This is a genomic window from Streptomyces sp. NPDC101237 (assembly GCF_044767465.1).
GTDB lineage: Bacteria > Actinomycetota > Actinomycetes > Streptomycetales > Streptomycetaceae > Streptomyces > Streptomyces gramineus.
The window spans coordinates 168829-279855 of record NZ_JBIWNY010000001.1; the positions used below are offsets into that span (position 1 = coordinate 168829).

The 111027-nt window shown below is 72.1% G+C and carries 102 protein-coding genes, 5 tRNA genes, 1 pseudogene and 1 riboswitch (2 of these 109 cut by a window edge); of the genes and pseudogenes, 57 read left to right on the forward strand and 51 right to left on the reverse strand.

Annotated elements, in window-relative coordinates:
* Positions 1 to 1321, forward strand: the 3' portion of a protein-coding gene (locus tag ACIRQ9_RS00795) for a helicase-associated domain-containing protein (protein WP_404165713.1). Its footprint begins 1115 nt before the window's first position; only the last 1321 of its 2436 coding nucleotides appear in the window; the start codon falls outside the window, past its left edge; the stop codon is at positions 1319 to 1321.
* A gap of 1336 nt (positions 1322 to 2657) precedes the next feature.
* Here the strand turns inward: ACIRQ9_RS00795 and ACIRQ9_RS00800 are convergent.
* Positions 2658 to 5630 carry an FG-GAP repeat domain-containing protein gene (locus ACIRQ9_RS00800; RefSeq protein ID WP_404165714.1) on the reverse strand — a complete coding sequence of 991 codons (2973 nt, stop codon included), beginning with the start codon at positions 5628 to 5630 and terminating at the stop codon, positions 2658 to 2660.
* Positions 5631 to 6108: 478 nt separating this feature from the next.
* Here ACIRQ9_RS00800 and ACIRQ9_RS00805 point away from each other — a divergent pair, with 478 nt between their 5' ends.
* Positions 6109 to 6357, forward strand: a complete 249-nt coding sequence (locus ACIRQ9_RS00805; RefSeq protein WP_404165716.1) for a hypothetical protein — start codon at positions 6109 to 6111, stop codon at positions 6355 to 6357.
* 72 nt (positions 6358 to 6429) lie between these two features.
* Here the strand turns inward: ACIRQ9_RS00805 and ACIRQ9_RS00810 are convergent, their stop codons facing one another.
* The 6 genes from ACIRQ9_RS00810 to ACIRQ9_RS00835 form a co-directional block, all read right to left on the reverse strand.
* A complete protein-coding gene (locus ACIRQ9_RS00810; RefSeq protein WP_404165718.1) occupies positions 6430 to 6573 on the reverse strand; it encodes a hypothetical protein in 144 nt (47 codons plus the stop codon).
* An 83-nt stretch (positions 6574 to 6656) separates the two neighbouring features.
* Positions 6657 to 8561, reverse strand: a complete 1905-nt coding sequence (locus tag ACIRQ9_RS00815) for a copper resistance protein CopC (protein ID WP_404165720.1) — start codon at positions 8559 to 8561, stop codon at positions 6657 to 6659.
* 31 nt (positions 8562 to 8592) lie between these two features.
* On the reverse strand, positions 8593 to 9351 hold the full coding sequence (locus ACIRQ9_RS00820; protein ID WP_404165722.1) for an SDR family NAD(P)-dependent oxidoreductase: 759 nt from the start codon (positions 9349 to 9351) through the stop codon (positions 8593 to 8595).
* Entirely contained in the window at positions 9348 to 9821 is a 474-nt protein-coding gene (locus tag ACIRQ9_RS00825) for a cupin domain-containing protein (protein WP_404166381.1), read from the reverse strand. Before ACIRQ9_RS00825 ends, ACIRQ9_RS00820 begins: the two co-directional genes overlap by 4 nt.
* The gene (locus ACIRQ9_RS00830; RefSeq protein ID WP_404165724.1) at positions 9808 to 10398 is read right to left on the reverse strand and encodes a GNAT family N-acetyltransferase; all 591 of its coding nucleotides are present in this window, start codon (positions 10396 to 10398) and stop codon (positions 9808 to 9810) included. The genes ACIRQ9_RS00825 and ACIRQ9_RS00830 overlap by 14 nt, the downstream gene beginning before the upstream one ends.
* Positions 10391 to 12499: a penicillin acylase family protein gene (locus ACIRQ9_RS00835; RefSeq protein ID WP_404165726.1), complete on the reverse strand. Its 2109-nt coding sequence runs from the start codon at positions 12497 to 12499 to the stop codon at positions 10391 to 10393. Before ACIRQ9_RS00835 ends, ACIRQ9_RS00830 begins: the two co-directional genes overlap by 8 nt.
* 136 nt (positions 12500 to 12635) lie before the next feature.
* On the opposite strand from ACIRQ9_RS00835, the gene ACIRQ9_RS00840 reads away from it, so the two are divergent.
* The 4 genes from ACIRQ9_RS00840 (at position 12636) to ACIRQ9_RS00855 (ending at position 14682) form a co-directional block, all read left to right on the forward strand.
* Complete coding sequence (locus tag ACIRQ9_RS00840; protein ID WP_404165728.1) at positions 12636 to 13277, forward strand: HhH-GPD-type base excision DNA repair protein; 642 nt, start codon at positions 12636 to 12638, stop codon at positions 13275 to 13277.
* Positions 13278 to 13343: 66 nt separating this feature from the next.
* A complete protein-coding gene (locus ACIRQ9_RS00845) occupies positions 13344 to 14054 on the forward strand; it encodes an HdeD family acid-resistance protein (protein WP_404165730.1) in 711 nt (236 codons plus the stop codon).
* An 85-nt stretch (positions 14055 to 14139) separates the two neighbouring features.
* Positions 14140 to 14496: a hypothetical protein gene (locus tag ACIRQ9_RS00850; protein WP_404165731.1), complete on the forward strand. Its 357-nt coding sequence runs from the start codon at positions 14140 to 14142 to the stop codon at positions 14494 to 14496.
* A 57-nt stretch (positions 14497 to 14553) separates the two neighbouring features.
* On the forward strand, positions 14554 to 14682 hold the full coding sequence (locus ACIRQ9_RS00855; RefSeq protein WP_404165733.1) for a hypothetical protein: 129 nt from the start codon (positions 14554 to 14556) through the stop codon (positions 14680 to 14682).
* 71 nt (positions 14683 to 14753) lie between these two features.
* On the opposite strand, the gene ACIRQ9_RS00860 is transcribed toward ACIRQ9_RS00855, so the two are convergent.
* Entirely contained in the window at positions 14754 to 16271 is a 1518-nt protein-coding gene (locus tag ACIRQ9_RS00860) for a helicase HerA-like domain-containing protein (RefSeq protein ID WP_404165735.1), read from the reverse strand.
* A gap of 114 nt (positions 16272 to 16385) precedes the next feature.
* On the opposite strand from ACIRQ9_RS00860, the gene ACIRQ9_RS00865 reads away from it, so the two are divergent.
* Together ACIRQ9_RS00865 and ACIRQ9_RS00870 are read left to right on the forward strand one after the other, a co-directional pair.
* Positions 16386 to 16682: a type II toxin-antitoxin system VapB family antitoxin gene (locus ACIRQ9_RS00865; protein WP_003955420.1), complete on the forward strand. Its 297-nt coding sequence runs from the start codon at positions 16386 to 16388 to the stop codon at positions 16680 to 16682.
* A gap of 138 nt (positions 16683 to 16820) precedes the next feature.
* Positions 16821 to 17474: a LytR C-terminal domain-containing protein gene (locus ACIRQ9_RS00870; RefSeq protein ID WP_404165736.1), complete on the forward strand. Its 654-nt coding sequence runs from the start codon at positions 16821 to 16823 to the stop codon at positions 17472 to 17474.
* Between the two features lie 624 nt (positions 17475 to 18098).
* Here the strand turns inward: ACIRQ9_RS00870 and upp are convergent.
* Entirely contained in the window at positions 18099 to 18734 is a 636-nt protein-coding gene (upp, locus tag ACIRQ9_RS00875) for a uracil phosphoribosyltransferase (protein WP_404165738.1), read from the reverse strand.
* Between the two features lie 134 nt (positions 18735 to 18868).
* Between upp and ACIRQ9_RS00880 the strand changes: the two genes are divergently transcribed.
* The 8 genes from ACIRQ9_RS00880 to ACIRQ9_RS00915 all read left to right on the forward strand — a co-directional run bounded on the left by ACIRQ9_RS00880 (position 18869) and on the right by ACIRQ9_RS00915 (position 24057).
* Positions 18869 to 19057: a hypothetical protein gene (locus ACIRQ9_RS00880; RefSeq protein ID WP_351316209.1), complete on the forward strand. Its 189-nt coding sequence runs from the start codon at positions 18869 to 18871 to the stop codon at positions 19055 to 19057.
* Positions 19058 to 19418: 361 nt separating this feature from the next.
* Entirely contained in the window at positions 19419 to 19952 is a 534-nt protein-coding gene (locus ACIRQ9_RS00885; RefSeq protein ID WP_404165740.1) for a hypothetical protein, read from the forward strand.
* Positions 19953 to 20008: 56 nt separating this feature from the next.
* Positions 20009 to 20440: a tRNA adenosine(34) deaminase TadA gene (tadA, locus tag ACIRQ9_RS00890; RefSeq protein ID WP_404165742.1), complete on the forward strand. Its 432-nt coding sequence runs from the start codon at positions 20009 to 20011 to the stop codon at positions 20438 to 20440.
* Positions 20441 to 20573: 133 nt separating this feature from the next.
* Positions 20574 to 20658, forward strand: a tRNA-Ser gene (locus ACIRQ9_RS00895).
* 218 nt (positions 20659 to 20876) lie between these two features.
* Positions 20877 to 21053 carry a hypothetical protein gene (locus ACIRQ9_RS00900; protein ID WP_351316217.1) on the forward strand — a complete coding sequence of 59 codons (177 nt, stop codon included), beginning with the start codon at positions 20877 to 20879 and terminating at the stop codon, positions 21051 to 21053.
* 23 nt (positions 21054 to 21076) lie between these two features.
* Entirely contained in the window at positions 21077 to 21370 is a 294-nt protein-coding gene (locus ACIRQ9_RS00905; RefSeq protein WP_404165744.1) for a Dabb family protein, read from the forward strand.
* Positions 21371 to 21575: 205 nt separating this feature from the next.
* Positions 21576 to 22445 carry an RNA polymerase sigma factor SigF gene (locus ACIRQ9_RS00910; protein WP_351317819.1) on the forward strand — a complete coding sequence of 290 codons (870 nt, stop codon included), beginning with the start codon at positions 21576 to 21578 and terminating at the stop codon, positions 22443 to 22445.
* Between the two features lie 697 nt (positions 22446 to 23142).
* Positions 23143 to 24057, forward strand: coding sequence for an RNA polymerase sigma factor SigF (locus ACIRQ9_RS00915; RefSeq protein WP_404165746.1), 915 nt, complete (start codon positions 23143 to 23145; stop codon positions 24055 to 24057).
* Positions 24058 to 24216: 159 nt separating this feature from the next.
* On the opposite strand, the gene ACIRQ9_RS00920 is transcribed toward ACIRQ9_RS00915, so the two are convergent.
* Positions 24217 to 24402 (reverse strand): hypothetical protein, encoded by a 186-nt coding sequence (locus ACIRQ9_RS00920; RefSeq protein ID WP_404165748.1) that lies wholly within the window; start codon positions 24400 to 24402, stop codon positions 24217 to 24219.
* A 196-nt stretch (positions 24403 to 24598) separates the two neighbouring features.
* On the opposite strand from ACIRQ9_RS00920, the gene ACIRQ9_RS00925 reads away from it, so the two are divergent.
* The gene (locus ACIRQ9_RS00925; RefSeq protein WP_404165750.1) at positions 24599 to 24841 is read left to right on the forward strand and encodes a hypothetical protein; all 243 of its coding nucleotides are present in this window, start codon (positions 24599 to 24601) and stop codon (positions 24839 to 24841) included.
* Positions 24842 to 24958: 117 nt separating this feature from the next.
* Here ACIRQ9_RS00925 and ACIRQ9_RS00930 read toward each other — a convergent pair whose 3' ends face one another.
* Positions 24959 to 25162 (reverse strand): hypothetical protein, encoded by a 204-nt coding sequence (locus ACIRQ9_RS00930; protein ID WP_404165751.1) that lies wholly within the window; start codon positions 25160 to 25162, stop codon positions 24959 to 24961.
* A gap of 194 nt (positions 25163 to 25356) precedes the next feature.
* Here ACIRQ9_RS00930 and ACIRQ9_RS00935 point away from each other — a divergent pair, with 194 nt between their 5' ends.
* The 4 genes from ACIRQ9_RS00935 to ACIRQ9_RS00950 all read left to right on the forward strand — a co-directional run bounded on the left by ACIRQ9_RS00935 (position 25357) and on the right by ACIRQ9_RS00950 (position 29959).
* Positions 25357 to 25923: a MarR family winged helix-turn-helix transcriptional regulator gene (locus ACIRQ9_RS00935; protein WP_404165753.1), complete on the forward strand. Its 567-nt coding sequence runs from the start codon at positions 25357 to 25359 to the stop codon at positions 25921 to 25923.
* Between the two features lie 20 nt (positions 25924 to 25943).
* Complete coding sequence (locus tag ACIRQ9_RS00940; RefSeq protein WP_404165755.1) at positions 25944 to 28493, forward strand: MFS transporter; 2550 nt, start codon at positions 25944 to 25946, stop codon at positions 28491 to 28493.
* A 111-nt stretch (positions 28494 to 28604) separates the two neighbouring features.
* Positions 28605 to 29426 carry a YceI family protein gene (locus ACIRQ9_RS00945; protein ID WP_404165757.1) on the forward strand — a complete coding sequence of 274 codons (822 nt, stop codon included), beginning with the start codon at positions 28605 to 28607 and terminating at the stop codon, positions 29424 to 29426.
* Between the two features lie 59 nt (positions 29427 to 29485).
* Positions 29486 to 29959, forward strand: a complete 474-nt coding sequence (locus tag ACIRQ9_RS00950; RefSeq protein WP_404165759.1) for a PPOX class F420-dependent oxidoreductase — start codon at positions 29486 to 29488, stop codon at positions 29957 to 29959.
* Positions 29960 to 29981: 22 nt separating this feature from the next.
* On the opposite strand, the gene ACIRQ9_RS00955 is transcribed toward ACIRQ9_RS00950, so the two are convergent.
* The 6 genes from ACIRQ9_RS00955 to ACIRQ9_RS00980 form a co-directional block, all read right to left on the reverse strand.
* Positions 29982 to 30716 (reverse strand): TetR/AcrR family transcriptional regulator, encoded by a 735-nt coding sequence (locus ACIRQ9_RS00955; protein ID WP_404166383.1) that lies wholly within the window; start codon positions 30714 to 30716, stop codon positions 29982 to 29984.
* 334 nt (positions 30717 to 31050) lie between these two features.
* Positions 31051 to 33279: a glycosyltransferase family 39 protein gene (locus tag ACIRQ9_RS00960; protein ID WP_404165761.1), complete on the reverse strand. Its 2229-nt coding sequence runs from the start codon at positions 33277 to 33279 to the stop codon at positions 31051 to 31053.
* A complete protein-coding gene (locus ACIRQ9_RS00965) occupies positions 33276 to 34766 on the reverse strand; it encodes a glycosyltransferase (protein WP_404165763.1) in 1491 nt (496 codons plus the stop codon). The genes ACIRQ9_RS00960 and ACIRQ9_RS00965 overlap by 4 nt, the downstream gene beginning before the upstream one ends.
* Before the next feature lie 13 nt (positions 34767 to 34779).
* Positions 34780 to 36411 carry an ATP-binding protein gene (locus tag ACIRQ9_RS00970; RefSeq protein ID WP_404165765.1) on the reverse strand — a complete coding sequence of 544 codons (1632 nt, stop codon included), beginning with the start codon at positions 36409 to 36411 and terminating at the stop codon, positions 34780 to 34782.
* Positions 36408 to 37148, reverse strand: coding sequence for a response regulator transcription factor (locus ACIRQ9_RS00975; protein ID WP_404165767.1), 741 nt, complete (start codon positions 37146 to 37148; stop codon positions 36408 to 36410). Before ACIRQ9_RS00975 ends, ACIRQ9_RS00970 begins: the two co-directional genes overlap by 4 nt.
* A gap of 316 nt (positions 37149 to 37464) precedes the next feature.
* A complete protein-coding gene (locus tag ACIRQ9_RS00980; protein WP_404165769.1) occupies positions 37465 to 38337 on the reverse strand; it encodes a DUF2797 domain-containing protein in 873 nt (290 codons plus the stop codon).
* Between the two features lie 134 nt (positions 38338 to 38471).
* Here ACIRQ9_RS00980 and ACIRQ9_RS00985 point away from each other — a divergent pair.
* From ACIRQ9_RS00985 to ACIRQ9_RS00995, 3 genes and pseudogenes are all read left to right on the forward strand, one after another.
* Positions 38472 to 38901, forward strand: a pseudogene (locus tag ACIRQ9_RS00985) (MarR family transcriptional regulator).
* An 83-nt stretch (positions 38902 to 38984) separates the two neighbouring features.
* Positions 38985 to 39506 (forward strand): hypothetical protein, encoded by a 522-nt coding sequence (locus ACIRQ9_RS00990; protein WP_404165771.1) that lies wholly within the window; start codon positions 38985 to 38987, stop codon positions 39504 to 39506.
* A gap of 104 nt (positions 39507 to 39610) precedes the next feature.
* Positions 39611 to 41914, forward strand: coding sequence for a hypothetical protein (locus tag ACIRQ9_RS00995; RefSeq protein WP_404165773.1), 2304 nt, complete (start codon positions 39611 to 39613; stop codon positions 41912 to 41914).
* A 318-nt stretch (positions 41915 to 42232) separates the two neighbouring features.
* On the opposite strand, the gene ACIRQ9_RS01000 is transcribed toward ACIRQ9_RS00995, so the two are convergent.
* Together ACIRQ9_RS01000 and ACIRQ9_RS01005 are read right to left on the reverse strand one after the other, a co-directional pair.
* Positions 42233 to 42454: a hypothetical protein gene (locus tag ACIRQ9_RS01000; protein ID WP_351316272.1), complete on the reverse strand. Its 222-nt coding sequence runs from the start codon at positions 42452 to 42454 to the stop codon at positions 42233 to 42235.
* Between the two features lie 131 nt (positions 42455 to 42585).
* Complete coding sequence (locus tag ACIRQ9_RS01005) at positions 42586 to 43476, reverse strand: GNAT family N-acetyltransferase (protein ID WP_404165775.1); 891 nt, start codon at positions 43474 to 43476, stop codon at positions 42586 to 42588.
* A 101-nt stretch (positions 43477 to 43577) separates the two neighbouring features.
* On the opposite strand from ACIRQ9_RS01005, the gene ACIRQ9_RS01010 reads away from it, so the two are divergent.
* Positions 43578 to 43652 (forward strand): 50S ribosomal protein bL37, encoded by a 75-nt coding sequence (locus tag ACIRQ9_RS01010; RefSeq protein ID WP_404166385.1) that lies wholly within the window; start codon positions 43578 to 43580, stop codon positions 43650 to 43652.
* A gap of 98 nt (positions 43653 to 43750) precedes the next feature.
* Here the strand turns inward: ACIRQ9_RS01010 and ACIRQ9_RS01015 are convergent.
* Positions 43751 to 43823 (reverse strand) — tRNA-Arg (locus ACIRQ9_RS01015).
* Between the two features lie 195 nt (positions 43824 to 44018).
* Positions 44019 to 44109, reverse strand: a tRNA-Ser gene (locus tag ACIRQ9_RS01020).
* 166 nt (positions 44110 to 44275) lie between these two features.
* On the opposite strand from ACIRQ9_RS01020, the gene ACIRQ9_RS01025 reads away from it, so the two are divergent.
* The gene (locus tag ACIRQ9_RS01025) at positions 44276 to 44692 is read left to right on the forward strand and encodes an SSI family serine proteinase inhibitor (RefSeq protein ID WP_404165777.1); all 417 of its coding nucleotides are present in this window, start codon (positions 44276 to 44278) and stop codon (positions 44690 to 44692) included.
* Between the two features lie 253 nt (positions 44693 to 44945).
* A complete protein-coding gene (locus tag ACIRQ9_RS01030) occupies positions 44946 to 48902 on the forward strand; it encodes a PAS domain-containing protein (protein WP_404165779.1) in 3957 nt (1318 codons plus the stop codon).
* A 51-nt stretch (positions 48903 to 48953) separates the two neighbouring features.
* Here ACIRQ9_RS01030 and ACIRQ9_RS01035 read toward each other — a convergent pair whose 3' ends face one another.
* The 8 genes from ACIRQ9_RS01035 to ACIRQ9_RS01070 form a co-directional block, all read right to left on the reverse strand.
* Entirely contained in the window at positions 48954 to 50630 is a 1677-nt protein-coding gene (locus ACIRQ9_RS01035) for a long-chain fatty acid--CoA ligase (RefSeq protein ID WP_404165781.1), read from the reverse strand.
* A 102-nt stretch (positions 50631 to 50732) separates the two neighbouring features.
* Positions 50733 to 51290, reverse strand: a complete 558-nt coding sequence (locus ACIRQ9_RS01040; protein ID WP_404165783.1) for a SigE family RNA polymerase sigma factor — start codon at positions 51288 to 51290, stop codon at positions 50733 to 50735.
* 192 nt (positions 51291 to 51482) lie between these two features.
* Entirely contained in the window at positions 51483 to 52649 is a 1167-nt protein-coding gene (locus tag ACIRQ9_RS01045) for a lipid-transfer protein (protein WP_404165785.1), read from the reverse strand.
* The gene (locus ACIRQ9_RS01050) at positions 52646 to 53095 is read right to left on the reverse strand and encodes a MaoC family dehydratase (protein ID WP_404165786.1); all 450 of its coding nucleotides are present in this window, start codon (positions 53093 to 53095) and stop codon (positions 52646 to 52648) included. Before ACIRQ9_RS01050 ends, ACIRQ9_RS01045 begins: the two co-directional genes overlap by 4 nt.
* Positions 53085 to 54134: an acyl-CoA dehydrogenase family protein gene (locus ACIRQ9_RS01055; protein ID WP_404165788.1), complete on the reverse strand. Its 1050-nt coding sequence runs from the start codon at positions 54132 to 54134 to the stop codon at positions 53085 to 53087. The genes ACIRQ9_RS01050 and ACIRQ9_RS01055 overlap by 11 nt, the downstream gene beginning before the upstream one ends.
* A gap of 1 nt (position 54135) precedes the next feature.
* Complete coding sequence (locus ACIRQ9_RS01060; RefSeq protein WP_404165789.1) at positions 54136 to 55080, reverse strand: bifunctional MaoC family dehydratase N-terminal/OB-fold nucleic acid binding domain-containing protein; 945 nt, start codon at positions 55078 to 55080, stop codon at positions 54136 to 54138.
* Positions 55064 to 56233 carry an acyl-CoA dehydrogenase family protein gene (locus ACIRQ9_RS01065; RefSeq protein ID WP_404165791.1) on the reverse strand — a complete coding sequence of 390 codons (1170 nt, stop codon included), beginning with the start codon at positions 56231 to 56233 and terminating at the stop codon, positions 55064 to 55066. Before ACIRQ9_RS01065 ends, ACIRQ9_RS01060 begins: the two co-directional genes overlap by 17 nt.
* A 175-nt stretch (positions 56234 to 56408) precedes the next feature.
* Positions 56409 to 56726, reverse strand: coding sequence for a hypothetical protein (locus ACIRQ9_RS01070; protein ID WP_404165793.1), 318 nt, complete (start codon positions 56724 to 56726; stop codon positions 56409 to 56411).
* Positions 56727 to 57084: 358 nt separating this feature from the next.
* On the opposite strand from ACIRQ9_RS01070, the gene ACIRQ9_RS01075 reads away from it, so the two are divergent.
* A complete protein-coding gene (locus tag ACIRQ9_RS01075; RefSeq protein ID WP_404165795.1) occupies positions 57085 to 57972 on the forward strand; it encodes a bifunctional DNA primase/polymerase in 888 nt (295 codons plus the stop codon).
* A gap of 46 nt (positions 57973 to 58018) precedes the next feature.
* Here ACIRQ9_RS01075 and ACIRQ9_RS01080 read toward each other — a convergent pair whose 3' ends face one another.
* Positions 58019 to 58909, reverse strand: a complete 891-nt coding sequence (locus ACIRQ9_RS01080; RefSeq protein WP_404165797.1) for a GNAT family N-acetyltransferase — start codon at positions 58907 to 58909, stop codon at positions 58019 to 58021.
* 157 nt (positions 58910 to 59066) lie between these two features.
* Between ACIRQ9_RS01080 and ACIRQ9_RS01085 the strand changes: the two genes are divergently transcribed.
* Together ACIRQ9_RS01085 and ACIRQ9_RS01090 are read left to right on the forward strand one after the other, a co-directional pair.
* A complete protein-coding gene (locus ACIRQ9_RS01085) occupies positions 59067 to 59300 on the forward strand; it encodes an LAETG motif-containing sortase-dependent surface protein (protein WP_404165799.1) in 234 nt (77 codons plus the stop codon).
* A 275-nt stretch (positions 59301 to 59575) separates the two neighbouring features.
* Positions 59576 to 59980 (forward strand): hypothetical protein, encoded by a 405-nt coding sequence (locus ACIRQ9_RS01090; protein WP_404165801.1) that lies wholly within the window; start codon positions 59576 to 59578, stop codon positions 59978 to 59980.
* 120 nt (positions 59981 to 60100) lie between these two features.
* Here the strand turns inward: ACIRQ9_RS01090 and ACIRQ9_RS01095 are convergent.
* Positions 60101 to 60190, reverse strand: a tRNA-Ser gene (locus ACIRQ9_RS01095).
* A 60-nt stretch (positions 60191 to 60250) separates the two neighbouring features.
* A complete protein-coding gene (locus ACIRQ9_RS01100; protein WP_404165803.1) occupies positions 60251 to 61723 on the reverse strand; it encodes a S1C family serine protease in 1473 nt (490 codons plus the stop codon).
* A 257-nt stretch (positions 61724 to 61980) separates the two neighbouring features.
* Here ACIRQ9_RS01100 and ACIRQ9_RS01105 point away from each other — a divergent pair, with 257 nt between their 5' ends.
* The 3 genes from ACIRQ9_RS01105 to ACIRQ9_RS01115 all read left to right on the forward strand — a co-directional run bounded on the left by ACIRQ9_RS01105 (position 61981) and on the right by ACIRQ9_RS01115 (position 64980).
* On the forward strand, positions 61981 to 62808 hold the full coding sequence (locus ACIRQ9_RS01105) for a glycerophosphodiester phosphodiesterase (protein ID WP_404165805.1): 828 nt from the start codon (positions 61981 to 61983) through the stop codon (positions 62806 to 62808).
* A gap of 267 nt (positions 62809 to 63075) precedes the next feature.
* Positions 63076 to 63714, forward strand: a complete 639-nt coding sequence (locus ACIRQ9_RS01110) for an ATP-binding protein (RefSeq protein WP_404165807.1) — start codon at positions 63076 to 63078, stop codon at positions 63712 to 63714.
* A gap of 279 nt (positions 63715 to 63993) precedes the next feature.
* Positions 63994 to 64980, forward strand: coding sequence for a DUF5926 family protein (locus ACIRQ9_RS01115; RefSeq protein ID WP_404165809.1), 987 nt, complete (start codon positions 63994 to 63996; stop codon positions 64978 to 64980).
* Between the two features lie 244 nt (positions 64981 to 65224).
* Here ACIRQ9_RS01115 and ACIRQ9_RS01120 read toward each other — a convergent pair whose 3' ends face one another.
* Together ACIRQ9_RS01120 and ACIRQ9_RS01125 are read right to left on the reverse strand one after the other, a co-directional pair.
* Positions 65225 to 65797: a hypothetical protein gene (locus ACIRQ9_RS01120; RefSeq protein WP_404165811.1), complete on the reverse strand. Its 573-nt coding sequence runs from the start codon at positions 65795 to 65797 to the stop codon at positions 65225 to 65227.
* Positions 65798 to 65851: 54 nt separating this feature from the next.
* A complete protein-coding gene (locus ACIRQ9_RS01125) occupies positions 65852 to 66523 on the reverse strand; it encodes a bifunctional DNA primase/polymerase (protein ID WP_404165812.1) in 672 nt (223 codons plus the stop codon).
* A 614-nt stretch (positions 66524 to 67137) separates the two neighbouring features.
* Between ACIRQ9_RS01125 and ACIRQ9_RS01130 the strand changes: the two genes are divergently transcribed.
* Complete coding sequence (locus tag ACIRQ9_RS01130) at positions 67138 to 68523, forward strand: PP2C family protein-serine/threonine phosphatase (protein WP_404165814.1); 1386 nt, start codon at positions 67138 to 67140, stop codon at positions 68521 to 68523.
* Between the two features lie 105 nt (positions 68524 to 68628).
* Positions 68629 to 70095, forward strand: coding sequence for an aminopeptidase P family protein (locus tag ACIRQ9_RS01135; RefSeq protein WP_404165816.1), 1467 nt, complete (start codon positions 68629 to 68631; stop codon positions 70093 to 70095).
* 95 nt (positions 70096 to 70190) lie between these two features.
* Here the strand turns inward: ACIRQ9_RS01135 and ACIRQ9_RS01140 are convergent, their stop codons facing one another.
* Together ACIRQ9_RS01140 and ACIRQ9_RS01145 are read right to left on the reverse strand one after the other, a co-directional pair.
* Complete coding sequence (locus ACIRQ9_RS01140; protein WP_404165818.1) at positions 70191 to 70766, reverse strand: GNAT family N-acetyltransferase; 576 nt, start codon at positions 70764 to 70766, stop codon at positions 70191 to 70193.
* A 38-nt stretch (positions 70767 to 70804) separates the two neighbouring features.
* Entirely contained in the window at positions 70805 to 71254 is a 450-nt protein-coding gene (locus ACIRQ9_RS01145) for an ATP-binding protein (RefSeq protein WP_404165820.1), read from the reverse strand.
* A gap of 240 nt (positions 71255 to 71494) precedes the next feature.
* Here ACIRQ9_RS01145 and ACIRQ9_RS01150 point away from each other — a divergent pair, with 240 nt between their 5' ends.
* The 9 genes from ACIRQ9_RS01150 to ACIRQ9_RS01190 all read left to right on the forward strand — a co-directional run bounded on the left by ACIRQ9_RS01150 (position 71495) and on the right by ACIRQ9_RS01190 (position 81556).
* A complete protein-coding gene (locus ACIRQ9_RS01150; RefSeq protein ID WP_404165822.1) occupies positions 71495 to 72361 on the forward strand; it encodes a hypothetical protein in 867 nt (288 codons plus the stop codon).
* 162 nt (positions 72362 to 72523) lie between these two features.
* Positions 72524 to 73261, forward strand: coding sequence for a YcnI family protein (locus ACIRQ9_RS01155; protein ID WP_404165824.1), 738 nt, complete (start codon positions 72524 to 72526; stop codon positions 73259 to 73261).
* A 127-nt stretch (positions 73262 to 73388) separates the two neighbouring features.
* Positions 73389 to 74042, forward strand: a complete 654-nt coding sequence (locus tag ACIRQ9_RS01160) for an SCO family protein (protein ID WP_404165825.1) — start codon at positions 73389 to 73391, stop codon at positions 74040 to 74042.
* Positions 74039 to 74551 carry a copper chaperone PCu(A)C gene (locus tag ACIRQ9_RS01165; RefSeq protein ID WP_404165827.1) on the forward strand — a complete coding sequence of 171 codons (513 nt, stop codon included), beginning with the start codon at positions 74039 to 74041 and terminating at the stop codon, positions 74549 to 74551. The genes ACIRQ9_RS01160 and ACIRQ9_RS01165 overlap by 4 nt, the downstream gene beginning before the upstream one ends.
* Before the next feature lie 14 nt (positions 74552 to 74565).
* Positions 74566 to 76626: a copper resistance CopC/CopD family protein gene (locus tag ACIRQ9_RS01170; RefSeq protein ID WP_404165829.1), complete on the forward strand. Its 2061-nt coding sequence runs from the start codon at positions 74566 to 74568 to the stop codon at positions 76624 to 76626.
* Between the two features lie 8 nt (positions 76627 to 76634).
* Positions 76635 to 77918, forward strand: a complete 1284-nt coding sequence (efeB, locus tag ACIRQ9_RS01175) for an iron uptake transporter deferrochelatase/peroxidase subunit (protein WP_404165831.1) — start codon at positions 76635 to 76637, stop codon at positions 77916 to 77918.
* A 101-nt stretch (positions 77919 to 78019) separates the two neighbouring features.
* Positions 78020 to 78955, forward strand: coding sequence for a prephenate dehydratase (pheA, locus tag ACIRQ9_RS01180; RefSeq protein ID WP_404165833.1), 936 nt, complete (start codon positions 78020 to 78022; stop codon positions 78953 to 78955).
* A 529-nt stretch (positions 78956 to 79484) separates the two neighbouring features.
* On the forward strand, positions 79485 to 80762 hold the full coding sequence (gene serS, locus ACIRQ9_RS01185) for a serine--tRNA ligase (protein ID WP_404165835.1): 1278 nt from the start codon (positions 79485 to 79487) through the stop codon (positions 80760 to 80762).
* Positions 80759 to 81556, forward strand: a complete 798-nt coding sequence (locus tag ACIRQ9_RS01190; RefSeq protein WP_404165837.1) for an HAD family hydrolase — start codon at positions 80759 to 80761, stop codon at positions 81554 to 81556. Before serS ends, ACIRQ9_RS01190 begins: the two co-directional genes overlap by 4 nt.
* Positions 81557 to 81581: 25 nt before the next feature.
* Here ACIRQ9_RS01190 and ACIRQ9_RS01195 read toward each other — a convergent pair.
* The 6 genes from ACIRQ9_RS01195 to ACIRQ9_RS01220 form a co-directional block, all read right to left on the reverse strand.
* Positions 81582 to 81688: transfer RNA gene (locus ACIRQ9_RS01195), tRNA-Arg, on the reverse strand.
* A 224-nt stretch (positions 81689 to 81912) separates the two neighbouring features.
* Positions 81913 to 82110: a hypothetical protein gene (locus tag ACIRQ9_RS01200; protein ID WP_404165839.1), complete on the reverse strand. Its 198-nt coding sequence runs from the start codon at positions 82108 to 82110 to the stop codon at positions 81913 to 81915.
* Positions 82111 to 82190: 80 nt separating this feature from the next.
* Entirely contained in the window at positions 82191 to 82910 is a 720-nt protein-coding gene (locus tag ACIRQ9_RS01205) for an ABC transporter permease subunit (RefSeq protein WP_404165841.1), read from the reverse strand.
* Positions 82911 to 82919: 9 nt separating this feature from the next.
* On the reverse strand, positions 82920 to 83831 hold the full coding sequence (locus tag ACIRQ9_RS01210; RefSeq protein ID WP_351316368.1) for an ABC transporter ATP-binding protein: 912 nt from the start codon (positions 83829 to 83831) through the stop codon (positions 82920 to 82922).
* On the reverse strand, positions 83828 to 84736 hold the full coding sequence (locus ACIRQ9_RS01215; RefSeq protein WP_404165843.1) for an ABC transporter permease: 909 nt from the start codon (positions 84734 to 84736) through the stop codon (positions 83828 to 83830). Before ACIRQ9_RS01215 ends, ACIRQ9_RS01210 begins: the two co-directional genes overlap by 4 nt.
* Positions 84726 to 85691: an ABC transporter ATP-binding protein gene (locus tag ACIRQ9_RS01220; RefSeq protein ID WP_404166387.1), complete on the reverse strand. Its 966-nt coding sequence runs from the start codon at positions 85689 to 85691 to the stop codon at positions 84726 to 84728. Before ACIRQ9_RS01220 ends, ACIRQ9_RS01215 begins: the two co-directional genes overlap by 11 nt.
* Positions 85692 to 85917: 226 nt before the next feature.
* Here ACIRQ9_RS01220 and ACIRQ9_RS01225 point away from each other — a divergent pair, with 226 nt between their 5' ends.
* The 7 genes from ACIRQ9_RS01225 (at position 85918) to ACIRQ9_RS01255 (ending at position 92628) form a co-directional block, all read left to right on the forward strand.
* Complete coding sequence (locus ACIRQ9_RS01225) at positions 85918 to 86769, forward strand: M24 family metallopeptidase (protein ID WP_404165845.1); 852 nt, start codon at positions 85918 to 85920, stop codon at positions 86767 to 86769.
* Positions 86766 to 88526 carry an SDR family oxidoreductase gene (locus ACIRQ9_RS01230; protein WP_404165847.1) on the forward strand — a complete coding sequence of 587 codons (1761 nt, stop codon included), beginning with the start codon at positions 86766 to 86768 and terminating at the stop codon, positions 88524 to 88526. Before ACIRQ9_RS01225 ends, ACIRQ9_RS01230 begins: the two co-directional genes overlap by 4 nt.
* Entirely contained in the window at positions 88523 to 89476 is a 954-nt protein-coding gene (locus ACIRQ9_RS01235) for a MerR family transcriptional regulator (protein ID WP_404165849.1), read from the forward strand. Before ACIRQ9_RS01230 ends, ACIRQ9_RS01235 begins: the two co-directional genes overlap by 4 nt.
* A gap of 194 nt (positions 89477 to 89670) precedes the next feature.
* Positions 89671 to 90222 carry an RNA 2'-phosphotransferase gene (locus ACIRQ9_RS01240; protein WP_404166389.1) on the forward strand — a complete coding sequence of 184 codons (552 nt, stop codon included), beginning with the start codon at positions 89671 to 89673 and terminating at the stop codon, positions 90220 to 90222.
* An 18-nt stretch (positions 90223 to 90240) separates the two neighbouring features.
* The gene (locus ACIRQ9_RS01245) at positions 90241 to 90705 is read left to right on the forward strand and encodes a hypothetical protein (protein WP_404165851.1); all 465 of its coding nucleotides are present in this window, start codon (positions 90241 to 90243) and stop codon (positions 90703 to 90705) included.
* Positions 90706 to 90747: 42 nt separating this feature from the next.
* Positions 90748 to 91650 carry an LLM class flavin-dependent oxidoreductase gene (locus ACIRQ9_RS01250; protein ID WP_404165853.1) on the forward strand — a complete coding sequence of 301 codons (903 nt, stop codon included), beginning with the start codon at positions 90748 to 90750 and terminating at the stop codon, positions 91648 to 91650.
* A 90-nt stretch (positions 91651 to 91740) separates the two neighbouring features.
* Positions 91741 to 92628, forward strand: a complete 888-nt coding sequence (locus ACIRQ9_RS01255) for an HAD family hydrolase (protein WP_404165855.1) — start codon at positions 91741 to 91743, stop codon at positions 92626 to 92628.
* Between the two features lie 22 nt (positions 92629 to 92650).
* Here ACIRQ9_RS01255 and cydD read toward each other — a convergent pair whose 3' ends face one another.
* The 4 genes from cydD to hisC form a co-directional block, all read right to left on the reverse strand.
* Positions 92651 to 96202 (reverse strand): thiol reductant ABC exporter subunit CydD, encoded by a 3552-nt coding sequence (cydD, locus tag ACIRQ9_RS01260; RefSeq protein ID WP_404165857.1) that lies wholly within the window; start codon positions 96200 to 96202, stop codon positions 92651 to 92653.
* Positions 96203 to 96271: 69 nt separating this feature from the next.
* Complete coding sequence (gene cydB, locus ACIRQ9_RS01265; RefSeq protein WP_404165859.1) at positions 96272 to 97279, reverse strand: cytochrome d ubiquinol oxidase subunit II; 1008 nt, start codon at positions 97277 to 97279, stop codon at positions 96272 to 96274.
* An 18-nt stretch (positions 97280 to 97297) separates the two neighbouring features.
* Entirely contained in the window at positions 97298 to 98806 is a 1509-nt protein-coding gene (locus ACIRQ9_RS01270; RefSeq protein WP_404165860.1) for a cytochrome ubiquinol oxidase subunit I, read from the reverse strand.
* Positions 98807 to 99077: 271 nt separating this feature from the next.
* Positions 99078 to 100157 (reverse strand): histidinol-phosphate transaminase, encoded by a 1080-nt coding sequence (gene hisC, locus ACIRQ9_RS01275; RefSeq protein ID WP_404165861.1) that lies wholly within the window; start codon positions 100155 to 100157, stop codon positions 99078 to 99080.
* 437 nt (positions 100158 to 100594) lie between these two features.
* On the opposite strand from hisC, the gene ACIRQ9_RS01280 reads away from it, so the two are divergent.
* The 5 genes from ACIRQ9_RS01280 (at position 100595) to ACIRQ9_RS01300 (ending at position 104909) form a co-directional block, all read left to right on the forward strand.
* The gene (locus tag ACIRQ9_RS01280; RefSeq protein WP_133927988.1) at positions 100595 to 101707 is read left to right on the forward strand and encodes a LacI family DNA-binding transcriptional regulator; all 1113 of its coding nucleotides are present in this window, start codon (positions 100595 to 100597) and stop codon (positions 101705 to 101707) included.
* A gap of 306 nt (positions 101708 to 102013) precedes the next feature.
* Positions 102014 to 103102, forward strand: coding sequence for a metallophosphoesterase (locus ACIRQ9_RS01285; protein ID WP_404165863.1), 1089 nt, complete (start codon positions 102014 to 102016; stop codon positions 103100 to 103102).
* 180 nt (positions 103103 to 103282) lie between these two features.
* Complete coding sequence (locus ACIRQ9_RS01290) at positions 103283 to 104152, forward strand: hypothetical protein (protein WP_404165865.1); 870 nt, start codon at positions 103283 to 103285, stop codon at positions 104150 to 104152.
* 197 nt (positions 104153 to 104349) lie between these two features.
* The gene (locus ACIRQ9_RS01295; protein WP_404165867.1) at positions 104350 to 104496 is read left to right on the forward strand and encodes a hypothetical protein; all 147 of its coding nucleotides are present in this window, start codon (positions 104350 to 104352) and stop codon (positions 104494 to 104496) included.
* Positions 104493 to 104909, forward strand: a complete 417-nt coding sequence (locus ACIRQ9_RS01300) for a serine hydrolase (RefSeq protein WP_404165869.1) — start codon at positions 104493 to 104495, stop codon at positions 104907 to 104909. The genes ACIRQ9_RS01295 and ACIRQ9_RS01300 overlap by 4 nt, the downstream gene beginning before the upstream one ends.
* 151 nt (positions 104910 to 105060) lie before the next feature.
* Here ACIRQ9_RS01300 and thiC read toward each other — a convergent pair whose 3' ends face one another.
* Entirely contained in the window at positions 105061 to 106863 is a 1803-nt protein-coding gene (thiC, locus tag ACIRQ9_RS01305) for a phosphomethylpyrimidine synthase ThiC (RefSeq protein ID WP_404165871.1), read from the reverse strand.
* A riboswitch (TPP riboswitch) is annotated at positions 106856 to 107033 on the reverse strand. It overlaps the preceding gene by 8 nt.
* 71 nt (positions 107034 to 107104) lie before the next feature.
* On the opposite strand from thiC, the gene ACIRQ9_RS01310 reads away from it, so the two are divergent.
* Positions 107105 to 108655, forward strand: coding sequence for a YibE/F family protein (locus tag ACIRQ9_RS01310; RefSeq protein ID WP_404165873.1), 1551 nt, complete (start codon positions 107105 to 107107; stop codon positions 108653 to 108655).
* 197 nt (positions 108656 to 108852) lie between these two features.
* On the opposite strand, the gene ACIRQ9_RS01315 is transcribed toward ACIRQ9_RS01310, so the two are convergent.
* From ACIRQ9_RS01315 to ACIRQ9_RS01330, 4 genes are all read right to left on the reverse strand, one after another.
* Positions 108853 to 109290, reverse strand: coding sequence for an SsgA family sporulation/cell division regulator (locus tag ACIRQ9_RS01315; protein ID WP_351316428.1), 438 nt, complete (start codon positions 109288 to 109290; stop codon positions 108853 to 108855).
* A 97-nt stretch (positions 109291 to 109387) separates the two neighbouring features.
* Positions 109388 to 110176, reverse strand: coding sequence for an IclR family transcriptional regulator (locus tag ACIRQ9_RS01320; RefSeq protein ID WP_404165874.1), 789 nt, complete (start codon positions 110174 to 110176; stop codon positions 109388 to 109390).
* A gap of 211 nt (positions 110177 to 110387) precedes the next feature.
* Positions 110388 to 110600: a DUF5326 family protein gene (locus tag ACIRQ9_RS01325; protein WP_351695787.1), complete on the reverse strand. Its 213-nt coding sequence runs from the start codon at positions 110598 to 110600 to the stop codon at positions 110388 to 110390.
* A gap of 168 nt (positions 110601 to 110768) precedes the next feature.
* A protein-coding gene (locus ACIRQ9_RS01330) for a cupin domain-containing protein (RefSeq protein ID WP_404165876.1) crosses the window boundary here: on the reverse strand, positions 110769 to 111027 show its 3' portion. Its footprint extends 59 nt past the window's final position; 259 of the gene's 318 nt are visible here — the last part of the coding sequence; its start codon lies off the right edge, out of view — the gene reads right to left on this strand; the stop codon is at positions 110769 to 110771.

A 111027-nucleotide genomic window follows, 5' to 3' on the forward strand; every position in this document is an offset into this window, starting at 1 on the left:
ACTGCTCCAGGCATGGCGGAACCTGCCGCTCACCCCGACCGTGTCGCGCGATGAGGACAACAAGGCGCTTCCCGCTCTCGCGGGAGCACCACCCTGCAACGGCTGCGTGCAGGCTCGCCACGGGCTGTTGGCCGCAGCCGGACAGCTTCCGGCAGGACAGGGCACAACGGTCACCTCGGATCTGGGGTCTCTGATCACCTGGCACCGCCCGCTCACCCACTCATCGCCCTCGGATGGAACACCGTTCGCCACCGTGATCCGTGAGGCCGAAATTCTCGGCGTACTCGCTCGCGGCGCTCTGTCCGCCTTCGGTATCCATCTGCGGACCGGCGACACGGAGGCGCTGGGCATGGAGTGCCGACGACTGCTGCCCTCGGCCACCGCGACGGCACGGATCGGCGCCGATCTCACCGCCGTCGTCACCGGCACACCGTCCGCGCGACTGGCCTCGCTCCTGAACGCCGTCGCCGACCGTGAGACCAGCGGCACGGCATCGGTGTGGCGGTTCAGCGCGGGCAGCATCCGCCGGGCACTGGACGCCGGCCGTGTCGGCGACGACATCACGGCCGCCCTGGCCTCAGTCGCCACCGGGCCCCTGCCGCAGCCGCTGTCCTACCTGATCGCTGACACCGCACGCGGCCACGGCCGCGTGCGCGTCACCCCCGCCGCCTGCGTCATCCACGGCGACGAACCCGCCCTCCTGGCCGAACTCGCCGCCCACCGCAAGCTCGCCAAGCTTGGGCTCCGGCAGTTGGCGCCTACGGTGCTGATCAGCCGCAGCCCGCTCGACACGGCCCTCGCCACGCTCCGGGCCGAGGGATACGCCCCCGTCGCCGAGACGGCCGAGGGCACGGTACGGGTCGAGAGGACCCGGCCTCAGCGGGCCGCCGCGCCGGTGCCGGCTCCGCGCGGCACCGGCGGGAGGGAGAGCGGTCGGATCGCTGCCACAGGCACGGCGAAGAAACCCGCCCCAGTCGACCCGAACACCTTGGCGGCCCGGTTGCTGGCCGCCCCACCGACGACTCCGGAACCCGCACCGTTCGATGGAGGACCGCCCTTCGCCACGGACACCGAGGAGATCGTCGCGGGGTGGGCGAAGCACCTGCCGTACAGCGACGTCCGCCAGCTCGCCCACGCCATCGACGCCGACGCACCCATCACCGTCGACTACGTCGCCACCTCGGGGAACCGGACGGTACGCACCCTCAGCCGCCTCGAACTCGACCCGCCCTACCTCGAAGCCTGGTGCCACCTGCGAGAGGACAAGCGCGTTTTCACCCTCTCCCGCATCCACGGCGTCATGAGCCCTGTGCCCGAATGAAGGGTTCCTCCGGCGTACCGGGACGCCGTACCTCTTCTTCACCGCCGCGGGCGGCCCGGCGGAGGACGAACTGACGGAGCTGCTCGACGCCGCCCCTGAACCCCGCCGACATCGGCGAGATGCTCGGGCTGTCTCCGGCGGCCGGGTTCGACTGTTCGCAGTGGGGCCCTTCGTCGTTGTCCGGTCGGCGAGGCGAAGACGTATCCCTTGCCCGCCCAGTCCGCGCCGGCCGCGATCCGCTCCCGGGAGCGGAAGGAAGCGTCGGACTTCGGTTCGCCGAAAGGTCAGGAACTAGCGACCTGCCTGCGTCGTTGCAGGATCCACCGGTGTACGGGCGGCGTAATGCCGGCACCCACGATGAATCCGACCGTGACGCTCTGGCTCGCGTACGCGACTACTCCGATGACTGCGCACAGAACCACGCCGATCACCACAAGGCCCACGACCTTGGTGCGTGACGCCAGCTGGTTCAGCCACCTCACAGCCGAGAAAGTCGTGAGATACACGATGGAGCCGAAAGCGGCCGACGCCAGAACGGTTAGAGCATCCATTCCGCAACCTTTCAAAATCGAAGCCGAGATGCGCCTATCCGGCCATCACGGTCAGCCGTGCTCCCTTTTGGTCTGGACGAGGGTGTTGCCGTCAAGGCTGTAGCTCGGTGGAGCGAGATGAACAATATCGATCTTGACGGAATGATCAACATATTTGAGCAACATCAGAGGGTTTCTTGCTTAAACCACCCAATGAGCATGTAAAGCCCCGCCGCGCCACGACGAGAGGACGGTTTCACGCCACGTGACTTGAACTCGTCTCATGAAGAGCTGTGCCTCTACATGGATCTGCGGATCAGATGCTGAGCCTCCGTAGCAGGCATCATGAGCCCGCGGGGATAAACGTGGAGCCGCACTCAGCACGGCCAACCCGGAACTGGCGCAAGTCCCGCGCGACCCTGCTGCAGAGTTCGTACGGGCAGGGGGACGCGTTGGCCGGTGCAATCGGCTCACTCCGGTTGCTCGGAGTGACTGGGCGGCTGACCGCCGTGGATCCGTACGGGGATGCTCTGATGAATGAGCAGGAGGCTGCCGTTGCTCTCCGTGAGATCCGCGATCTGGTTCCAGGGCGACTGAAGCGTGCCCCGTCCGGGCCCGACGGACCGGGACCTCACGGGGATCCACGGTCACCAGCAGGCACCGTGCATGGGGAAGGCCCCCGACCGATGTTCCTGGTCAGGGGCCGTTCTCGCAGCTTAACAAGCGGAGGCGGTGGGAGCAGTCGCTCTCGTCAGGCCTGCGGCTCCCGGTGGAGGTGCAGGTCTGGAGGTCGCGGTTCCGGACCGTCAGTACAGCGCCTTGTAGACGCCCCAGCCGCTGCCGATCTTCACGCGTGCGCCGAAGCCGCCCTTGCCGTTGCCCGCCCAGCGGTACAGGTTGCCCGCGGCATCGCGGGTGACGAGGTCGTCGCGCCCGTCCTGAGTCAGATCGCCGACACCGACCAGGGCGTTGTAGGCGTTGAAGCCCGAGGCGATCTTCACGCGCCCCCCGATGCCGCCCTTTCCGTTGCCGTACCAGCGATAGAGGTTCCCGGCCCTGTCCCGGCCGAGAAGGTCTCCGGCTCCATCGCCATTGAGGTCGCCCACGCCCACCAGCGCCGTATAACCGGACAGCCCGGTGCCGACGCGCACCCGGGACTTGAACGTGCCCTTGCCGGTGCCGGCGTAGAACCACAGGACTCCGGACCGGTCACGGGCCAGCAGGTCGGACCGGCCGTCACGGTTGAGGTCCCCGGACGACGTCAGCACGTTGTACGTGTTCCAGCCCTTGCCGATGACAGTGGACTTGTTGGTTCCCCGGGCGAAGTACACCTGCCCGAAGCCCCAGTACGCGCGCAGTTCGCCGGTGGAGTTGCGGACCAGCATGTCCGCGAACCCGTCGCCGTTGAGGTCGCCGGCCGGCACCAGGGTGGAGGAGGTGGGCCAGTCCGCGGTGTAGCTGCGGTTGTAGAAGTGCCCCTTGGGATGCCCCTCCCATGAGTCGGTCCGGCCGTCCTTCCGGACCGCCACCATGTCCGGAAACCCGTCACAGTCGTAGACATGGGTCGGCAAGGCGCCGCACATCACGTCCAGGCCGCCGCTGCCCACCCGCACCGGCGCGGTTCCACCGTCGAACCTCGCGGTCAGCTGCCAGGTGTAGAGACCGCTCGGGGCGGGGGCACCGTTCGGCTCCCGGCCCTTCCACGAGGCCGAGATGCCGTTGACACCGCGTGCGGCCCCACCGCTCACCACAGCCACCCGGCGCCCGGTCGTCTTCTGGACGATGTCCAGTTCCCAGGAGTCCACGGGGCGGCTCAGCAGCAACGACGCCGTCCAGGTCGAGTAGTACGACGAAGTGGTCCTCGGCGCGACGCTCCCGGAGGTGTACGCCTCCCCGATCACCGGAGCGGAGTCCGGTACCCCGTCCGCGCTCACGTGCACGCGGCGATCGGCGTCCACGTAGGCGATGTGGCCGCTGTACTTGTCCACGGTCCACGTGATCCTGCGGTCGTCCGCGAGCGTTCCGGCCGGGAGGGCGGCTATGGAGCGCTCCGCGAGCGGGCTGCCGGTGTGGAAGTCCGTCAGCTTGAGCTCGCCCGCGTCCCGGTCGTGCCGGACCACGTAGCCGTCACCGAGCATGGCGGGGCCCGACGGCACGGCGAAGCCGCGGTTGTTCGTCAGGTCGTACACCCCGGCCTGCTTGTCGGCACCGCAGGACCAGTAGAGCCAACGCGCTGTCGCCTGCAGTTCGGTGGGCACGCAGGCGGCACCGGTCCGCACGGTGCGGACGGGTTTGCCGGGAGTGGCCGCGTCCCCGGTCAGCCGCTCCGCCGTCAGCGTGCCGGGGCTGCCGGGGGTCGCGCTCCACAGGGTGGAGTACCAGAGCGCCGCGGCCTGCACCGGGCGGCTGCGTACGACCTTCTCGTCGCCCACGTCGACCAGATACTGGGTTCTCGGGGACCCGCCGTCCACCACCACGTACCCGTACGACGCGTCCCGGACCTCGCCGCCACTGCCGGGCAACGGCACCTGCATGTGCGACGTGTAGGCGTCCACGCGGGTCTCCAGGTAGGTCCGCCCTGCCGTCTCGGACAGGAAGGACAGGCCGTACCAGTTGCCCTCGACGGTCCGCACGCAGTCCTCACCCGTCGCACAGCGCACGGCGGAAGAGGACATGCCCGCCGGCAGGGGCTTGGCCGCTCCCGCGACCGGGATCGGCCCGGTACCGACGTCCTGCTGGTAGAGGGAGAGCCTGCCGTCCACGCTGTCCACCCGGTTGAGGGTGCCCTGGAACAGGTTCAGTCCCAGAACCTTGGCGATCACCGGGGGCAGCGGCTGGACCACCTCGTGCGCCGGCGGCCCGTCGGGGCCGGCGGTGAAGCGGTGCACCGCCCAGTCGCCGGTGCCGGAGCCGCCGACGAACAGGGCGCTCCCGTCCGCCGTCTGCGGTGGGTAGTCCGACACGAGCGCGATGTGGTCGAGTGCGGTGGTCGGCTCCCCGCCGTCGAGCGGCCTGGACGTCAGCCGCCGGCCGAGCGTGGTGCCCGAGGTGGTGTCCGGGCCCGAAGTCAGGAGGGTGCCGCCGAGGAGGGCCACGGGGGCCGCGTCGGCGGGCAGCGGGAACTCCTGCGTCTCCGAGGACACGTCACCGCGGGGCAGCCAGCGCAGCCCGGTGAAGCCGTGCGCCCACCAGGCGATGCGGTCGGCGCTCAGCAGGATGCGCAGGCCCTGGCCGCTCATCGCCTCCGGGAGCGGGGTGATCACGGCGGTCGCGGGGTCCAGCAGGCCGTAACGGTACGCGCCGTCCTGCCGGAAGGAGATCACCGCGCCGCGGTCGTCCGTGGCGCCCTCCTGCAGGGAGAGGCTGCTCAGCTGGGCACCCGCGGGCAGGCCGGTGATCTGCAGCGGTTGCGCGGGATCGGTGCCGGTGTCGAGGAGCACACCGGCGGAGCTGGTGGTGCTGGTCGCGGACTCCAGCGCCAGCACCTTGCCCGCGACGGTCCCCCGGAACGTGTAGCCGGCCGGAAGCTGCGTCTCCCGACGTTCGCCGGTGTGCGGATCGAGCAGGGTGTACCAGGCGGCGCCCCGGGCCGGGCTCGGTGAGATGGCGAGCAGGTCTCCGCCGGCACCGACGGGTCGTACGACCGCGTTGGCCGGCAGGGTCTGCAGGCCGGCCACCTGCGTCGAGGTGCCGCTCGCGAAGTCGGTCCAGGTGTAGCCGTCCCGGCCCTCCTGCTGGTGCAGGAAACCGGTGCTGCCCGCCGCCAGCGGGGTGTCCACACGGGGTGTGGCCCGACCGGCGGGCGGGATCACGACCTCCTGGGACGAGTCCGCCGCGGTCGCCGCCTGAGCCGCCCACGCGGGCGACGCGTCCACGGCGAGCGGGAGGGCCGTTCCCGCGACGGCCAGAATCGTGGCGGCCGCACCGACCCTGAGGCCCGCGCCACCTCCTCGGCGGCGACCTCCGTGCAGCGGTTCAGTCGACGTCCGGGTCAATGCCCCCACGTCTCCCCCTCATTGATGTGATGATCTGCCGCCGCGCGGCGCTCCGCCCTGGCCGGACGCGCTGCCGCGTCCCCCCTGGTGACCGCGGTGGATCCTGCCGGCCGCTCGTGCGGTAGACGCTAGTCGATCAACGAAGTCCCCGTCCGCCCTGCCGGGATTACGATCAGACAACCCGACGACGCCCCGGCGGGGCGGCCAAGCGCGACCATGCGAAGGCGCGGCCTCATCGGAGGCGGACACCGGGCACGGTGTCGTGTCAGACGCTGCCCTGCGCGAGATCTTTCCCACCGCCCCCGAGGACGGCCTGGACGAGGGGGCACGCCACCTCGCCCGCTGGGGAGTCGAAGGTCACGGCACTGGGCTCGACGACTCGACCGCCGCACTCATGTACATCGATCTGGCTCGGGCGTCCCAGGAGGACGAGCTGCCGGACGCCGTCCGTATGTCCGCTGAAATGCGTCGTGCCGCGCGCTCCCGGCGTGCGCCGACGTTCCGGGGCTGACCATGCCGGTTCAGGGGGCCGGACCGCGCGGGCGGTCCGGCCCTCCGGGGTTCGTCCGGCGCGGGTTCCGTCTCAGTCGGACTCCGCGTACCAAGCCGGTGCGCTCTCCTCGGTGACCACCGGTTCCGCCCAGGCCGCGACCGCGAGGGCGTCCCGTTTCGTCGTGTGTCCGTCTCCGCGCCGGGCGACGGGAGACGCGAGACGGGAGCCGCTCATGACAGAGGCCGTTCACCGGAGTCGCCGGGGGCCGAGGCGGGCCGGTCCGTGCCGAGGGACAGCGTCCGGGCATGTGCTCTCCCCTACACAGCGATCCGGATCCTCTTCGTCACCGTCACCTGGTCCAGGTCCGACACCCGGACCGTCAGGTTCATCGTCCACTCGCCCGCGATCGGGAGGTTCACCGAGTCGGTCGCCCAGTAGCCGCCGCGGTCGGTGAGGCCGGCCGGCAGGGGGCCGATCCTCTGGGCGGCGAGGGTGAAGGAGAGGCGGAGTTCGGGGACGGCCGAGATGCCGTCGTCGGGGCCGAAGACGACCGCCTGGACGGAGTTGGCGCCGACCCGGCCCGGGTCCAGGGTGATCTGCACCTTGCCGTGGCCGTTCGGGGTGCCGACGTCGAAGGGGACCATCGCGACGGCGGCGGCCGGGATGCCGCCCGCCGTGACCCCTCCCGTCGCCTGGTCCGCCGCCTCGGCGGCCGCGCGGCCGGGCAGCGTGCCGGTCAGGATCGTGGTGACGACCAGGACGGCGACCCCGACCGCGACCTCGGCGAGGACCGAGCGGCGCAGGCCCCGGTGGTCCGGCGCGGGATCCGGCTCCGGCGCGGCCGGCGGGGTCGCCTCGGGCGGTGCGCCGACCGTCTGCGGGACGCGGTCGCGGGCCGTCGCCGCGGCCGTGGCCGGCGCGCCCGCCAGCCTGGCCGTCCAGCGGCGGGACTGGGAGGCCGCCGCCAGCAGCAGGATCACGGCGGCGATCTTCACGAGCAGGAGACGCCCGTACGCCGTGCCGGTGAGCGCCTGCCAGGAGCCGAGGCCGCGCCAGGACTGGTAGACGCCGGTGACCACGAGGACCGTCACCGAGGCGAAGGCCACCCGGGAGAAGCGGGTGACGACGGCGGCCGGGAGGGAGCCGGCGGCGGTCCGGCGGAGGACGGTGAGCAGGGCCGTGAGGCCGCCCAGCCAGAGCGACATCGCCAGCAGGTGGAGCACCGAGGACGTGATCGCCAGGGGCACCTGGATGCCGGCCGAGGCGTGTTCCGCCGTTGCCCAGGTCAGGGCCAGCGCGACGGCGAGGACGGCGGCCGTGGCCAGGAACGGGCGGGAGGACGGGCGGAAGCGGTCCGCGCGGCGGCGGACGAGGACGGCGTACAGGCCCGCCGTGACCGCCAGCAGGGCGACCCTCGCCAGCAGCACCAGACCCGGGCGGCCCGTCGCGGTCCTGCCGAGCGCGGTGAGGTCGAAGGCCGCCGTCGGGGAGGTGCCCTCCTCGTACGGGGAACGCAGGACGAAGAGGAAGAGGGTGGCGGCCAGCAGGGTCCACCAGGCCGTCACGATCGGTTTGCGCAGCGGGGCCGGGTCCGGTGGCCGGCACAGGGCCAGGAAGGCGGTCCCGCCCAGCAGCAGCGCCACCGCGAGGTAGGCGACGTAGCGGCCGATGTCGTAGAGGCTGCCGGTGGCGGGGTTCTCGACGGGTCCGGTGGGGACGGCCGCCGTGGTCGCCGACGGTTCGCCGACGGAGAAGGTGAGGGCTCCGGAGACGGGATGGCTGTCCGCGGAGACGACCCGCCAGGCCACGGTGAACGTGCCGGTGCCGAGCCGCTTCGGGAAGGTGATCCGGGCGGTGTCCGCGCCGGCGGGGCCGTGTTCGGGGTCGCCGGTGGTCACCCGGTGGTTGGTGGGGTCGTACACCCGGAACGAGTCGTCGAGCAGGCCGACGGACTCGGTGAAGGTGAGGGTGACGGCGCCGGGCGACGACTTCAGTACGGCGCCGTCGGCGGGGTCGCTGCCGCGCAGGGCCGCGTGCGCGGAGGCGGGGGCGGCGGAGGCGAGGAGCAGGGCGGTGAGGAGGCTGCCGAGGAGGGCGAGGGCACGCAGGGTCCCGCGGGGGGCCGTCGTGCACCGCCGGCCGTGTTCTTGGCTCACGTCACCGTCCTGAGTCCGGAAGCAGGCGTTCCCGGTTGATACGGATGCGGGGCCCGCCTCACTCATTGTGGTGCGGTGCTCGTGGTGGGGTGCGCCGTCACCATGTCGGGCGGGCGGACACTCCGCCGTCCACCACGAGGTCGTGGCCGGTGATCCAGGACGCCAGCGGGGACGCCAGGAAGACCACCGCGTCCGCCACGTCCTCGGGTCGGCCCAGGCGGCCCGTCGGCACCGCCTCCCGCCATCGGCGCACGCCCTCCGGCCACGCGTCGGCCAGGCCCTCCCGGTCGATCAGGCCGGGCGAGACGCTGTTGACGCGGATGCCGAGGCGCCCGTACTCCAGGGCCGCGGACCGCGCGTGCATCACCACCGCCGCCTTCGCCGCGCTGTAGTGGGCGTGGCCGACGGCCGGGTGGGACGCCTCGATGGAGGCGATGTGGGTGATCGTGCCGCCGCCGGGCTGGGCGCGCATGATGTCGGCGGCCGCCTGGGTGCAGGCGAAGACGCTGCCGAGGTCGGTGTCCACGACCGCGCGCCAGTCGGCCGCGGTCATGCCGGGCAGCGGCTGCACGGGCTGCACGGCCGCGTTGTTGACCAGCGCGGTCAGCCGTCCGCCGAACCGGTCCGCGGACTCCTGGACGATCCGGTGGCAGGTCTCCTCGTCGGCCAGGTCGCCCTGCACCACGACCGCGCGGTCGCCGATGGCCGAGGCGACCTCGCGGGCCGCCGCCAGCGCCGTGCGGCAGTGCACGGCGACCGCCGCGCCCTGTTCGGCCAGGCGCAGCGCGATGGCCCGTCCGATGCCGCCGCTCGCGCCCGTGACCAGGGCCGTCTGTCCGTCCAACAGCTGGTTCATGGACGGCAGAGTCCCGTGATGCGGGCGGCTTCGGTGGGGTAACGCGCCGTGAGGTCGGCCGCGTTCCCGTGCTCGTACCCCTCGAAGGTGAAGCCGGGGGCCATCGTGCAGCCGAACAGGGTCCAGGCGCCGGGCGGCGTGACCCGGCCGCCCATCCAGGTGCCCGCCGGGACGGTCAGCTGGATCTGCTGGCCGCCGCCGAGGTCGGGGCCGAGGACGGCGGTGCGGGTGCCGCCGTCGGGGGCGAGGAGCAGCAGGTGCAGCGGGTCGCCGAGGTAGTGGTGCCAGATCTCGTCGGTGGGCAGGCGGTGCAGCGCCGAGAAGTCGTCCGCGGTGAGGAGGCCGACGATCGCGGTGCCCTCGGGGCGGCCGTCGGCACGGTCGGGACCGGCCCAGGTCTGCCGGAACAGGCCGCCCTCGCGGGGGATCGGCTCCAGGCCGTAGTGGGCGATCAGGTCATCGGGGGTCAGCACTCGCGAAGGCTACCTCCCGGGTGAGGAACGCCAGTTGCGCGTGCTTCTCCGGCAGCCGGACGTCGGGCAGGTCGATCCGGGGGAGCACGACGGCCGGGCCGCGGGTGAAGCCCTGACGGGTGAAGCGGGTGATGGCCTTCTCGTTGCGGACGTCCGGGTCCACGACGATGCGCCGGCGGTCGAGGGTGCGCAGGGCGAACTCCGTGACGGCGGACAGGAGGGCGTCCGTCCAGCCGGGCCGGGGGCCGTCCGGTCCGGCCGGGGCGAGCAGGACGTGGATGCCGATGTCGCCGGGGCGGACGTCGTAGCACTCGCCCACCCGGTCGGCGGCCGGGTCGTACGTCTGGAGGAGCGCGGCCGGGGTGCCGTCCTTCTCGGCGAGGTAGGCGTGGTGGGTGTCGAGGGTGGCCAGGTGGGCGTAGATCTCCACGACCCGGGCGCGGGTGAGGCCGGTCATGCCCCAGAAGGCGGCGCGTTCCTCGGCGACCCAGGCGTGGACGACGTCCGCGTCGCGCTCGGGGTCCAGGGGGCGGATCCGTACGGTGCCGTAGCCGTCGACGGTGTACTCAGTCATGGGTCTCCTCCACGAGTTCCAGCCGGTCCCAGTCGGTGCCGACCGGGGCCAGGTCGCCCTTGAGCCACAGGGCGAGTTGATCGGTGTGGTGCGGGGCGCCGGGGACGCCGTCGGCGCCGAAGGGCACCACCCAGCGGCTGTTGTCGCGGTCGGCCAGGTCCCAGACGTACCGGGCGGCCGGGCCGCGTGCGGCGAGGTCGGTGAGGCCGGGCACGGCGGAGGTGCACAGCACGCAGTCGTGGTCGCCGGACAGGGCGGGTCCGTCGTACGGCCCGTCGGGCAGCGCCCGCCAGGGGGCGAGGCGGTGGGTGTCGCCCCAGGTGCCGGCGGGCCCGCGCGCGGCGACTTCCTCCACCGCGGCGCGGACGGCGGCGGGCCGGTCGACGCCGAACAGCTCCTCGGCCCTGAGCAGGTGTTCGAGGGCGAACGCGATCCGGGGGGTGAGGGCCAGCCAGGGAAGCAGCACCTCGGGGACGGCGGGGGGTTCGGCGAGGGCGGCGAAGGCGGGGTGGGCGGCGAGGCGTCGTACGACCGCGGTGCGCACGGCCGCGTAGGCGGCGGCGCCGGTGCTGTCGGCGTCCATCCGGCGGTCCCAGGCCAGGAGCAGGTCGCGGAGTCCGGCGGCCTCGGCGGTGAGGCCGTCCAGGGCCGCCAGGTGGTCGAGGAGGGGCGCGGCGGAGGCGAGGTGGGTGTCGGTGTGGATCGCCGGCAGGTCGGCGGCGGACCAGGTGCGGCGCTCGTCGAGGAGGGCGCGGATGCGGTCGGCGCGGTGCGGCGGGGCGAACTCGACGCCGAGGGGGGTGGCGGGGCCGCGCTGGTTCGCCATCACGGCGACGCCGTCGGTGATCTCGCCGTACGGCATCTCGTGCCAGCCCTGCCAGGCGTGGCCGTCGATCCAGGCGGGTGCGAGGCGGAGGCGGTTGGTGCGGGAGCGGACGGGGACGCGGCCGGCGACGCGGTGCAGGACGCCTCCGGCGGTGTCGGCGGCGTGCACGACGTCGACGGGCTCCGTCCAGGCGTCGAAGGCCCGGTCGACGTCGGCGACGCTGCGCGCCCGGAGCAGGGGGAGGAGGGCGCCGAAGCCGAGGTCTCCGGTGACGCGGGGCGGGTATCTCAGGGCCAGCCCCTCGGTTTCGCCGTCGGTGTCCGGCGTGCCGTCCGTGCCGTCCGTGGGGTCGGCCGGGCCGGGGGCCGAGATCAGCGGGCCGCGGGCGGTTTCGAGCACCTCGACGGCGATCGGCGGGCCGCCCGCCACCTCCACCGTCTCCGTGTGGCGTTCGGCCCGCCGCCAGGTGCCGTCCGGGTCCAGGGCCGTCACGTCGGTCGCGGTGCGGCGCAGGCGTTCGCGGTAGAGGTCCTGGTAGTCGGCCATCGCGTGGGTGATGGACCAGGCGACCGTACCGGTGTGGGCGAAGTGGGCGATGCCGGGGACGCCCGGCACGGCCAGGCCGATCACGTCGAACTCCGGGCAGGCGAGGCGGATCTGCTGGTAGACGCCGGGTGCCTCGATGAAGCGGTGCGGGTCGCCGGCGAGCAGGGCGTGGCCGGTGGTGGTGCGGGAGCCCGCCAGGAGCCAGCCGTTGCTGCCGGCGGTGCCCGGACCGTCCGTGGCGAACAGCGGGACCGCTTCCTCTCCCAGGTGCCGTATCGCCTGCTCGCGCCAGAGCTTGGCCGGGAAACCGGCGAACAGGATGTGGGTGGCCAGCCAGACGCCCAGCGGATGCCAGGGCTCCCAGGTGCCGGGGGTGAGGCCGGCGCGGGCGAACTCGGGCGCGCGGGCGGCGCCGGTGGCCAGGCCCTCGTTGACCCCGCGGACGTAGGCCCGCACCCAGTCCGCCGTCTCCGGGTCCTGTCGCTCCAGCGCCTCGAAGCAGCGTCTCGCCGTGTCCGCGAGGCGGGCCCGGCGGGCGAAGACGTCCCAGGCGGCGGCCGCCGAGCCGAGGAAGGACGCGGAGGTGCCCTGGGCGCGGTGCCGTTCGACCTCCAGCTGCCAGGCCCGGTCGTGGGCGGTGACCCGGCCCTGCGCGCGGGCGAGTGCGCGGGCGTCGGCCGCCCGCAGGTGCGGAATGCCCCAGGGGTCTCGGTACGTCGTGGCGGTCACCCTGCGACACCTCTCACATAAGGTTAGGCTTGCCTAAGCTGAATCGTGGAGGAATCGTACGCGAGGGCTACGGGAGCGGCGCGAGCCGGGGCGGCGCGGGCGCGCGGGGCCGGGGCGGGCGCGGGATCATCGAGCCATGGACGCCACACCCGAAGAGAACGACACGAGCGCCGGTGCCACGGTCCTGCGGCTCGCCCAGGATCCCGATGCCGACGAACTCCTCGGCCGCAGCAGGCTCGCCGACCTCATCGGCATGCTGCTCGACCAGCAGGTGCCGATGGAGTGGGCGTTCAAGGGACCGGCGGCGATCGCCCGACGAATGGGGACGGACGGGCCGGACGCGCACGAGATCGCCGCCCAGGACCCCGAGGCCTTCGCCGCGCTGCTCTCCGAGAAGCCCGCGGTGCACCGCTACCCCGGCTCCATGGCCAAGCGGATCCAGCAGCTGTGCCAGTACCTCGTCGACCACTACGACGGTGACCCCGAGGGCCTGTGGCACGACGTCGGCAGCGGCGCCGAGCTCCTCACGCGGCTGGAGGACCTGCCCGGCTTCGGCAGGCAGAAGGCGCAGATCTTCCTCGCCCTGCTGGGCAAGCAGCTGGGGGTCCGGCCGAAGGGCTGGCGGGAGGCCGCCGGAGCGTACGGCGAGGCGGAGGCGTTCCGGTCCGTGGCCGACATCACCGGACCCGAGTCCCTGGCGAAGGTGCGGGCGCACAAGCAGGAGCTGAAGGCCGCCGCGAAGGCGGCGAAGGCCGGGGAGAAGAAGCCGGGACGCTAGCCGTCCCGTCACCCGATCGGCCGCCTCCTGCTGGCAGCGGCGGCTCCGCAGGTTTCACCTGGAGGCATGACCGAGCCTCCCAGCACCGGCCCCGCCGACGACGACCGCACGGCCCACGCCGCCCCGGCCTCGGCTTCAGCCCACCCGCCCGGCACCGCCCCCACGGCCGGGCACCCGACGGCCACCGCCTCCCGGCACGAGCCCGAACCGCCCTTCGAGGGTCCCCTGCACGCCCTCTCGAAGGCGGCCTGGCAGACCGTCCTGCTCACCGGGATCGCCTCGCTGATCCTCGGTGTCCTGGTCCTCGTCTGGCCGGGCGCCTCGCTGCTCGCCGCCGGCGTGCTGTTCGGCGTCTACCTGCTGATCAGCGGTGTCTTCCAGCTGGCCTCCGCGTTCGGCACCCACAAGACGACCTCGCTGCGCGTGCTGGCCTTCATCAGCGGCGCGCTGTCGATCCTGCTGGGCCTGTTCTGCTTCCGCGGCCCGCTGGAGTCGATCCTGCTGCTCGCCCTGTGGATCGGGATCGGCTGGCTGATCCGCGGCATCACCCAGACGATCGCCGCCGTGCACGACTCCGGGATGCCCGCCCGCGGCTGGATGGCCTTCCTCGGCGTCGTCACCTTCATCGCCGGCATCGTGCTGATCGTCTCGCCGTTCGAGTCGGTCGCCGTGCTGACGCTGGTCGCCGGTATCTGGCTGGTGATCGTCGGCATCGTGGAGATCGTCTCCTCGTTGGGCATCCGCGGCCGGGCCAAGCACATCCCGCAGACCCTGTGAGCGACGTCAACCTCGCGCCTCACCGGTACGCCGAGCGAGCGGATCTCACGCCGGGTGCGGTGAACACCGCGGGCCGCGCGGGGAGATGACCGCCATGAGCGGCGGCTCCACCTCCGGGCGCCCGCGGCCGGGACACACCTGGCCGCGGGTGCTCGTGCTGCTCCTCGCCCTGCTGCTGGCCGGTGCGGGAACCGCGGCCGCATCCCGCACCGCGGCCGCATCCCCGGCCGCCGCCGCCGAGACGGCCGAACACGACGTCCTCGACAGCCCGCTGCGGCTCCCCGCCCGCGCCGTCCACCGCGCCGACGTGCCCCAGCGCCCCGCGCCGCTCTCCGGCACGGCGCCCGCCGACCCGGCGGACCGCCGCCGCCCCCCGTGCGCGGCGGCACCGCGGCCGCCGTACGCCACGCCCCTGCTGCGCACCGTGGTCCTGCGCTGCTGACCGACCGACAGGTCCCGCACCCCCCAGGTCAGTCAGTCCTACGCAAGGAACACAGCCATGTCCTCAGACCCGTACGCGGTCCTGCGCGCCCTCCTGCGCGCGGAGGCCGTCCGCAGCACGCCGAAGCCCGAGGCGAAGATGACGGAGCCGCCGAGGCCGCGCCCGCGGCAGCAGAAGCGCGGCTGACCCCGGAACCACCGGACGGCCGGGCGGCCCGTGCGGGCCGCCCGGCCCGGCCGGGCCGGGCGGCCGTCCTGTCAGCGGCGGCGGCGCGCCGTGCCGAACAGCGAACGGGTGATCTCGCGGCCCAGCTGGGTGCCGACCGAACGGGCCAGGGACCTGAACATCCCGCTGCCGACCACCTGTTCGACGAGCGAGGGTTCCGCCGCGCGCGCGGGTTCCCGCCCACCGAGTGCCGCCGCCGGCGCGGACTCCCGGGCCCGCCGCAGTTTCTCGTAGGCCGACTCCCGGTCCACAGCCTGTGCATAACGTCCGTACAGGGCGGACGCCCGGACCGCGTCGTCCAACTGCGCCGCGTCGAGCGGCGCCATCAGGGACTCCGGGGCCCGCAGCCGGGTCGCCGCGACCGGGGTCGGGGCGCCGCGCTCACCGAGCACGGTGACGACGGCCTCTCCGGTACCGAGGCCGGTGAGCAGCTCTTCGAGGTCGTACGACGACTTCGGGAAGGTCCGCACGGTGGCCCGCAGCGCCTTCTGGTCCTCGGGCGTGAAGGCCCGGAGCGCGTGCTGGACCCGGTTGCCGAGCTGCGAGAGGACGTCGGACGCTACGTCCTTCGGGGTCTGCGTGACGAAGAAGACGCCGACCCCTTTCGAGCGAATCAGGCGCACCGTCTGGGTGATGGCCTCCAGGAACGCCTTCGAGGCGCCGCGGAACAGCAGATGCGCCTCGTCGAAGAAGAAGACCAGCTTCGGCTTGTCGGCGTCGCCGATCTCGGGAAGGTCGTGGAAGAGGTCGGCCAGCAGCCACATCAGGAAGGTGGAGAAGAGCAGCGGCCTGTCCTGTACGGCGGCCAGCTCCAGGACCGAGACGACACCCCGGCCGTCCGAGGCCGTCCGCAGCAGGTCGGCCGTGTCGAACTCCGGCTCGCCGAAGAAGTCCGCCATGCCCTGCGCCTCGAAGGCCGTCAGGGAACGCAGGATCACCCCGGCCGTGGCCGTCGACAGCCCGCCGATGTCCTTCAGTTCGGGCCGTCCCTCGTCGGAGGTGAGGAAGGCGACCACCGCGCGCAGGTCCTTGAGGTCGATCAGCTCCAGGCCCTTGGTGTCGGCGTAGTGGAAGATCAGGCCGAGGGACTGCTCCTGGGTCTGGTTGAGCTGGAGCACCTTGGAGAGCAGGACCGGGCCGAAACTGGTGATCGTGGCGCGGACCGGGACGCCGTGACCGAGGCCGCCGAGCGCCAGGAACTCCGCGGGGAAGCCGGCCGCCGTCCACTCCTGCCCCACCTCGGCGGCCCGTCCCAGCACCCGCTCGTCGCGCTGTCCGGGGCGCGCGATGCCGGACAGGTCGCCCTTCACGTCCGCGAGGAACACCGGGACGCCCTGCGCGGAGAGCTGTTCGGCCATCAGCTGGAGCGTCTTGGTCTTGCCGGTGCCGGTGGCGCCGGCGACCAGGCCGTGCCGGTTGAGCACGGCGAGCGGGATCCGGACCCGGTCGTCGGGACGACACCGGCCGTCCCAGAGGACGGCACCGAGGTCCAGGGCCTGACCGGTGAAGGCGTACCCGGCGGCGATCACGGCGGCTTCACCGGCACTCATCGTCGGACCCCCTGTTCCGTTTCGCCTTTTTGTCGACCTTTACGACGTCTTTTCCAGCGTCGCACTCGGTCGCCTTGGCTGCGCCCGGAACGTCAGGACCGGTAGGCTTTCCGTGTGATCTTCAAGCGCATCGGAAACGGCCGGCCGTACCCCGACCACGGCCGGGAGAGCACCCGGCAGTGGGCGGACGTCGCACCGCGCCCGGTCCGCCTCGATCAGCTCGTGACGACCAAGGGGCAGCTCGACCTGGAGACCCTCCTCGCCGAGGACTCGACGTTCTACGGCGACCTCTTCGCGCACGTCGTGAAGTGGCAGGGCGACCTGTACCTGGAGGACGGGCTGCACCGCGCGGTCCGCGCCGCCCTCCAGCAGCGCCAGGTGCTGCACGCGCGCGTGCTCGAACTGGGCTGACCGGGGCCGTCCGGCCGCTCCGGTCGACACCCTTTCGTCATCCGCCGGTTGACGCCGGTTGCCCCTTTCGGGTTGGACCGCACGACGTCGGATGATCATCTATTAGTCAACGCTCCCCCGGCGCACTACGCTGCGCTCATGAGCATGCTGACTCCCCCCGGCATGGGCGGCCAGTACCGGATCACAGGGGACAAATACCCTCGCATGCGCCCGCGCCGGCGGCGTGCCCGGCTCGTCCTCTCCGCGATCGCCTCCCTCACCGCGCTCGGCCTCGTCGGCTGGGGCACGCTGCAGCTCATCGACGTCTTCACGGGCGGCGGCAAAGAGGCTGCGGCGGCCGGAACCACGGCGTGCGTGAAGCAGGCCGCGGCCAGTGCGAAGCCCGCGGCGGGCACCTCCTCGGCGGTGCTGCCGAAGCCGGCCCAGATCACGGTGAACGTCTTCAACGCCACGACCCGTACGGGGCTGGCGAAGGACACCGCGGACGAACTCAAGAAGCGCGGCTTCAAGATCGGCGACGTCGGCAACGCGCCGGCGAAGTTCGACGCCAAGGTCAAGGGCACGGCCGTCCTGCTCGGACCGGCCACGGCCCTGCACACCTCGCTGCCGGTGCTGGCCACCCAGGTGACGGCCTCGGACCAGCGCACGGAGACGGGCCGCAAGGGCGCCGCCGTGGACCTGATCATCGGCGACGCGTTCAAGACCCTCGCCCCGCAGGCGGCCGCCGCGAAGGCCCTCACGGCCCTCTCCCACCCCGAGCCACCGGCGAACACCACCGAGAAACACTGCTGACGCCCCGGGCCCCCGAGCCGTGCCGACGTGCGGCGCCGCCGGATGGGCGGCCGGCCGTGACGGACGGCCGTGACGAACGGCCGGGTGCCCCGAGCCAGGAGCGGAGGGCGGCCCCTGTGCGCGGCTCCGCCGTAAGCGTGGGGCCGGTCGTGACGGCCCGCTGGCGGTCTCGGCCGCGAGTACACCGGCACACCCGGGCGCGGCTCCGCCGGATGGGCGGGGCCGGTCGCAGCTGACTGCCGAAGCCCTGGCCGACGGCACGGGTCCGCTGCACTCGTGGGCGGTCGGTCTCGTGGACGGTCGGTCGTCGCCGATCGGACGGGGACCGGGTCGGATGCGCCGACCGCGTCCGTGCGCGGGGCGGCGGTCGACTCTGGCCGGATGTGATCCGAGGCCGCCGCGCGGGACCACAACCGTGCGCGGGCCGGCAGCCGACTGCGGTCGGGTGTGATCCGAGGTCGCCGCGCGGGACCACCAACCGTGCGCGGGCCGACGGTCGACCGCGGTCGGGTGTGATCCGAGGCCGCCGCGCGGGACCGCCTCCGTGCGCGGGGGCGCCGCGGCGGTGCGGGCCGGTCGTCGGCCTGCCCGCTTTCCGCGGCGCTCCCGCGGGCGCGGAGGGTGCTACTCGGCCGCGCCGTACAGGCGGTCGCCCGCGTCGCCCAGGCCCGGGACGATGTAGCCCTGTTCGTTGAGGTGGTCGTCGACGGCCGCCGTGACGACCGTGACCGGCGTCCCCGCCAGCTCCCGCTCCATGACCTCGACGCCCTCCGGCGCGGCCAGCAGGACCACCGCCGTCACGTCGTCCGCACCCCGCTTGATGAGCTCGCGGATCGCCGCGACCAGCGTGCCGCCCGTGGCCAGCATCGGGTCCAGGACGTACACCTGGCGTCCGGAGAGGTCCTCCGGCATCCGCGAGGCGTACGTGGACGCCTGGAGCGTCTCCTCGTTGCGGATCATGCCCAGGAAGCCCACCTCGGCGGTCGGCAGCAGCCGGACCATGCCGTCCAGCATCCCGAGTCCGGCCCGCAGGATCGGCACCACCAGCGGGCGGGGACGGGCGAGCTTGACGCCGGTCGTGCGCGAGACCGGGGTCTGCACGTCGACGGCCTCGGTCCGCACGTCACGCGTCGCCTCGTAGGCGAGCAGCGTGACCAGTTCGTCGGCGAGCCGCCGGAACGTCGCGGAGTCGGTGCGCTGGTCGCGCAGGGTGGTGAGCTTGTGGGCGACCAGAGGGTGGTCGACGACGTGGAGACGCATGTCCACAACAGTAACCGCGTCCGCGAACACCTCGCGCGGACCCACCCGGCCTCTCGTTGGCATCAATCCCCCCGTCCGGGGGAACGTGGGAGTGACCGGACTGGGGTGGTGTGACCGTGTCTGATCTTCCTGAAGTGCCAGGATCCGCCGACCGCGGGTACGGCGCGCCCGAGGGCGAGACGGAGGCCGAGCGCCGGCGCCGCCGCGCCCGCTTCCTGCGCGACCTCGCCGAGGCCAGGGCGCTGCGCGACCGCGTCCAGCCGCGCCGCGTCAAGACGGCCCGGCTGCGACACGCCATGCGCATGCGGACGTTCCGCTGGTAGCCGTCGGCGGCACCGCGGGAACGGCGGGAGGCGTACGGCCGATCGCCCGGCAAAGATCCACTGCTTGGGCGGCGTTGCGGTCCGTCATGGGGAAGGCCGTGCGTGGACCGCGGGGAAAACCCGCGTACGATCCGCAGGTGGCGGCAACGAGTGCGCTGGTGATTCCGTACGCGAGCGGCTGACGGTCTCTTTGCACACGTGCGATCAGAACTGCCAGACACAGGGAGCCGAAGACGTCCCCTGAACGCCTTGTTTCTGCCACGATTCCGAGTGGGTGGGCTCGGAGCCCAGCTCTCCCCGCCCAGAACCTCCGCCGGGGGGACCCCCAACCGGCACGCCTAGGACCAGTGGGAGAGTCACGGTGTACTTCGCCGCACTGCTCGCGCGCACCGAAGACGGGTGGGAAGCGAGCGACACAGAGCTCGACGATGTGGAGACCCTGTCGGACCTGGCAGACCTGGCCAGGGAATCGGCGCCCGACGCCGACGACACGGTGCTCGTCTTCATCGAGCAGGAAGACGCGTGGTTCGGCGTCGTACGCGTGGACGGCGAGGAGGACCCCCGGGTCTTCGTCTCCAACGCGGCCGCTGCCGCCCGCAGCTCGTACGGCGAGCTCCTGCTCACGGACGAACTGCTCGGAAGGGAGCCCAAGGACGAGGAGGTCGACCTGGACGCCCTCGATCTCGACGGCACCGAGGACGGCGAGCCGGAGGCCGAGGACGACGAGGACACCGACACCGACACCTCCGCCGTGCCGTCCGGCCCGGTGGGCGACACCGCGATCCTCGACGACCTGGGCGTGAGCGCGAAGGAGCTGCTCTCGCTCAGCGACGACGCGCTCAGCGAGATCGCCGAGGTGCTGGGCGCCGCCGAGGTCCTGGAGACCGTCCGCTGACCTCCCACGAGGCCGCCGGGTCCCCGGACCCGGTACGCGACCGCTGGCGGGCCGCCATGCGACTCGCCCTGGACGAGGCCGGACAGGCCGTCCGGGGCGGGGACGTCCCCGTCGGCGCCGTCGTGCTGTCCCCGGACGGCACGACGGTGCTCGCGACCGGTCACAACGAACGCGAGGCCACTGGCGACCCCACCGCGCACGCCGAGGTCCTCGCGCTGCGCCGGGCCGCCGCGGCGCGCGGGGAGTGGCGGCTGACCGGCTGCACCCTCGTGGTGACGCTGGAGCCCTGCACCATGTGCGCGGGCGCCCTGGTCCAGTCGCGGGTGGACCGGGTCGTCTACGGCGCGCGCGACGAGAAGGCCGGGGCCGCCGGTTCGCTCTGGGACGTCGTGCGCGACCGGCGCCTGAACCACCGCCCGGAGGTCGTCGAGGGCGTCCTGGCCGGGGAGTCCGCCGGCCTGCTCACGGAGTTCTTCCGGAACCGCTGAGGACCGGCCAAGGACCGTGCGGGGATCGGCCGAGGTACGGCCGAGGACCGTGCGAGGACCGGTGCGCACGGCGTTCCCGGGCTCCCGAAAGGTGATTTCAGAGCACGCCCCTCCGTGCTGTAAGGTCTCTCTCGGTAGCGTGTCCGAGCGGCCGAAGGAGCTCGCCTCGAAAGCGAGTGTGGCGCAAGTCACCGAGGGTTCAAATCCCTCCGCTACCGCCGTGAAAGGGCCCCGTCGAACGACGGGGCCCTTTGCGCGTCCACGGTCGCGGACAGCCCCGTCACGCGCCCCCGTTCACGCCCCCCGGCCCGGCAACGGGCCTCGACCAGCGGGCCGTTGGCCCTCAAGGGGGGCGCGAAGGTTACACTCGCGGCCGGCAGCAGGGTCCACAGGCTACGCAGACACGCCGGCAGAGGCAGGCACAGGGGAGGCCGCGGTGGCGGTGAATGCCAAGAAGATCGCCACGTACGTGCTCGTGGTCTTCGCGCTCTACGTGATCATCACAGACCCGGCCAAGGCGGCCGATTACGTCCAGATAGGATTTGAGGGCATTTCGGATGCCGCCAAAGCCGTCGGAACGTTCATGACCTGGCTCGTCGACGGAGCCAAATAGCGCACCACCCCCTGGGAGCACCCATGATCCGCCACCTGGTCCTCTTCAAACTCAACGAGGGCGTGGAGCGCGACGATCCGCGGGCCGTCGCGGGCGCCGCCGCCTTCCGGGCGCTCGGCGGCCTGATCGAGGAACTGCGCTTCTGGGAGTGCGGCTGGAACATCACCGACCGCCCCATCGCCCACGACTTCGCCATCAACTCGGCCGTCGAGGACGCGGAGGCGCTCCAGCGCTACATCGAGCACCCGGCCCACCAGGAGGCCGCCGCGCAGTGGCGGGAGTTCGCCACGTGGGTGATCGCCGACTACGAGTTCTGAGCCGCGGCACGCCCCGCCGCGAGCGTCCGGTGCCCTCTGGCGACAGGCCCTCCGCCCGGAACGGCGGGGGGCCTTTTCGCGTCTTATGCCCCAACTTGCCAACTTTCACTCTCAACACGGGGTTATGCGGTGCTTGCGCACAGTGCACATGTCTTGTGATGCTATGACCGCTTTTGACGGATGATTGATCGATGAAGAGGTGGCGTTGACCGTGTCGGCCAGTTCTGCGCCGCCCCAGGAAGAGGCGCCAGCCCCCGCTCCCCCCACGCCCCAGCCGCCCGCCCAGGCGCCCGCACCGCCCCCGGAGAAACGGCGGGGGGCCGACACGCGGGCACTGACCCAGGTGCTCTTCGGGCAGCTGAAGGACCTCAAGCCGGGCACACCGGACCACGGCCGGGTGCGCGCGGCGCTCATCGAGGCGAACCTCCCGCTCGTGCGCTACGCGGCCGCCCGCTTCCGCTCCCGCAACGAGCCGATGGAGGACGTCGTCCAGGTCGGCACCATCGGCCTGATCAACGCCATCGACCGCTTCGACCCGGAGCGGGGCGTGCAGTTCCCGACCTTCGCGATGCCGACCGTCGTCGGCGAGATCAAGCGCTACTTCCGGGACAACGTCCGCACCGTGCACGTCCCGCGCCGGCTGCACGAGCTGTGGGTCCAGGTCAACAGCGCGACCGAGGACCTCACCACCGCCTTCGGCCGCTCCCCGTCCACCGCCGAGATCGCCGAGCGGCTGCGGATCAGCGAGGAGGAGGTGCTGTCCTGCATCGAGGCCGGCCGGTCGTACCACGCGACCTCCCTGGAGGCCGCCCAGGAGGGCGACGGGCTGCCGGGCCTGCTGGACCGCATCGGCTACGAGGACCCCGCCCTGGACGGCGTGGAACACCGCGACCTGGTCCGCCACCTGCTGGTCCAGCTCCCCGAGCGCGAGCAGCGGATCCTCCTGCTGCGCTACTACAGCAACCTCACGCAGTCGCAGATCAGCGCGGAGCTGGGCGTCTCCCAGATGCACGTCTCCCGGCTCCTGGCCCGCAGCTTCCAGCGCCTGCGCTCGGCGAACCGCATCGAGGCCTGACCCCCCGCGACCCGCCCCACCCGCCTCCCGACCAGGAACCCGCCCCGGCTCCCGGCTCCGAGGGCCCGCCCCGGCCCCACGCCAGGCCCAACGCCCCACCCCGGCCCCCCGCCAGGCCTGACGCCCCACCCCGCCCGGCACCCGACCTGAGGTCCCGTCCCGGCCCCGGTGCAGGCCCGACGGCCCCACCCCACCCAGCGCCCGCCCGAGGGCCCGTCCCGGCCCGACGCTGCGGCCCGGCGCCCACTCCGGCGCCCCGCCCGGAAACGCGGCTCAGCCGCCGCCCCTCGTCCGGCCGGAGCCCCCGGCCGGAGGCCGCACGCGCCGTCGCACACGCCGTCGTACGGGCCGCCGTACGCACCGGCGCAGCGCCCGCGGCGGGGCCCGTTATCGCGTCGAGACACGCTTCCGGCGACTTCGTGCGGCCATAACCGCAAGCAGGATCGAGCCATCACCGTCGCGAGCGAATCGCTCACCAGCACAGTTCCCGACAGTTCGGGGTCGAAAAAGCGTCAGACCCCTTGCATCCAGGGCGGATTCGGTTTTTGGATGTCGACATGTCACTACAGCGTGTTGCCGACATGTGACATTCTGCGGGAAGCGCGTTTGCCGGAGCCCCGGCTCCGGTATTCAGGTGAAGGCGCCGTTCCTCGTGAGGGGCGTCGCCGCGACCGTCCCGCGACCCAAAGGGGGTGGCATGTCCGCAGAACAGGGCAGCTCGAAGGTGCTTACGCCCACGAAGAGCGAGGCAGCGCCCAAGGAGCTTGACGCCATCGACGTGCTCGACAGCATCGACGGCGCCCCGGCGCTGGAGACCCCGCCGACCCCGGAAGTCCCGGGCACCACGGAGGGCCTCGACACCCGCACCCTGTCCCGCTCCCTGTTCCTGCGCCTCGCCGGACTCGGCGAGGACAGTCCCGAGCGTGCCTACGTCCGGGACACCCTGATCGAGCTGAACCTCCCGCTCGTGCGCTACGCGGCGGCCCGCTTCCGCAGCCGCAACGAGCCGATGGAGGACATCGTCCAGGTCGGAACCATCGGCCTGATCAAGGCGATCGACCGCTTCGACTGCGAACGGGGCGTGGAGTTCCCGACGTTCGCGATGCCGACGGTCGTCGGCGAGATCAAGCGGTTCTTCCGGGACACCTCCTGGTCGGTGCGCGTCCCGCGCCGCCTCCAGGAGCTGCGGCTGGCCCTCACCAAGGCCAGCGACGAGCTCTCCCAGAAGCTGGACCGCTCCCCGACGGTCACCGAACTGGCCGCGGTGCTGGGCGTGTCCGAGGAGGACGTGGTCGACGGCCTGGCCGTGGGCAACGCCTACACCGCCTCCTCGCTCGACTCCCCGGCCCCCGAGGACGACGGCGGCGAGGGCTCGCTGGCCGACCGCCTCGGCTACGAGGACACGGCCCTCGAGGGCGTCGAGTACCGCGAGTCGCTGAAGCCGCTGCTGGCCAAGCTGCCGCCCCGCGAACGCCGGATCATCATGCTCCGCTTCTTCGCGAACATGACCCAGTCCCAGATCGGCGACGAGGTCGGCATCTCCCAGATGCACGTCTCCCGGCTGCTGACCCGCACCCTGGCCCAGCTCCGCGAGGGCCTGATCGCGGACTGAGCGGTTCCGACGGGTTCCTTACTGACGGAGCGTCAGCCACACTGGCGCGATGCTTCTCCACAGGACACCGCGCGGTCGCCGCGGCGCCGTCACGGCGGCGTCGGCGGCCGCACTCTGCCTGGCCTCCGCACTCACGGCGTGCGGAGGCGGTGGTGGCGGCTACACGGCGGTGGGGGCGGTGGGCACCGGTCCGGGGACACCCGGGTCGCCCTCGGGCCCCACGGGATCGGTGACGCTGGTCCCGCTGGACGGCTCACCGTCCGGGACGCCGCACGGGTCGGCCGGAACGGACGAAGGACCGGCCGCCACCACGGCCGCACCCACCGGCACCGCGGTCTCGGCCACGCGTCCGCGGGCCGACTCCCCGGAGCACGGCGGCACGCGGCCCCGGCGGTCGGGTCCGCCGGCACCGCACTCACCGGCACCGGACCCGTCACGGCCGGCACCCGCCTCGTCGGCTCCCCCGCCCCCCGCCGCTCCCGCGGATCTCGCCTGGAGCCCTCCCGCCCGTGAGCCCACCGACCGGCGGTGGTGCGAGAAGGTGACCGTCGAGTTCCGCAACTCGGGCGGCACGGCGGTCCGTTCGGGGACGATCACGCTCGGCACGCACATCATCGGCGCGCTCGGCGTCGACTGGGCGACGATCACGTCGACGCGGCCGCTGCCGGTCCCGGTCGCGCCCGGCTCCCGCAGGAGCGGGACCTGGACGGTCTGCGTGGACGACTGGCGGGTGCCGCTGGGCATGCACGTGGAGACCCGGATCGTGACGGTCGCCTGGAGCTGAGCCGTCGCGTCCGCGCGGGCACGACGAAAGCCCGGGGCGCCGGACACCCCGGGTTCCACGTCGCGCCGCCGCCGTGCCCCTCGTACTGCGCCGAGGGACCGGACGGACGGCGGGTGACTACTTGAGCGCCAGCCAGGCGACCGCCGCGACCACGACCACCGCGGCGACGATGCCGAGGATCAGGCCGATGCGGGGGCCGCCGGAGGCGGAGGGGGAAGCCGTCTGCTGAGAGGTCTGCGGGGCCTCGTCGACGAACGCACGGAACATCTGGGTGCTGCCGGCGGGGTCGTAGTTGCCCTGGGGGCCCTGGGTGTTAGCCATGCCCCGAGACATTAGCGAATCCGGTGGTCCGGCCCAAGTGGGGGGCCACCAGGAAACACAAGCCGCCCCACCTGGCTGTTTACGATCGCAATACATGCCTTTGCCAAGTTTTGGCCTCCAGCGCCGCCCATATATTTGCCTGTGGCAACCAAGCAGTTCTATGGTTGCCCCAAGCAACGAATACGGGAGGTGTGATGGCGGAGCAGGCGCAGTTCGAGGAGCTGGCGCGTCAGCTCAGCGCCGTCGGAGCGGTGAAGCGGGACCTCGCGCGGATCCTTCCGCACGAATGCCCGGCCGGTTCCGCGGCCGTGCTGACGCTGCTCGGCCGCTACGGATCCATGCGCATGAGCAAGCTGGCCGAGCTGCTCGCGGTGGACATGTCCGTGACCAGCAGGCACGTGGCGCACGTCGCCGAGCGCGGCTGGATCGAGCGGTCTCCCGACCCGGCGGACAAGCGGTCCCGCATCCTGCGCCTCACCCCCGCGGGCGAGGCGACGCTGGCGGACCTGTCCCGGCGCAGCACCGAACTGCTCACCGAACGGCTGAACGACTGGAGCGACGAGGAGGTCGACCAGCTGATCCGGCTGATGACCCGGCTCCGGGACAGCTTCGGCGACTGCAGGACCGCCCCGCCGCGGCCGGCCGCGGCGGCCTCCTCCGGACCGGTCCCCGCCGCCCCGGCGACCGCGACCGCGGTCTCCTCCGCCGCCCGCGCCCCCACCACCCCCGTACTCGCACCGACCACCCGTACACCCGCGTAACACGTAAGAAAAGGAAGCCCATGGCAACGACCACACCAGCCGGTGTGCGGGCCCATGCAAAGCACGGGGGAGGCTCCGTGGAGCAGGCTGCCCCGATGTCCCACCGGCAGATCATGGAAGCGATATCCGGGCTGCTGCTCGGCATGTTCGTGGCGATCCTGTCCTCCACGATCGTCACCAACGCGCTGCCGCACATCATCACCGACCTGGGCGGCGGCCAGTCCGCCTACACCTGGGTCGTCACCGCCTCGCTGCTGGCGATGACCGCGACCACTCCGCTGTGGGGCAAGCTCGCCGACCTGTACGACAAGAAGGCGCTCGTCCAGATCGCCCTGGTCATCTACGTCCTGGGTTCCGCGGCGGCCGGTCTGTCGCAGAACTCCGGCATGCTGATCGCCTGCCGTGTCGTCCAGGGCGTCGGCGTCGGCGGTCTGTCGGCGCTCGCCCAGATCGTCATGGCCGCGATGATCTCGCCGCGTGAGCGCGGCCGTTACTCCGGCTACCTCGGTGCCACCTTCGCCGTCGCCACCGTCGGCGGCCCGCTGCTCGGCGGCGTCATCACCGACACCTCGTGGCTGGGCTGGCGCTGGTGCTTCTACGTCGGTGTCCCCTTCGCCGTCGTCGCGCTGATCGTGCTGCAGAAGACCCTGCACCTGCCGGTGCTGAAGCGGGACGTCAAGGTCGACTGGGCCGGCGCGTTCTTCGTCGCCGCCGCCGTCTCGCTGCTCCTGGTCTGGGTCACCTTCGCCGGTGACAAGTACGACTGGATCTCGTGGCAGACGTACGCCATGATCGGCGGCTCGATCGTCCTCGGGCTGATCTTCCTCCTGGTCGAGTCGAAGGCCAAGGAGCCGATCATCCCGCTGCGGCTGTTCCGCAACCGCACCATCACGCTCGCCTCGGCGGCCTCGCTGTTCGTCGGTGTCGCGATGTTCACCGGCACCGTCTTCTTCAGCCAGTACTTCCAGCTGGCCCGGGACAAGTCGCCGACGATGTCCGGTGTGCTGACCATCCCGATGATCGGCGGCCTGTTCATCTCCTCCACCGTCTCCGGGCAGTTCATCACCCGGACCGGCCGCTGGAAGGCCTGGCTGGTCAGCGGTGGCGTGCTCGTGACGGCCGGCCTCGGCCTGCTCGGGACCATCCGGTACGACACGGCGTACTGGAAGATGGCTATCTTCATGGCGCTGCTGGGCCTCGGCATCGGCATGATGATGCAGAACCTGGTGCTCTGCACGCAGAACCAGGTCGAGCCCTCCGACCTCGGGTCGGCCAGCTCCACGGTCACCTTCTTCCGTTCCCTCGGCGGTGCGGTCGGCGTCTCCGCGCTCGGCGCGGTGATGGCCCACCGGATCACCCACTACGTGACCGACGGCGCCGCCGCCCTGCCGCACAAGTACCAGGTCGCCCTGGCCGGCTCCAGCTCCTCCAGCGACAGCCTCCCGGACCTGGGCAAGCTGCCGGTCCCGCTGCGCACCCTCTTCCAGAGCGCCTACGGCCACGGCATCGCCGACGTCTTCCTGATCGCCGGCTGCCTCGCGGCCCTCGCGTTCCTGATCAGCCTGTTCATCAAGGAGGTCCCGTTGCGGACCAAGGGCGCGCTCGCCCAGGCCGCGGCCGACGCCGAGGAGCAGGGCATCGAGGCCGCTCCGGCCGCCGCCGTCACCGCCGCCGTCCCGGCTCCCGCCGAGGAGACGGTCCCCAGCTGGGCCGCCCCGGCCGCCGCCGGCCCGGACACCGCCGCCGAGACCGCCGGGCAGTTCACCGCCGTGGCGACCATCGCGGCCCCCGAGCAGTCGGCGGGCTCCGGCTCCACCCCGGTGCACGGCTTCGTGCGCGGCGCCGAGAGCGCCCCGGTCGCCCAGGCCGCGGTCACCCTCATCTCGCTGTCGGGGCGCCAGCTCGGCCGCTCGGTCGCGGGCTTCGACGGCTCGTACCGCCTGGACGCCCCCGGCGCCGGCTCGTACGTGCTGATCGCCTCCGCCGACGGCTACCAGCCGCAGGCGTCCACCGTCCTGGTGGGCGCGGAACCGCTGCCGTACGACATCCTGCTCAGCGGCACCAGCGGGCTGAGCGGTGTGGTCCGCGGCGCGGGCAGCGCGCTGCCGGTCAAGGACGCGATGGTGATCGTCACCGACGTGCGCGGCGACCTGCTGGCCACCGCGGCCACCGGGGAACAGGGCCAGTTCGTCTTCGGCGACCTGGTACCGGGCGTGGTGACGGTAGCGGTGAACGCCGCCGGGTACCGCCCGCGCGCCCTGCCGGTCGAGATCGGCACCACCGGTGTCACCCGGATCGAGGTCGACCTGGACGCCGGCGCCCAGCTCCAGGGTGTCGTGCGGGCCCCGCACGGTCCGCTGGCCGACGCCCGCGTCACCCTCGTGGACGCGGCCGGCAACGTGGTGGGCACCTCCACCACCGGCCTCGACGGCGCGTACGCCTTCGCCGACCTGGACGGCGGCGACTACACCGTGATCGCGACGGGCTACCCGCCGATCGCCACCGCCCTGAACGTCACCGGCGCCGGTGTCGACGGGCACGACATCGAACTCTCCCACCCCGGCGAGTAGTTCACCCCGGCCCGGGGCAGCGATGGTTCATCGGCTGCCCCGGGCCGTCACACTCTGCGCAATTTATATGGCTATTGACGCCTCTAAATCGGTTTTCAGGGAGAATTCGGGATGGGACTCACCGCCAGGATCCGCACCCGGGACGGCTGGGCCGTGTCGCACGCGGTCGTCACGGTGACCGACATGACCGGCACGCAGGTGCTGCGTGCCGAGGCGGACGAAGAGGGCACGGTACGGGACCCGAACCCGCTCGCGCCCGGGCCGTACACCGTCATCGTGACCGCCGTGGGCTACGCGCCCGCCGCCTCCAGCGCCATCGTCACCGCCAGCGGCCGGGCCGAGGTCGGCAAGGTGACGCTGGCCCGGCAGGGCGGCACCGAACTGCCGCCGCCGGGCCCGTGGACCGTCGACCCGGCGCACTCCACCGTCGCCGCGGTCGCCCAGCACCTCGGCATCTCCAGCGTCCGCGGCCGCTTCACGGACTTCACCGCGGGCATCGAGATCGCGCCCGACGACGTCACCAAGTCCCGCGTCCAGGCCGTCATCCGGGCCGCGTCCATCGACACCGGCAACGGCACGCGCGACACGCACCTGCGCTCGGCCGACTTCCTGGACGTCGAGCGGTACCCCGAGCTGACGTACACCTCGACGGGCCTCACCGTGGCCGGCTCCGACCGCTGGACGGTCCACGGCGAACTGGCCATGCGCGGTGTCGTACGCCCCGTCGACCTGCACCTCGCCTACCTCGGCACCGGCGCCGACCCCTGGGGCGGCACCCGGGCCGCGTTCCGCGCCACGGCCGAGCTGCACCGCGAGGACTTCGCGATGAACTACAACCAGGTCGTCCAGGCGGGCATCGCGGCCATCGGCACCACCCTCAAGGTCGAGCTGGAGATCCAGGCGGTCCAGGGCGAGTCCCTGCCCCAGGCATAGGACCGGCAGGGACAGGCAGCGGCCGGGCGGGGCCGGGCCGGTCGGCCTAGGCTGACGGCATGGCACCGAACATCGCGACGAACACCGCCGTCTCCCTCGACGAACTGCTGGACTTCGTACGGCCCCGCCACCGCGCGATCCTGCTCACCCGCCGTGCCGACGGCGGCCCCCAGGGGTCGCCGCTGACCTGCGGGGTCGACGACTCCGGGCGGATCGTGGCCTCCACGTACCCCGAGCGGGCCAAGACCCGCAACGCCAGGCGGGACGAGCGGGTGAGCCTGATCGTCCTGAGCGACGACTGGAACGGGCCGTGGGTCCAGATCGACGGCACCGCCGAGGTCATCGACTCGCCGGAGTCGGTGGAGCCGCTGGTGGAGTACTACCGGAACATCGCGGGCGAGCACCCGGACTGGGACGAGTACCGGGCGGCGATGCTGAAGCAGGGCAAGTCCATCATCCGGGTGACGCCGGAGCGGTGGGGTCCGGTGGCCACGGGCGGCTTCCCGGCACGGCTGGCCGCGTCCGAGGCCTGAGGCTTCCAGGGCGTGTCGCGTCCTAGGTCGGGCGGCTCACCTTGGTCTCGATGCCTGCGATCAGCAGGTCAAGGGCGAAGGTGAAGTCCCGGTCGAGCATCTCGGCGACCGTGTCGCCGCCCCTGGCGGCCATCAGGTCCGCCGACTCCTCGATGATGGCGGCCGTCGCCGGGGACTCGGTCACCGCGGTCATCGCGGTGCTGAAGTACTCGTCGGGGGTCATCCCGGCCGTCGTCACCCGCTCCGCGAAGTGGCCCTCGATCGTGCCGAACCCGTAGACGAACTGGAAGACGGCCGAGATCGCGCCGGTCACCCCGTGCGCGGGCAGGCCGGCGCGGCGGACGACCTGCTGGATCGCCCGGGAGAACGCGAGCGAGTGGGGGCCGATGTTGAGGTAGCGGCCGGCCAGCGGGGAGAGCCAGGGGTGGCGGACCAGCAGCGACCGGTACTCCGTGGCCAGCGCCCGCAGGTGCACCCGCCAGTCGTCGTCGGCCCCTTCCGGCAGGCGCAGTTCGCCGAAGGCCGCGTCGAGGGCGAGTTCCAGCAGGTCGTCCTTGGTGTCGACGTACCAGTAGACGGACATGGCGGTCACGTTCAGCTCGGCCGCCAGCCGCCGCATGGAGAACTTGTCGAGCCCGTCGGAGTCCAGGAGCCGGACGGTGGCGGAGGTGATCCTGGCCCGGTCGAGGCCGGACGGCTGACTGCTGCGACCGCCCTTGCGGGCCTTCTCCCCCAGCCACACACTGGCCCGCGCCATCACGACCCCCTCCTGGACGATCACTTCTCACGATGCTACGGCCGCGACGTCCCTCCGGGAGTCGGGGCCGTGTCCGGTCGCGGCTCCGTCACGGGGCCGCGGACGGCCGACCACGACCCGCACCCGCAAATCCACGCATACCCCCGCTCCGTCATGCGGCACTCCTCTCCGCCCGCCGGAGAAGTCCCGCCGCCACGAGCACCGCGACGGAGGTGAGGCCGCACGGCATCAGCACCATGCCCAGGGCTGTCGCCGCCGGTGTGCCCAGCCGCGCCGCCCACCTGGCCGACGCACCCGTGAAGTTGTCTCGAGGGGCGCGGGCGGGTGCGGCCCGTCAGCTGCCGCCGGTCTTCCGCGTCAGGTCGTAGAAGGTGGACGAACCGGCCGTCACCTTCGGGAAGTTCTTCTCGACCCATGCGGTGATCTGCGCGGCCGTCCCGCTGCCGCTGCCGCCCATGCCGCCGCCGGTGCCCGAGGAGACGAAGTAGTGGATCCTGCCGTCCGCCACGTACTCCTTGAACTGCGCGAGCGTCGGGGACGGGTCGGTGCCGTTGAAGCCGCCGATCGCCATCACCGCGTCGCCGGTGGCCAGTTGGTAACTCGCCGCGTTCTGGGCGCCGATGGCCGCCGCGGCCCAGGTGTACTCGGAGGCGTCCTCCCGCAGCAGCTTCTTGGCCTCGGAGCCGACGGTCGCGCCGTTCAGCAGCCCGCCGACGCCACCGCCGCCGGCCATGCCGCCGGCCTCGCCCGTACGGCCACCGGGGAAACCGTTGCCGTTCCGCGCACCGCCGGTGCCGGTGCCGTTCTGCCCCTGGCCCTGGCCCTGGCCGCCCGGCATGCCGCCGCCGGGGAAGCCGCCGGTGCCGCCGCCCGGGAAACCGTTCCGGCCCTGCTGGTTCTGCCCGCCCTGCCGGTTCTGCTGGTTTCCGCCGAAGCCGCCGAACCCGCCGCCGGGACCGCCGCCACCGCCGAAGCCCGTCATGCTCGCGCCCGCCGGGCCCGCCGTCGGGATCGAGCCGGTGTGCGCGGAGTTCACCGTGCTGAGGGTGTACGCCGTCGGTCCCGCCAGCGCGGCCACCAGGCCGGCCGCCGCCGCCGCGAGAGCGAGCCGGCGGCCGGTCCGGCCCGCGAGGACCAGGCCGAGCGCGGCGGCCAGACCGCCCACCAGGACCAGCCACTTCAGCCAGGGCAGGTAGTCGGAGGTGCGGTCGAGGAGCACGTAACCCCAGACCGCGGCCGCGACCACGGCGGCCGCGAGGGTGATCGACGCCCACGGCTCGCCGCGCCTCTCCCACAGCAGCCCGGCGCCCATGCCGATCACGGCGGCGAGGTAGGGGGCCAGGGCGACCGTGTAGTACGGGTGGAAGATGCCGGCCATGTAGCTGAAGACCACCATGGTGATCACCAGCGAGCCGCCCCAGACCAGGAACGAGGCCCGGGTCACCGAGGTCCGCCTCAGCCCGCGCGTCGCCACCAGACCCGCCACCAGCAGGATCAGCGCGGCCGGGAGCAGCCAGGAGATCTGGCCGCCGATCTCGGAGTCGAACATCCGGTCCCAGCCGGTCTCGCCCCACTGGCCGGACCCGGTGCCGCCGCCACCGCCGCCGACGCTGCCGGTCTCGTCGCCGCTGATCCGGCCGAGGCCGTTGTAGCCGAAGGTCAGCTCCAGGAAGCTGTTGTTCTGCGACCCGCCGATGTAGGGGCGGGAGGAGGCCGGCCACAGCTCGACGACCGCCACCCACCAGCCCGCCGACACGATCAGCGCGCCGGCCGCCAGGGCCAGCTGGCCGATCCGCCGCCGCCACCGGTGCGGGCCGACGGCCGCGTACACGAGGGCCAGCGGCGGCAGGACCAGGAAGGCCTGAAGGGTCTTGGCGAGGAAGGCGAAGCCGATCGCCACGCCCGCCCACACCAGCCACCGCGTCCGGCCGTCCTCGACGGCGCGGACGACGAAGTGGCAGGCCAGCGCCATCAACAGCGCGAGCATCGCGTCCGGGTTGTCGAACCGGAACATCAGCGCGGCGACCGGGGTGAGCGCCAGCACCGCGCCCGCGACCAGACCGGCCGCGGGACCGGACCGGCGGCGCACGGAGGCGTACACGACCGCGACCGTGGCGACGCCCATGAGGACCTCGGGGCCGAGGATCGTCCAGGAGTTCAGGCCGAAGAGGCGGGCCGCGATCTCCATCGGCCACAGGAACGCCGAGGGCTTGTCGACGGTGATCGCGTTGCCCGCGTCCAGCGAGCCGAAGAACATCGCCTTCCAGCTCCTGGTGCCGGCCTGGACGGCGGCCGAGTAGAAGGAGTTGGAGTAGCCGTTCGCGCTCAGGTCGTGGAAGTAGAGGACCGCGGTGGCGAGCAGCAGGCCGAGGAGGGCCGGGCGTGCCCAGCGCGGGTCCTCCGGGCGGCCGTGCCACAGTCGCCGGGCCAGGGGCCGCCGGGGCTCGGCCGGGGCCGGCCGCGGTACCGGTGGGGCCGGGACGTCGGGTGCCCGCCGTGCTGCCGGCGGAGCCTCGGACTCGGGTGCCCGAGGGGCCTGGCGGTCGGTGTGGGTGCCGCTCATCGGGGTTCCCCCGGATCGGTGTCATGGGGGCGCACCGGCTGCGGCCGCAGGGTGGCGTCCCTCCAGGTGCCGTCCGCGGCCTCACCGGCGCGCAGTCGGGTGGTCGTGGCGGTGCCCTGGGCGCACGGCTGGTGGGCCGGGCGCCGCGGGAACACGCCCTGCGGCGGGTGTCCGCCGGGAGCCGTGGCGTACGTGGGCGACGACGGCCCCTGCGCGGCCACCGCCGTGGGGAACGCCGCCCGGCCGCCGTCCCGGTCCGGGAAGACCCAGGCGCGGAAGAGCAGGAACCGCAGGACGGTCGCGGCGAGGTTGGCGGCGACCAGCACCGCCAGTTCGGTGGAGTGCGCGGGGTCGCCGCTCGCCGCGTTCAGGGCGGCGAGCGAACCGCTGGTGAGCGCCAGGCCGATGCCGAGGACCGCCAGGCCCTGCGCCTGGTGCCGGACCGCACCGCTCCGGCCGCGCACCCCGAAGGTCAGCCGCCGGTTGGCAGCCGTGTTGGCGACGGCCGACACCAGCAGCGCGAGCGCGTTGGCGACCTGCGAGCCGGAGAACTGCCGGAAGAGGCTGTAGAGCAGGAGGTAGCAGAGGGTCGACAGGGCGCCGACCACGCAGAAGCCGACGAGCTGGCGGGCCAGGCCCTTCGGCACGTCCTGGATGTCCCGGTCGCGCGGGTCGTCGCCGAAGGGGCGGGCGATCCGGTCCAGCGGAAGCGACCCGCCGGCCAGCGCCTTGCCGACCCGCCACACGCCCCTGAGGTCGTCCGCGGCCGTCCGCACGATGTGCACGGTCGAGTCCGGGTCGTCGACCCAGTCGACCGGCACCTCGTGGATGCGCAGGCCCGCGCGCTCGGCGATGACCAGCATCTCGGTGTCGAAGAACCAGCCGGTGTCCTCGACCATCGGCAGCAGCACCTGGGCGACGTCGCGCCGGATCGCCTTGAAGCCGCACTGCGCGTCCGAGAAGCGGGCCTGCAGCGAGCCGCGCAGGATCAGGTTGTACGAGCGGCTGATGAACTCCCGTTTGGCGCCGCGCACCACGCGCGACGAGCGGGCCAGCCGGGAACCGATCGCCAGGTCGGAGTGGCCGGAGATGAGCGGCGCCACCAGCGGCAGCAGCGCGTTCAGGTCGGTGGACAGGTCCACGTCCATGTAGGCGAGGATCGGGGCGTCCGAGGCCGACCAGACGGTCCGCAGCGCACGGCCGCGGCCCTTCTGCTCCAGCCGGAACGACCTGACCTCGGCGATCTCCGCCGCCAGCCGCCGCGCCACCTGGGGGGTGGTGTCCGTGGACGCGTTGTCCGCGACGGTGATGCGGAACGCGTACGGGAACGTGCGCTTGAGATGATCATGCAGTCTGACGACGCAGGGGCCGAGGTCCTTCTCCTCGTTGTAGACAGGGATCACTACGTCTAGGACAGGCGTACCGGCATCCGTGGCCGGGAGGTGCTCCCGCGCCGGCAGGGTGCCGGGAGAAGAGTCGGTTCGCATGGAACGACTCTGTTCAGGTGCCCTGTTGCACCCCTGTGGTGGCACTGTGGTGGGCCTGTGAGTACGGTGACCGGCCGGCTTCGGGGTCCGGCCGCGGGGCCGCCGGGGCGAGCGCGGGCAGGTAGAGGGTGAACACCGTGCGGCCGGGAACGCTGTCCACGGTGACGGCACCCCCGTGCGCGGACGCGACGGCCTGCACGATGGCGAGCCCGAGCCCGGTGGACCCGGTGGCCCGCGAGCGTGCGGAGTCACCGCGCGCGAACCGCTCGAAGACGTGCGGCAGCAGCTCGGGCGGTATGCCCTGTCCGTCGTCCTCGACGTCCACGCACAGCCACGGGCCGCGCCGCTGGACGCGGGCGGTGACGGTGGTCCCGGGCGGGGTGTGCTTGCGGGCGTTGCCGAGCAGGTTGACCAGCACCTGCTGGACGCGGGCCGCGTCGGCGGCCACCAGGGCGGGCTCGTCGGGCAGGTCCAGGCGCCAGTTGTGGTCCACACCGGCCGCGCGGGAGTCGCTGACGGTGTCGACGACGAGCGGGATGAGGTCGGTGTGCTCGAACTGGAGCGGGCGGCCCGCGTCGAGGCGGGCGAGCAGCAGCAGGTCCTCGACGAGCAGCGTCATCCGGCCGGCCTCGGACTCGATGCGGCCGAGGGCGTGCCGGGTGTCGGGCCCGACCTCCTCCCGTCCGCGCCGGGTCAGTTCGGCGTACCCGCGGATGGAGGCGAGCGGGGTGCGCAGCTCGTGGCTGGCGTCGGCGACGAACTGCCGTACCCGCATCTCGCTCTGCTGGCGGGCGTGCAGGGCGCCGTGCACGTGGTCGAGCATGCGGTTGAGCGCGGCGCCGACCCGGCCGACCTCGGTGTGCGGGTCGCACTCCGACTCCGCGACCCGCTCGCTGAGGTTGACCTCGCCGGTGTGCAGGGGGAGTTCGGAGACGCGGGTGGCGGTGCTGGCGACCCGGCGCAGCGGGCGGGTGGCCACGCCGACCATGACGGTGCCGGCGAGCGAGGCGGCGATCAGGCCGGAGAGGGCGAGGCTGATCTCGACGATGATCAGGGTGTTGATCGTGCCGTCGACGTCGGAGGTCGGGATGCCGACGTAGAAGGTGCCGTCGTTGCCGGTGACGTACTGGACCTGGTAGCTGCCGAGGCCCGGGAGGTCGACCGTGTGCGCCCGCTGGTCCCGGGCGACGGAGCCGAGGACACCGCGCTGGGCCTCGGTGAGGTTCTCGGGGGTCAGCTGGGTGAAGCCGGCGGAGTTGTTCTCCTTGGTGCCGACCTTGCCGCTGGTGATCGACCCCTTCTCCACCTCGGCGGCGACGGTCTTCTGCGGCTGCGGCCCCTGGGTCACGAAACGGCCGAGATCCTTCGTCCGCTGCGGCGCGAGGGTGCCGGCCTTGCCGCCCGGCGGGTCGCCCCGGCCGCCGAAGCCGCCCACGGGCCCGCCGGCCACGCGCAGCGCGACCTCGCGGAGGTTGCTGTTCAGCTGCCCGTACAGGTGGTCGCGCAGCACGAGGGTGGTGACGGTCCCGATCACCGCGCAGACCACGGCGATCAGGGTCACGGACACGACGACGAGCCGGGTCCGCAGGGTGCGCGGCTGACCTGCGCGTCGCTGCTGCGCCCGCGGCCGTCGTCGCCCGCTCACGACGCGGCGGGCTTGATCAGATAACCGGCCCCCCGCCGGGTGTGGATCATCGGTTCGCGGCCGGCGTCGATCTTCCTGCGCAGGTAGGAGATGTAGAGCTCGACCACGTTGGCCTGGCCGCCGAAGTCGTAGGACCACACGCGGTCCAGGATCTGGGCCTTGCTGAGCACGCGCCGCGGGTTGCGCATCAGGAAGCGCAGCAGCTCGAACTCGGTGGCCGTGAGGTGGATCGAGTCACCGCCTCGTGAGACCTCGTGACTGTCCTCGTCCAGGGCGAGGTCGCCGACGACGAGCACCGAGTCCGACCGCCGGTCGGCCGCGCCGGAGCGGCGGATCAGCCCGCGCAGCCGCGCCACGACCTCTTCGAGGCTGAAGGGCTTGGTGACGTAGTCGTCGCCGCCCGCGGTCAGACCGGCGATGCGGTCCTCCACGGCGTCCTTCGCGGTGAGGAACAGCACCGGTACGTCAGGCAGTTCGCGCCGCAGACGGCCGAGGACGGCGAGGCCGTCCATGTCGGGCAGCATCATGTCGAGGACCACGGCGTCCGGCCGGAACTCCCGCGCGGTCTGAAGGGCACCCGTGCCGTCGCCCGCGCTCCGGATCTGCCAGCCCTCGTACCGCAGGGCCATGGACAGGAGTTCGGTGATCGACAGCTCGTCGTCCACCACAAGCACGCGGACGGGGCTCCCGTCCGGCCTCAGCAGTTCGGTGCGCCCCTGGGGCGAGGTCGTGGTCATGGTGGACACCCTCTCGGGGCCCTCTGAGAACACGCTTTCAGGAATCTGTGTTTTCCCTGAGAAACACACAGGTACCTCTCAGGGAACGCCTGGGTGTCCGCCCGTCCGCACACGGCTCCGCGCCGGTGCCCGGCCCCGGGCCGTGCGGATCATGTGCGTCCGGTGTGCGTCCGGACGGGCCGGCGAGGCCTCGGTGAACCGCTGATGAGAGCGTAACTCCGCGGAAGGCCGGGCGCCCGCCGGGGACTTGCCGGGCGGCTCCGGGCCGTCCCTGCCGGGTCCGTCCCGGGGATTCCTCCCGGACGTCCGGCGCGGCTCAGAACAGCCCCTCCTGAGGGGCCGTGAACTCCCGTACGGGTACGTCGATCTCGCCCTCCCGCCCGGCCCGCGCGGCGGTCAGCTCCCATCCGGGCAGCAAGCGCGTGTCGAGGACGACGACCCCGCGCCGGGTGGCGAGATGCAGGTCCGGCCCGGCGGCCGCGACGAGTTCACCGCTCACCGCACCGCCCGGGGTCAGCTCGACCACCTCGCCGACGGCGGCGGGCACCCCGTCGAGCCCGAAGGCCCGGACGTGGTCGACGACTTGGCAGGGTTCGGGCACCAGGGCCTCCGGCCACTGCCCGAGCGCCAGGGCCCGCGCGTGCAGCGCGACGATCTCGGCGGCCCGCTCGGGGGCGCTCCCCGGCAGGGCGGCCCGTACGACGCGCTTGGCGCCGTACGGGATCCGGTCGGGCACCCGGAGCGCGGCCCGCAGCAGTTCCTCGGCCCGCCGCGCGGCCATCAGCGGCCCGGCGCCCAGCCAGCTGAAGCAGACGGCGCCCTGTTCCAGCAGCCGGGCCGGACCGCGCTCCACGGCGGTGATCCCGACCTTGGCCATCCCGGGCCCGAACCACGCCAGATACACGTGGTAGGGCCGGGGGTCGTCCGCGATGCCGTCGGCGGCCACCGAGTGCACCCGGTCCAGCCGTGCGCACTCCTCGCAGCGCCCGCCGGTACTGCGCCCGGACACCGTGGCGCGGACCGCGCAGGCGTGCCCCCGCGCCCCCACGCACTCCCGGACACCCGCGCCGGCCGCCCTGAAGGCGACGCGGCTGCCCGGCCCGAGCGCGCTGCGCCGCCCGCCGCTCCACACCAGCACGGGCCCGCCGTCCGGCCACCGCAGCCCCGAGCATTTCCACACCTGTGCCATCACTCGCGAGCGTAGACGTCGGGACTGACAACGGGGGGAGCACGGATGGGGCAGCGGCCCGGCAGGGGTAATCGGGAACGACCACGCACGGCAAGCCGCGACCGCCCGCGGACCCCGCCCGCGCCCTGTCCGCGATGGACCACCTCACCGCGGCGCACCTGCTCGGCCAGCAGGAGCCCGCCCGGCGGCTCGGGGCCGGCGTCACGGACCTCACCCGCTTCGGCTTCGTCCTGGAGGCCGGCGAGGACGAGGACCTGCTGACCGCGGGGACCTCGCCGCCCGCGCCCATGTGACGACGGGCGCGGTGACGGGCGTCCTCGACCGCCTGGAGCACGCGGGCCACATGACCGGCGCCCGGACCCCGACGACCGCCGCCGGGTCCGGGTGGCCGCGGTCCCGGACGCGGTCAGCCGGGTCGGCGCGGTGCACGCCGGTCACTACCGGGGTCTCGCCGACCTGTTCGCCGACTACAGCGCCGACGAACTGGCCGTCCTCACCGACTGGTTCACCCGCGCGACGCGTCTGGCCCACGAGTCCCTGGAAGGGCTGTCCTCCCCCGGGTAGAGGGGCCGCATCCACCCGTTTTCCACCCCGCTTCCACCCATGGGCCGAAGAGCCGGACGGGGCCGGAACCGGATAGTCGGGGCATGACGCTTTCGGACTGGATCATCGATGTCGCCCTCATCCTCGTGGTCGTCAGGCAGCTGCGGGAGGAGAGGCTGACGACCTTCCGGCTGCTGCTGCCGCTGGGCCTGGTCACCTGGGTGGCGACGAGCTACCTGCACGACATCCCGACGGCGGGCAACGACCTCGTCCTCACAGGGACGTTCGCCGGCATCGGCGTCGCCTGCGGCGTGGCCGGCGGCCTGCTCACCCGGGTCCGCCTCGCGGACGAACACGTCCGGGTCAAGGCGACCCTGGGCGCGGCGGCCCTGTGGGTGCTCAGCATGGGCTTCCGGCTGGGCTTCGCGATCTGGACCTCGCACCCCTCCGGCGAGACCCGCATAGGCCGCTTCTCGGCCGACCACGACATCACCAGCGCACAGGCCTGGGTCGCCGCGCTGGTCCTCATGGCCGTCAGCGAGGTCGTCATACGGCTGGGCATCATCGTCCTGCGCGGACAGACCCTCCGGAGCCGCGAGCGCACCCGCGTCCTCACCGCCGCGTGAGCCACGCGCGCCTCCCCTGAAGCCCCGGCGCCCCGTGCGGCGTCCCGGTCCCTGCCCTGTGTTACGTTGCGCGCCTTGATCGTGAGGGTTGTGGGGGGCCTTTCATGAAGTCGGCACGTATCTCGGTGCCCACCGCCGCGGCACTGCTCCTGGGACTGACGACCGTCATCGGTCCCGGTGCCACGGGTTCGTACGCGGCACCGTCGGACGTTCCTCTGCCCCTCGCGCACTTCGCGCACCTGGTGGTGGACGCTCCGCACGGGCACCTGTTCATCAGCGGCGGGGCGGGCACCGACGGGATCCTCGTCACCGACCTCGACGGCGGACACCCGACGACGATCGGCGACGAGCCGGGCGCCACCGGCCTCGCCCTCTCCGCCGACGGCTCCTCGCTGTACGCGGCCCTCCCGGACCAGGACGCGATCTCGGTGATCAGCACGGAGAACCTGACCGAGTCGGCCCGCCGGGCCACCGGGCCGGGCACGCGTCCCGACTCGCTGGCCGTCGCCGGGGGCACCCTCTGGTTCGGTTACGGCATGGCGGGCGCCGGCGGCATCGGCTCCGTCGACGGCACCGGGGCGGTCACCCTCCGGCAGGATCCGGACGGCTGGACGGCGCCGCCGGTGCTGGCCACGACCCCCACGCCCTCGGGCGCGCTCGCGGCCGCCGCCCAGACGGGCGGCACCTCCGCCGTCGTCACGTACCGGGCCGAGGACGGCGCCCTGACCCGGCGGGCGGCCAGGCAGCTGCCGGTCCCCGACCTGAGCGACCTCGCGCTCACGGCGGACGGCACCCATCTGGCGGTCCCGACCGTCCACGGCGCGACCGCCGACCGGTACCGCACCTCGGACCTCGCGGTCGACGGACAGTTCGCGGACGGGGTGTACGGCCAGGCCGTCGCCGTGGCGGCGGACGGGACCCTGGCCGCCGGCTCCCACTCACTCGTGACGTTCCCGGAAGCGGGCGAGGGCGAGTACACCGCCTACTCCTGGGCCCGGGACCTGGACTCCGCCCCGCACGGGCTCGCCTGGGCGCCGGACGGGAGCCGGGTCTACGGCGTGGCCGTGGACGCCTCGGGGGGAACACCGACGCTCCACGTCTCCACCGACCCGGAGACGGCGCCGGTCACGCTCTACGGCAAGGCAGCCACGCCGCTCGCGCCGGGCGAGGCCTACTCGTTCGTGGTGTCCCCCGACTCGAGCCTCGCTCTCGGCGCCGGACAGTCCCTGCTCCCCGGCACGGTCCGCATCACCCGCTACGACGACGCCGACCCGGACGGCGTGCCCGTCCCCGACCCGGTCACCACCCCGGCGAGGATCCCGGTCGACTTCTTCGGCTCCTACCGCGTCGACGGCACGGCCCCGACCACCGGCGGGCTCAGCTTCCGCGTCGACTACTCCGGCGGCGGCGCCTACCGACCGGCCGCGCGTTCCTTCGACGTCCCGGTCGCCAAGTACGCGCCCGCCATGGCGCTGACCGCACCCGCCACCGCCGTCCGCGCCAAGGCGCTGACCGTCACGGGGCGGCTCACCTGGCCGCACCCGCAGGTGCGCACGGGCACGGTGCACGTCGTCAGGACCGACGCGGCGCACCCCTCCGGCTCCGCGGCGGGCACCGCGTCCGTCGCCGCCGACGGCACCTTCGCCTTCCACGACACCCCGCAGGTCGGCGGTACGGACACCTATGTCTTCACCTACGACGGCGGCACGTCCTACCTCCCGGTCACGGCGGCGGCGAAGGTCCAGGTGTCCCGGGCCACGGCCGCCCTGACCGTGGCGGCGAACGCGAAGTCGTACCGCTCCGGCACGACCGCCAAGGTCACCGCGCACCTGGGGACCACGTACAACTCCCGCACCGTGACGCTCTACGCCCAGCCCGCCGGAGCGTCCCGGACCCAGCTCAAGAGCGGCACGGTGGACGCGCACGGGAACCTCACCGCCTCGTACAAGGTCACCCGTAACACCGTCCTCAGCGCGGCCTTCACGGGCGACTACCGCTACGCCCCGCGGACGGTGACCACGACGGCGACCGTCACCCCGACGACCCGGACGCGGCTGCAGTGGCCGGTCTCGACCACCCGCATCGGTTCCACCGCCTACCAGGTGTTCTACAAGTCCGAGACCACGATGGGCTTCGACGTCCAGGTCACACCCCGTCAGTCCGGCGGCTGCACCACGGTCTCCGTCGAGCGGTACCGGTCGGGGTCCTGGCACCAGGTCGCCGCGGAGAGCTGCGTCGCCCTGTACGGCGACGGCTGGTACGACTACAGCCGCTCCCTGAAGCTCTTCACGAGCAACGACCGCTACCGCGTCCGCGCCCACTACACGCCGCCGGCCAAGGGCGCGCAGACCGGCGGCACATGGACCGCGTGGACCTACCTGACGGTCCGGCCCGGCAGCCCCAGGTAGTCGCACCGCCGCCAGACAAAGCCAAAGGCCCCGGAGGAACCCGGGGCCTTTGCTGTCGGCTGCCGGCCGCTAGGCGGCCCTGGGGGACGCCGAGGGCGTGCCCACGGCGGCCTCCTGCCCGTCCTCGGACCAGGAGCTCTCGTCATCCCCGAAGTCCGGGGCCTGGAAGGGCATGATCGCGGGAGGCGGCGAAACTACGGTGGAGCGGCGGGGTTGCCCTTCCACGGCGGAGAACAGCGACGTCGAGTCGATGAGAGGTCTGCCTTTCGTTACGGGTCCCCGCAAGGACCCGGCGTGCCGTGACCGGGCACAGCGGTCCTACAGCTTGGTCATCTTGGCGTACGGGCTCAGGATCCGCATCTGTGCCGAACCGAAGTCCACGAGGGCCGCGGTTCCGTCCTCGACACCGATGACCCGGCCGAGTCCGTACACGTCATGAGTGACCTGGTCGCCCACCGCGAAGTGCTTGGGAGCCGGTACGACCGGGGCCTTGAACGGGCTGGTGGGCAGATGGCGCTTCGGCGCCGCAGGCTTTGTCATGACTCAGTATGAGCCTACGCACGGCCCATTCCGCTGTGGTCGGCGGCACAGATCCACACTCCACACCCCGAATCATGGCCCTGACCTGGCATTTCCCACTTCCATTAGATCTGCGCATCGTGACGGCCGGGTCAGTGAGCGAGGTTCCGCTCGAACCAGTGAGGCGCGTACGGCTCCGCGCTGAACGCCTCGACCTCCACGAATCCCGCGGTCTCGTACAGCCGCCTGGCCTCCGCGCGCGTGCCGTTCGTCTCCAGCCGCAGGATCCTCGCCCCGCGGGCGGCCGCCTCCTCCGCGAGGCGCTCCAGGATGCGCCGGCCCAGGCCGAGGCCCCGCACGTCCGGGGACGTCCACATCCGCTTCACCTCGGCGATCCGCGTCTCGGGGTGCAGCATGAGCGCGCCGCACCCCAGCGGGACGCCCCGCGCGCTCGCCACCAGGATCAGTCCGTGCGGCAGGGTCATGTCCTCGTCGCTCGCGGGGAGACTCCGGGCGGGGTCGAAGCCGGTGTCGCACCGCCGTCCCAGCTCCTCGGCACAGGCACGCAGGCAGTGGCGGGCATCGGGATCACGCGGGTCCGTGATCCGGATCCGCACCTGTGAGGCGAGCAGCAGCCGCTCGACCTCCGCCATCGCGGCCACCAGGCGCCCTCGCTGACCGTCGGTCAGCGGACCGAGGACCGATTCGGCGAGCGCGTCGGACCCGCGGTCCAGCTCCGCCCGCTCCGCCACGCCGGCCTCGGTGAGGCGCACCTTCCGCACCCGTCCGTCGTCCGGATCCTGGACCGTGGTCACCAGCCCGTCCGACTCCAGCCGCCGCAGCTGCCGGCTCAGGTACCCGGAGTCCAGCCCCAGCCGCGAACGGAGCACCCGCACCTCGGAACCGTCGGCCTCGATCTCCCACAGCAGCCGCGACAGGCCGAGCGGACGGTCCCTCGACAGAGAGGCGTCGTTCAGCGCCCCGACCCGCTGCGTGACCGCCCGGTTGAACCTGCGCACCACGTCGATCTGCTCTCGCTCCATTCTCTGACAATAGTCAGAGAAGGTGAAAGCAAGAGGCGGACATAAAGGGACGAATCTAGACTGACGGCGTCGAGAAGGCCCCAGACAGGGAGATGTGCACCATGGCAAAGCGAGGGAACAAGCGGCGGGCCCGCAGGAAGAAGAAGTCGAACCACGGCAAGCGGCCCAACGCCTGAGCCGGCTCGCCCAGACGCCCAGGGCGATACCGCACCCGAGGCGATCGCACACCCGAAACGCGAGAGGCCCCGGATCTCTCCGGGGCCTCTCGCCTGTGTGCACTCGGCAGGATTCGAACCTGCAACCTTCTGATCCGTAGTCAGATGCTCTATCCGTTAAGCTACGAGTGCTTGTTTTCTTGCTTTTTTTGTCTTCGCTCCCGGCCCTTCCGGCCCGCTCGCGGCGACAGGAAGAACATTACATGACTGCCGCCGCCATGTGAAATCCGTTAGCCGCACCCCTTGTGAGCTGCGGAAACGACGTATCCGAGGCTCTGAACGACTCAGGGAGCCCGACCTGAGTGGTCGGACTCCCTGAGACAGGTGCGGAGGCGGAGGGATTTGAACCCTCGATGGGATTGAAGTCCCAAACCGCATTAGCAGTGCGGCGCCATAGACCGGACTAGGCGACGCCTCCAGCACAGCCGCCCGCGCGAGCGCGAGTGGTGCGTGCAGATGATGACACAGTCGAGCGTGCTGTCACCAATCGGCTCCCACGGTACTAGGCAGCCGGGCCGCAGGGCAAAGCCCTTCCGGTGGTCGGGGCGGCGCAACGTCCGGGCCGCCGGCGCGTTGGGCAGGGCATGTCTCACTTCGCCGTGCGGGGCGCCCTCGGAGCCGTCGCCGCCGTCCTCGGATCCCTCCCCGCCCTGCCCGCCGCCGCCGCGGGCCAGGGCGACCACCTCACCGTCACCGTGCGGCACGCCGGGGCCGGGCGGGACGGGACGTACGAGCTGTCCTGTCATCCCGGCGCCGGGACTCACCCGGACGTGGGCGCGGCCTGCGAGGCGCTCGACCGGAACACCCGCTGGGGACATGACACCTTCGCCCCGGTCGCCCCCGGCACCGCCTGCACCATGCTCTACGGCGGACCGGCCACCGCCCATGTCACCGGCACCTGGGCCGGCCGCCCGGTGGACGCCGACTACGACCGCAGCAACGGCTGCGAGATCGGCCGCTGGAACCAGATGGTGCCGCTCCTGCCCGACCTGGGCGCCTGACCCGCCGGCCGCCCCTTCGGCACGGTGGGCGCGCACGGCGAGGGCCCCGCGCCCGCGAAGGTTCCGCGAAGGCGCGGCGGAGGTGACGTGTGTCGGTCACATGTTCGCCGTCACTTCGTCGTGCGACCTCCCTCTCATCCGGGGCCGTGAGCGCAATCGGTGCCTTTAGACTCCCTCGCGTGACACGTCGCGGGCCGGTTGGCAAGATGGCCCGAGCGGTCGGCAAGGTGCGGTAACAGGGAGGAAGCGTCTCGTGAGCAGCAGGCCATCCCGAGGCGCTGCTCGCCTCGCAGCCATACTCGATGCACTGCCGGACGCGTTGGTGCTGGTCAACGCCAATGGGACCGTCGTCAACGCGAACACGATCGCTCTGGAGGCGTTCGAGGCACCGGGTACCGCGCTGGTCGGGCGAGGGCTGCTGGATCTGCTTCCGGAATTCGACTCGCGGCTGATCCCCGGGTCGATGCGGCGGCCCGACCACATGGACCCGCGCGGACGCACCAGGCCCACGCGGATGATGGCGCGCCGGACCGACGGCTCCGAGTTCCCGGTCGAGGTGACCAGCGCCAACCTGGAGAACGGGCAGCAGGCGTACGACGGTTACGGCTACGGCGCCGACGAACTGCTGATGCTCGTCGTGCGCGACCTGACCGGCACCGTGGACACCGAGGCCGAGCTGGCCCGCTCGCAGCGGCAGACCGAGATGATCCTGCGGGCCGCGAGCGAGGGTGTCGTAGGGACGGACACGGACGGGCGGATCGTCCTCGTCAATCCGGCCGCCGCCCAGATACTGGGCTACCGGGCCGGCGAACTGGGCGGCAAGGAACTGCACAACCTGGTGCTGCACGCCCGCGCGGACGGCTCGCCGTTCCCGTACGCCGAGTCGCCGCTCGCCGACACCCTGCGCTCCGGGCGCAAGCACCGGGTGCGCGGGCAGGTGCTGTGGGCCAAGGGCGACAAGAAGGTGCCGGTCGACCTGACGACCGCGCCGGTCCGCGACGGCGACCAGCTCGTCGGCGCCGTCATGACCTTCACCGACCGGCGGCCGTACGACAGCCTGGCCGAGGAGAAGGACGCCCGGGAGAGGGCGCACGCCGAGGAGCTGGAGCGGCTCTCCGAGGAGCACGCCTCCGACCTGACCGCGCTGCGCCAGAAGCACGTCACCGAGGTCGAGGAGCTGCTGGAGCGGCATGCCGAGGAGCTGGCGTCGGGCGAGGAGCGGTACGCGGCCCTCGGTGAGCGCGAGAAGGACCGTTACGAGGCCCTGTACGGGCGGCACGAGCAGCTGCTGACCCTGCTGGCGCAGTCGCTGCGGGGCCCGCTCGACGAGCTGCGCCGGGAACTGGCCGCGCTCGCCGCCGACGACGCCGGGCAGCTGTGGCCCGAGGCCAACCAGGTGCTGCACCACCTTTCGGCCGGTTACTCGCGCATCACCCAGCTCATCGACAACGTCCTCGGCTACCAGGCGCTGGACGCCGGGACCGAGGACATCAACCGCACGAAGGTGATGCTGGACGCGGTCGTCGCCGCGGGGGTGGAAGGAGCGGTGGAGCTGATCGGGCCCGGCCGGGTCCAGTTCGCCGTGCACGCGCCGCCCATCGAGGCCGAGGTGGACCCGCAGCGGCTCGCCGTCGCGCTCGCCCACCTCGTCGCGGATGTCGCGGGTGTCGACGCGACCGGCAACGCGCCGGTCTCCGCCGGCGGCTACATGGACAACACGGTGGTGGTGGCCGCGGCCCAGCGCGGTGAGGTCGTCCGTATCGAGGTGCGCGGGCCGTACCCCGGGGGCGATCCGGTGCACGAGCCGATCGTGCGGGGCATCGTGCGCGCGCACGGCGGTGTGCTGCAGACGCACGAGGTGCCCGGCATGAGCGGCAGCGCGTTCGTCCTGGAGGTGCCGATCGGCGGCGGCGCGGGTGCCGTGCCCCCGCCGGTGGGGACGGCCGTGGCCGCGATCCCGGCCGCCACCGCCGACGACGGCGGGGCCGGCGGACGGCGGCGGGCCCGGCGGTCCTCCGTGGACGCCTTCCTGGAGAGCGACGTGTCCGGCGGCGAGGCCGCCGAGGGCGAGGCCCCGGCCGGTGCGCCGACCGGGCGCCGGCGCCGGCGGGCCGCCGAGGCGGCCGACCAGGAGAGCGGACCGGCCGCGATCGAGAGCGCGGCGGGCCCCGACGGGGCCGAACCGGCGTCCGGGGGCACCGGGCGGCGGCGCGGGCGTGCGGCCGACGCCGCCGCGGGCGACGACGGCGGGGTCTCCGAGGGCGCCGTGGTGACGGCGGCCGAGCAGGGATCGGGTACGGCCGCGGCGGGGACGGGCCTCGGTGGCACGGTGCCGCCGCAGGGCGTGCCCGCGCCGGCGGCCGGGCGCCGTGCCCGGCGTGAGCCCGACGAGCGTCAGGCGCTGCCGCCGGCGCTGCCCGCGGCCACCGCGCAGCAGGACGACGACGAGCAGCCGAGCGGACGCAGGCGGCGTGCGCTGGCCGCGGCGGCGGAGCGGGCCGAGCAGCAGCAGGCGGGCCCGCGCCCGGTCTTCGCGCTGCCGCCCGCCGCGGCCGACCGTGCCCCCGAACCGGCCGCGGTGGCCGCCGAGGAGGGCCGGCACGACGCGGTGGCGCACGACCAGGCCGAGGACCACACCCCGCCGCAGCCGCATCCCACCAGCGCGCCCACGGGCCGCCGCCGGCGCTCCGTGGGCCAGCCCGAGGAGGGCGCCCAGGCCGTCGTGCCGACGGTGCCGGCGCAGGCGGGCGCCCACGGTCTGCCGGTTCCGCCCGCGCAGCCCGGACCGGGCATCCCGGCCCAGGCGGGTCCGTCCGGTCAGCCGGTTCCGCAGGCGCAGCCGGGCGCGACCGCCGTACCGGTGCAGGCACCGGTACGGCCGCAGGGCCCCGCCGCGCAGGTCCCGGCTCAGCCGCTGCCCGCGCAGCCCGCCCCGGCCGGAGCCCAGCCGCTCCCCGCGGAGGCCGCCCCGGCGGCTCCCGGGCCGCGGCAGTGGCCGGACGGCGCCGAGGAGGCGCCCGCGGCCGCCACTCAACCCGCCCGCGCCGCGCAGCCGTTGCCCGCCGAGGCGACGCCCGCGCCGGTCGACCCGGACTCCACCCAGGGCCGGGCGTTCAGCGTGCGCACGCTGGGGCAGGGCGTGCCGTTCTCGCGGCAGGCCGCGCAGGTGCAGCAGCCGACCGCGACCCCGCCGCCGCACCAGCCGGGCGGCAACGGCCGGCGCCGCAAGCTGGGCACGCGCGACGAGCAGCAGCCCGAACTGGGCGCCCGGCCGCATCCGCAGGCCGAACAGGCGGCGTCCCAGCCGCTGCCGCAGCCGTCGACGGCCGGGCAGTCCCGGCTCGTGGGGGCCACCGAGGGCGCCGGACGGTCGTACGCCATAGGCGCTCCGGACGTGAACGCCGCCGAGGGCCCGGAGCCGCTGGACGGTCCGGGCGGCGCGGTCGAGGTCGCGGATCCGCCGCGTCCGCAGCCGCTGGACGACGAACTGCCCCCGGAGCCGCTGGACAACCCGCGCCGGCTGCTGGTGTGGCCCGCGCCGGACGTCACCACCCAGCAGGCGCTGAGCGACCGCGGCTACCGGCCGGTGATCGTGCACTCCCGCGAGGAGGTCGACGCGCAGATCGCCGCGTTCCCGGCGGCGCTGTTCGTCGACCCGCTGACCGGGCCGATCACCCGGACCGCGCTGCAGTCGCTGCGGCAGGCGGCGGTGGCGGCCGAGGTCCCGGTGATGGTCACGGCCGGACTGGGCCAGGCGACACGCGAGGCGGCGTACGGCGCCGATCCCGCCGTGCTGCTGAAGGCGCTCGCGCCGCGGGACACCGAACAGCATCCGCCGCGGGTGCTGCTCATCGAGGAGCACGCGGAGATCGCGCTCGCGCTGACCGCGACGCTGGAGCGGCGCGGGATGCAGGTCGCGCGGGCGGCCAGTGACGCGGACGCGGTGGCGCTGGCCGGTCAGCTGCGGCCGAACCTGGTGGTGATGGACCTGATGCAGGTGCACCGCGGCCAGGCCGGCATCATCGACTGGCTCCGGGCGAACGGGCAGCTCAACCGGACGCCGCTGGTCGTCTACACGGCGGCCGTCGACGAGGCCGACCTGCCCCGGCTGGCGTCCGGAGAGACGGTGCTGTTCCTCGCGGAGCGGTCCACGAGCAACGAGGTGCAGGACCGGATCGTGGACCTGCTGGCCCGGATCGGCACGAACTAGGGCCGCCGGGGCGGGCCGACGACGATTCTCCGCCGTCGGCCCGGCGGCCGGTCAGAGGCTGGTCACGTCCAGGTCGCCCTCGGCGTACCGCCTGCGCAGCACCTTCTTGTCGAACTTGCCGACGCTGGTCTTGGGCACCGCCGTCACCATCGTCCAGCGCTCCGGCAGCTGCCACTTGGCGATCTTGCCCTCCTCGGCGAGGAAGACGCGCAGGGCCTCGAAGGTGGCCGTGGAGCCCTCCCGCAGCACGACCGTCGCCAGCGGGCGCTCGCCCCACTTGTCGTCCGGTACGGCCACCACCGCGGCCTCGGCGACGTCCGGGTGGGACATCAGCGCGTTCTCCAGCTCCACCGAGGAGATCCACTCGCCGCCGGACTTGATGACGTCCTTCGCGCGGTCGGTGAGGGTGAGGAAGCCGTCGGGGGAGATGGTGCCGACGTCACCGGTCTTCAGCCAGCCGTCCTCGCTGAACTTGTCGGCGGGGCGCAGCGGTTCGGCCTCGGGGCCGTTGTAGTAGGCGCCCGCGATCCAGGGGCCGCGGACCTCCAGTTCGCCGGCCGACTCGCCGTCCCAGGGGAGGCGTTCGCCGCCGGGGCCGGTCAGCCGGGCCTGGACACCGGCCGGGAAGCGGCCCTGGGTGAGGCGGTAGGTGAACTCCTCGTCGGTGCCGACGGCGTGGGCCGGCGGGCGGGAGACCGTGCCGAGCGGGGAGGTCTCGGTCATGCCCCAGGCGTGGCAGACCCGCATGCCCAGCTCGTCGAACGCGGCCATGAGGGAGGGCGGACAGGCCGAGCCGCCGATGGTGACCTGGGTGAGCGAGGCGACGTCGCGGGGCCGGGCGGTGAGTTCGCCGAGCAGCCCCTGCCAGATGGTGGGGACCGCGGCCGCGTGCGTGGGCCGCTCGCTCTCGATCATCTCGGCGAGCGGGGCGGGCTGCAGGAAGCGGTCCGGCATGAGGAGGTTGACGCCGGTCATGAAGGTGGCGTGCGGCAGGCCCCAGGCGTTGACGTGGAACTGGGGCACCACGACCAGCGAGGTGTCCTGGTCGGTCAGGCCCATCGACTGGGTCATGTTGACCTGCATGGAGTGCAGGTAGATCGAACGGTGGCTGTACACCACGCCCTTGGGGTCGCCGGTGGTGCCGGAGGTGTAGCACATGGCGGCGGCCCGGCGTTCGTCCAGCTCGGGCCAGTCGTATGTGGTCGGCTTGTCGGCGATCAGGTCCTCGTACTCGTGGACGGGCACGGTCGCGCCGTCCAGCAGGGACCGGTCGCCGGGTCCGGCCACCACGATGTGCCGCAGCGGCTGGAGGTGCGGGAGCAGCGGGGCGAGCAGCGGCAGCAGCGAACCGTTGACGATCACGACCCGGTCGGCCGCGTGGTTCACGATCCAGGCCAGTTGTTCGGCGGGCAGCCGCAGGTTGAGCGTGTGCAGGACCGCGCCCATGGAGGGGATCGCGAAGTACGCCTCGGTGTGCTCCGCGTTGTTCCACATGAGGGTGGCCACGCGGTCGTCGTCCCGGACTCCGAGGTCGTCGCGGAGGGCGTGGGCCAGCTGCGCGGAGCGGGCGCCGATCTCGGCGAAGCTGCGGCGGTGCGGCTCGGCCTCGCCCGTCCAGGTGGTCACCCGTGATGCGCCGTGGACCCGTGACCCGTGCGTCAGGATCGTGGAGATCAGCAGCGGTACGTCCTGCATGGTGCTCAGCACGGCGTCCTCCCGGGGCAACATTGCCTACTCGGCGGTAAAGGGGCTGCGCTGATTCTGCTCACATACCAGTCGGTATGTCACTAGGGGCGGGACAACTGACACAGTCGGCCGTGGTCTGTCCGGCTATCGGGCGATCTCCAGCTCGGGATCCTCACGCAGCTTGCCGAGCGCACGCGACACGGCGGACTTCACGGTGCCCACGGAGACCCCGAGCACCTCGGCCGTCTGCACCTCGCTGAGGTCCTCGTAGTACCGCAGCACGACCATCGCCCGCTGCCGCGCGGGCAGCTTCATGATCGCCCGCCACATCGCGTCGTGCAGCGCCTGCCGCTCCGCCGGGTCGTCCCCGCCGCCCACCGGCTCCGGCTCGGGCAGCTCGTCGCAGACGAACTCGTCGACCCGGCGCTTGCGCCACTGCGAGGTCCGGGTGTTCAGCAGGGCCCGGCGCACGTAACCGTCGAGGGCCCGGTGGTCCTCGATCCGCTCCCAGGCCACGTAGGTCTTGGCGAGCGCGGTCTGGAGCAGGTCCTCCGCGTCGTTCGGGTTCGCGGTCAGGGAGCGGGCGGTACGCAGCAGCACCGGCTGACGGGCCCTGACGTACGACGCGAACGACGGGTACGGCCGGGTCTGCCGCCCCGAGACAGCGGCGCCCGAGGCGCTGGTGCAGACGGGTGTGGTCATGGCTCCACGCTATGAGCGAACGGTACGGGGGCGGATCGGCCGCAGGTCCCGAAGGAGAGTCCGCCTCAGGTTGTAGGGGTGGGGCTGGCTACACCTCCTGAAGGTGGAGTACGAGGGCGGTACTCCTGCGGGTTCACCCCTGGGGGTGCGGGCCGGCCGGGGCGCCGGAGCGCGCGCCGGCCCGCCCCCGGTTCATCCGTCCGAGGTCAGGACCAGCCCCGATGTGGGCACTCCGGTGCCGGCCGTCACCAGGACCCGGCCCGCGCCCGGTATCTGGTTCGCCGCGGTCCCCCGAAGCTGGCGTACTCCTTCCGCGATCCCGTTCATCCCGTGGAGGTAGGCCTCCCCGAGCTGGCCGCCGTGCGTGTTCAGCGGCAGCCGCTCCTCGGCCACGAAGTCCGCCGCCTCCCCGCGCCCGCAGAACCCGAACTCCTCCAGCTGCATCAGCACGAACGGCGTGAAGTGGTCGTACAGGATGCCCACGTCGATGTCGGCCGGGGCCAGCCCCGAACCGCGCCACAGCTGTCCGGCCACCACACCCGTTTCCGGCAGGCCGGTCAGGTCGTCCCGGTAGAAGCCGGTCATCTGCTCCTGGCCCCGGCCGGCGCCCTGCGCGGCCGCCGCGATCACGGCCGGCGGACGCGGCAGGTCCCGCGCCCGCTCCACCGAGGTGACGACGAGCGCCTGGCCGCCGTCCGTCTCCTGACAGCAGTCCAGCAGGCGCAGCGGTTCGACGATCCAGCGGGACGCCGCGTGGTCGGCGAGGGTGATCGGGCGGCCGTGGAAGTAGGCGGCGGGATTGGTCGCCGCGTACTTCCGGTCCACCACCGCCACGTGGCCGAACGCCTCCGGGGTCAGCCCGTACGCGTGCAGGTAGCGCTGTGCCGCCATCGCCACCCAGGACGCCGGGGTGAGCAGCCCGAACGGCAGCGTCCAGCCGAGCGCCGCGCCCTCCGCCGACGGCTCCCGGCGCTGCACGCCCGAGCCGAACCGGCGTCCCGACCGCTCGTTGAACGCCCGGTAGCAGACGACGACCTCGGCCACTCCCGCCGCCACCGCCAGCGCCGCCTGCTGGACCGTCGCACAGGCCGCGCCGCCGCCGTAGTGCACGCGGGAGAAGAAGGACAGCTCGCCGATCCCGCAGGCCTGCGCCACGGTGATCTCCGGGCTGGTGTCCATCGTGAACGTCACCATCCCGTCCACGTCGGCCGCGGTCAGCCCCGCGTCGGCCAGCGCGGCCCGCACCGCCTCCGCCGCCAGCCGCAGCTCGCTGCGCCCCGAGTCCTTGGAGAACTCGGTGGCCCCGATCCCGGCGATCGCCGCCCGCCCGCCGAGCGAGTCCCGGCCCCGGACGCTCATGCCTCCTCCTCGTCGACGACGGTGACGGTCACCAGGGAGCCGGTGAGGTGGACGGTCACCGTGCCGGTGACGTGGTCGCCGATGCCGTTGGTGCCCCTCACCCGGACCCTCGCCGTGCCGGTGTCGTCGTCCAGTTCCTCGACGCGGCCGGTCAGCACCATGGTGTCTCCCGGGTGGTTGGGCGCGCCGAGCCGGATGGCGACCTTGCGAAGCTCCGCCGTCGGCCCGAAGAAGTCGGTGATGTACCGGCCGACGAGGCCGTTGGTGGTCAGGATGTTCATGAAGATGTCCGGCGAGCCCTTCCGGCGGGCCAGCTCGGCGTCGTGGTGCACGTCCTGGTAGTCCCGGGACGCGATCGCTCCGGCCACGATCAGCGTCCGGGTGATCGGGATCTCCAGGGGCGGCAGCTCGGTGCCCACGTCCGGCCGTGTCGTCTCACTCCGCATGCGCGATCAACTCCCCCAGTTCCTGGAGCACTTCGCTCCCGCTGCCGAGATAGGCGTCCAACTGGCGCCCCCACAGGAAGTGCCGGTGCACCGGATGCCCGACGTCGGCGCCCGCGCCGCCGTGCAGATGCTGGCCGGTGTGCACCACCCGCTGTCCCGCCTCGGACGCCCACCACGCGGCGGTCAGCGCGTGCGTGGCGTACGGCAGCCCCGCGTCCCGCCGCCAGGCCGCCTCGTACGCCGTCACCCGGATCGCCTCGACGTCCATGTGGGCGTCGGCGGCCCGGAGCTGGACGGCCTGCCGGGTGGCGAGCGGGCGCCCGAACTGCTCGCGGGTGTTGGTGTGCGCGACGGCCCGAGCCAGCGAGCCCGCGCAGACACCGGCCTGGAGCCCGGCGAAGGCGGTGCGGGCGACGGCCAGGACGTCCGCGTAGGCACCGGGGCCGCCCGGTCCCGGAGCGTCGCCGAGGGGTTCGGCGGGGGCTTCGCGGAGCGTGAGCCGCCCGGCCGACCAGGGCGCGGTCAGCTCGGTCTCCTCGACGCCGGTGCTCTCGCCCGTGCCGAGCGGCACCAGCCAGAGCCGCCGGCCGGCGTCCGCGACCAGGACGTGCGTGGCGTCGCGCAGCCAGGGGACGACGGGGACGGCGCCGGTCAGCCCGCCGCGCTCGGCGGGCCGTACGCCCCGCTGGGCGGGAAACGCCCCGGCGACGACCAGCGATCCGTCCTCGATCCCCGGCAGCAGCCGCTCCCGCTGTTCCGCGGTGCCGTGCGCCGCGACCGCCAGCAGCCCGTACGCACAGCTCGCCGCGTACGGCACCTGGGCGGTGGTCCGCCCCTGTTCCTCCAGGAGCAGTACCAGCCCCAGCAGGCCCAGTTCGCCCACCGCGGCGACCAGTCCGGCCCCGGTCAGGGCCTTCCACAGCTCTTGGTCGCTGCCGCTGCCGGCGGCCCGCAGCCGTTCGTGGGTGGCGAGGTCGGCGAAGATCCCGGCGGCCAGGTCGCGGGCCGCGGCCTGCGCCTCGGTGGGCGTGAAGTCCATGTCAGGCCTCCCCGCCGCCGGCACCGGGACCGGCGAGGCCGTCGACGGTCCGGAAGACGGGCAGGGTCAGCGTGCCCTCCTCGTCCTCGTACCGCCGGAACTCCACCCGTACCGGCAGGCCGATCCGCACCTTGTCGTACGGCACTCCCACCACGTTGCTCACCATCCGCACGCCCTCGGCGAGTTCGACCAGGCCGACCGCGTACGGAGGGTCGAAGGCCGGGAAGGGCGGGTGGTGCATCACGACGTACGAACGGACCGTCCCCTCGCCGGACGACTCGACCGTGTCCCAGTCGAGGCCGCCGCAGGCGTTGCAGCCCGGCAGCCAGGGGTGGCGCAGGGTGCCGCAGCCGGTGCAGCGCTGGATGAGCAGGCGGCCCTCGGCCACGCCCTGCCAGAAAGGGGCGTTGTCCCGGTTGACCACCGGCCGGGGCCGCGCCGGAGCCCTGACCGGCCGCCCGGCGGGCGCGTACTTGAGGACGCGGAGGCGGTGCACGCCCACCGGCTCGTCGCCGACCCGGATGTCCGTGCGCGTGGTGACGAAGTAGCCCGTGCCCAGTCTCGTGGTCTTCCGCGCGGACACCGTCTCGATCACCGTGTCGAAGACCGGCTCGTCGCCCGGCCGCAGCGGGCGCAGGTACTCCTGCTCGCAGTCGGTGGCGACGATCGAGACGCAGCCCGCCTCGTCGAGCAGCGCGGACATCTCGTCGTACGCCCCGGTGCGTGACGGGTTCCCGGACAGGCCGCCCATCGTCCAGGCCTGGAGCATGGTGGGCGGGGCGATCGCGTCCGGCCCCTCGTACGCCGGGTTCGTGTCGCCCATCGCCTCGCACCAGTGCCGGATCATGGGCAGGTTGACCGGGTCCTTGGCGGTGCCCGCCCGGGAGGCCGGCAACCCCTCGTACGCCTTGAGCCGCGCCCCCAGCTCGTCAGTCTCCCCGGCCACGGCCACCCCTCCTCATCCCGAGCCGCATCGTCGCGACGATCTCCCGCTGCACCTCGCTCACCCCGCCCCCGAACGTGTTGATCTGCGCCGCCCTGTTGAGCCGCTCCAGCTCGCCGTCGCCGAACGCCCCCGGCGACCCGGACCGGACCAAAGCCGCCTCGCCGACGATCTCCTGACACATGCGATACGTCGCGACTGCCGATTCCGTTCCCGCGAACTTCACGCCGCTGGCCTCCGCCGGGGCCACCCTGCCCGCCCCCGCGTCCCCCACCAGACGCCAGCTGAGCAGGCGGTTCGCCGCCAGCCGGGCATGCGCTTCGGCCAGTCGGAAACGCACCCAGGGCTCGTCAACACGGCGATCGCCGGTCACCGGATCGGGGGTGCGGGCGGCGGTGAGCGCCGCCTCGTAGAAGTCCTCGGCCTGCATGGCGGTCGCGGCGAGGGCGACCCGCTCGTGGTTGAGCTGGTGGGTGATGAGCGACCAGCCCTCGTGCTCGGCGCCGACCAGGTGCCCTGCCGGGACGCGGACGCCGTCGTAGTACGTCGCCGTGGTGGTCTGCCCGCCCACCGTCTCGATCGGGGTCCAGGAGAAGCCGGGGGCGTCGGTGGGGACCAGGAGGATCGAGATGCCGCGGTGCCGGGGCGCGTCCGGGTCGGTGCGGCAGGCGAGCCAGATCCAGTCGGCGTGCTGGGCGCCCGAGGTGAAGATCTTCTGGCCGTCGATCCGCCAGCCGTCGCCGTCCCGCACCGCCCGGGTGCGCAGGGCCGCCAGGTCGGTGCCGGCGGAGGGTTCGCTGTAGCCGATGGCGAAGACCAGGTCGCCGCTGAGGATGCCGGGCAGGAACCGGGCCTTCTGCTCGTCGTCGCCGTACGTCATGAGCGTGGGCCCGACCGTGTTGAGCGTGACCATCGAGACGGGGGCGCCGGCCCGGTACGCCTCGTCGAAGAAGACGAACTGCTCCTCGGCACCGCGCCCTTGGCCGCCGTAGTCCACGGGCCAGCCGAGGCCGAGCAGGCCGTCCGCGCCGATGCGGCGCAGCAGGGCACGGCGCTCCTCGGGTGCCGCGGGCACGGGGGAGGGCATCAAGGAGCGGAAGTAGGCACGGAGTTCGGCGCGCAGCCGCTGCTGGCGTTCGGTGGGGGCCAGATGCATGATTTCTGACTGTCCGTCAGATACGGCCGCCTGTCAAGGTCGAACAGCGGATGCCGGGAGCGCCCGGGGGGCGGCGGCCCACTCCGGACAAACGCCTGCGCGGCGGTACCGGAGTACCGCCGCGCAGGCGCGCTACATCCCCACGGAGCACACCCCACCCGGGCTCAGGCAGGGGCTACCACAGCCGGGTGAAGTGGACGGCAACGTTGTCGTTGCCCTGCTGGAGGGCCGTCCAGGCGGAGCCGTTGACCTGCGCGGTGTTGCTCTGGTTCGACGCCCCGTTGCCCACCGCGTTCTGCTGCGTGGTGGAGGAGTTGCCGTTGTTGTCGTGGCCGACGCCGCTGCCGATGATGCCCGCCACACCGGCGTTGGCGCTCGATCCGTTGCCGGCGATCGCACCGTTGTCCGCGGCGGCGACACCGGCGAAGAGAGCGGCGGCGAGCGGGAGGGCGGAGACGGCAGCGAGGACGCGGGCGGTACGGATGCTTGCCATGTTGTTTCCTCTCAGAGCCCGGCTGAGCCGGTGAGTACGTCAAGTACGGCTGTTTCCGGGGCAGTTGGCCGACCGCCTCGGGGTTGTCATCGACGTCGCGAGATCAGGATTGCCCACCGAATCCCCGGCGAACCAGTCCTTCCGGTCTCATTCGCCCTCAAGCGTGATGACAAGTCGATAAACCCCTTTCGCCATCTTTGGTCGATTCACGTCCTGATCGTGACCAGTCAGGACAGCACCACCGCAGGCACTCCAAGAGGAGAACCGATCCGGCGCGGGTTCCGGCCAGGCCACCGCGCCCGGCATGCCGCACCGACCCCCTCTTCCTTTTTTCGAACGTACGTACGAACATGGATCCATGGCCACCACCGACCGGCAGGCCACGACGCTGGCCCTCGCACACGCCCTGTCAGCCGCCGAGCGCGGCCTGGCCGTCATCCCCCTGTCCCGGACCAAACTCCCGGCCCTGCGCTCCCCCCACCGATCCCTCCACCCCGACCAGCCGCGACCGGCGCTGCCGCCCTGCCACGGCGAGTGCGGCCACCCCGGCCACGGCGTGTACGACGCCACCACCGACCAGGCCCGCGTCCGCGAACTGTTCGCGGCGGCACCCTGGGCCACCGGCTACGGCATCGCCTGCGGACTGCCCCCGTACCGCCTCATCGGCGTCGACCTCGACGTGAAGACCGGCACCGACGCCCCCGGAGCCCTGCGCGAACTGGCCCTCCGGCACCTGTTCACCATCCCGCCCACGGTCGTCGTGCTCACGCCCAGCGGCGGCCGCCATCTCTGGCTGACCGGACCGCCGGACGCCGTGATCCCCAACTCGGCCGGCCGGCTCGCCCCCGGCATCGACATCCGGGGCGCGGGCGGCTACCTGGTCGGCCCCGGCTCCCGCACCGACCACGGCGTCTACGCCACCGCCCCCGGCACCGAACACCTGGTCCCGGCCCCCTGCCCGCCCTCTCTGCTCCGCCTCCTGCTGCCACCCCCGCGGGCCCCGCACCCGGCGACCCATCCCTCGGTCGGCGACCGCGGCCAGGGCCTGGTCCAGTTCGTCCTCGCAGCCCACGAGGGCCAGCGCAACACCCGCCTGTTCTGGGCGGCCTGCCGCGCCTACGAGAACGGCATCGGCCGCGCCCTGCGCGCCCCGCTGACCGACGCGGCGGTGCGCACCGGCCTGACCGAACGCGAGGCCGGCGCGACGATCGCGTCGGCGGCCCGCATGACGGGCCACCACCCCTGAACGGCGGGGCACGCCGCGGGGCCAGGACCCGCCGAAGAACGCGAGGTCACGAACGCGAGGCAGCCGCCTGGGGCACGGGGCCCGAGAAGTCGTACACCGCCCAGTCCGTGACCCGGACGTACCCGAGGCGCCGGTAGAGGGCGTTGCTGGTCGGGTTGGCCGCGTTCGTGTAGAGCACCACCTCGCGCGCGCCCGCGTCGCGTGCGGCCCGGCTCACCTCGGCGGTCACGGCACCCGCGTAGCCGCGGCCGCGCAGGTGGGCCGGGGTGTAGACCGGGTCGACCCGGACCACGCCGGCGACCATCGGGTTCACGCCCGCCATGGACACGGGGGTGCCGTCCGGGGTCTCCCACAGGGTGTAGCGCTTCTCGGCGAAGCGGGTGCCGGACCAGGACCCGGCGTCGATGACGACGTCCTCCCCGACGTCCGCCGCGAACTCGCGGCACCAGCGCATGAGGTGCTCGTGGTCCGCCCCGCCCATGATCCGGCCCCGGCCCGCCGGGAACGGATCGGGCGGGGTGAGCGTGCCGAGCCGGTAGAGGTGCATCCGGACCCGGAGCGTGGGCGTCGCGCCGGTGCGCCGGGACCAGGCCTCGGCGAAGGCGGCGGCGGTGTCGTGGTCCGCGCTGACGAAGGGCACGGAGTGTCCGAGAGCGACCAGGCGGGCGGCGAGTCCGTCGGCCTGGCCGCTCGTCAGCGCGGAGACCGTCAGGCCGCCGGGCGGGAACCGGTAGAAGAACGCGCCGACCTCCCCCGCGCCCTCCAGCCGTCCCAGCACGGGAACCCGTCCGCCGACCCCGGCCCGCCCGAGGACGCGCAGCCTCTCCAGCACCGAGAGCGGAGAGGTGTGCAGCACGGGCCGCGACCGCAGGAACCCCCCAGCGCGGGCCAGGAACTCATCGACGTCGTCGGTCAGACACCACTCGGCTGCACGCATGCCGAAAGCCTTCCGAGCGACCGGAGATCCGTCCAGTGCCCGGAGGACATCCGCGTCCAAGCGTTTCCCTTGACCGACCCCGAACACGGTCACGGCCGTTCGTTCATCGCGCCTTCACCCGCGACGACGCCTCTTTGACAGGGGTCTTCACGGGCTTGTGGACGCGCAGGGTTTTGGACGTCCGTGCAGCACGGCCGCCGCACCCGCGGCGAGCGGCGCCCCGTCCCCGGCGGGCGGCGCCCCGTGCCCGGCGGGCGGCAGCGGCAACCTCGCCGAGACCGGCGCGAGCGGCGGCACCACGGTGATCGCGGGCGCCGCGGCGGCCTTGGTCGTGGCCGGCGGCGGCATCGTCCTGGCACCGCGCCGCCGGACGTCCCACGGCTCCCACTGACAAACCCCTGCCGACCCCAGGTCCTCACACCTGTTGCCTCACACCTGTTGCCTCACACCCGTTGGCTCACACCCGTTGCCGCCCAGCCGTGGCCTCACACTCGTTGCCGCCCTCCGCGCCGACGGCCCCGCGCGTCCCCGCCGGAGCGGGGCCGCACGGCGAGCGCCGGGCAACTCCCGCCCGAAGTCTCGGAGCCGACCTCTCAACGTCGTCAACCGCAGGCCGACGGGCACCGGTGGCGAGTGGCCTTACCTGGGCGTATACGATCCCCGGCCATGAAGCGTTCGATGATCGCGCTGGTCAGCGCCGGAGCAATCACCCTCGCCTCGGGTGGCTATGCCGTCGGGGCCATGCGACACGACGGCGCGTCCGAGCGGTCAGCGACGTGCGAGCAGGCCAACCAGGACTTCGAGAAGCGGGCTGGTCAGTTCCGGAAGCACAAGGAAAGGGAGTCCCGCGATGCCGACTACTCCGACTCCGTTTCCGCAAGCTGGGCGATGGAGTCGACCAAGGTGAAGATCCTCGGCCTGATCGTGGTGCAGAATCCGACCTGTTTCGGTGCCGGGACGCGTGCGACAGCGGCGTATCTCCAGCAACACCGAACCGAGGGCGAGCAGGACGCTGCCGCGTGTGAACTTGCCGCCGTCCCCGCCAAGTACTGCACGATCGCGGTCGACTGAAGGCGACGTGCCCCTGTCGTGCCCGTTCAGGCGGGAAACAGCGGGGAGTCACGGGCACCGGCGGGCGCCGGGCACGAGAACGGACCCTGACCGATTCACCTGGTCAGGGTCCGTTTCTGCTGGCGGTGGGTGTGGGATTTGAACCCACGGTGACATCGCTGCCACGACGGTTTTCAAGACCGTTCCCTTAGGCCGCTCGGGCAACCCACCCCGCGCCGACCGAGATCGGCGCGGGGAACAGAGTAACCGGTCGGCACGCGCGCGTGCGGGTCAGTTGTCGCCCACACGGGAGCCCAGGGTCATTTCGACCGTGTGTTCGGAACCGCCCCGCTTGTAGGTGACCTGGACCTTGTCGCCGGGCTTGTGGGTCCAGATCTCGCCGATCAGGGTGGGGCCGCTGTCGATCACCGTGTCGTCGAGCTTGGTGATGACGTCGCCGGGCTTGAGGCCGGCCTTGTCGGCGGGGCCGCCCGACTCGACCGCGGCCGCGCCGCCCGACCCGGAGTCGGTGATCTGCGCGCCGTTGCTGCTGTCCTCCAGGGACACCGAGGCGCCGATCTTCGCGTAGACCGGCTTGCCGGACTGGATCAGCTGCTGGGCGACGTACTTGGCCTGGTTGATCGGGATGGCGAAGCCGAGGCCGATCGAGCCCGACTGCCCGGTGCTGCCCAGGCCGCCGCTGGAGGAGGACTGGATCGCGGAGTTGATGCCGATCACCGCACCCGAGGCGTCCAGCAGCGGGCCACCGGAGTTGCCGGGGTTGATGGAGGCGTCGGTCTGCAGGGCGCTCATGTAGGACGCCTTGCTGGTGGAGCTGCCGTCGCTGGAGGCGACCGGACGGTTCTTGGCGCTGATGATGCCCGTGGTGACCGTGTTGGACAGGCCGAAGGGGGCGCCGATGGCGATCGTCTCGTCGCCGACCGCCACGTTGTCCGAGTTGCCGAGGGCGAGCGGCTTGAGGTCCGACGGCGGGTTCTTGAGCTTGATGACCGCGACGTCGTAGCCCTGCGCGTGGCCGACGACCTCGGCGTCGTACTTCTTGCCGTCCGGGAACGTCGCGGTGAGCTTGCCACCGTCCAGGGCGTCCGCGACCACGTGGTTGTTGGTGACGATGTGGCCCTGGGTGTCGAAGACGAACCCGGTGCCGGTGCCGCCCTCGCCGTTGGTCGACTCGGCCTCGATGGTGACCGTGCTGGGCAGCGCCTTGTTGGCGACCGCCGCGATGGTGCCGGCGGCGCGCTTGACCTGGGTGGCGCCGCCGTCGGCGGAGGCGGAGACGGTGGTGGAACCGAGGTTGTCGTTGTTCTTGGCCAGGGTGTAGCCGAGGCCGCCGCCGAGGCCGCCCGCGACCAGCGCGGCCACCAGGACGGCGGCGATCAGACCGCCGCGTCCGCTGCCCTTCTTCGGCGCGGTCTGCGGCTGCTGGTAGGGCTGGTGCTGCTGGTACTGCTGGTCGTACGACGAACCCCAGCCCGCACCCGCGGCGCCTGCCCCGGCACCCGCGCCGGAGTCGGCGTAGGAGGGCGTCGCGGGCGGCGGGGGCGGCCAGGAGCCCTCGGGGCCCCGCGGCGCGGCGTACGGGTCACCCGCGGGCGCGCCCTGGGGCACCGGCGGGATCGGGGTGGTCGGCGATTCTCCGCCGTCGGACGCGGCTGCCTGCGGCGGGGCAGCGGGAGACGTCGGCGGCACAGGAGGTGCGGACGGGGCCGGAGGTACCGGGTTGCCCTCGTTCTCGGTGCTCACAGCTTCTCTCCTCGGTCCACGGCTTTTCGTCTCGGTCGCACTGGGTCACGCTCTTTCAACGCTTGCTGTCGTCCGGCGCGATTCGGCTGAGCATGTGCTTTTGTACGTCCTCAGCTTTTCCCACCGGCCGTCAGGGCACCATAAGCGGTGGCTGTGGGTACACCGACAACCTTTATATAGGGCCTGTCTGACAAAAGTTCCCTTTACCGGCATCCTGGATGCCCCCACGCACGTCCGCACGATGGCACCATGTCGCGGTGACCCACGCACCACAGCATCGCATTCAGGTCGTCGCCCACCGCGGGGCCTCCGAGGACGCCCCCGAGCACACCCTCGCCGCGTACAAGAAGGCCATCGAGGACGGCGCCGACGCCCTGGAGTGCGACGTACGGCTGACCGCGGACGGGCATCTGGTCTGCGTCCACGACCGCCGGGTCAACCGTACGTCGAACGGACGGGGCGCGGTCTCCGCCCTGGAGCTCGCGGACCTGGCCGCCCTGGACTTCGGCTCCTGGAAGAAGGGGCCGGGCTGGCGGGGCCGGGACGAGGAGCCCGAATGGGAGGTCCGGCCCGAGGACCGCGGCGACACCTCCGTCCTCACGCTGGAGCGGCTGCTGGAGCTGGTCGCGGACGCCGGGCGGCGGGTGGAGCTGGCGATCGAGACCAAGCACCCCACACGGTGGGCCGGGCAGGTCGAGGAGCGGCTGCTCCTCCTGCTGAAGCGTTTCGGCCTGGACTCCCCGGCCACACCGGCCGAGTCGCGGGTGCGGGTGATGAGCTTCTCGGCGCGGTCGCTGCACCGGGTGCGGTCGGCCGCGCCGACGCTGCCGACGGTCTACCTGCTGCAGTTCCTCTCGCCCCGGCTGCGCGACGGACGGCTGCCGGCCGGGGTGGGCGTCGCGGGTCCCTCGATCCGGATCGTGCGCAACCACCCCGCCTACATCGAGCGGCTGAAGCGCAACGGCCACCAGGTGCACGTCTGGACGGTGAACGAGCCGGAGGACGTGGACCTGTGCCTGGAACTCGGCATCGACGCGATCATCACCAACCGGCCCGCGGCGGTGCTGCGTCGGCTCGGCCGCTGAGCGGGAGCGAGCAGCCCCGTGACAACCGGCGGGACTCTTGCGGCACCCGTCGGGACCCGGCCCGGGACGACGTGCGGCGCCCGCGCCGGGATAAAGAGTCGCGTAAGTAATCACCGCACCCCTTGACCCCACAGCCCGCTCACACCATCCTCACGTATCGGCCACACCATCGAAATCCAGCCACACGCAGCCGTACCCGGGGGATACGACTACGAGTCCGTCACGGGGTGTGCTCCGGCGCGTTCGGTCCGTATTCGCCCGTTGCGAGTGCGTCACCGGGCATTCATTGGCCGGTTTCCGGTTCAGGCCAATGGGGCATCCACACCGTGGCGTGGGGCAAAGGAGGTCTCGGGGGTGGCGTTGGTGGTGGCACAGGAGGTGCCCACGTCGTCGAGCATGGCCGTACCGCATGGCCCTGCGGGCGTGGGCAAGGCGAGGCACCGTATGCGCGATCAGTTGCGCACCCGCGGTGTATCGGAATCGGTCATCGACGACGCCGTACTGATCCTTTCCGAACTGTTGAGCAACGCCTGCAAACACGGGCGGCCCTTGGGCGACGCTCTCGCCGGTGACGGGGACGTCCGGGCCGCGTGGCGCGTGGACACGCGCGGCAGACTGGTCGTGGAGGTGACGGACGGCGGCGGACCCACCCGCCCGGCTCCGATGACCCCCTCGGTCACGGCGCACGGCGGCCGCGGCCTGAACATCATCACGGCCCTGGCCGACGACTGGGGCGTCCGGGACGACGCCCGCGGTGAGGTGACGGTCTGGGTCGTGATCCACAGGGGTGTGGACGATCCCGGCGGCCCGGTCCGCCACGACGCCTTCGCTACGCGCGTCATGGCACCCGCGGCCGCGGAACTGGCCGGCCTCGACTTCGCCGACGCGTTCGACGACCTGGACTGACCGCGACGGCGCGTTCGACGACCCGGATCGACCGCGACGGCGCGTTCGACGACCCGGATCGACCGCACCGACCGGGTCGACGACCCCCGACCGGCCACACCGACCCGATCGACGACCCCCGACCGGCCACACCGACCCGATCGACGACCCCCCGACCGACCGCACAGACCCGTCCGGCGGCGCCCGCGCCGCGGCTCCGTCCACAGGTACCCGTGGCCCGGGGCGCGAACGGCTAGGCTCCCGCCCGTACGAGACGAGCCGTAACCGGGAGACACCCAGATGGCCAAGAAGCGCCCCCAGACAAAGGCCACGCGGCCGCAGCTCAGCGATGCAGCCAAGGCCGGCGGCACTGGAGACTTTCCGGTCGTCGGCGCCCGCGAACCCTGCCCCTGCGGCAGCGGCCGCCGCTACAAGGCGTGCCACGGCCGGGCGGCCGCGCACGCGGCGACCGAGCTGGTGCACCGCCCGTTCGAAGGGCTGGCCGGCGAGGGCGACTGGGTGGCACTGCGCGAGCTGGTCCCCGCCGCCACGGTCGAACTGCCCCTGAAGGGAGGCCTGCCCGAGGGCGTCCCCTCGGTCACGCTCGCGACGGTGCTGCCGATGGCCTGGCCGGCGCTGCGCCGCGAGGACGGCACCGTCCTCCTCGGCCTGCAGAACGACACGTCGTCCGGCGACATCAGCCGGGACCTCGCCGACACCCTCCAGCGCGCCCTCGCCGCCGAGCCGGGCACCCCGGTGCAGGGCCGTCGGGCGCCCGCCGACAGCCCCCGGCTGCAGGATCTCCTCGACCCCGAGGGCGCGTTCGAACCCGTCGTGCACGACGGGTTCGAGTTCTGGGTGCAGGACGCGGAGAACGCCACCTCCGAGGTCGCCGCCTCCCTGGAGCGGGCCAACGCGGCCGCCATCCCCACGGTGAAGCTGACCGGCGTCGATTCCGCCTACTGGTGCGAGACGCCGGAGAAGAACCACCTGCGCTGGGTCATGCCGTATCCCGAGGAGCAGCTTCTGGACGCTCTCGCGCGGCTGCACGCGGCGGGCAGGTCCAGCCTCGGCGAGGGGACCCGGCTGGTGGGTTCCTTCCGCGCCCACGGCCTCACCGTGCCGGTCTGGGACCTGCCGAGCGGGGTCGGCGCCGAGGACGTGGAGAAGCCGGCCGCCGAGTTCGCCGAGCGCCTCGCGACCGCTCTGGCCTCGGAGGCACCGCTCACGGCGGAGGAGCGCCGGGCCCGCGGCGGGCTCACCAACCGGCAGGTCACGCTCAGCTGACGATCAAGGCCGGCCAGGGGACGCGGCTGACCGACCGGTCAGCCGCTCCGCGCCCGCCGGCTCGGTGACTCCGGTCACAACTTCCTTACGCAGCAAGCAGATACGTGTCCGAATAGCCGAGACCGAATTTGCGAACCGCAGATCTCTTGTTACCGTCTCAGTAGCCCGGTTGCTGGTGCATCCCCCGTCGCCAGCAACCGGGCCTTTCCATGCCCGGCTCCGGTGCACCGACCGACGCGATACGTCAACTCCCCTTCGCGGTAGCGGAGTTGGCCTCGTCGCCCGCAGAGTTGCTGGCGCTGCGCAGCAGCAGCGGTCCGTCGTCGTCGTGCGCCGCGAACTCCGTGACGGCCGTGTAGGCGTCCAGCGAGCCCCGCGTGTGCTCCCGGGGGGTCTCACAGGTGGCGGGGTCGTCGGCGGCGTCCGCGGCGCAGTGCGTCTGCACGGTGCGGCCCTGCGGGCCCATGAGGCTCAGCACGGACTCCAGGTCCGCCCCGGTCGCGTTGCGGTAGTAGGTGCGCGCCCAGGTGTCCGCGCCCTGGGCCATCACGCAGGTCTGCGCCTCCACCCCGCCGGGAGAGGTGAGTTCGGGACCGCAGCGGGCGGCGGTGGCCAGGCCGAGGCCGAGCACCCGCGGAGAGCGGGCGGGCGCCGGCAGCTTCTCGTCGTCGCTCCGGGCCGGATGTCCGGTGGCCTCGCCCACCTGCCCCGCGGACGCCACGGTCAGCGGCAGCGCGACCGCGCACACCACCACCCCGGCGAGGGCGAGCAGACGAAGTCGGGGGTCCGGGGGTTGCCCCCCAGAAGTACGCAGCATGAGCGGAAGATAACCAGCGACGCGCGAGAAGCGGCGCTCTCGCGCCCGACACCCTTACAACTCGGGTGCGCTCACACCCGTACGGGTGAGGGCGTCGACCACGGCGTCCACCACGGCCTCCACGTCGGGCACCCACGGCTTGGCCGAGCCGGGCAGCGGAGCACGCTCCCAGCGGATGGCGCCCTGGCCGGTCTCGGACGGCGGCAGGGCGAGGTAGCCGCCCTCCCCGTGGAAGCGGAGCGAGCCGGGGACGAAGTCCTTGGCGTACAGCAGCTCGCCCAACTGCTCCATGGAGTACGGCTTGACCAGCAGCGCCCAGCGGGTGGGCGACGCGACCACCGGGCCGAGACGCATGCCGCGGCGGTCGAGCAGGGTGAGGGCATGGGAGGCGGCGAGGGCGGGCAGACTGACCGCGCAAGGCGCCTTGCCGGCGGCTCCGGTGGCGAGGACGATCGGCGCGGCCGGCCGGTTGCCCCACCACCAGCGCACCATGCGCTCGTCGGTGGTGGCGGCGAGCAGACCGGGATCGAAGGGGTGCGCGCCGGGCACCGTGCACTCCGGGTCTGGACAGGCGCAGCGGGCCCGGCCCTGCGGGTCCGCAGCCACGCCGGGGAGCACGGGCCACTGCCATTCCGTGGCGAAGGCCAAGGCCGCGTCGAGCAACTCGGACCCCTTGCCTTTCCGCCTGGACAGGAGCCTGCGTCGCCTTCCGAGGATCTCGCGCATGAGCGCTCGTTCCTTTCCGTTGCACCGCTGGCAACACCGTGGACCACATCACGTCATGTGTCGATCACTTCACTGTGCGTACCTGTTGGCGCATCACACCCCTGCGCTGGCAGGGGGATCCCCAGGGGGTCGAGCCGGGGGCCGCGCCGGCATCCACATACTGCGTTCATCAAAAGCACGGCCACGGCATGGGGGTGGCGAAGTCTGGCGTTTTGCCGTTCCGAGTGTTTCTCTCCGCCGCCGCCACGGGAGGATGGGGCACGGTCGTCGGTGGTTAAGACGCCCGGGTCCGTCGCCAGGTTCCGGGTGATCCCCAACCACCCCTGGCCTTCTCCGAGTACGTACCCATCACGACCGCTGTGACGCTCCGTGGAGCAAGGCCAGTCGACCGCAATGAACCGTTGCCCGAGTCAGTTTTAAGCCAACTTCGCTTTTGCGCAAGCCGTCCGGGAGAAGTCACCGCAAGGCTCGTGGACACCAGGAATCCCGGCAGGACAATGCTGGACATCCCCTCACGAGTGCGTGTACATGTGGAGCCACTGCCGGTGGCGCAGGAAGACATGGGGGTTTGCGATGCTTCTGAGCAATACGCACAGGTCTGAAAGCCGGACGAGATGAACGCCCCGCACCCTCCGAAAGTGGCTGGAATCGATTCAACGGTGCCCACGCCCGCACACACTGTCGCGCCGGTCTCCCCCGCCCCGGGCTCCTCTCCCGTCCCGAAGCCCCCCGCCGCACCGGCGCCCGGCACCGTCCTCCAGGACCGGCTGGCCGGCTGGGTCTCCGACCTCACCACCCTCCACGAACTGACGGAACGGCTCGCCCGCACCGCCCCACTGGAGTCCGCGCTCCACGAACTGCTGCGCGCCGGCGCCGCCCTGGTGGGCGCCCGGCGCGGACTCGTCGCCTTGGACCCGGCCGACGGCCTCGGCCCCCACACCACGCTCGGCCTGGGACTCGGCCGCGCCGACCTCGGCCACCTGGAGACCGTCCCGGCGGGCGCGCTGCCGTACGACACGGGCACCGCCGCCGAGATCGTCCACCCCGACCTGTTCGCCGAGGACGGCCTCGACCCCCGCCACCGCGAGGTCGCCGCCCGGCTCGGCTACGCCGCCAGCTACGCGCTCCCGCTGACCACCGACGCGGCCGCGCGCCTGGGCGCCGTCCTGTGGCTGTACGACGGTCCCGCCGAGCCGGACGAGCGCCAGCGCCACCTCGTCGGCCTGTACGTCCGCTTCGCAGCCGAGCACCTGGCCCGGCTGCTGGACGTCGAGCGCACGCGCGCGTGCATGGCGACCATCGCCGAGGAACTGCTCCCCACCCGGCTCCCGCGGGTGCCCGGGGTCCAGCTCGCCGCCCGGCACCGCACCGGACCGCGCGGCGGCGGCGACTGGTACGACGCGCTGCCGCTGCCGGACGCCGCACTCGGCCTCTCCGTCGGCTCGGTCACCGGCTCCGGGCCCAGCGCGGTGGCCGCGATGGGCCGGCTGCGGGCCTCCCTGCGGGCGTACGCCGTGATGGAGGGCGAGGACCCGGTCGCGGTCCTGTCCGACCTCGAACTGCTGCTGCGGCTGACCGAACCGGCCCGCTCCGCCACCGCCCTGTTCGCCTACGTCGAGCCCACGCTGCGCAAGGTCACCCTGGCCGGCGCCGGGCACAGCCCGCCGCTGCTGATCGGGGAGCGCCGCACCGAGTTCGCCGAGACGTCGGTCTCGGCGCCGCTCGGGATGCTGGCCTGCTGGGAGGCGCCCAGCGTGGAGATCGAGGCCGCGGCCGGGGAGACCGTGCTCTTCTACACCGACGGCCTGCTGCACCGCACCGGCGACCCCATGGACCGCGCCTTCGCCCGGCTGCACACGGCCGCCGCGAGCGTCCCGCGCGCGCTGCGCCACGACCCCGGGGCGATCGCCGACCACGTGCTGCGCACGGTGCTGCCGGACGGACTGGACTCGGCCGACAGCGAGGAGGACGTGGTCCTGCTCGCGGCCCGTTTCGACTGATCGGTCGGTCAAAGGGCCAGGTCACCCCGTAAGGCGCCGTCCGGCCCTGGGTCGTCGTTCAGTACGACCGTACGATGGTCGGGATTCAGTGCAGTGTCGAGGAGGATGACCGTGGCCGACGAGCTCAACCCGGAGACCCCGGAGACCGAGCAGGAAGAGCCGATCAAGCAGCGCAAGAACGGCCTGTACCCGGGCGTGTCCGACGAGCTCGCCGAGAGCATGAAGTCCGGCTGGGCCGACACGGAACTGCGCGACCTCAAGCCCGTCGAGCAGGCCGGGCACACCGCCCGCCGCCGCGCCGAGCTGTCCGCCCGCTTCCCGGGCGAGCGCCTGGTGATCCCGGCCGGCAACCTGAAGACCCGCTCGAACGACACGGAATACCCGTTCCGTGCGTCGGTCGAGTACGTCTACCTCACCGGCAACCAGACCGAGGACGGCGTACTCGTCCTGGAGCCGAAGGACGACGGCCACGTGGCCACCGTCTACCTGCTGCCCCGCTCCGACCGCGAGAACGGCGAGTTCTGGCTCTCCGGGCAGGGCGAGCTGTGGGTGGGCCGCCGCCACTCCCTGACCGAGTCCGAGGCGCTCTACGGCATCCCCGCCGCCGACGTCCGCGAACTCGCCGACACGCTGCGCGAGGCCACCGGCCCGGTGCGCGTCGTGCGCGGGTACGACGCCGGCATCGAGGCCGCGCTGACCGACAAGGTCACCCGCGAGCGCGACGAGGAACTGCGCGTCTTCCTCTCCGAGGCGCGGCTGGTCAAGGACGAGTGGGAGGTCGGCGAGCTGCAGAAGGCCGTCGACTCCACGGTCCGCGGCTTCGAGGACGTGGTGAAGGTCCTCGACAAGGCCGAGGCCACCTCCGAGCGCTACATCGAGGGCACCTTCTTCCTTCGCGCGCGCGTGGAGGGCAACGACATCGGCTACGGCTCCATCTGCGCCGCCGGCCCGCACGCCTGCACCCTGCACTGGGTCCGCAACGACGGCCCGGTGCGCTCGGGCGACCTGCTGCTCCTGGACGCCGGCGTGGAGACGCACAGCCTCTACACCGCCGACGTCACGCGCACGCTGCCGGTCAACGGCACCTACAGCGCGGTGCAGAAGAAGGTCTACGACGCGGTGTACGACGCCCAGGAGGCCGGCATCGCCGCGGTGCAGCCGGGCGCCAAGTACCGCGACTTCCACGACGCCGCGCAGCGGGTGCTGACCGAGCGGCTCGTGGAGTGGGGGCTCGTGGAGGGCCCGGTGGAGCGGGTGCTGGAGCTCGGGCTGCAGCGCCGGTGGACGCTGCACGGGACGGGCCACATGCTCGGCCTGGACGTCCACGACTGCGCCGCCGCGCGGACCGAGACGTACGTGGAGGGCGTCCTGGAGGCGGGGATGGTGCTGACCGTCGAGCCGGGCCTGTACTTCCAGGCCGACGACCTCACCGTCCCGGAGGAGTACCGGGGCATCGGCGTCCGGATCGAGGACGACATCCTCGTGACGGCCGACGGGAACCGGAACCTCAGCGCGGGGCTGCCCCGGCGCTCGGACGAGGTCGAGGCGTGGATGGGCTCGCTCAAGAGCTGACGCGCGCGCCGAACGGCCGGGCACCCGATGGGTGCCCGGCCGTCGTCATGTCCGGTGGGCGGGCGGAGGCCGTGCGCGGGGGTGCGGTCACGCGGTCACAGGGCCGGATCACGGTCGTGCAGGACCCGCTGGAACAGCCTGCTGTCCCGCCATTCCCCATTGATGTGGAGATACTGCGGCGCATCTCCGATGGTCTCGAATCCGCATTTCTTCAGCACGCGTTGCGACGTCGTGTTGTCGATGAGGGTGGAGGCCTCGATCCGGTGGAGCCCCAGGTCGTCACGCGCGATCTCGCAGACCCGCTCCAGGGCGGCGCTGGCGAGCCCGCGGCCCTGCTGATCACCGGCCACCCAATAGCCGACGTAGGCACTGCAGAAAGGGCCCAGGGAAATTCCGGAAAGGGTGATCGCGCCGACGATCCCGCGGTCCGGCGCGGTCTCCATCACCCAGGGGACCATGATCCCGTCCGCGGCCTGTCGCAGCAGGCCATCGATGCGTTCGGTCTGGCCCTCGACGGTGAAGAAGGAGTCGGGTCTGAGCGGCTCCCAGGGTTCGAGATGCTTTCGGTTCCCGGCGTACGCGGCGGACAGCGGTTTCGCGTCGCCCGCGGCAATGGGACGCAATATCACGCCGGGCAGGATTGCCTTTTCTTTGATCTTTTCGAGAATCATGCGCGCACCCTAGCGCGCGGGTTATGCGGGAGGGAGAGTCATGCCGAAAGCAGGGAAGGATCTTTGGTCCACTTGAGGATCTTGTCGAAGCTGACGACCGTGCCGTCGCGATCCGGTTTGTTGCCGATGTGGACGTGATCGGCGAGCTCCCTGATCAGACAGAGCCCTCTGCCGTGCTCGGCGTCGGGACGGGCGGGCCTGATCTCCTGGGTGCGGGCTAACCCCGCCCCGAGCCCCGGCCCCGAGTCGGTCACCTCGATACGGCACTTCTCGCCGTCCAGGTAGGCGGTGACCCGGTACGCCTCGGAGGGCCGGCCCGCCCCGCCGTGCTCGACGGCGTTCGCGCAGGCCTCGCTGAGGGCGACGGAGAGGTCGTAGGAGATCTCCGGGTCCACGCCCGCCGTCTCCATCGTGCCGATCAGCAACCGCCGGGCGAGCGGGACGCTCGCGGCCTCACGCCGCAGATGGAGTGACCACCAGATGCTCATGCTCCAGCCTCCTGGCCGCGGCTCGACATACCGATACCTATTGCCACCCGTGCGCGCGTGTAAGCACTCCGTTGATGTGAGAACGCCCATCCGGAGGATGCGCCCGGGGAGGTTTCGGTGTATGTACGGCTGGTTCGTGGCAAGGGCGATCTTCCGCTTCTTCCACTCCTTTCACCCCTGACCGAATCTTGCGGACCTGCCGTACGACGGGCACGGGCCCAGTGCGATGATGAGCGCGCCATGAACGCCCCCCACCCGCGCGCGGCGCGCACCGGAAGCGGACTGCGGCTCCTGCGGGCCGTGGTGTTCGCCGCGCTCTGCGTCGTGCTGGCGGCGGCGGGGCACACCCTGGCGTCCTGCGCGACCGTTCCGCTGTGGACGCTCGGCGCGGGCTTCCTGGGCACCCTGGCACTCGTCGTCCCGCTCACCGGGCGGGCCCGCACGCTGCCGGGGATCGTGGCGCTCCTCGCGCTCGTCCAGACCACGCTGCACACGCTGTTCGGCCTCGGACAGCAGGGCGCCGCGGCGATGTCCGCGGGCTCGACGTCGTCCGTGACGTCGATGACGTCCATGCCCTCGATGCCGGGCATGTCGGCGACCGACGCCTCGCTGGTGGAGCGGGCCGCACGACTGGTGTGCGGGGCCGGGGCGGCACAGATCAGCCCCGCCCACGCGTACAAGATCCTCTCCGACGCGCACCTCAGCACCGCCGCCCCCGGTCCGTCGGCGGGCACGGGCACGGGCACGGCGGCGGACGCCGCCGGGGTCTCCGGCCTGATGCTGCCCTCCGTACCCATGCTGCTCGGGCACCTCCTGGCGGCCGTGATCGCCGGATGGCTGCTGCGCCGGGGCGACCTGGCGCTGCTGCGGCTCATCGACCTGTCGACGCACGGAGTCGCCGAGGGCGCTCTCGTCCGTTCCCTGCGCGGGGCGCTCGCGCTGGCGTGCGCTCTGCGCGCCGGACTCGTCGCCGTACCCGAGGCGCCCGTCCACGGCCGTCGCGCCACCTGGGCCGAGCCGCCCGCGCCGCACACCGTCGCACTCCAGCACTCCGTGATCCGGCGCGGTCCGCCCACGGACGCCGCCGAACTCGTTCTCGCCGCCTGACGCGACGCGACCAGAGCACTTCGCCGGATCTGTCCGGTCCGGAAGGCCTGCCGCCGTCGCGCGGCGCCCGCGCGTGCCCGCACGTTCCGCTGCCCGCGCGCCCTTTCGACGACAGAACTCACTCAGAGTGGAGTGCTCCCTGCCATGAAGGCTTTCCGTGCCATGAAGGCTTCCCGTCTCGCCGCCGTCACCGCTGTCGCGGGCACGGCCGTCCTCGCCGTCTCCTCGCCCGCGTTCGCCCACGTCAGCGTGCAGCCCGAGGGCGCCGCCGCCAAGGGTGGTTACGCGGTCATCGACTTCAAGGTCCCCAACGAGCGCGACAACGCCTCGACGACCAAGGTCGAGGTCAACTTCCCCGCCGACCACCCGCTCGCCTCCGTCATGCCGCAGCCGATGGCCGGCTGGAAGATCGAGGTCACCAAGGCCAAGCTCGCCAAGCCCATGGAGATGCACGGCGAGAAGATCTCCGAGGCGGTCACCAAGGTCACCTGGACCGCCGAGGACAAGGGCGTCGAGCCCGGCTACTTCCAGAAGTTCCCGCTCTCCGTCGGCGCCCTGCCCGAGAACACCGACGAACTGGTCTTCAAGGCGATCCAGACGTACTCCGACAAGGAGGTCGTCCGCTGGATCGAGGTCCAGCAGAAGGGTCAGGAGGAGCCCGAGAACCCGGCGCCGACGCTCGCGCTGTCCGCCGCCACCGACGACCACCACGGAACCGCCGCCGCCGCCGAGGACACCGCCGCCAAGACCGAGACCACGGCCTCCGACGACTCCGGTTCCACTGGCGGCAGCGACACCACGGCCCGCGTCCTCGGCGTCGTCGGCATCGTCGTCGGCGCGGCCGGGGTCGCCTACGGCGTCCTCGCCGGCCGCCGCCGGTCCACCGGCTCCGCGGCCTGAGCTCCACGTCCGTAGCGCGCACAGGGGGCCGTGCGAGGCTGTCGAGGCTCCGACAGCTTCGTACGCCCCGGTAGCCCTCGTACGCCCCCGGTGCGCGCCGGATCTCTCACATCTGGGACATTTTCCTATGCGCAAGAAGACGTTCGCCGCGGCCGCGCTGCTCGCCGCCGCCACTCTCACCCTCTCCGCCTGCGGCAGCGGCGACGACGCCAAGTCACCCGTCACCGTCGTCGCCGGAGACACCTCGAACAAGGCCGCGACCGTCCTGGACCAGCCGTTCACCAAGCCCGATCTGGTCCTCACCGACACCCACGGCGAGAAGTACGACCTGCGGGCCGAGACCAAGGGCAGGCCGACGCTCGTCTACTTCGGCTACACGCACTGCCCCGATGTCTGCCCGCTGACCATGAACAACCTCGCGGTCGCGAAGAAGGCGCTGTCCAAGGCGGACCAGGCCCGGCTGCGGGTCGTGTTCGTCACCACCGACCCGGGCCGTGACACCCCGGCCGAACTCGGCAAGTGGCTCAAGGGCATCGACCCCGAGTTCATCGGCCTGACCGGCGACTTCGCCACCATCCAGGCCGGCGCCCGCAGCATCGGCATCTCCATCGAGCCGACCCACAAGGACAAGAAGACCGGCAAGACCGTCTCGGTGCACGGCACCCAGGTCATGGCGTTCTCGCCGAAGACCGACGGCGGTTACGTCCTCTACGGCGAGAACGCCACGGTCGACGACTACACCAAGGACCTCCCCAAGCTGATCAAGGGGGAGAACCCGTGAGGCGTCCGGTCCCCAGGCTCCCGGCGCCGACCGGCCGGCGGCTCGCCCTGGCCGGCGTGGCCACGACCGGCATAGCCCTGACGAGCGCGCTGCTCCTCACGGGCTGCGGCGGCTCGGACACCTCCGGCGCCTCGGGAACCGGCCTGTCCGTCGGCGCCTCTTACATGCCCCAGCCGGTCTCCGCCGACATGGCCGCCGGCTTCCTGACGATCACCAACAAGAGCGGCGCCGACGACGAGCTGACGTCCGTCACCAGCGACTCCGCGGGCGAGGTCACGCTGCACGAGACCACCGGCGGGGCGATGGAGCAGGTCAGCTCCTTCGAGGTGCCCGCCCACGGTCAACTCGTGTTCAAGAGCGGTGGCAACCATCTGATGTTCGAGAAGCTGAAGCACCGCCCGGAGCAGGGCGACACGATCACTCTGAAACTGAAGTTCGCCAGATCCGGTCCGCTCACCGTCGAGATGCCGGTGAAGTCCGCCACGTACAACCCGTCGACCGGACACTGAGGGAGGGACCGACCTTGACACGGACCATCACCCCCCGCCTGCGCACGCTGGTGCTGCTGTTCCTCGCCGTCACCGGCGCGCTGCTGGCCGGCGCCGGGCCGGCCTCGGCGCACGCCGCGCTGACCGGCAGCGACCCCGCCCAGGGGGTGGTGGTCCCGAAGGCACCCGACCAGGTCTCGCTCACGTTCTCCGAGAACGTGTCGACGAACGACGACTCGATCCGGGTCCTCGACCCGCAGGGCAAGCGGGTCGACCTGGGCAAGCCGAACAACCTGACCGGGACGAGCTACGGCGTCCAGCTCAAGAGCGGCCTCGGCAAGGGCACGTACACCGTCGCCTGGCAGGTCGTCTCGGCGGACAGCCACCCCGTCGCCGGCGCCTACACCTTCTCCGTGGGCGCCCCCTCCGCGACCGTCGCCTCGGTCGGGGACCAGAACGCGGGCGGCGGAGCGGTCGGCTGGCTGTACGGCTTCGGGCGGTACATGTCCTACGCCGGGTACATCGTGCTCGTCGGCGGCGCCGCCTTCGTGCTCGCCTGCTGGCAGCGCGGCGCCGGCGTGCAGGCCCTGCAACGGCTGGTCGTCGGCGGCTGGCTGACGCTCACCGCGGCCACCCTCTGGCTGCTGCTGCTGCGCGGCTCGTACACCACCTCCGGCAGGTTCGGCGACATCGTCGACCTCGACCTGCTCGGCCAGGTCCTGCAGACCAAGACCGGCGCCGCGCTGGTCTCCCGGCTGCTGCTGCTCGCGGCCGCCGCGCTGTTCATCGCCGTTCTCTTCGGGACCTACGACAAGCGCGAGGAGGGCGCGGACAAGCGCGACCTCACCTTCGGCCTCGCCATCGGCGGGACCGTCGTGGCCGCCGGGCTCGCGGCGAGCTGGGCCATGGCCGAGCACGCCTCCACCGGGCTCCAGCCGGCCGTCGCGATGCCCGTCGACGTCCTCCACCTGCTGGCCGTCGCCACCTGGCTGGGCGGCCTGACCGCCCTGCTGGTCGCCCTCTACCGGGCCCCGGCCGACATCCCCGTCGACTCCACCGCGGTGCGCCGCTTCTCCCGCGTGGCCTTCGGGAGCGTGGTGGCGCTGGTCGGCACCGGCGTCTACCAGTCCTGGCGGCAGCTCGGCTCCTGGTCCGCCTTCACCGACACCGCCTACGGACAGCTGCTGCTGGTCAAGATCGCACTGGTGGCGGTCCTGGTCGGCATCGCGTCCGTCTCGCGGCGGTGGACGGGACGGCTCGCGGCCCCGGCCACGGCGAGGACGCACGAGGACGACGCGACGGCGACGGACTCGACCCGGACCGAGGCCGATGCCCGGACCGAGGCCGACATCCAGGCCGACGCCGACGCCGACGCCGTGGCGGAGACGGAGCAGGAGCAAGAGCAGGAGAAGGAGACCGTCAAGGCGTCCGCCGCCACCCGGCAGGCGACCGGCACGACGGACGCGGCCGTGGGCACCGGCGCCTCCGCCCGTGACGAGACGGCGGACCCGGACCGCGCGGCCCAGCTGGCCAGGCAGCAGGCCGCCAAGGACGCCGCCCGGCAGAAACGCGCGCGGGACGCCGACCCCAACCGCTTCGGCCTGCGCCGCTCGGTGCTCGCCGAGGCCGGGGTCGCCGTCGTCCTGCTCGCGGTCACGACCGTGCTGACGCAGACCGAACCGGGCCGCACCGAGCAGGACGCCAAGGCCGCGGCGGCGTCCTCCTCCTCTTCCTCGGCGTCGAGTTCCACCTCAGGCGCGCTGACCCTCGACATGTCCTTCGACACGGGCGGCACGGACGGCAAGGGCGTCGTCCGCGTCGACCTCGACCCCGCGGCCGTGGGCCTCAACGAGATGCACGTCTACGTCCAGCGCCCCAACGGCCGGGCCTTCGACATCCCCGAGGTGAAGGTCGCCTTCACGCTCGCCGCCAAGAAGATCGGGCCGCTTCCCGTCGCCCCCGACCACGTCACCACCGGACACTGGGCCGCCAACGGCGTACAGATCCCGATGGCCGGTGACTGGCAGGTCTCCGTGACCGTGCGGACCTCCGACATCGACCAGGTGACCGTCTCCAAGAACGCGCAGATCGGCTGAACCGCACCATGCCTGAACCGTCCCAGTCCCTCCGCCCGCCGGTCACCGGGGAGAGCCCGTCGGCCCCGCCGGCCGCGGGCCTCAGCCGACGCGCGCTGCTCGGCACCGCCGGGGCCAGCGGCCTCGTGCTCGGCGCGGCGGGTGCGGGCGTCGGCTACGCGGTCGCACCCGCCCAGGCCACTCCGCTCAGCTCGGTGGGTTCCGACCGCGCGATGTTTCACGGGAAACATCAGCCCGGCATCACCGAAGGCCTCCAGGCGCGCGGCCACCTCGTCGCCTTCGACCTGGCGGCGGGCGCGGGCCGCAAGGAGGCCGCCGCGCTGCTGCGCCGCTGGTCGACGACGGCCGAGCGCCTGATGGCGGGCGAGCCGATGACGCAGGACGACACGGACGTGGCCCGTGACGCCGGCCCCTCGTCGCTGACCCTCACCTTCGGCTTCGGCCACAGCTTCTTCGCCCGCACCGGCCTGGAGAAGCAGCGCCCGTCCGCCCTGGACCCGCTGCCCGACTTCTCCTCCGACCACCTCGACCCGTCCCGCAGCAACGGCGACCTGTGGGTGCAGATCGGAGCCGACGACGCCCTGGTCGCCTTCCACGCGCTGCGTGCGGTCCAGAAGGACGCGGGCAGCGCCGCCAGGGTGCGCTGGCAGATGAACGGCTTCAACCGCACGCCGGGGGCCACCGGCCGTCCCCTGACGGCCCGCAACCTCATGGGCCAGCTGGACGGCACCCGCAATCCGAAGCCGACGGAGTCCGACTTCGAGCAGCGGATCTTCGTACCGTCCTCCGGTTCCGCCGGCCCGGCCTGGATGGCGAACGGTTCCTACGCCGTCGTCCGCCGCATCCGCATGCTCCTCGACGACTGGGAGAAGCTGTCGCTCGCCGACCAGGAGAACGTCGTCGGGCGCAGGAAGTCGGACGGGGCACCGCTGTCCGGAGGGACCGAGACCACCATGATGGACCTGGAGAAGGCCAGGTCGGACGGGGAGTACGTGGTCCCTCTCAACGCCCACGCCCGGATCACCCGGCCCGACCAGAACGGCGGCGCGGCCATCCTGCGCCGACCGTTCTCGTACCACGACGGCATCGACGCGGACGGCACGCCGGACGCGGGGCTGCTCTTCATCTGCTGGCAGGCGGATCCGCTGCGCGGCTTCGTGCCGGTGCAGCGCAAGCTGGACCGCGGCGACGCGCTCTCGCAGTACATCCGGCACGAGGCGAGCGGGCTGTTCGCGGTGCCGGGCGGGGCGGCCGACGGGGAGTACGTGGGGCAGCAGCTACTGGAAGGCTGAGGCGCCCAGAACGTTGCGCTTCGGGGTTTCAAACCACCCGGTCGAGTGGATCCGATGGACAAGGCCGCCCTGGCTCCCCTGCGCCCATTAGGGTGAGGGACATGCCAGCGAGCTATGCGTATCTCGGTCCCGAAGGCACCTTCACCGAAGTCGCCCTGCGCACGCTTCCGGAGACGGCCACCCGGGAGCTCGTCCCGTACGTCTCCGTGCAGTCCGCGCTGGACGCGGTGCGCGTCGGCGATGCCGAGGCGGCGTTCGTGCCGATCGAGAACTCCGTCGAGGGCGGGGTCACCACGACCCTCGACGAGCTGGTGGCCGGCGAGCCGCTGACGATCTACCGCGAGGTGCTGCTGTCGATCACCTTCGCGCTGCTGGTCCGGCCGGGCACCAAGCTCTCCGACATCAAGACGGTGACCGCGCACCCGGTCGCCCAGCCGCAGGTCCGCAACTGGCTGCGGACCCACCTGCCCAACGCCCTCTGGGAGTCCGCCGCCTCGAACGCGGACGGCGCCCGGCTGGTGCAGGAGGGCCGGTACGACGCCGCGTTCGCCGGCGAGTTCGCGGCCGAGCGGTACGGCCTGGAGGCGCTGGAGACCGAGATCCACGACGCGCAGAACGCGCAGACCCGGTTCGTCCTGGTCGGCCGTCCGGCCCGGCCCGCGGCGCCGACCGGCGCGGACAAGACCTCGGTCGTGCTCTGGCAGAACGACGACCACCCCGGCGGCCTGCGCGATCTGCTCGGCGAGTTCGCCACCCGGGGGATCAACCTGATGCTGCTGCAGTCCCGGCCCACCGGCGCCGGCATCGGCAACTACTGCTTCTGCGTCGACGCCGAGGGACACATCTCCGACCGCCGGGTGGCGGAGGCCCTGATGGGGCTGAAGCGGATCTGCCGCCAGGTGCGGTTCCTCGGCTCGTATCCGCGGGCGGACATCAAGCCGGGAGAGACGGTCGGGCCGACGCGGCCGGGGACGTCGGACACGGAGTTCATGGCTGCCTCCGACTGGGTGGCGCGCTGCCAGGACGGCCGCTTCTAACCGGCCATACGTCCATATCTTCGTTATCCACAGGAGTTATCCACAGGTCCTCAACTCGACCTGGGGACAAGTCGACAGTAGCGCCTGACCCTGTCGACAAATCGTCCCCCAGCTCCCCGCCGGGCCGGTGATCACTCACCTCACCCTTAGTCCACTCGTTTCCCATGGTTCATCTTTTGGAGCGACGTCTTTCCACTCGAAAGTGGATGTTGTCCAGGTTTGGATGGAGAATTCCCTTCTCCGTGGGCCGGCCTCGGAGTGATCCATTCCGGAGTCCACACTTCGTCCACACACCCTGTGGATAACTTTCCGGAGGGTGCGGACCCCTGTGGACAACCGAGTCCCAAATCCCGTTCTCCACAAGGGAATCAAGTCAACCGCGGGCCGCCCGCGTGCTCCGTCCCAGGGAGTGAGACGCCTTTTATTGACACGCACGGCAATTCCCTCATAGCGGAACGTAAGCCGCGATTCGGAACACGGATCAATAGTGATTAGTGGGGGGCAACCCCGCACCGGTAGCCTTGGCCTCGTGATTGACCTACGCCTGCTCCGTGAGGACCCCGACCGTGTGCGCGCGTCCCAGCGCGCCCGTGGAGAGGACGTCGCGCTCGTCGACGCCCTCCTCTCCGCCGACGAGCGGCGCAGGTCCTCCGGCGTCCGCTTCGACGAGCTGCGCAACGAACAGAAGCAGCTCGGCAAGCTCATCCCCAAGGCCTCCGCCGACGAGAAGGCCGAGCTGCTGAAGCAGGCCGAGCAGCTGAAGGCGGACGTCAAGAGCGCCGACGCCGAGCGCGACGCGGCCGACGCCGAGACCCAGGAGCTGCTGCTCAGGCTCGGCAACCTCGTCCACCCCGACGTGCCCGTCGGCGGCGAGGAGGACTTCGTCACGCTGGAGACGCACGGCACGATCCGCGACTTCGGCGCCGAGGGCTTCGAGCCCAAGGACCACCTGGAGCTCGGCCAGCTGCTCGGCGCGATCGACGTCGAGCGCGGCGCCAAGGTCTCCGGCTCCCGTTTCTACTTCCTGACCGGTGTCGGCGCCCTCCTGGAGCTGGCGCTGGTCAACGCGGCGATCGCGCAGGCCACCGAGGCCGGCTTCACGCCGATGCTGACCCCGGCGCTGGTCCGGCCGCAGTCCATGGCGGGCACCGGCTTCCTCGGCCAGGCGGCCCAGGACGTCTACCACCTGGACAAGGACGACCTCTACCTGGTCGGCACGTCCGAGGTGGCCCTCGCCGCCTACCACATGGACGAGATCATCGACGCGGAGCGGCTCCCGCTGCGCTACGCCGGGTTCTCGCCCTGCTTCCGCCGTGAGGCCGGTTCGCACGGCAAGGACACCAAGGGCATCTTCCGCGTCCACCAGTTCGACAAGGTCGAGATGTTCTCCTACGTCGCCCCCGAGGACTCGGAGGCGGAGCACCAGCGTCTGCTGGCGTGGGAGAAGCAGTGGCTGACCTCGCTGGAACTGCCGTTCCGGGTGATCGACGTGGCCAGCGGCGACCTCGGCTCCTCCGCGGCCCGCAAGTTCGACTGCGAGGCGTGGATCCCGACGCAGGGCAAGTACCGCGAGCTGACGTCGACGTCGGACTGCACCGAGTTCCAGTCCCGCCGGCTGTCGATCCGGCTCCGGGACGGCAAGCAGGTCAAGCCGCTGGCGACGCTGAACGGCACGCTGTGCGCCGTACCGCGCACGATCGTGGCCATCCTGGAGAACCACCAGCTGCCCGACGGCTCGGTCCGGGTCCCCGAGGTGCTGCGCCCGTACCTGGGCGGCCGGGAGGTCCTGGAGCCGGTGTCCCGGTGAGCTTCCCCTACGGGCTCATCGCCACCGACCTCGACGGAACCCTGCTCGGCCTCGGCGAGTCGATCTCGCGGCGCACCCGTGACGCGCTCGCCGCGGCCACCGCGGCGGGCGCCGCGCACATCGTCGTCACGGGCCGCGCCGTCCCCTGGACCCGGCACATCCTCGACGACCTCGGCTACCACGGCCTCGCCGTGTGCGGTCAGGGGGCGCAGGTGTACGACGCCGGGTCGCACCGCCTGCTGACGTCCGTGACCCTGGACCGTCAGCTGGCCGGGGTCGCGCTGGCGAAGATCGAGGCGGAGGCCGGCCCGCTGTACCTCGCCGCGAGCCGTGACGGCCTCGACGGCGAGGTGCTGGTGGGCCCCGGCTACGCGGTGACCGGCACGCTCCCCTCGACGCCGCTGACGGACGTGGCGGACCTCTGGGCGGCGCCGCTGAACAAGATCTACATCCAGCACCCGCGGCTCTCCGACGACGAGCTGGCCGAGGTCGCCCGGCGGGCGGCCGGCGGTTTCGTCACCGTGGCCATGGCGGGCGAGGGAATCGTGGAGCTGCTGCCGCTGGGGCTGTCGAAGGCGACGGGTCTGTCGCTGGCCGCGCGGCGGCTCGGGCTGAAGTCGGGCGACACGATCGCCTTCGGCGACATGCCGAACGACATCCCGATGTTCGCGTGGGCCGCCCGGGGCGTGGCCATGGCCAACGCACACGAGGAGCTGAAGGCGGTGGCCGACGAGGTGACGTCCTCCAACGAGGAGGACGGGATCGCGGTGGTGCTGGAGCGCCTGCTCGGCTGAGGCCTGCCGGGCGGCCGCGGCGGTGCGGAGGATGCACGGATCGAACGTGCGCGGGCTTTTCCGGGCCCGACCGTGACTCGCTGTCCATGAAGCATGGCGCGAGCCAGTGCCTTACCACTCGGCCAATCCTCCGGGTGGGCGGCCCACGCGAGAGCGACCATCGCGTGCTCGAAGCGGCCGCCCCGGGCAGCTACACGGCGAACCGCCGACGGCTGCCCTGACGGGAGCGGGACGTACTGTCGTGCAGGGACATCGTCCGGCTCCTCTCCCCGTTCGTGGTGGTACGACGAGTGTGACCTGGGGCCGAGTTGGCCGCCACCGAATTAACCGGCGGCGGCCGGGCGCCGACAACCCGCCTACCGGCGCCACCACTTGCGCCGTGCCTTGCTGAAGAACCAGCCCGCCGGCGCCCTGTCCGAGCGCCACGGCTGCGGTTCCGGCGCCTCCGCGCGCCACTTCGCGGCCAGCATCCGGGCCCGTGCGGACGGCTCCGAGGTCTCGGCCGACCGTATGAACTCCTCGTTCAGGACGAGGCCGTCCCAGTCCTCAGCCATCCCCGTTCCTCTCCACAGAGCGCCCTCCTCTGCCCAGTGTGGCCGGGCAAAGGTCAAGCCCCCGTCAGTAAAGCGGGCGTCTACTCCTCGCCCGCCAGCGTCAGCGAGCGCAGCTTCTGGCCGGCGTACCAGGTGGCGAGGACCGTCACCACGATCAGCAGCACCGTGGCCGTCGTCAGGGACACGTCGGACGTGACCAGCTCGCCGCCCGTCACCTTGTGGGCGACCGCCAGGGCCCACTGCTGGACGCTCAGCGTGCGCGCGCCGGGGACCAGGGAGCCGAACAGGGCCTCCCAGACCAGCGCGTAGACGAGACCGAAGACCACCGCGTGCCGGGACACCGTGCCCAGCAGCAGGAAGAGCGCCGCGTAGGCGATCGACGCGACCAGCGCGGCGACCGTGTAGGCGACGGCGATCTGCTGGCCGTTGCCGTTCAGGATGAAGCCGGCGATCAGCGTCGGCAGGGCCGAGAACACCATCGTCACGGCGATCGCCACGATCAGCTTGGTGAGGATGATCGTGGGCCGCTTGATCGGCTTGGACAGCAGGTACACCACCGAACCGTCGTCGATCTCCGGGCCGATCGCGCCGGTGCCGGCGATGACGCCGATGATCGGCACCATGGTTGCGAGCGCGAGGCCGCCGAGCAGGTCGGAGGCGGTCTGGTCGTCCGCGCCCGCCAGGCCGCGGACGACGACGGAGATCGCGACGAGCAACAGGGGCAGCGCCCCCAGGATGAGGGCCCGGCGGCGGCCGAGCAGGGCTCGATAGGTGAGCCGGGCGACTGTGGGGTCGTACATCTTGGCCTCCTACGCCGCGACCAGGTAAGAGAACACGGATTCGAGGGACTCGTCGGACGGCGAGACCGTGAGCAGCCGGATGCCGTGGTCGCGGGCGACCTTCGGCAACAGGGCGGTGAACCGGCCGAAGTCGACGGCCTGGATGCGCAACGCGCCTTCGGTGACGTCGACTTCGATGCCCGAGGTCGAGGGGTCGGCGATGAGCGCGGCCGCGAGGGCCCGGTCGTCGCTGGAGCGGATCAGATAGCGGTGCGGACGGTCGGTCATCAGCCGGCGGATCTTGCGGAAGTCGCCGCTGGCCGCGTGCCGTCCGGCGACCACCACCTCGATGTGCCAGGCGAGCTGCTCGACCTCTTCGAGGATGTGCGACGAGAACAGCACGGTGCGGCCGTCGTCGCCCATCCGGCGCAGCAGGTCCATCAGCTGCATGCGCTGGCGCGGGTCCATGCCGTTGAAGGGCTCGTCGAGCAGGAGCAGCGAGGGGTCGTGGACCAGGGCGGACGCCATCTTCACGCGCTGGCGCATGCCCTTGGAGTACGTCGAGATCTTGCGGTCCTGCGCGTACTCCATCTCGACGGTGGCCAGCGCCTTCTGCGCCGCCTTGGCGCCGAGACCGTGCAACTCGGCGTTGGCCACGACGAACTCGCGGCCGGTGAGGAAGTCGTACATCGCCTCCCGCTCGGGCACGATGCCGATGTGCCGGTAGATGTCCTCGTTGCGCCAGACCGGCTGCCCGTCGAGGGTCACCGTGCCGGTGGAGGGGGCGAGGAAGCCGCCCATCATGTTGATGAGGGTGGACTTTCCGGCGCCGTTGGGGCCGAGCAGGCCGGTGACGCCGGGGCCGATGGTCATGGTGATGTCGTTGACGGCGACCACGTTGCCGAACCAGCGGGAGACGTGGTCGATGGAGAGCGTGGTCACAGTCCCACCTTCTTGTAGCGGCGCACCAGCAGGCCGTAGCAGGCGGCGATGAGGCCGACGATGACGAACAGGTACACCGCGCCCTGGGCGTGCGAGGGTCCGTCCCCGCCGGGGAAGGTGTTGGCGCCGCCGAGCAGGGCGGTGCTCAGGCCGCCGATCAGGGTGACCGGGGAGAACAGGCCGATCCACGGGATGGCGCCGGTGCTGCCCTGGGCGTCGGCGATGGCCTGGAGGGTGGAGACGGCGCCGTAGGAGATGGTCAGTACGGCGATCACGGCGGCGATGCCGAAGCCGCGGCGCGGCGTGACCGACGCGATGACCAGGCCGATGCCGGCCAGGAGGAGGGACAGCAGGGCCACCGAGAGCAGGCCCTGGCCGAACCCCTCGCTCTGGTGGGAGAAGTCCATCTTGGAGAGCAGGGCGCCCACGTACAGCACGACCAGCGGGGCGCCGGTGAGGATGAACAGGGCCGAGGCCAGGGCCGCGAACTTGGCCTGGACGTAGTCGGCGGTCTCGATGGGCCGCGAGAAGTACAGCGGAATGGTCTTGAAGCGCAGGTCGCGGGAGACGGCCTGGGGTGCCTGCGAGGCGACGTACAGGCTGATGACGGCCTGCATGATGATCGCGTAGCGGGTGTAGGACACCGGCAGGTCGTGCGCCTTGGTGGCGACGGCGACCGCGACCATGATGGCGGCCGGCACGCACATCACCGCGAACAGCAGCATCGGCAGCACCTTGGACTTCACCGAGCGGCCGAGGCCGTAGGAGCCGCGCAGTGTCTGCGAGTAGAGGGAGACGCGCGCGTACGCGCGGCCCAGGCGCGGGCCGTCGTAGCCGCGGTAGCCGATGTCGTGGATACGGGACTGGTCACCCGCGGGGGTGGCCAGAGGCTGCTCAACCGCCATGGACGGCCGCCTCCTTCCGCTGCTCGTCGCTGCTGGTGAAGACCTCGGAGATGTGGTGTCTGCGCTGCTCCATGCGGACCAGGCCGAGCCCGAGGTCGGCGACGACGTCACGCACCAGGTCGTACGTCTCCTCGCCCTGGGCGGTGAGCAGCAGGATGTGGCCGGCACCGGGGAGGCCGCCGCCCTCGGCGTTCGTCTCCACCCCGCGCGCGTGCAGCGCCTCGCGCATCGCGCGGGTGCCGTCGGGGTGCTCGTCGCTGTCGGTGACCTCGATCGCGAGGGTGGTCGTGGACTGCGTGAAGTCGGTGGTGGAGCTGGACCGCAGCAGCTTGCCGCCGTCGACGACGACCACGTGGTCGCAGGTGCGCTCCAGCTCGCCGAGCAGGTGCGAGGTGACCAGGACCGAGATGCCGAAGTCGGTGTGGATCCGGCGGATCAGGCCGAGCATCTCGTCGCGGCCGACCGGGTCGAGGCCGTTGGTCGGCTCGTCGAGGAAGACCAGCTGCGGGTCGTGGACCAGCGCCTGCGCGAGCTTCACGCGCTGCTTCATGCCGGTCGAGTAGCCGCCGATGGGGCGGTACCGCTCCTCGTAGAGCCCGACATGGCGCAGTGTGTCGGCGGTGCGCTCGCGCGCGGCGGCGGGCGGCAGGCCGGACATCCGGGCCATGTGCACGACGAACTCGGTGGCCGAGACGTCGGGCGGCAGGCAGTCGTGCTCCGGCATGTAGCCCACCCGCTCGCGGATGGCGGCACCCTTGGTCGCCACGTCCAGGCCGAGCACCTCGGCTCGGCCCTCGCTGGCGGGGGACAGACCCAGCAGGATCTTGATCAGGGTGGACTTGCCGGCGCCGTTGGCTCCGACGAGTCCGGTCACACCGGGTCCGATGTCCACGGACAGCCGGTCGAGCGCGGTCACCCGGGGGAACCGCTTGCTCAGGCTTTCGGTCGCGATCACAGTCACGCCATCGAAGGTAGTGACCTGGACCACCGGCGGTCGTCAGACCCGAGAGCCGTCTTCGGGTCACTCTCGAGTATTACGGGACCCTAGGGGATCCCCTGCCTGAGGGCTACGCGGAGTTGTCCACAGGCCCCGCACACCCTATTGACGTTGTCTCTAACAACTGTCACATTCACCGGTGTCAGGTTACGGACGCGTACCGCGGTCGACGGGGACGGAGCGGATGACGACGACAGCGCAGGACGTACTCTCCGAACGCGCCACGGAGCTCCAGGGTTTCCGGCGCGTGCAGAAGCTCGCCTACGAGTGCGCGGAGGCGGTCGCGGCCCGGCTGGAGCCCGGGATCACCGAGCGCGAGGCGGCCCGGATGCAGCGCGAGTGGCTGCGCGCCCGCGGCGTGCGGGACTGGTTCCACCTCCCCTTCGCCTGGTTCGGCGACCGCACCGCCTTCACGGACTTCCGCGTGCCGCTGCAGTTCTTCCCGACCGACCGCCGGCTGGAGCCGGGGATGCCGTTCATCCTCGACATGGCCCCGGTGTACGAGGGCTGCACGGCCGACATCGGCTACTCCGGGTCGCTCGGCGTCAACCCGGTGCAGGACCGGCTGATGGCCGACCTGGAGGCGCACCGCGGACTGATCCTGCGCGAGGTGCGCGAGCGCCGCCCGCTGCGCGAGATCTACGAGGACGTGGACCGCCTCATGGTCCGCCAGGGCTACGCCAACCGGCATCGCGCGTACCCGTTCGGCGTGATCGCCCACAAGGTGGACCGGGTGAAGCAGCGCCGCTGGTCACCGCACCTGTTCGGGTTCGGCACCCAGTCCCTGAAGGGGCTCGTCTCCGACGCCCTGCGCGGCCACCGCGACGGCTGGTCGCCCCTGTGGTCGCCGTACCGCTTCTCCGACCACCCGCCGCGGCCGGGCCTGTGGGCGGTCGAACCCCACCTCGGTTTCCGGGGCACCGGAGCCAAGTTCGAGGAGATCCTGGTGGTCACCGACTCCCGGGATCCCGAGCAGAGCGCCTTCTGGCTGGACGACGATCTGCCGCACGTGCGGCGCTGGGCGGAGGACAAGTGACGGCACTGAAGGGCGCACGCGAGCGGCGGGTGCACACCGGCGGCATCGACCTGTGCGTGGCGGAACTGGGCGACCCGGCACAGCCGACCGTCGTCCTCGTCCACGGCTACCCGGACAGCAAGGAGGTGTGGTCCGAGGTCGCGCCCCGCCTGGCCGAGCGCTTCCACGTGGTGCTGTACGACGTCCGGGGCCACGGCCGCTCGACCGCGCCGCGGCCGCTGCGCGGCGGCTTCACGCTGGCCAAGCTGACCGACGACTTCCTCGCGGTGATCGACACCGTCAGCCCCGACCGCCCGGTGCACCTGGTCGGCCACGACTGGGGCTCGGTGCAGTCCTGGGAGTTCGCCACCGTGGGCCGCACGGAGGGCCGGATCGCCTCCTTCACCTCGATGTCCGGTCCCTCCCTCGACCACTTCGGGCACTGGATCAACGCGCGCGTGAAGCGCCCGACGCCCCGCCGGCTCGGCCAGCTCCTCGGCCAGGGCGCCAAGTCCTGGTACGTGTACCTGCTGCACACCCCGGTCGTGCCGGAACTGGCCTGGCGCGGCCCGCTCGGCAGGGCCTGGCCCGGCATCCTGCGACGGGTCGAGAAGCTCCCCGCCGGTGACTACCCGACCGGCTCCCTGCGCTCCGACGCGGCCCACGGCGCCTGGCTGTACCGCGACAACGTCCGGCCCCGGCTGCGCCGCCCGCGCGAGGACGCCTACGCGCACGCGCCCGTGCAGCTCATCACGCCCCTCGGCGACGCGTTCCTCTCCGAGCGCCTCTACGACGACCTGGAGCGCTGGGCCCCCCGGCTGACCCGCCGCACGCTGCCCGACAAGCACTGGATCCCGCGCACCCGCCCGGACCAGGTGGCGGCCTGGATCGAGGAGTTCGTGATCTCCGTCGAGGACGGCCGGGGCGCCGAGCCGAAGCCCGCGGACCGCCACGCCCAGCGGTTCGGCGGCCAGTTGGTCCTGGTCACCGGCGCGGGCAGCGGCATCGGCCGGGCCACGGCGTTCGCGTTCGCGGAGGCGGGCGCGCGCGTGGTGGCCGTCGACCGGGACGCCGAGGCCGCCGCCCGCACCGCCGAGCTGTCCCGGCTGATCGGCGCGGCGGACGCCTGGGCCGAGACGGCCGACGTCTCCGACGAACAGGCCATGGAGAAGCTCGCCGAACGCGTCCACCGCACCTACGGCGTGCTGGACGTGCTGGTCAACAACGCGGGCATCGGGCTGTCCGGCTCCTTCCTCACGACGACCACGGAGGACTGGCGCAAGGTCCTGGACGTCAACCTGTGGGGCGTGATCCACGGCTGCCGCCTGTTCGGCGCCCGGATGGCCGAGCGCGGCCAGGGCGGCCACATCGTGAACGTCGCCTCGGCGGCCGCCTTCCAGCCCTCGCGCGCGCTGCCGGCCTACAGCACGTCCAAGGCCGCGGTCCTGATGCTGTCCGAGTGCCTGCGCGCCGAACTCGCCGGCCGCCGCATCGGGGTGACCGCGATCTGCCCCGGCATCGTCAACACCGGCATCACGTCGACCGCCCGCTTCACCGGGGTCGACGAGGAGGAGCAGCGGCGCAGGCAGCAGCGCTCGGCCCGGCTGTACGGGATGCGCAACTACCCGCCGGAGAAGGTCGCTTCGGCGATCCTGGAGGCGGTGGAGCACAACCGGGCGGTGGTTCCGGTGACGCCGGAGGCGCGCGGGGTGCGGCTGCTGTCGCGGGTGGCGCCGGGGGTGCTGCGCAGGATCGCGCGGGTGGAGCCGAGACTGTGACTGCCGCCGGGTCCCCGGACCGGAACACCTACCGCATCGAGGACCTGGCCCGCCTGTCCCGGACCACCGTCCGCACCGTGCGCGCGTACCAGGACAAGGGCCTGCTCCCCCGTCCTGAGCGCCAGGGCCGGGCCAACCTGTACTCCGACGCCCATCTCACCCGCCTCCACCAGATCTCCGACCTCCTCGTCCGCGGCTACACCCTCGCCTCCATCAGGGAGCTGCTCGACGCCTGGGACACCGGACGCGGCCTGGCCGGTGTCCTCGGCCTCGTCACCGAGGCCGAGGGTCCCTGGACCGACGAGCAGCCGGTCCGTCTGTCCCGCGCCGACCTGGACGCCCGCTTCGGCGGCGCACCCGACGACACGGCCGTGGCCGAGGCGGTGGCGCTCGGCATCCTGGAGCCGGTGCCGGGCGACCCCGGTTCGTTCCTCGTGCCGAGCCCCCAGGAGCTGGCCGTGGCAGCCGAGTTGCACGCGGCCGGGGTGCCGCTCACCGCGATCGCCGGTCATCTGCGGGAGTTGAGGGTCCAGGTGGAGCACATAGCCGCCCGTTTCCTGGAGTTCACCACCGAGCACGTCTTCGCGCGCTACCTCGACGACCCGCACCAGCGGACCGACGCGAAAGCGGCCGAGGCGGCCTCGCTGGTACGGCGGCTGCGTCCGCTCGCCCAGCAGACCGTGGACGCCGAACTGGCCCGAGCCATGCGCCTGCTCGCCACACGTGAGGTGCGCAGGCGGCTCGGGGCGGAGGAACGGGCGCGGACCGCGGACCAGACGCGTACCGTGGCTCTGCCCGCCGACACGATCGAGGCCGTACGGAGCCTCGTTGGGGCGGATCGTGTCGCCGAGTTCATCACCCTGGCCGCCGAACGGGAGGCACGGGCCCGGCATTTGGACGCTCTTGCCGCAGATCACAGACCTGTCAACGATCTTCGCGAAACACCGTGAATCGCCTGCCCGTTGTCCACAACATCGTCAAATTCCTTGTGGATAACCGCACTTGGCTGTGGATCAAACCTTCACACGAAAAGCAGCTGCGTGATCCGCGTCTCTCCCGGCACGCTGGCGGGATGGACGACAAGAAGAACCACAGACGGAACGACGAAACGAATGACAAGCCGACCATAGGACAGAACGACAGGATGCCGGACGAGCGGCGCACCCTGAAGGTGTCGAAGTACCTCTCGAAGCACCTGCGTCACCAGCCCGAGCGCATCGGCCTCACGCTCGACGAGGCCGGCTGGGTGGAGATCGACACGCTGCTCGCCGCCGCGGCCGCGCACGGCTTCCCCGTCACCCGCGAGGAGCTGGACCACGTCGTCGCCGCCAACGACAAGCAGCGCTTCGCCGTCGACGGCGACCGGATCCGCGCCAGCCAGGGCCACAGCGTCGACGTCGACCTCGGACTGCCCCCGGCGACCCCGCCGCCGTACCTCTACCACGGGACCGTGGCCAGGTACCTGGACGCGATCCGGAGCGAGGGGCTGCGCGCGATGAACCGGCACGACGTGCACCTGTCGGCCGACCGTGAGACCGCGACGCGGGTCGGTGCCCGGCGCGGACGCCCGGTCGTCCTGTCCGTCGACGCCGGCGCGATGCACCGGGACGGTCACGTCTTCCACGTCAGCGCGAACGGGGTGTGGCTGACCCGGGCCGTGCCGCCGGGGTACCTGCGCTTCCCCGAGCCGCACTGACCCTGCATCATGACCGGTATGGACCGGAGCGACCACAGGGACCACCTCCCCACGACCGAGGCGGCCGTGACCGCTCTGCACGCGATCGCCGCCGAGCACGGCCGCGAGATCGAGGTGACCCACGACATCGGCGCCGACCAGACCTCCCGGCGCGCGGCGGCGGGCTTCGGCGTCACCGCGGACCCCGACGGTTCGCTTCCGCACGAGGCGTACGCCGAGTTCGGCGGAGCGCCGCGGGTGAGCGTACGGCTCTACCCGGACGACGACGCGCTGATCACGGTGGAGGGCGTCGAGTTCCACGACGTCCCGCGCGACGACGTGCCCGCGTTCCTGCGCTCGGTCTTCGGCGGCCTCGCCACGGTCCGCTCCCGCCGCTTCCCGCCCGTCTCCTCGCTGATCGTGCCGCTGCCCGGCGACCGCACGTACAAGGAGCCCGTCCCGGTGTACCTGCTCACGCCGTGGCTGAGCCGCCGCATACGGTGACCGTTTCGTCCGGCGCCGACGGCTCCCCTTAGTCTCGGACGCATGAGTCTGCGCCTGAGCACCGTGATCCTGCCGTACCGCCGCTGGAACGAGGGCGGCCGTACCGCCTGGACGCGGGCCGAGGAACTGGGCTTCCACACCGCGTACACCTACGACCACCTCTCCTGGCGCAGCTTCCGGGACGGTCCGTGGTTCGGCGCGATTCCGACGCTGACCGCCGCCGCCTCCGTCACCGACCGGATCCGCCTGGGCACCCTCGTCACCTCGCCGAACTTCCGGCACCCGGTGACGCTGGCCAAGGAACTGATCTCCCTCGACGACATCTCCGGCGGCCGGGTCACACTCGGCATCGGCGCCGGCGGCACCGGCTTCGACGCCACCGCACTGGGCCAGGAGCCGTGGACCGCGCGCGAGCGTGCCGACCGGTTCGCCGAGTTCGTGCCGCTGCTCGACCGGCTGCTCACCGAGGACTCCGTGACGCACGAAGGCGCGTACTACTCGGCCCACGAGGCGCGGGACATCCCCGGCTGCGTGCAGCGGCCCCGGCTGCCCTTCGCGATCGCGGCCACCGGCCCGCGGGGGCTGAAGCTCGCCGCGCGGCACGGACAGGCGTGGGTCACCACCGGCGACCCGAAGCTGTACGAGAACGGCACGCCCGAGCAGTCCGTCGAGGCACTGCGCGGTCAGACGGCGCGGCTCGGCGAGGCCTGTGCGGCGATCGGCCGGGACGCGTCCGCGCTGGACAAGGTGCTGCTCACCGGCTTCACCCCGGACCGGGGCCGTCCGCTGACGTCCCTGGACGCCTTCGTCGACTTCGCCGGCCGGCACCGGGAGCTGGGCTTCACCGAACTGGTGATCCACTGGCCCATCCCGGACTCGGACTTCGCCGCCGACGAGAAGGTCTTCGAGCAGATCGCCATGGAGGCCCCGGCCCAGCTGGCCTGAGGCCACGGGACGGACGGACCGGGCCCGGCGGGGGCCGCGAGAGTCGCCTGCGTCTCATCTGTGCGCTGCACCGCACTGGCGTGCGGGCATATGCGCGAGAATGGGCCGGTGACCTCAGCGACCAGACAGCCCGAGACCCCCGCCTGCGCGACCCCGCCCCGGCTGATCGCCACCGATCTCGACGGCACCCTGCTGCGCGACGACAAGTCGGTCTCCCCGAGGACGGTCGCCGCGCTGGCCGCCGCCGAGGAGGCGGGCATCGAGGTCTTCTTCGTCACCGGCCGCCCGGCCCGCTGGATGGACGTGGTCAGCGCGCACGTCCACGGCCACGGCCTCGCGATCTGCGGCAACGGCGCCGCCGTGGTCGACCTGCACGGCGGCCCCGGCGCCCACCGCTTCGTGAAGGTGCGCGAACTGGCCAGGGAGAACGCGCTGGACGCCGTGCGCCTGCTGCGCGAGGCCGCGCCCGGCACGGTGTACGCGGTCGAGCAGACGTACGGCTTCCACCAGGAGCCCGCCTATCCCAAGATGCACATGGAGAAGCCGGACCACCTGCTGCCCGCCGAGGAGATCCTCGCGGTCGACGGGCTCGGTGCCGGCGAACCCGTGCTCAAGATCCTCGCCTTCCACCCCGACCTCGACCCCGACGCCTTCCTCACCCTCGCCCGGCTGGCCGTCGACGACCGCGCCACCGTCACCCGGTCCAGCCCCAGCGCCCTGCTGGAGATCAGCGGTCCGGGAGTCTCCAAGGCCAGCACGCTGGCCCTGGAATGCGCCGAGCGCGGCATCTCGCACCAGGAAGTCGTGGCCTTCGGCGACATGCCCAACGACGTCGAGATGCTGACCTGGGCCGGACGCTCGTACGCGATGGGCAACGCCCACCCTGCCGTGCTCGCCGCCGCCTCCGGCCGCACGGCCGCCAACAACGACGACGGTGTCGCGGTCGTGATCGAACGGCTGCTGGCCGCCCGCGACTGACCCGGAGCGCCGGGCGGCGGCCCTAGGGTGCCGTCAGCAGACCGTCGGGCGCCCGCGCCGGCGATTCCGCGGCGGCCTCCCGTTCCGCCATTGCCCGGAACGGACCGGTCACGGCCGCCAGTTCCCGGTATGGCCCGCGCTGCGCCACCCGGCCGCCGTCGAGCACGATCACCTCGTCCACCGCCTCCAGGCCCGCCAGCCGATGGGTGATCAGCACGGTCGTACGGCCCTCGGTGGCCGCCAGCAGGTCGGCGGTGAGCGCGTCCGCAGTGGCCAGGTCGAGGTGCTCGGCGGGCTCGTCCAGGACCAGCACCGGGAAGTCGGCGAGCAGCGCCCGGGCCAGTGCCAGCCGCTGCCGCTGGCCGCCCGACAGCCGGGCCCCGTGCTCGCCGACCAGGGTGTCGAGCCCGTCGGGCAGCCCGTCCACCCAGTCCAGCAGGCGGGCCCGGTCCAGCGCGTCCCGCAGGTCGGCGTCGGTGGCGTCCCTGCGGGCGAGCAGCAGGTTCTCCCGCACGGAGCTGTCGAAGAGGTGCGCGTCCTGCGCGCACAGTCCGACCAGACGTCGGACGTCGTCGCCCTCCACTGCCAACGCGTCGACGCCGGCGAGCGTGTAGGAACCCTCCCGCGGGTCGAGGAACCGCAGGAGGACCTGGGCGAGGGTCGTCTTGCCGGAACCCGAGGCACCGACCACCGCGATCCGGCGTCCTTGGTCGAGGGTGAGGTCGAGCCCGCAGAGCGCGTCCCGGTGCCGGCCCTCGTGACGGGCCGACAGCCCCCTCAGGACGAGAGGGAAGGGCGCGGCGGGCGCCCGGCGGGGGCACTCGGGCTCCCGTACGGGTTCCGGCGCGTCCAGCACCTCGTAGATGCGCTCGGCGCTCGTGCGCACCCGCTGCCGGTGCCGCACGGCGAGCGGAAGCCCGAGGACGGCCTCGAAGGCGGCCAGCGGCGTCAGCACCACCACCGCCATCGCCACCCCGCTCAGCCGCCCGTCGGCCACCCCCTGAGCGCCCACCAGCGCCGTGGCGGCGACGGTCAGGCCCGTCAGCAGGGCGGTCAGTCCGTCGCCGAGCGCGGTGGCGGCGGCCGCCCGCGACGCGATCCGGGTGAGCGTGCCGTCGGCCTGCCGGACCTCGCCGGTACGGGCGGGCAGCGCCCCGGCGACGGTCAGCTCGGCGGTGCCGGTCAGCAGGTCGGTCACCCGGGTCGCGAGCAGGCCGCGGGCGGGCGCCAGCCGCTGCTCGGCCCGGCGGGCCACGGCGGAGGTCACCAGCGGCACACCGACACCGGCCGCCAGCAGCCCCACCGCGAGCGCGGCCCCCGCCTCGGGCAGCAGCCAGGCGGTGAAGCCCACGGCTGCCGCGGACACGGCCGCCGCTGCCCCGGCGGGCAGCAGCCACCGCAGCCAGTAGTCCTGCAGCGTGTCCACGTCGGTGACCAGCCGGCTGAGCAGGTCCCCGCGCCTGGTCGCCCGGAGTCCGGCGGGAGCGAGCCGTTCGAGGCGCCGGTAGACCGCGACCCGGGTGTCGGCCAGCATCCGCAGCACGGCGTCGTGCGAGACCAGCCGCTCGCCGTAGCGGAACACGGCCCGTCCGATGCCGAAGGCCCGGGTGGCCGTCACGGCGACCATCAGATAGAGCACCGGCGGCTGCTGCGAGGCCCGCGAGATCAACCACCCGGAGGTAGCCATCAGCCCCACGGCGCTGCCGAGCGCCAGCGCACCCAGCAGTAGAGCGAGCGCCAGCCGCGCCCGCCGGGCCCCGGAATCCGCCCGCACCCGGCCCAGCACACCCTTCCTCGGCACGGTCGCCGAGTCCGCCATGCCCCTCGGAGCCGGCACGGGCCGCTCCGCCGGGCCGTGCTCCGGCCGGTCGGTCCGGTCGGCCGGCTCGCCGTCCCGACGACCGGGTCGAGCAGGGGCCTGGCCCGGTTCCCCGGGGGCCTCGCCGCCGGAGAGCCGCACCACCCGGTCCGCCGCCCGGAGCAGCGCCGGCCGGTGCACCACCAGCAGCACCGTCCGCCCGGCGGCGAGCCGCCGTACCGCCGCCACGACCTCGGCCTCGGTCGTCCCGTCCAGCGCGGCCGTCGGCTCGTCCAGCAGCAGCACCGGCCGGTCGGCCAGGAACGCCCGTGCCAGCGCCAGCCGTTGCCGCTGTCCGGCGGAGAGTCCCGCGCCGTCCTCGCCGAGCACGGTGGCGGCGCCGTCCGGCAGCGCGTCCACGAACTCCAGGGCCCCGGCGTCCCGCAGCGCCCGCCGTAGCGCCTCGTCGTCCGCGTCGGGACGGGCGAGCCGTACGTTCTCGGCGATCGTGCCGGCGTACAGATGCGGCCGCTGCGGCACCCACGCGATCCGCGACCGCCACGCCTCCAGGTCGACCGCGCCGAGTTCGGCTCCCCCGACCAGTACCCGGCCCGACGTCGGCCGCACGAACCCCAGCAGCACGTCCAGCAGCGTCGACTTGCCCACTCCGCTCGGGCCGACCAGCGCCACGGTCTCGCCGGGGGCCACGGTGAACGACACGTCGGTCACCGCGTCAGCCGAACGGCCCGGATAGCGGACCGTCACCCCTTCCAAGGCCAGGGACGCCTCGGCCGGTACTTCGCCCGCTCCGGACGCCGGCAGCGGGGTCTCCAGCACCGCGAAGATCTCCTCCGCGGCCGCGAGCCCCTCCGCCGCCGCGTGGAACTGGGCACCGACCTGCCGGAGCGGGAGGTAGGCCTCCGGCGCCAGCACCAGGATGACCAGTCCGATGTACAGGTCCATGTCGCCGTGCACCAGCCGCATCCCGATGGTCACGGCGACCAGCGCCACCGAGAGCGTGGCGATCAGTTCCAGCGCGAACGACGAGAGGAAGGCGATCCGCAGCGTCCGCATGGTCGCCTGCCGGTACGCGCCGGTGATGCGGCGGATGGACTCGGCCTGCGCCTTGGCCCGCCCGAACACCTTCAGCGTGGGCAGCCCGGCGGTCACGTCCAGGAAATGGCCGGACAGCCGCGACAGCAGCCGCCACTGACGGTCCGTACGGGACTGCGTGGCCCAGCCGATCAGCACCATGAACAGCGGGATGAGCGGCAACGTGCCGACGATGATCGCCGCGGAGACCCAGTCCTCGGTGACGATCCGGGCCAGCACCGCGACCGGGACGACCACCGCGAGACCCAGTTGGGGCAGGTAGCGCGAGAAGTAGTCGTCAAGGGCGTCGACACCGCGCGTGGCGAGCGTGACCAGCGACCCGGTCCGCTGACCGCCCAGCCAGCCGGGTCCGAGCGCGACCGCCCGGTCGAGAAGCCGGCCGCGCAGCTCGGACTTGACCGCCGCGCTCGCCCGGTGCGCCGCCAGCTCGGTCAGCCAGGAGACCAGCGCCCGGCCGATGGCGACGCCCGCCAACAACAGCAACGGCGTGCGGAGTTCGAATGCCGAATGGCCGTGCTGGAAGGCGCCGACCACCACCTCGGCGATGAGCATCGCCTGGGCGATGACCAGGCCGGCGCCGACGGCGCCGAGGCTGACGACGGCGGCGAGGAAGAGACGGGTGGCTCGGGCGTAACGCAGCAGACGCGGATCGATTGGTTTCACGTGAAACATGCCCTTCGGCCCGGAGTGGGTGTTTCACGTGAAACACCCACTCCTTGGACTCTTACGGACTCAGTGGGCGGCTTCGGCTGCGATGTGCTGCGTGCCGATCCGCTTGCGGAACACCCAGTACGTCCACCCCTGGTAGAGCATGACGAGCGGCGTGGCGATCGCCGCCAGCCAGGTCATGATCTTCAGGGTGTAGGGGCTCGACGAGGCGTTCGTGACCGTCAGGCTCCAGTCCGGGTTGAGCGACGACGGCATGACGTTCGGGAAGAGCGACAGGAAGAGCATCGCCACGGCGGCCACGATGGTGACGCCGGACAGGGCGAACGCCCATCCCTCACGGCCCCGCAAGTTGGCTCCCAGGGCGGCGACCAGCGCGACGACCGCCACCACCAGGGCCACCAGGCTCTTGCCGTCCCCGCTGTCGGCCTGGGTCCACAGCAGGAAGGCCAGCGCCAGCACGGCGGCGAGCAGACCGACCTTGGTCGCCAGCTTCCGCGCCCGCACCCGTATGTCACCGACGGTCTTCAGCGCGGTGAACACCGCACCGTGGAAGGTGAACAGGGTCAGCGTGACGAGCCCGCCGAGCAGGGCGTGCGGGTTGAGCAGGTCCCCGACGCTGCCGACGTACTCGAAGTGCCGGTCGATCTTCACACCCCGCACGATGTTGCCGAAGGCCACGCCCCACAGGAACGCCGGGATCAGCGAGGTCCAGAAGATCGCGGTCTCCCAGTTGCGCTGCCAGTTCTCCTCGGGCCGCTTGGCCCGGTACTCGAAGGCGACACCCCGGACGATCAGGCAGACCAGGATGACCAGCAGCGGCAGGTAGAAGCCCGAGAAAAGCGTGGCGTACCACTCGGGGAAGGCGGCGAAGGTCGCCCCGCCCGCGGTGAGCAGCCACACCTCGTTGCCGTCCCAGACCGGGCCGATCGTGTTGATCAGCACCCGCTTCTCCGGCCGGTCGCGGGCGAGCAGCTTGGTGAGGATGCCGACCCCGAAGTCGAAGCCCTCCAGGAAGAAGTAGCCGGTCCACAGGACGGCGATCAGGACGAACCAGACGTCGTGAAGTTCCATGACTGCGTCTCCCTTGGCCTAGTACGAGAAGGCCATCGGCTTGTCGGCGTCACGCGCCTCGCCGCCGATCTTCGTGGGCGGGTTGAGGTCGTCGTCGGTGAGCTCGGGCGGACCGCCCTTGATGTACTTCACGAGCAGCTTGACCTCGATGACGGCGAGGACGGCGTACAGCGCGGTGAAGGTGATCATCGAGATGAGGATCTCGGCCTGGGAGACACCGGGGGAGACGGCGTCCCGGGTCTGCAGAACGCCGTAGACGACCCACGGCTGCCGGCCCATCTCGGTGAAGATCCAGCCCCAGGAGTTGGCGATCAGCGGGAAGCCCAGCGTCCATATCGCCACCAGCCAGTACAGCCGGCCCAGCTTCGGGCTGAGGGCCTTGTTCTTGAAGAGGACCAGGTGCGGTACCTCGTCCTCACCGACCCGCAGATGCTGCGGCAACATGAACTTCCTGCGGGTCAGCCAGAGTCCGGCCAGGCCGATGGCGAAGGACGCCATGCCGAAGCCGATCATCCAGCGGAACGCCCAGAAGGTGACGGGGACGATCGGGCGGTAGTCGCCCGGGCCGTACTTCTGCTGTTCGGCCTTGTTGGTGTCGTTGATGCCGGGGACGTAGGAGTTGAAGTCGTCGTCGGCGAGGAACGACAGGACACCGGGAACCGAGAACTCGACGCTGTTGTGGCCCTTGCTCACGTCGCCGTAGGCGAAGACCGAGAACGGTGCCGAGTTCTGCCCGTCCCACAGGGCCTCCGCGGCGGCCATCTTCATCGGCTGCTGCTTGAACATGACCTTGCCGAGGGTGTCGCCGCTGATCGCGGTGAGCATGCCGGCGATGACGACGGTGACCAGGCCCAGCCGCAGCGACGTCTTCATCACGGTGATGTGCTTCTTGCGGAACAGGTGGAAGGCGGCGATGCCGACCATGAACGCGCCACCGGTCAGGAAGGACGCGGCCAGCGTGTGGAAGGCCTGCGCCAGCGCGGTGTTCTGGGTCAGGACGGCCCAGAAGTCCGTCAGCTCCGCCCGCCCCTTCACCTTGTCGATCTTGTAGCCGACGGGGTGCTGCATCCACGAGTTGGCCGCGAGGATGAAGTACGCGGACAGGATCGTGCCGATGGAGACCATCCAGATGCAGGCCAGATGGATCTTCTTGGGCAGCTTGTCCCAGCCGAAGATCCACAGTCCGATGAAGGTGGACTCGAAGAAGAAGGCGATCAGCGCCTCGAAGGCGAGCGGGGCGCCGAAGATGTCACCGACGAACCGTGAGTAGTCGGACCAGTTCATGCCGAACTGGAACTCCTGCACGATGCCGGTGACCACGCCCATCGCGATGTTGATCAGGAAGAGCTTGCCCCAGAACTTGGTCGCCCTGAGGTACTTCTCCTTCTCCGTGCGCACCCAGGCGGTCTGCAGGCCCGCCGTGAGGGCGGCCAGGGAGATCGTCAGCGGGACGAACAGGAAGTGGTAGACGGTGGTGATGCCGAACTGCCAACGCGCCAGCGTCTCCGGCGCCAGGGCCAGGTACACGTCGTCAGTCTCCTTACGTCGCCGAGATACAGCGGCACTTTGTCCCCTTCGTCACGTACATACGGAACAAACGGGACGAGCTTGTGAATGCATTCACATTCACAAGCCATTATGACCTACTGATTTTCGAAGGAACGGTGGGGGTCGTGTCTTCTCCGTCACGTCAGCGACAGCCGCGGCGGGTTTCACGTGAAACTCCAAACGAAACGGGGCCGCCTCAACGGCGACCCCGTACGCGTGGGAGCAGATCGACTGCCGGACTTCCCGGCGGTCAGAGCTCCTTGTGGAAGTGCTCCGCCGCCTTCAGGAAGATGTCGTTCGCCTCGTTCTCCCCGATCGTCACCCGGACGCCCTCGCCCGCGAACGGCCGCACGACCGCACCGTGCTCCTCGCAGAGCTGGGCGAAGGCCGCCGTACGCTCTCCCAGCCGCAGCCACACGAAGTTGGCCTGGGTCTCGGGCAGCGTCCAGCCCTGGGCCCGAAGCGACTCGACCACGCGCTGCCGCTCGCACACCAGCGAGCCGACCCGGCCGAGCAGCGCGTCCTCGGCCCGCAGGGAGGCGATCGCCGCCTCCTGGGCGAGCTGGCTCACGCCGAACGGCACCGCTGTCTTGCGCAGGGCCGCCGCCACCGGCTCATGGGCGATCGCGAAGCCGACCCGCAGGCCCGCGAGGCCGTACGCCTTGGAGAAGGTGCGCAGCACGCAGACGTTCGGCCGCTCACGGTAGATCTCGACCCCGTCGGGGACCTCGGGGTCGCGGATGAACTCCCGGTACGCCTCGTCGAGGACCACCAGCACGTCCTTCGGCACCCGGTCCAGGAAACGCTCCAGCTCGGCCCGCTTCACGACCGTGCCGGTCGGGTTGTTCGGGTTGCAGACGAAGATCAGGCGCGTCCGGTCGGTGACGGCGTCCGCCATCGCGTCCAGGTCGTGCACCTCACCGGTGGTGAGCGGCACCTGGACCGAGCGGGCACCGCTGATCTGCGTGATGATCGGGTACGCCTCGAAGGACCGCCAGGCGTAGATCACCTCGTCGCCGGGACCGCAGGTGGCCTGGAGCAGCTGCTGGGCCACGCCCACCGAGCCGGTACCCGTGGCCAGATGTCCGACGGGGACGCCGAAGCGGTCCGCCAGCTCGTCCATCAGACCCGTGCACGCCATGTCCGGGTAACGGTTCAGGGCCGCGGCCGCGGCGGTCACCGACTCCATCACGCCCGGCAGTGGCGGGTACGGGTTCTCGTTGGAGGAGAGCTTGTAGGCAGCCGGGCCGTCCCCCGCGGCGGGCCTGCCCGGCTTGTAGGAGGGAATACCCTCCAGCTCGGCGCGCAACTTGGGGCTCGTCTCGCTCACCGCAGTCCTCCTCGCGACCACCGACGGACCCTCCGCGCCGCCGGCATCCAATACTCCTTACCTTATGAGGATTCGGCTCCCCTGCGTACAGGACCGGTGCGGCCCGGTAGACGCGGGCCTGACCTCGTCCGTCCCACCGGCATCACGGGCAACACGACACGAAGGCGCATTTTTCGGGGGCGCGCCCTACATATATCTACGCGCCGGTGGCTCGCGCCGTAGCGCGCATCACCCGTGAAGGTGAGTTGAGACCTCTTCGAGACATCGGGCACTTGGCAGGCCCATGCGTGTCGACACGTAACGTCTCACCATTGGATCATTCAACTGACTTTTTTTCTAAAGTAGTTGACCCGATTTGACCTTGCAGAAACGTGCCTGTCAACGCGTGCATATGCGTCCGCACTACCCCACCGCATGAGCCCTACTATCGGCTCGCCATGACAGCAGCAGGGAAGCACCAGGTGAGCCGCGCGGAAACCTCTCGGCGAGGCAGCCGGCCGGGCCGGGCGGGCATCAGAGACGTCGCCGCCGCCGCCGGGGTCTCCATCACGACCGTCTCCGACGCCCTCAACGGCAAGGGCCGGCTCCCGGATGCCACCCGGCGCCACGTCCGCGAGGTCGCCGACCGGCTCGGATACCGCCCCTCGGCCGCCGCCCGCACCCTCCGTACCGGCAAGTCGGGACTCATCGGCCTGACCGTGACCACGTACGGGGATGAACCTTTCACCTTCACCGAGTTCGCGTACTTCGCCGAGATGGCGCGGGCCGCCACCTCGGCAGCGCTCGCCCGCGGCTACGCCCTGGTGATCCTGCCCGCGACCTCCCGCCACGACGTGTGGTCGAACGTCGCCCTGGACGGCACGGTCGTCATCGACCCCTCCGACCAGGACCCGGTGGTCAGCGAGCTGGTCCGGCAGGGCCTGCCGGTGGTCTCCGACGGCCGGCCGGCCGGCGCGCTCCCGGTCACCGCCTGGGTGGACAACGACCACGAGGCCGCCGTACTCGGCATCCTCGACCATCTCGCCGACGCGGGCGCCCGCCGGATCGGCCTGCTCACGGGCACCACGACGGACACCTACACCCACCTGTCCACCACCGCCTACCTGCGCTGGTGCGAACGGGTCGGCCAGGACCCCGTCTACGAGGCCTACCCGGCGCACGACCCGTGCGCCGGCGCCGTGGCCGCCGACCGGCTGCTGGCCCGCCCGGACCGCCCGGACGCCGTCTACGGCCTCTTCGACCCCAACGGCACCGACCTGCTCGCCGCCGCCCGCCGCTACGGACTGCGCGTCCCCGACGACCTGCTGCTGGTGTGCTGCAGCGAGTCGACCGTGTACGCCAACACCGAGCCGCCCATCACCACGCTCTCGCTGAAGCCGCGCCGGATCGGGACGGCGGTGGTGCAGCTGCTCATCGACGCGATCGAGGGCGTGGAGTCGGACCAGCCGGTCGAGCAGGTGATACCGACCGAACTGATCGTGCGCACCTCCTCCCAGCGACGCCCCCCGCGCACCACGGTCAGCCCGCCCCGGGCACCGGAGGAGGAGTAGCACGAACGGCTCCTGCCCACCCGCGGACGCCCCGCACGCACGCCCCGCCGGGCGGTACGCGTGCGGAGGCGGCCGACGCGCCATCCGGACGTCGCCCGAAGACGGCCGGCGAGCGGCCCGCGGACGGCCGAACCCCCGCCCAACCGGGACGAAAGCCGCACTGAACTGGAGTCCCGCTCCGATTCACCACCCCTGGGTCATCACACGGCGCGACGGGCGTTCCTATGATGGGCCCACGACACCGCGGGCCGCTGCGACCAGGCAGTCCGAAGCGGTGCAGATGCGGCGCGATGGTGGAGGGGTCTGATGACTCAGGGGGCCGGTCAGGGACCCGAGGCGGAACGGACGGCGACGTTGCGCGACTTCCGGGTGCCCGCGTACGTCAACGAGACCGGTCCGTACGCCGAGAGCACCCACCCGGGCGAGGTCGCCCCGCCGCTCGACGAGCCGTACCCGGACGGGTATCCCGACGGGTACACGCCCACCCAGCGCGACCTGCCCGTCATCAACCGCGGCGACACGGTGCAGCTGCCGGTCGAACCGGAATCCGATCCGGCCGCCCGGACGGCGACCGGTAACGGCCCGCTGTACGTCGTCGGTGACGTGCACGGCTATGTCGACGAGCTGCTCGGCGCGCTGCGCGAGCAGGGGCTGATCGACGCCGACGGGCAGTGGTGCGCGGGCACCGCCCGGCTCTGGTTCCTCGGCGACTTCACCGACCGCGGTCCCGACGGCATCGGCGTCATCGACCTGGTGATGCGGCTGTCCGCCGAGGCCGCCGCGGCCGGCGGCTACTGCAAGGCCCTCATGGGCAACCACGAGCTGCTGCTGCTCGGCGCCAAGCGGTTCGGCGACACGCCCGTCAACTCGGGCGCGGGCACCGCCACCTTCCAGGCGGCCTGGCTGCTCAACGGCGGCCAGAAGACCGACATGGACCGGCTCCAGGACCACCACCTGCAGTGGATGGCCCGCCTGGACGCCGTCGAGGAGGTCGACGGCTACCTGCTGGTCCACTCCGACACCACGGCCTACCTCGACTACGGGGACTCGATCGAGGCGGTCAACGACACCGTCCGCGAGACCATCACCCGCAACGACGCGGACGAGGTCTGGGACCTGTTCCGCAAGTTCACCAAGCGGTTCTCCTTCCGCGACGAGGGGGGTGCAGACGCCGTCCGTTCCCTTCTCGATACGTACGGCGGCACCCGCATCGTTCACGGACACAGCCCGATTCCCTATCTGCTCGGGGAAGTCGGCTCCGAGGACGGCGAGGAGAACGCGGGTCCCGTGGTGGAAGGCCCGCACGTCTACGCGGACGGGCTGGCCATCGCCATGGACGGCGGAGTGACCATGGCCGGAAAGCTGCTCGTCAGGCAACTTCCGCTGGACGGCTGAGGGTTCGGCGCGCTGTTCTGTACCCCGAAGTCACACGCGGGCCGCCCCCAATTTCCGGCAACCCCCTGTCACCGCGTGCCTTGACGGCTCTACCATCGGTTTATCCGTAGCAGGCTCCCCTCCGTTTCTGCCCGACGGTTCGCCGGCGTGCGAGCCACCAGCCCTACGGAGCATCGGGGGATGCACATGAACAGCGTTCCGCAGCACCTGCACAGCGAGGACCGCCAGGAATACGAGCGGATCCTCGATGAGGCGCTGCGCTCCGCCCCTTACCGTCCCGAACTGGCCGGCGACGGCCGGAGTCTGAACACCGAACAGCTACGCACCATGGCGCTCAACGCCACCGCGCTGATAGCGGCGGCCGCGGCGACCGAGTACCAGCACTACGTGAAGGTCCGCGAGGAACTGCGCAACCCCGCGCGGTCCACCCCGTCCGCCGTCCACGAGTCCGGCTCCGTCGAGCCGGAACCGGGCGGAACCATGGGGCTCGCCACCACCCTCGGCGAGGCCGCCGAGACCACCGGCGCCGGCGGTTTCGCCCTCGCCCTGGTCCTGGCCCCCGTGCTCGCCGGTACCGCCGCCGCGATCTTCCTGCTCGTCGGCTACGTCCTGAAGATGCTGGACCCGGCTCCGGCGTTCGCCCAGACGATGCTCACGGCCGGCTGGGTCTTCGGCGTCCTGACCGCGGCCGCCATCCTCATGGCCGGCGCGGGGCTGCTGCTCACCGCACTGCGCAACAGCCCCTCACTGGAGGCCGGAGCCTACGGTGAGCCCGGCGGGGAGGTCTCCAAGGCCCGCGACGCCTGGCGGGACGCCCTGCTGGAACGCGGCATCCTGCCCTTCCTGCGGGAAGCACTGGCCGCCGGGCCCGGTACGTCCGAACCGCGCCGCACGACCCCGTCGGGTCCGGGCAGCCGGATGCCGCGACTCGGGTACGGCCGTCCCGGCTTCAGCACCGACGACGGCGCCGCACCCGCCCCCCGGCCGAGCTTCACGAGCCCGGACTACACCAGTCCCGACTTCGGAGGGCCCGAACACCAGCCGGAATAGTCCGGCTTGCGCCCCGGCGGGGGCGCAGGCCGGACACCCGGTGGCGAAGGGGGCTGGGCACACCCCGCATGGGGAGGCCAGTCCCATACTCCGACGTGCCCTGTCCCGGTCAGCTGATGATCGACGCCGACCAGGACTCAGAGGACCGGGGGATTCGGACATGCGGAAGCCGTCGTCGAGGAAGGCCGGGGCAAGCCGTGCCGGCAGCAGCGCCGCCGGCCCTCGGCTCGCCCACCCTCGCCACCGCCGCCGCCGCGGGACACACGGCCGCACGGCAGGTGGACGACCAGGACACGCTCCGGCGGGACCTGGCCGCGGTCGCAAGGCCGCAGGCGGAGACGTGAACGTGCTCGCCAGGGTCGACCGGACCGACGGCCCACCGCTCATGGCCCGCATCGGGACCAGGACGGCCGACTTCTCGGCCCCGGCCCCGGTCCCGTGGAACGCCCACTTCCGCGTGGCGCGCACGACGAAGACGTTCGTGGCGAGCGCGGTCCTGCAACTCGTCGCGGGGAAGCGGTTGTCGCTCGACGACACCGTCGGGCAGTGGCTGCCCGGCGTCGTCACCGGCAACGGCAACGACGGCGGCCGTATCACCGTCCGCGACCTGCTCCGCCGGACCAGCGGGCTGTACGAACTACATCGACGCCCGAGGGCACCTACGGCCTGGGGCCGCGCGGAATCCCGCTCTCCTGCGGCGGCTTCCACTACACCCACGAGGGCGACGGGGCGGGCGTCAACCCCCGCCCCGCGGTGAGCGCCGACGGCCGACGCGCGGTGACCGTCTCCCTGACGACCACCACCGCCCCACCGGACCTGGCAGCCCTCAACCGCGCAACGACCACCCTCGTCGACCACGCCCCGTGCCCCCCGCCCCGAAGGGCCTGAAACCCGCCTCCCGCGCCGAGTCAGTCCGCGATGGGCAGATACACCCGGTTCCCGCTGGCCGCGAACTCCTTGGACTTCTGGGCCATGCCCTCCTCGATCTCACCGCGGCTTCCGCCGTGCTCGCGGCGAATGTCCTGGGAGATCTTCATGGAGCAGAACTTCGGCCCGCACATCGAGCAGAAGTGGGCCGTCTTGGCGGGCTCCGCCGGAAGCGTCTCGTCGTGGAATTCGCGGGCCGTGTCCGGGTCCAGGGCGAGGTTGAACTGGTCCTCCCACCGGAACTCGAAGCGGGCGTCGGACAGCGCGTCGTCCCATTCCTGCGCCCCCGGGTGGCCCTTGGCGAGGTCGGCCGCGTGGGCGGCGATCTTGTAGGTGATCACGCCGGTCTTGACGTCGTCCCGGTTGGGCAGGCCCAGGTGCTCCTTGGGCGTGACGTAGCAGAGCATCGCCGTGCCCCACCAGGCGATCATCGCGGCACCGATGCCGGAGGTGATGTGGTCGTACGCCGGCGCGACGTCCGTGGTCAGCGGGCCGAGCGTATAGAACGGAGCTTCATCGCAGATCTCCTGCTGAAGGTCGATGTTCTCCTTGATCTTGTGCATCGGGACGTGGCCCGGGCCCTCGATCATCGTCTGTACGTGGAAACGCCTGGCGATCCGGTTGAGTTCCCCGAGCGTGCGCAACTCCGCGAACTGGGCTTCGTCGTTGGCGTCGGCGATGGAGCCGGGGCGCAGGCCGTCGCCCAGTGAGTACGTGACGTCGTAGGCGGCGAGGATCTCGCAGAGTTCCTCGAAGTTCTCGTACAGGAACGATTCCTTGTGGTGGGCCAGGCACCAGGCCGCCATGATCGAACCGCCGCGCGAGACGATGCCGGTCTTGCGGTTGGCGGTGAGCGGCACGTACGGCAGCCGCACGCCCGCGTGGACGGTCATGTAGTCCACGCCCTGCTCGGCCTGTTCGATGACCGTGTCCTTGTAGATCTCCCAGGTCAGCTCCTCGGCCCGGCCGTCGACCTTCTCCAGGGCCTGATACAGCGGCACCGTGCCGATGGGGACGGGGGAGTTGCGCAGCACCCACTCGCGGGTGGTGTGGATGTTGCGGCCGGTGGAGAGGTCCATGACCGTGTCGGCTCCCCAGCGGGTCGCCCAGGTCATCTTCTCCACCTCCTCCTCGATGGAGGAGGTCACCGCGGAGTTGCCGATGTTGGCGTTGACCTTCACCAGGAACCGCTTGCCGATGATCATCGGCTCGATCTCCGGGTGGTTGACGTTGGCAGGCAGCACGGCCCGTCCCGCCGCGATCTCCTCACGGACGACCTCGGGGGAGACGTTCTCCCGGATGGCCACGTACTCCATCTCCGGAGTGACCTCACCCCGGCGGGCGTACGCCAGTTGCGTGACCGCCTCGCCCTCCCGGCCGCGGCGCGGCTGACGCGGACGGCCCGGGAAGACCGCGTCCAGGTTGCGCAGCCCGCCACGCGGCGCGGTGTGCTTGATCCCGTCGTCCTCGGGGCGGACGGGGCGGCCCGCGTACTCCCCGGTGTCCCCGCGGGCGATGATCCAGTTCTCCCGCAGCGGGGGCAGGCCCCTGCGCACGTCCGTCTCGACGAGCGGATCGGTGTACGGGCCGGAGGTGTCATAGAGCGTGACCGACTGGCCGTTGGTGAGGTGCACCTGACGGACCGGCACCCGGAGGTCGGGGCGCGAACCCTCGACGTACCCCTTGTGCCAGCCGATGGACTTCCCGGCCTCCGTGGACGGTTCACCCGAAACGGGCTGTTCGTCCTGACTGGAGGCAGGCGTGCGTACGTCCTTGTTGGTCATGAGACCTACTCCCTACGCCGGCATTACCCGGTAACAGGTTCGGCGGTCGACGCAGCGGCTTCCGTCGGGCGGCGTTTCCTGTGGAACATCACTCGTTCCACGTGAAACATCGCGAATACGGAGGTCAGCGCCCTCTCAGCCCGGTGCTCCGAGCTCCCGCGTGTGCAAAGGTGCCTCCACGCTAGCGTCAATTCGGGCGCGGTGAACAGGGGGCCCCTGTCGTTCTTGCGATGATCTGGCGGTGACCACGACACAGCAGCACCCCTATCCGCCCCCCGACCCGAGGCGTGGCAACGGCGCCGGGCAGGGCGGGGGAAACGGCCACGGGGGCCACGGTGCCGGTGACGGACTCGGCCACGGACCGGGGGGCCCGCACGACCACGGCCACGGACGGGATGGCGCCCACGGCCAGGGGCACGCCCATGCCCACGACGACGGCCACGGCCACGGACACCCTCCGGGTCAGGGTTCCGGCCAGGGTGGTTCCGGGGCAGGCGGCGGACACGGTCACTCGCACAGCCACGGCCCCGCCACGCCGGTCTCCAAGCACCTGCGCAAGGTCATCGCGGCGATCCTCATCCCCTTCACCGCCGCGGTCGTGGTCGGCCTCGTGGTGCTGTGGCCCGGCGGTGCTCCGCCGCACGAGCGCACGGGCGTCGGTTTCGACCGCCAGACCCAGCAGGCCACGGTGACGAAGGTCGTTCCGGTCAGCTGCAAGTCCGTCAACGCCTCCGGGGGCGGCTCGACCGCGGACACCTCCACCGGCGAGGGCGGCTCGGCGAGGCCGGAGGAGGACGGCAACTGCAAGAAGGCGACGGTCCGGGTCGGTACCGGAAAGGACACCGGCCGGACGTTCACCGAGATCGTGCAACCCGACCAGTCGCGGCAGTTGCACGAGGGCGAGAAGGTCGTGGTCGCCTACGAGCCCTCGGCACCGAGGGACCTGCAGTACTCGGTCACCGACGTGAACCGGAAGTTCCCGATGGCCCTGCTGGCCGGGATCTTCGCGCTCGCAGTCGTCGTGGTGGGCCGGCTGCGCGGTGTGATGGCTCTCGTCGCGCTCGCCGTCAGCTTCATGGTGCTGACCCTGTTCATCCTCCCGGCGATCCTGCAGGGCTCGAATCCGCTGCTGGTGGCGGTGGTCGGGTCGAGCGCGATCATGCTGATCGCGCTGTACATGTGCCACGGCCTGTCGGCCCGGACCTCGGTGGCGGTCCTCGGGACACTGGCGTCGCTGTGCCTGATCGGCGTCCTCGGTTCGGAGTTCATCGACTGGGCGGCGCTCACCGGCAACACCGACGACAACACCGGCCTGATCCACGGCCTGTATCCGTCGATCGACATGAGCGGTCTGCTCCTGGCCGGCGTCATCATCGGTTCGCTCGGTGTCCTCGACGACGTGACGGTGACCCAGACCTCGGCCGTCTGGGAACTGCACGACGCCAACCCGACGATGGGCTGGCGCGGGCTGTACCGAGCGGGCATCCGCATCGGCCGCGACCACATCGCCTCCGTCGTCAACACCCTGGTCCTGGCGTACGCGGGTGCCGCGCTGCCGCTGCTGCTGCTCTTCTCCATCGCGCAGAGCAGCGTGGCGACCGTGGCCAACAGCGAGCTGGTGGCCGAGGAGATCGTGCGCACGCTGGTCGGCTCGATCGGCCTGGTCGCCTCGGTTCCCCTCACCACGCTGCTGGCGGCCCTGGTGGTGTCGGCCGACCGGCCGGGCAAGGAGCCGGCCACGTCCGCGGAGGTCCCGGCGCGTGGTGGGCGGGGGCGGCGCAGGAAGCGGTGAGCGCGTCCGTGCTCACCGCCTCAGGGGCGCCCTGAGGGCACCGAAGCGTGGGTGTGCCCTCAGGACCGGCCGCGCGCCGGGAGAACGGCCCGCAGCTGCGGGAAGAGGGTCCAGGATCGAGCGGGGGGACGCGCAGAAGCGTTACTGCGCGTCCTCGCACGACATGGCGGAGCGGCACCTGCGCGTGCCGTGACGCTTCAGCCCGCGCTCTGCTCCTCGGCCAGGATCCGGTCCAGGGCCTCTTCCAGGTGCGCGTCGAAGTCGGCGAGCGCCCCTTCCTGACCCAGCGGTACCAGCTTGTCCGTACGGTCGAGAAAGGCCACCAGCGGTGGTGCCGATGACCGGAACACCGCCTGGTCGCAGCCGACCTGAAGCCTGATCAGGACCTCGCCGAGCACCTCGGAGTCGGCGGGGGCGATGTGCACGTCGCCCTCCCCGCACGGCCGGCCCACCCCGTCGATCAGCAGCTCACGGCCGAACGCCCAGGTCACCGGCGCGTCCCCAGGCAGATGGAAGGTGAGCCGTACGGCATACGGATCACTGGTCTCGTAGCGCAACTCCACGGGGATGCGGAAGGAGAGCTCCTCCGAGACGAGAAAGCTCATCATGACTTCTGCTTGTACGGACTCGCGCATCGCCTACCCCGTCATATGGCACCGACTGGCCGGTTTATCCCTGAGATGGTGGTCAAATCTTGCTGAACGTACACAGGAGATCACAAGGAGTGAGTTTTCAGATACTGATAGCGATCGCCAGGGAGCCCAGATGTCGTCCCACCTCGGCCTGCAGGTGCCGCGCGGCGGGCAGCAACCGGTCGGCCTGGTGGACGGGGAGGGAGATGGCCACCGTGGCCGCCGTGGTGCCGACGGTGATGGGGATCGCCGCGCACACCGCACCCAGCGCGTACTCCTGGCGCTCCACCAGCGGTTCCATCCGCCGCGTCCGTTCCAGCCGCCGCAGCAGGGTGTGGCTGTCACGGACGGTGTACGGAGTGAGGGTCTGCAAGGGGTACCGGTCGAGATGGTCCCGGCGGGCGTTCTCGGCCAATTGGAAGAGCAGGCACTGTCCGACGGCGTGCGCGTGGCCGGTCTCGCGGAAGTCGGCCCATTCCTCGACCGCCGGTGTGCCCGGCGAGTCGGCGACGCACATGACCTCGATCTCGCCGTCCCGGTACATCGCGTAGTACACCGGAGCGCCGATCGCGTCCCGCCAGTGAGCGAGGGTGTCGGCGACCGCGCTGCGACGTTTCTGCTGCGCTCCGCTGCTGCTGAGCCGCTCCGCGGCGTCACCGAGGAAGAAGAAGCCCTTGTCCCGGCGCAGATAGCCCTCGTGGACGAGGGTGCGCAGCAGGTGGTAGGCGGTGGGCAGCGCGAGGCCGGTCTCGCGCGCCAGTTGTTTGGCGGGGGCGCCGTGTTCGTGTCCGGCGACACATTCCAGCAGGCGCATCGCGCGCTGCACGGACCCGATGAGGGTGGCCGAGTGCGGCTGCGCGGGGTCGGACGGGGAGGCCGGCCGCTGCACGGGGGGCGTGCTGGACCGGCGCTGGGTGGGGGGTGGGGGATGTTCCGTGGGTGCGGAGGTGGCGTCTAGCGTGGCCAAGGGTCACTCCCGGAGCGCGAGGGGGTCAGCGACTCTAACCGTCTGCCGCCGCTCCGGGTCGGCCTCCGCGCGAAACTTCCCTCCCCCGAGGGAACAGGCGATTCCTGTTACCGGTCACCGATTACCACGGCGCTCACCAGTCGCTCTTCGACGAGGAGTTCGACATGAACTTCCGCACGATGTAGATCAGTCCGCCGACCAGCGCCACGAAGATCAGCAGCTTGAAGAGCAGGTAGGCCAGGAAGCCGACGATGGAGCCGATCAGACCGCCGAACACCACCAGCGCGATCACCGGCACCGCGATCCACTTCACCCACCACGGCAGACCCGTGAAGATCTCTCGCATTGCCCTGCCCTCTGCTTTCCCGTGCGCTTCGGCACGTACGGTCGTCTCGTGCGTACCGCACGATGCGATGTCCTGCACACGATGCTAGAGCCGCGAAGGGGGCGGCCGGGGGCCTCTGATCCCCCGTCCTCCCCTGACCTCTCCCCTAGGGAACCCTGAGGGCGGGCATCAGGCCTCGGGCGGAGAGAAGACGACCAGAACCCTCAGGTCCTCGCTGATGTGATGGAACTTGTGGGCCACACCGGCCGGCACGTACACCACGCTGCCCCGGGCCACCTGGGTGGTCTCCATGCCGACCGTGATCGCGGCGCGGCCGCTGACGACGAAGTAGACCTCGTCCTGATGGTGCGGCTTCTGCGGGTCCTGGGCGCCCGCGTCCAGGGCGTACAGCCCGACGGACATGTTCCTCTCCCGCAGGAACTGCAGG

What these genes read in the sequence shown, in the direction of transcription:
- upp (WP_404165738.1), bottom strand. Translation starts at nt 18,734, where the DNA reads ATGCGTCTCCACGTCGTCGACCACCCTCTGGTCGCCCACAAGCTCACC.
- ACIRQ9_RS01080 (WP_404165797.1), bottom strand. Translation starts at nt 58,909, where the DNA reads ATGCGTGCAGCCGAGTGGTGTCTGACCGACGACGTCGATGAGTTCCTG.
- ACIRQ9_RS00965 (WP_404165763.1), bottom strand. Translation starts at nt 34,766, where the DNA reads ATGCGAACCGACTCTTCTCCCGGCACCCTGCCGGCGCGGGAGCACCTC.
- ACIRQ9_RS01160 (WP_404165825.1), top strand. Translation starts at nt 73,389, where the DNA reads ATGCGCAAGAAGACGTTCGCCGCGGCCGCGCTGCTCGCCGCCGCCACT.
- ACIRQ9_RS01025 (WP_404165777.1), top strand. Translation starts at nt 44,276, where the DNA reads ATGTCTCACTTCGCCGTGCGGGGCGCCCTCGGAGCCGTCGCCGCCGTC.
- tadA (WP_404165742.1), top strand. Translation starts at nt 20,009, where the DNA reads ATGCGACTCGCCCTGGACGAGGCCGGACAGGCCGTCCGGGGCGGGGAC.
- ACIRQ9_RS00950 (WP_404165759.1), top strand. Translation starts at nt 29,486, where the DNA reads ATGGCACCGAACATCGCGACGAACACCGCCGTCTCCCTCGACGAACTG.
- thiC (WP_404165871.1), bottom strand. Translation starts at nt 106,863, where the DNA reads ATGACCAACAAGGACGTACGCACGCCTGCCTCCAGTCAGGACGAACAG.
- ACIRQ9_RS01075 (WP_404165795.1), top strand. Translation starts at nt 57,085, where the DNA reads ATGGCCACCACCGACCGGCAGGCCACGACGCTGGCCCTCGCACACGCC.
- ACIRQ9_RS00975 (WP_404165767.1), bottom strand. Translation starts at nt 37,148, where the DNA reads ATGACCACGACCTCGCCCCAGGGGCGCACCGAACTGCTGAGGCCGGAC.
- ACIRQ9_RS01070 (WP_404165793.1), bottom strand. Translation starts at nt 56,726, where the DNA reads ATGGCAAGCATCCGTACCGCCCGCGTCCTCGCTGCCGTCTCCGCCCTC.
- pheA (WP_404165833.1), top strand. Translation starts at nt 78,020, where the DNA reads ATGCCAGCGAGCTATGCGTATCTCGGTCCCGAAGGCACCTTCACCGAA.
- ACIRQ9_RS00980 (WP_404165769.1), bottom strand. Translation starts at nt 38,337, where the DNA reads ATGGCACAGGTGTGGAAATGCTCGGGGCTGCGGTGGCCGGACGGCGGG.
- ACIRQ9_RS00855 (WP_404165733.1), top strand. Translation starts at nt 14,554, where the DNA reads ATGTCCTCAGACCCGTACGCGGTCCTGCGCGCCCTCCTGCGCGCGGAG.
- ACIRQ9_RS01245 (WP_404165851.1), top strand. Translation starts at nt 90,241, where the DNA reads ATGGACCGGAGCGACCACAGGGACCACCTCCCCACGACCGAGGCGGCC.
- ACIRQ9_RS01000 (WP_351316272.1), bottom strand. Translation starts at nt 42,454, where the DNA reads ATGACAAAGCCTGCGGCGCCGAAGCGCCATCTGCCCACCAGCCCGTTC.
- ACIRQ9_RS01285 (WP_404165863.1), top strand. Translation starts at nt 102,014, where the DNA reads ATGACTCAGGGGGCCGGTCAGGGACCCGAGGCGGAACGGACGGCGACG.
- ACIRQ9_RS00935 (WP_404165753.1), top strand. Translation starts at nt 25,357, where the DNA reads ATGGCGGAGCAGGCGCAGTTCGAGGAGCTGGCGCGTCAGCTCAGCGCC.
- ACIRQ9_RS00870 (WP_404165736.1), top strand. Translation starts at nt 16,821, where the DNA reads ATGAGCATGCTGACTCCCCCCGGCATGGGCGGCCAGTACCGGATCACA.
- ACIRQ9_RS01120 (WP_404165811.1), bottom strand. Translation starts at nt 65,797, where the DNA reads ATGCTGCGTACTTCTGGGGGGCAACCCCCGGACCCCCGACTTCGTCTG.
- ACIRQ9_RS01155 (WP_404165824.1), top strand. Translation starts at nt 72,524, where the DNA reads ATGAAGGCTTCCCGTCTCGCCGCCGTCACCGCTGTCGCGGGCACGGCC.
- ACIRQ9_RS01205 (WP_404165841.1), bottom strand. Translation starts at nt 82,910, where the DNA reads ATGTACGACCCCACAGTCGCCCGGCTCACCTATCGAGCCCTGCTCGGC.
- cydB (WP_404165859.1), bottom strand. Translation starts at nt 97,279, where the DNA reads ATGGAACTTCACGACGTCTGGTTCGTCCTGATCGCCGTCCTGTGGACC.
- ACIRQ9_RS01325 (WP_351695787.1), bottom strand. Translation starts at nt 110,600, where the DNA reads ATGCGAGAGATCTTCACGGGTCTGCCGTGGTGGGTGAAGTGGATCGCG.
- ACIRQ9_RS00860 (WP_404165735.1), bottom strand. Translation starts at nt 16,271, where the DNA reads ATGAGTGCCGGTGAAGCCGCCGTGATCGCCGCCGGGTACGCCTTCACC.
- ACIRQ9_RS01145 (WP_404165820.1), bottom strand. Translation starts at nt 71,254, where the DNA reads ATGAGCATCTGGTGGTCACTCCATCTGCGGCGTGAGGCCGCGAGCGTC.
- ACIRQ9_RS01150 (WP_404165822.1), top strand. Translation starts at nt 71,495, where the DNA reads ATGAACGCCCCCCACCCGCGCGCGGCGCGCACCGGAAGCGGACTGCGG.
- ACIRQ9_RS00960 (WP_404165761.1), bottom strand. Translation starts at nt 33,279, where the DNA reads ATGAGCGGCACCCACACCGACCGCCAGGCCCCTCGGGCACCCGAGTCC.
- ACIRQ9_RS01045 (WP_404165785.1), bottom strand. Translation starts at nt 52,649, where the DNA reads ATGAGCGTCCGGGGCCGGGACTCGCTCGGCGGGCGGGCGGCGATCGCC.
- ACIRQ9_RS01005 (WP_404165775.1), bottom strand. Translation starts at nt 43,476, where the DNA reads ATGGAGCGAGAGCAGATCGACGTGGTGCGCAGGTTCAACCGGGCGGTC.
- ACIRQ9_RS00995 (WP_404165773.1), top strand. Translation starts at nt 39,611, where the DNA reads ATGAAGTCGGCACGTATCTCGGTGCCCACCGCCGCGGCACTGCTCCTG.
- ACIRQ9_RS01225 (WP_404165845.1), top strand. Translation starts at nt 85,918, where the DNA reads ATGACGACGACAGCGCAGGACGTACTCTCCGAACGCGCCACGGAGCTC.
- ACIRQ9_RS01065 (WP_404165791.1), bottom strand. Translation starts at nt 56,233, where the DNA reads ATGCATCTGGCCCCCACCGAACGCCAGCAGCGGCTGCGCGCCGAACTC.
- ACIRQ9_RS00815 (WP_404165720.1), bottom strand. Translation starts at nt 8,561, where the DNA reads ATGAGTGAGGCGGGCCCCGCATCCGTATCAACCGGGAACGCCTGCTTC.
- ACIRQ9_RS01035 (WP_404165781.1), bottom strand. Translation starts at nt 50,630, where the DNA reads ATGTTGCCCCGGGAGGACGCCGTGCTGAGCACCATGCAGGACGTACCG.
- ACIRQ9_RS01090 (WP_404165801.1), top strand. Translation starts at nt 59,576, where the DNA reads ATGAAGCGTTCGATGATCGCGCTGGTCAGCGCCGGAGCAATCACCCTC.
- ACIRQ9_RS00915 (WP_404165746.1), top strand. Translation starts at nt 23,143, where the DNA reads ATGTCCGCAGAACAGGGCAGCTCGAAGGTGCTTACGCCCACGAAGAGC.
- ACIRQ9_RS01250 (WP_404165853.1), top strand. Translation starts at nt 90,748, where the DNA reads ATGAGTCTGCGCCTGAGCACCGTGATCCTGCCGTACCGCCGCTGGAAC.
- ACIRQ9_RS00820 (WP_404165722.1), bottom strand. Translation starts at nt 9,351, where the DNA reads ATGAACCAGCTGTTGGACGGACAGACGGCCCTGGTCACGGGCGCGAGC.
- efeB (WP_404165831.1), top strand. Translation starts at nt 76,635, where the DNA reads ATGCCTGAACCGTCCCAGTCCCTCCGCCCGCCGGTCACCGGGGAGAGC.
- ACIRQ9_RS00850 (WP_404165731.1), top strand. Translation starts at nt 14,140, where the DNA reads ATGACCGCCATGAGCGGCGGCTCCACCTCCGGGCGCCCGCGGCCGGGA.
- ACIRQ9_RS01115 (WP_404165809.1), top strand. Translation starts at nt 63,994, where the DNA reads ATGGCCAAGAAGCGCCCCCAGACAAAGGCCACGCGGCCGCAGCTCAGC.
- ACIRQ9_RS00930 (WP_404165751.1), bottom strand. Translation starts at nt 25,162, where the DNA reads ATGGCTAACACCCAGGGCCCCCAGGGCAACTACGACCCCGCCGGCAGC.
- ACIRQ9_RS00990 (WP_404165771.1), top strand. Translation starts at nt 38,985, where the DNA reads ATGACGCTTTCGGACTGGATCATCGATGTCGCCCTCATCCTCGTGGTC.
- ACIRQ9_RS01130 (WP_404165814.1), top strand. Translation starts at nt 67,138, where the DNA reads ATGAACGCCCCGCACCCTCCGAAAGTGGCTGGAATCGATTCAACGGTG.
- ACIRQ9_RS01290 (WP_404165865.1), top strand. Translation starts at nt 103,283, where the DNA reads ATGCACATGAACAGCGTTCCGCAGCACCTGCACAGCGAGGACCGCCAG.
- ACIRQ9_RS00940 (WP_404165755.1), top strand. Translation starts at nt 25,944, where the DNA reads ATGGCAACGACCACACCAGCCGGTGTGCGGGCCCATGCAAAGCACGGG.
- ACIRQ9_RS01280 (WP_133927988.1), top strand. Translation starts at nt 100,595, where the DNA reads ATGACAGCAGCAGGGAAGCACCAGGTGAGCCGCGCGGAAACCTCTCGG.
- ACIRQ9_RS01140 (WP_404165818.1), bottom strand. Translation starts at nt 70,766, where the DNA reads ATGATTCTCGAAAAGATCAAAGAAAAGGCAATCCTGCCCGGCGTGATA.
- ACIRQ9_RS01315 (WP_351316428.1), bottom strand. Translation starts at nt 109,290, where the DNA reads ATGCGCGAGTCCGTACAAGCAGAAGTCATGATGAGCTTTCTCGTCTCG.
- ACIRQ9_RS01055 (WP_404165788.1), bottom strand. Translation starts at nt 54,134, where the DNA reads ATGGACTTCACGCCCACCGAGGCGCAGGCCGCGGCCCGCGACCTGGCC.
- ACIRQ9_RS01125 (WP_404165812.1), bottom strand. Translation starts at nt 66,523, where the DNA reads ATGCGCGAGATCCTCGGAAGGCGACGCAGGCTCCTGTCCAGGCGGAAA.
- ACIRQ9_RS01255 (WP_404165855.1), top strand. Translation starts at nt 91,741, where the DNA reads ATGCGCGAGAATGGGCCGGTGACCTCAGCGACCAGACAGCCCGAGACC.
- ACIRQ9_RS01040 (WP_404165783.1), bottom strand. Translation starts at nt 51,290, where the DNA reads ATGACCACACCCGTCTGCACCAGCGCCTCGGGCGCCGCTGTCTCGGGG.
- ACIRQ9_RS01215 (WP_404165843.1), bottom strand. Translation starts at nt 84,736, where the DNA reads ATGGCGGTTGAGCAGCCTCTGGCCACCCCCGCGGGTGACCAGTCCCGT.
- ACIRQ9_RS01135 (WP_404165816.1), top strand. Translation starts at nt 68,629, where the DNA reads ATGACCGTGGCCGACGAGCTCAACCCGGAGACCCCGGAGACCGAGCAG.
- ACIRQ9_RS00955 (WP_404166383.1), bottom strand. Translation starts at nt 30,716, where the DNA reads ATGGCGCGGGCCAGTGTGTGGCTGGGGGAGAAGGCCCGCAAGGGCGGT.
- ACIRQ9_RS01240 (WP_404166389.1), top strand. Translation starts at nt 89,671, where the DNA reads ATGCCGGACGAGCGGCGCACCCTGAAGGTGTCGAAGTACCTCTCGAAG.
- ACIRQ9_RS00845 (WP_404165730.1), top strand. Translation starts at nt 13,344, where the DNA reads ATGACCGAGCCTCCCAGCACCGGCCCCGCCGACGACGACCGCACGGCC.
- ACIRQ9_RS01200 (WP_404165839.1), bottom strand. Translation starts at nt 82,110, where the DNA reads ATGGCTGAGGACTGGGACGGCCTCGTCCTGAACGAGGAGTTCATACGG.
- ACIRQ9_RS00945 (WP_404165757.1), top strand. Translation starts at nt 28,605, where the DNA reads ATGGGACTCACCGCCAGGATCCGCACCCGGGACGGCTGGGCCGTGTCG.
- ACIRQ9_RS00830 (WP_404165724.1), bottom strand. Translation starts at nt 10,398, where the DNA reads ATGACTGAGTACACCGTCGACGGCTACGGCACCGTACGGATCCGCCCC.
- ACIRQ9_RS00905 (WP_404165744.1), top strand. Translation starts at nt 21,077, where the DNA reads ATGATCCGCCACCTGGTCCTCTTCAAACTCAACGAGGGCGTGGAGCGC.
- ACIRQ9_RS01050 (WP_404165786.1), bottom strand. Translation starts at nt 53,095, where the DNA reads ATGCGGAGTGAGACGACACGGCCGGACGTGGGCACCGAGCTGCCGCCC.
- ACIRQ9_RS00810 (WP_404165718.1), bottom strand. Translation starts at nt 6,573, where the DNA reads ATGAGCGGCTCCCGTCTCGCGTCTCCCGTCGCCCGGCGCGGAGACGGA.
- ACIRQ9_RS00840 (WP_404165728.1), top strand. Translation starts at nt 12,636, where the DNA reads ATGGACGCCACACCCGAAGAGAACGACACGAGCGCCGGTGCCACGGTC.